The 88238-nt window shown below is 69.4% G+C and carries 71 protein-coding genes and 2 tRNA genes; 34 read left to right on the top strand and 39 right to left on the bottom strand.

Annotated elements, in window-relative coordinates; genetic code table 11:
- Positions 1-522 precede the first annotated feature (522 nt).
- On the bottom strand, positions 523-3156 hold the full coding sequence (locus ACFY0T_RS45500) for an amino acid permease (RefSeq protein ID WP_388884434.1): 2634 nt from the start codon (positions 3154-3156) through the stop codon (positions 523-525).
- A 303-nt stretch (positions 3157-3459) separates the two neighbouring features.
- On the bottom strand, positions 3460-3603 hold the full coding sequence (locus tag ACFY0T_RS45495) for a hypothetical protein (RefSeq protein ID WP_388884436.1): 144 nt from the start codon (positions 3601-3603) through the stop codon (positions 3460-3462).
- Between the two features lie 373 nt (positions 3604-3976).
- On the opposite strand from ACFY0T_RS45495, the gene ACFY0T_RS45490 reads away from it, so the two are divergent.
- The gene (locus ACFY0T_RS45490; protein WP_388884433.1) at positions 3977-4672 is read left to right on the top strand and encodes a DUF899 domain-containing protein; all 696 of its coding nucleotides are present in this window, start codon (positions 3977-3979) and stop codon (positions 4670-4672) included.
- Between the two features lie 507 nt (positions 4673-5179).
- Here the strand turns inward: ACFY0T_RS45490 and ACFY0T_RS45485 are convergent.
- The 12 genes from ACFY0T_RS45485 to ACFY0T_RS45430 form a co-directional block, all read right to left on the bottom strand.
- Positions 5180-7138 carry a TIGR03960 family B12-binding radical SAM protein gene (locus tag ACFY0T_RS45485; protein ID WP_388884432.1) on the bottom strand — a complete coding sequence of 653 codons (1959 nt, stop codon included), beginning with the start codon at positions 7136-7138 and terminating at the stop codon, positions 5180-5182.
- Between the two features lie 70 nt (positions 7139-7208).
- On the bottom strand, positions 7209-8729 hold the full coding sequence (locus ACFY0T_RS45480) for a CHAD domain-containing protein (RefSeq protein WP_388884431.1): 1521 nt from the start codon (positions 8727-8729) through the stop codon (positions 7209-7211).
- 234 nt (positions 8730-8963) lie between these two features.
- On the bottom strand, positions 8964-10163 hold the full coding sequence (gene rodA, locus ACFY0T_RS45475) for a rod shape-determining protein RodA (RefSeq protein WP_388884430.1): 1200 nt from the start codon (positions 10161-10163) through the stop codon (positions 8964-8966).
- On the bottom strand, positions 10160-12418 hold the full coding sequence (mrdA, locus tag ACFY0T_RS45470; RefSeq protein WP_388884429.1) for a penicillin-binding protein 2: 2259 nt from the start codon (positions 12416-12418) through the stop codon (positions 10160-10162). The genes rodA and mrdA overlap by 4 nt, the downstream gene beginning before the upstream one ends.
- A gap of 164 nt (positions 12419-12582) precedes the next feature.
- Positions 12583-13254, bottom strand: a complete 672-nt coding sequence (gene mreD, locus ACFY0T_RS45465; protein ID WP_388884428.1) for a rod shape-determining protein MreD — start codon at positions 13252-13254, stop codon at positions 12583-12585.
- A 15-nt stretch (positions 13255-13269) separates the two neighbouring features.
- Positions 13270-14208, bottom strand: a complete 939-nt coding sequence (mreC, locus tag ACFY0T_RS45460) for a rod shape-determining protein MreC (RefSeq protein WP_388884427.1) — start codon at positions 14206-14208, stop codon at positions 13270-13272.
- 229 nt (positions 14209-14437) lie between these two features.
- On the bottom strand, positions 14438-15457 hold the full coding sequence (locus tag ACFY0T_RS45455; protein WP_081217257.1) for a rod shape-determining protein: 1020 nt from the start codon (positions 15455-15457) through the stop codon (positions 14438-14440).
- Between the two features lie 380 nt (positions 15458-15837).
- Entirely contained in the window at positions 15838-16251 is a 414-nt protein-coding gene (ndk, locus tag ACFY0T_RS45450) for a nucleoside-diphosphate kinase (protein WP_369246568.1), read from the bottom strand.
- A gap of 209 nt (positions 16252-16460) precedes the next feature.
- Positions 16461-16838, bottom strand: coding sequence for a DUF4233 domain-containing protein (locus ACFY0T_RS45445; RefSeq protein ID WP_388884426.1), 378 nt, complete (start codon positions 16836-16838; stop codon positions 16461-16463).
- Positions 16839-16843: 5 nt separating this feature from the next.
- The gene (locus ACFY0T_RS45440; RefSeq protein ID WP_388884425.1) at positions 16844-18382 is read right to left on the bottom strand and encodes a bifunctional folylpolyglutamate synthase/dihydrofolate synthase; all 1539 of its coding nucleotides are present in this window, start codon (positions 18380-18382) and stop codon (positions 16844-16846) included.
- 342 nt (positions 18383-18724) lie between these two features.
- Positions 18725-21349 carry a valine--tRNA ligase gene (locus ACFY0T_RS45435; RefSeq protein ID WP_388884424.1) on the bottom strand — a complete coding sequence of 875 codons (2625 nt, stop codon included), beginning with the start codon at positions 21347-21349 and terminating at the stop codon, positions 18725-18727.
- On the bottom strand, positions 21346-22812 hold the full coding sequence (locus ACFY0T_RS45430; protein WP_388884423.1) for an RNA-guided endonuclease InsQ/TnpB family protein: 1467 nt from the start codon (positions 22810-22812) through the stop codon (positions 21346-21348). The genes ACFY0T_RS45435 and ACFY0T_RS45430 overlap by 4 nt, the downstream gene beginning before the upstream one ends.
- 104 nt (positions 22813-22916) lie before the next feature.
- Between ACFY0T_RS45430 and ACFY0T_RS45425 the strand changes: the two genes are divergently transcribed.
- Both ACFY0T_RS45425 and ACFY0T_RS45420 read left to right on the top strand, forming a co-directional pair.
- Positions 22917-23519: a transposase gene (locus tag ACFY0T_RS45425; RefSeq protein WP_388884422.1), complete on the top strand. Its 603-nt coding sequence runs from the start codon at positions 22917-22919 to the stop codon at positions 23517-23519.
- Positions 23520-23605: 86 nt separating this feature from the next.
- Entirely contained in the window at positions 23606-24535 is a 930-nt protein-coding gene (locus tag ACFY0T_RS45420) for a hypothetical protein (protein ID WP_388884421.1), read from the top strand.
- A gap of 534 nt (positions 24536-25069) precedes the next feature.
- Here the strand turns inward: ACFY0T_RS45420 and clpX are convergent.
- From clpX to ACFY0T_RS45395, 5 genes are all read right to left on the bottom strand, one after another.
- On the bottom strand, positions 25070-26356 hold the full coding sequence (gene clpX, locus ACFY0T_RS45415; RefSeq protein WP_362018180.1) for an ATP-dependent Clp protease ATP-binding subunit ClpX: 1287 nt from the start codon (positions 26354-26356) through the stop codon (positions 25070-25072).
- A 160-nt stretch (positions 26357-26516) separates the two neighbouring features.
- A complete protein-coding gene (locus ACFY0T_RS45410; RefSeq protein ID WP_266624702.1) occupies positions 26517-27197 on the bottom strand; it encodes an ATP-dependent Clp protease proteolytic subunit in 681 nt (226 codons plus the stop codon).
- Between the two features lie 99 nt (positions 27198-27296).
- Positions 27297-27905, bottom strand: a complete 609-nt coding sequence (locus ACFY0T_RS45405) for an ATP-dependent Clp protease proteolytic subunit (protein ID WP_388884435.1) — start codon at positions 27903-27905, stop codon at positions 27297-27299.
- 405 nt (positions 27906-28310) lie between these two features.
- Positions 28311-29696 carry a trigger factor gene (gene tig, locus ACFY0T_RS45400; protein WP_388884420.1) on the bottom strand — a complete coding sequence of 462 codons (1386 nt, stop codon included), beginning with the start codon at positions 29694-29696 and terminating at the stop codon, positions 28311-28313.
- Positions 29697-29898: 202 nt separating this feature from the next.
- Positions 29899-29975: transfer RNA gene (locus tag ACFY0T_RS45395), tRNA-Pro, on the bottom strand.
- A 152-nt stretch (positions 29976-30127) separates the two neighbouring features.
- On the opposite strand from ACFY0T_RS45395, the gene ACFY0T_RS45390 reads away from it, so the two are divergent.
- Positions 30128-30198, top strand: a tRNA-Gly gene (locus ACFY0T_RS45390).
- A gap of 94 nt (positions 30199-30292) precedes the next feature.
- Here ACFY0T_RS45390 and ACFY0T_RS45385 read toward each other — a convergent pair.
- The gene (locus ACFY0T_RS45385) at positions 30293-32419 is read right to left on the bottom strand and encodes a PQQ-binding-like beta-propeller repeat protein (RefSeq protein ID WP_388884419.1); all 2127 of its coding nucleotides are present in this window, start codon (positions 32417-32419) and stop codon (positions 30293-30295) included.
- Positions 32420-32500: 81 nt separating this feature from the next.
- Positions 32501-32695 (bottom strand): hypothetical protein, encoded by a 195-nt coding sequence (locus ACFY0T_RS45380; RefSeq protein WP_327428706.1) that lies wholly within the window; start codon positions 32693-32695, stop codon positions 32501-32503.
- 623 nt (positions 32696-33318) lie between these two features.
- Between ACFY0T_RS45380 and ACFY0T_RS45375 the strand changes: the two genes are divergently transcribed.
- A complete protein-coding gene (locus ACFY0T_RS45375; protein WP_388884418.1) occupies positions 33319-34497 on the top strand; it encodes an acyltransferase family protein in 1179 nt (392 codons plus the stop codon).
- A 65-nt stretch (positions 34498-34562) separates the two neighbouring features.
- Here ACFY0T_RS45375 and ACFY0T_RS45370 read toward each other — a convergent pair whose 3' ends face one another.
- From ACFY0T_RS45370 to ACFY0T_RS45360, 3 genes are all read right to left on the bottom strand, one after another.
- On the bottom strand, positions 34563-35015 hold the full coding sequence (locus ACFY0T_RS45370; protein ID WP_388884417.1) for an HD domain-containing protein: 453 nt from the start codon (positions 35013-35015) through the stop codon (positions 34563-34565).
- Positions 35012-35140, bottom strand: coding sequence for a hypothetical protein (locus ACFY0T_RS45365; protein WP_388884416.1), 129 nt, complete (start codon positions 35138-35140; stop codon positions 35012-35014). The genes ACFY0T_RS45370 and ACFY0T_RS45365 overlap by 4 nt, the downstream gene beginning before the upstream one ends.
- Positions 35141-35299: 159 nt before the next feature.
- A complete protein-coding gene (locus ACFY0T_RS45360; protein WP_388884415.1) occupies positions 35300-36472 on the bottom strand; it encodes a PP2C family protein-serine/threonine phosphatase in 1173 nt (390 codons plus the stop codon).
- A 160-nt stretch (positions 36473-36632) separates the two neighbouring features.
- On the opposite strand from ACFY0T_RS45360, the gene ACFY0T_RS45355 reads away from it, so the two are divergent.
- Positions 36633-37862, top strand: a complete 1230-nt coding sequence (locus ACFY0T_RS45355) for a GNAT family N-acetyltransferase (protein WP_388884414.1) — start codon at positions 36633-36635, stop codon at positions 37860-37862.
- A gap of 3 nt (positions 37863-37865) precedes the next feature.
- Here the strand turns inward: ACFY0T_RS45355 and ACFY0T_RS45350 are convergent, their stop codons facing one another.
- Together ACFY0T_RS45350 and ACFY0T_RS45345 are read right to left on the bottom strand one after the other, a co-directional pair.
- Complete coding sequence (locus ACFY0T_RS45350; RefSeq protein ID WP_388884413.1) at positions 37866-38675, bottom strand: Fpg/Nei family DNA glycosylase; 810 nt, start codon at positions 38673-38675, stop codon at positions 37866-37868.
- A gap of 221 nt (positions 38676-38896) precedes the next feature.
- Positions 38897-39385: a ribose-5-phosphate isomerase gene (locus ACFY0T_RS45345; RefSeq protein WP_388884412.1), complete on the bottom strand. Its 489-nt coding sequence runs from the start codon at positions 39383-39385 to the stop codon at positions 38897-38899.
- A 228-nt stretch (positions 39386-39613) separates the two neighbouring features.
- Between ACFY0T_RS45345 and ACFY0T_RS45340 the strand changes: the two genes are divergently transcribed.
- The gene (locus ACFY0T_RS45340) at positions 39614-41089 is read left to right on the top strand and encodes an amino acid permease (RefSeq protein ID WP_388884411.1); all 1476 of its coding nucleotides are present in this window, start codon (positions 39614-39616) and stop codon (positions 41087-41089) included.
- A 165-nt stretch (positions 41090-41254) separates the two neighbouring features.
- On the opposite strand, the gene ACFY0T_RS45335 is transcribed toward ACFY0T_RS45340, so the two are convergent.
- A complete protein-coding gene (locus ACFY0T_RS45335) occupies positions 41255-43393 on the bottom strand; it encodes a protein kinase (protein WP_388884410.1) in 2139 nt (712 codons plus the stop codon).
- A 231-nt stretch (positions 43394-43624) separates the two neighbouring features.
- Here ACFY0T_RS45335 and ACFY0T_RS45330 point away from each other — a divergent pair, with 231 nt between their 5' ends.
- Positions 43625-44347: an LPXTG cell wall anchor domain-containing protein gene (locus tag ACFY0T_RS45330; protein WP_388884409.1), complete on the top strand. Its 723-nt coding sequence runs from the start codon at positions 43625-43627 to the stop codon at positions 44345-44347.
- Positions 44348-44462: 115 nt separating this feature from the next.
- Positions 44463-45815 carry an FAD-binding oxidoreductase gene (locus tag ACFY0T_RS45325; RefSeq protein ID WP_388884408.1) on the top strand — a complete coding sequence of 451 codons (1353 nt, stop codon included), beginning with the start codon at positions 44463-44465 and terminating at the stop codon, positions 45813-45815.
- A gap of 3 nt (positions 45816-45818) precedes the next feature.
- Here the strand turns inward: ACFY0T_RS45325 and ACFY0T_RS45320 are convergent, their stop codons facing one another.
- On the bottom strand, positions 45819-46394 hold the full coding sequence (locus ACFY0T_RS45320) for a biotin transporter BioY (RefSeq protein ID WP_388884407.1): 576 nt from the start codon (positions 46392-46394) through the stop codon (positions 45819-45821).
- Positions 46395-46858: 464 nt separating this feature from the next.
- On the opposite strand from ACFY0T_RS45320, the gene ACFY0T_RS45315 reads away from it, so the two are divergent.
- The 8 genes from ACFY0T_RS45315 (at position 46859) to ACFY0T_RS45280 (ending at position 55500) form a co-directional block, all read left to right on the top strand.
- Positions 46859-48082: an ROK family protein gene (locus tag ACFY0T_RS45315; protein ID WP_388884406.1), complete on the top strand. Its 1224-nt coding sequence runs from the start codon at positions 46859-46861 to the stop codon at positions 48080-48082.
- A gap of 207 nt (positions 48083-48289) precedes the next feature.
- Entirely contained in the window at positions 48290-49357 is a 1068-nt protein-coding gene (locus tag ACFY0T_RS45310) for an ABC transporter substrate-binding protein (protein ID WP_388884405.1), read from the top strand.
- A 5-nt stretch (positions 49358-49362) separates the two neighbouring features.
- Complete coding sequence (locus ACFY0T_RS45305; RefSeq protein ID WP_388884404.1) at positions 49363-50205, top strand: ABC transporter permease; 843 nt, start codon at positions 49363-49365, stop codon at positions 50203-50205.
- A complete protein-coding gene (locus tag ACFY0T_RS45300; RefSeq protein ID WP_388884403.1) occupies positions 50181-50954 on the top strand; it encodes an ABC transporter ATP-binding protein in 774 nt (257 codons plus the stop codon). The genes ACFY0T_RS45305 and ACFY0T_RS45300 overlap by 25 nt, the downstream gene beginning before the upstream one ends.
- Positions 50951-52294, top strand: coding sequence for an LLM class flavin-dependent oxidoreductase (locus tag ACFY0T_RS45295; RefSeq protein WP_388884402.1), 1344 nt, complete (start codon positions 50951-50953; stop codon positions 52292-52294). Before ACFY0T_RS45300 ends, ACFY0T_RS45295 begins: the two co-directional genes overlap by 4 nt.
- 11 nt (positions 52295-52305) lie before the next feature.
- Positions 52306-53199 carry a TauD/TfdA dioxygenase family protein gene (locus tag ACFY0T_RS45290; RefSeq protein WP_388884401.1) on the top strand — a complete coding sequence of 298 codons (894 nt, stop codon included), beginning with the start codon at positions 52306-52308 and terminating at the stop codon, positions 53197-53199.
- Positions 53200-53320: 121 nt separating this feature from the next.
- Complete coding sequence (locus ACFY0T_RS45285; RefSeq protein WP_388884400.1) at positions 53321-54706, top strand: amino acid permease; 1386 nt, start codon at positions 53321-53323, stop codon at positions 54704-54706.
- Positions 54707-54858: 152 nt separating this feature from the next.
- Entirely contained in the window at positions 54859-55500 is a 642-nt protein-coding gene (locus tag ACFY0T_RS45280) for a superoxide dismutase (RefSeq protein WP_388884399.1), read from the top strand.
- Positions 55501-55601: 101 nt separating this feature from the next.
- Here ACFY0T_RS45280 and ACFY0T_RS45275 read toward each other — a convergent pair whose 3' ends face one another.
- The gene (locus ACFY0T_RS45275; protein ID WP_388884398.1) at positions 55602-56219 is read right to left on the bottom strand and encodes a histidine phosphatase family protein; all 618 of its coding nucleotides are present in this window, start codon (positions 56217-56219) and stop codon (positions 55602-55604) included.
- Positions 56216-57862, bottom strand: a complete 1647-nt coding sequence (locus ACFY0T_RS45270; protein ID WP_388884397.1) for an FGGY family carbohydrate kinase — start codon at positions 57860-57862, stop codon at positions 56216-56218. Before ACFY0T_RS45270 ends, ACFY0T_RS45275 begins: the two co-directional genes overlap by 4 nt.
- A 163-nt stretch (positions 57863-58025) precedes the next feature.
- Here ACFY0T_RS45270 and ACFY0T_RS45265 point away from each other — a divergent pair, with 163 nt between their 5' ends.
- From ACFY0T_RS45265 to ACFY0T_RS45215, 11 genes are all read left to right on the top strand, one after another.
- Positions 58026-59447: an ABC transporter substrate-binding protein gene (locus ACFY0T_RS45265; RefSeq protein WP_388884396.1), complete on the top strand. Its 1422-nt coding sequence runs from the start codon at positions 58026-58028 to the stop codon at positions 59445-59447.
- A 5-nt stretch (positions 59448-59452) separates the two neighbouring features.
- Entirely contained in the window at positions 59453-60409 is a 957-nt protein-coding gene (locus ACFY0T_RS45260; RefSeq protein WP_388884395.1) for a carbohydrate ABC transporter permease, read from the top strand.
- Complete coding sequence (locus ACFY0T_RS45255; protein WP_388884394.1) at positions 60406-61236, top strand: carbohydrate ABC transporter permease; 831 nt, start codon at positions 60406-60408, stop codon at positions 61234-61236. Before ACFY0T_RS45260 ends, ACFY0T_RS45255 begins: the two co-directional genes overlap by 4 nt.
- The gene (locus ACFY0T_RS45250; RefSeq protein ID WP_388884393.1) at positions 61233-62324 is read left to right on the top strand and encodes an ABC transporter ATP-binding protein; all 1092 of its coding nucleotides are present in this window, start codon (positions 61233-61235) and stop codon (positions 62322-62324) included. Before ACFY0T_RS45255 ends, ACFY0T_RS45250 begins: the two co-directional genes overlap by 4 nt.
- Positions 62321-63121, top strand: coding sequence for a DeoR/GlpR family DNA-binding transcription regulator (locus ACFY0T_RS45245; RefSeq protein ID WP_388884392.1), 801 nt, complete (start codon positions 62321-62323; stop codon positions 63119-63121). Before ACFY0T_RS45250 ends, ACFY0T_RS45245 begins: the two co-directional genes overlap by 4 nt.
- A gap of 18 nt (positions 63122-63139) precedes the next feature.
- A complete protein-coding gene (locus ACFY0T_RS45240; protein WP_388884391.1) occupies positions 63140-64228 on the top strand; it encodes an ABC transporter ATP-binding protein in 1089 nt (362 codons plus the stop codon).
- On the top strand, positions 64225-65262 hold the full coding sequence (locus tag ACFY0T_RS45235; RefSeq protein ID WP_388884390.1) for a 2-hydroxyacid dehydrogenase: 1038 nt from the start codon (positions 64225-64227) through the stop codon (positions 65260-65262). The genes ACFY0T_RS45240 and ACFY0T_RS45235 overlap by 4 nt, the downstream gene beginning before the upstream one ends.
- A 45-nt stretch (positions 65263-65307) precedes the next feature.
- Positions 65308-66735, top strand: a complete 1428-nt coding sequence (locus ACFY0T_RS45230; protein WP_388884389.1) for an FGGY family carbohydrate kinase — start codon at positions 65308-65310, stop codon at positions 66733-66735.
- A 177-nt stretch (positions 66736-66912) separates the two neighbouring features.
- The gene (locus ACFY0T_RS45225) at positions 66913-68010 is read left to right on the top strand and encodes a glycerophosphodiester phosphodiesterase (protein ID WP_388884388.1); all 1098 of its coding nucleotides are present in this window, start codon (positions 66913-66915) and stop codon (positions 68008-68010) included.
- Positions 68007-68231: a hypothetical protein gene (locus ACFY0T_RS45220; RefSeq protein WP_388884387.1), complete on the top strand. Its 225-nt coding sequence runs from the start codon at positions 68007-68009 to the stop codon at positions 68229-68231. The genes ACFY0T_RS45225 and ACFY0T_RS45220 overlap by 4 nt, the downstream gene beginning before the upstream one ends.
- Before the next feature lie 36 nt (positions 68232-68267).
- Positions 68268-68804, top strand: a complete 537-nt coding sequence (locus ACFY0T_RS45215) for a DUF4240 domain-containing protein (RefSeq protein WP_388884386.1) — start codon at positions 68268-68270, stop codon at positions 68802-68804.
- Between the two features lie 31 nt (positions 68805-68835).
- Here ACFY0T_RS45215 and ACFY0T_RS45210 read toward each other — a convergent pair whose 3' ends face one another.
- Positions 68836-69513 (bottom strand): DsbA family protein, encoded by a 678-nt coding sequence (locus tag ACFY0T_RS45210; protein ID WP_388884385.1) that lies wholly within the window; start codon positions 69511-69513, stop codon positions 68836-68838.
- A gap of 162 nt (positions 69514-69675) precedes the next feature.
- Between ACFY0T_RS45210 and pepN the strand changes: the two genes are divergently transcribed.
- Together pepN and ACFY0T_RS45200 are read left to right on the top strand one after the other, a co-directional pair.
- Positions 69676-72285 carry an aminopeptidase N gene (pepN, locus tag ACFY0T_RS45205; protein ID WP_388884384.1) on the top strand — a complete coding sequence of 870 codons (2610 nt, stop codon included), beginning with the start codon at positions 69676-69678 and terminating at the stop codon, positions 72283-72285.
- A gap of 270 nt (positions 72286-72555) precedes the next feature.
- A complete protein-coding gene (locus ACFY0T_RS45200) occupies positions 72556-73608 on the top strand; it encodes a hypothetical protein (protein WP_388884383.1) in 1053 nt (350 codons plus the stop codon).
- Positions 73609-73698: 90 nt separating this feature from the next.
- Here the strand turns inward: ACFY0T_RS45200 and ACFY0T_RS45195 are convergent, their stop codons facing one another.
- A complete protein-coding gene (locus tag ACFY0T_RS45195) occupies positions 73699-74652 on the bottom strand; it encodes a hypothetical protein (RefSeq protein WP_388884382.1) in 954 nt (317 codons plus the stop codon).
- A gap of 49 nt (positions 74653-74701) precedes the next feature.
- Complete coding sequence (locus ACFY0T_RS45190; protein ID WP_388884381.1) at positions 74702-75139, bottom strand: hypothetical protein; 438 nt, start codon at positions 75137-75139, stop codon at positions 74702-74704.
- Positions 75140-75556: 417 nt separating this feature from the next.
- Between ACFY0T_RS45190 and ACFY0T_RS45185 the strand changes: the two genes are divergently transcribed.
- Complete coding sequence (locus ACFY0T_RS45185; RefSeq protein ID WP_388884380.1) at positions 75557-76123, top strand: cysteine hydrolase family protein; 567 nt, start codon at positions 75557-75559, stop codon at positions 76121-76123.
- A 2-nt stretch (positions 76124-76125) separates the two neighbouring features.
- Here ACFY0T_RS45185 and ACFY0T_RS45180 read toward each other — a convergent pair whose 3' ends face one another.
- The 4 genes from ACFY0T_RS45180 to ACFY0T_RS45165 form a co-directional block, all read right to left on the bottom strand.
- Complete coding sequence (locus ACFY0T_RS45180; RefSeq protein WP_388884379.1) at positions 76126-77274, bottom strand: serine hydrolase domain-containing protein; 1149 nt, start codon at positions 77272-77274, stop codon at positions 76126-76128.
- 92 nt (positions 77275-77366) lie between these two features.
- Entirely contained in the window at positions 77367-79154 is a 1788-nt protein-coding gene (locus ACFY0T_RS45175; RefSeq protein WP_388884378.1) for a TIGR03767 family metallophosphoesterase, read from the bottom strand.
- 249 nt (positions 79155-79403) lie between these two features.
- On the bottom strand, positions 79404-80273 hold the full coding sequence (locus tag ACFY0T_RS45170; RefSeq protein WP_388884377.1) for a pyridoxamine 5'-phosphate oxidase family protein: 870 nt from the start codon (positions 80271-80273) through the stop codon (positions 79404-79406).
- A gap of 55 nt (positions 80274-80328) precedes the next feature.
- The gene (locus ACFY0T_RS45165; RefSeq protein ID WP_388884376.1) at positions 80329-80772 is read right to left on the bottom strand and encodes a VOC family protein; all 444 of its coding nucleotides are present in this window, start codon (positions 80770-80772) and stop codon (positions 80329-80331) included.
- 129 nt (positions 80773-80901) lie between these two features.
- Here ACFY0T_RS45165 and ACFY0T_RS45160 point away from each other — a divergent pair, with 129 nt between their 5' ends.
- Positions 80902-81438: a CGNR zinc finger domain-containing protein gene (locus tag ACFY0T_RS45160; RefSeq protein WP_388884375.1), complete on the top strand. Its 537-nt coding sequence runs from the start codon at positions 80902-80904 to the stop codon at positions 81436-81438.
- A gap of 244 nt (positions 81439-81682) precedes the next feature.
- A complete protein-coding gene (locus ACFY0T_RS45155; RefSeq protein WP_388884374.1) occupies positions 81683-85012 on the top strand; it encodes a S8 family serine peptidase in 3330 nt (1109 codons plus the stop codon).
- Between the two features lie 61 nt (positions 85013-85073).
- Here the strand turns inward: ACFY0T_RS45155 and ACFY0T_RS45150 are convergent, their stop codons facing one another.
- Positions 85074-85826 carry a hypothetical protein gene (locus ACFY0T_RS45150; RefSeq protein ID WP_388884373.1) on the bottom strand — a complete coding sequence of 251 codons (753 nt, stop codon included), beginning with the start codon at positions 85824-85826 and terminating at the stop codon, positions 85074-85076.
- A 1-nt stretch (position 85827) separates the two neighbouring features.
- Positions 85828-86367: an RNA polymerase sigma factor gene (locus ACFY0T_RS45145; RefSeq protein WP_388884372.1), complete on the bottom strand. Its 540-nt coding sequence runs from the start codon at positions 86365-86367 to the stop codon at positions 85828-85830.
- Positions 86368-86991: 624 nt separating this feature from the next.
- Between ACFY0T_RS45145 and ACFY0T_RS45140 the strand changes: the two genes are divergently transcribed.
- Positions 86992-88020 carry an aspartate-semialdehyde dehydrogenase gene (locus ACFY0T_RS45140; protein ID WP_388884371.1) on the top strand — a complete coding sequence of 343 codons (1029 nt, stop codon included), beginning with the start codon at positions 86992-86994 and terminating at the stop codon, positions 88018-88020.
- The last annotated feature ends 218 nt before the right edge of the window (positions 88021-88238 follow it).

Raw genomic sequence — 88238 nt, 5'->3', positions numbered from 1 at the left:
CAGAACACCGGCACGGAGGCCCTCATCAAGCCCGGCACCGTGAAGTTCACCAGCGCCATCATGAACCGCGCCGTCGTCGACGGCATCAAGCAGACCCCGTCACAGGCCGACTGACGCGTCCGCACACCCTCCGCCGTACAGGCCCTGCTCCGCGCCCGGGCGGGGCGGGGCCCCTTTCTCCAAGGCCGAATGCACTGCTGACCTGCGGTGGAGCAGAGTCCGCGGCTGGTCGTCCGCCGACTGAGTGCCCGGTGATCCCCGTAGTTCCCCGCAGTGCCATGACCACTTGGTGTCGAAGCAACCTCGCCGGGAGCTCTGTATCTCTGCCTCAGCGATCGGCCTGGCAGCGTCTGTGACCGACCGGCGCCGGCGCAGCCACCCCAGGAAGGCTCGGGAGGCTCGGGACCGGTGCGGGGCTGATCCGCCTGACAAACCGATCTGCAGCAGACCGAGGAGCCAGCCGCCCTGCCTCGCTCCTCACGGGAGCACCAGGGCCGCAGCCTGTTCGGACCTCGGGAGGTGCTACTGGCCGTCCGCCGGCGGCATGTCCTGCTCGGTCCAGATCGTCTTGCCGGTGGGGGTGTAGCGCGTGCCCCAGTGGTGGGTCATCTGGGCGATGATGAACAGGCCCCGGCCTCCCTCGTCGTCACTCGCGGCGTGCCGCAGATTGGGCGTGGTGTGGCCGGTGTCGGAGACTTCGCAGATCAGGGTCCGGTCGCGGATCAGGCGTACCTGGATCGGGCCGCCGACGTAGCGGATGGCGTTGGTGACCAGTTCGCTGACGATGAGCTCGCTGGCGAACGCCAGGTCGTCCAGCCCCCAGTCGCCGAGCTGCTTGCTGACGGCGGCGCGGATGGTGGCCACCGCCGCCGGGTCAGGGGGCAGCTCCCACTGGGTGAACTGCTTCCGGTCGAGCAGGCGGGTGCGGACCATGAGCAGCGTCGCGTCCTCGTCCACCGGCCCGGGCAGCAGGGTGGTCACCGCCCGGTCGCACAGCTCTTCCAGGGGCCTTCGGCCGTCGGCGAGGGCCTGGGACAGCTGCGCGAGCCCGGCGTCACGACCGTCGGTCGCCTGGAGGAGGCCGCCCGTGAAGAGGGCGACGAGACTGCCCGGCGGGAGTTCCAGTTCCGTGCTCTGGTAGGGCGGGCCGGCGATTCCCAGCGGCGGTCCGGGGGGCAGCTCCGGATAGTCGACGACGCCCGTGTGCGGTTCGACGACCGCCAGCACCGACTCCCCGGCCCGCGCCAGGCTGCACTTCCCCGAGCCGGGGTCGTACACCGCGTACAGGCACGTCACGCCCAGGGCCTCGTCGGCCTGCGGCCTCAGGTGGCCCGGGCCGTGGCCGACCCCGCCCTCGTGCGCGGTCTGCTCGACCAGGTCGCCCAGGCGGGACAGGAGCTCGTCCGGGCTCAGGTCCAGCCGGGCCAGGACGCGCACACCCGTACGCATGCGTCCCATGGTGGCCGCGGCGCGCAGGCCGTGACCGAGCACGTCCCCGACGACCAGGCCGACCCGGGTGCCCGACAGGGGGATGACGTCGTACCAGTCGCCGCCCACCCCGGACCCGCTGTCGGCGGGGAGGTATCGGCTCGCCGAGTCAAGGGCGGTGTGCGACGGCAGGTGGCGCGGAAGCAGGCTCCGCTGGAGCTTGAGGGCCACCGCGTGGCCACGGGTGACTACCGGCATCAGCAGGAGACCGAGCAGCAGGGCGCCCAGGCCCAGGACGGTGACCCCGCCGGTCGGTCCGATCAGCGGCAGGTCGACGCTGGTCGCCCCGTACCCGGGGTCCGCGTAGACCAAGGTCGCGTAGAGGAACAGGCAGAGCATGATCAGCCCGCCCAGCCCTGGCAGCACGCCCTTGAAGACAAGGTCCCTGGTGCTGCGGGTGAGGATCTTGCGGTGATACCACAGGCAGGCGAACCCGGTCAGCCCGTAGTGGAACGCGATCGCGAGGCCCACCGAATCGATCGAGTCGGCCAGCACGTTCCCGCTGAAGGAGGTCAGCAGGATGAGCAAGGCGATCGAGACCGCTCCCATGCCGACGGTCGACCAGGTCGGGGTGAGGAACTTGCGGTGGACCCGGGCGAACCGGGCGGGGAGAGCCTTGTGGACCGCCATGGAGAAGACGGTCCGGGCCAGGGGCAGGATGGTGGTCTGGGTGGAGGCCAGCGCCGAGGTCAGCACCATCAGGATCAGCAGTCTCGACAGGAGAAGCCCTGTGCCGTCGCTTCCGAAGACGGCCTCGCCCAGTCCGGAGAACACATCGTCCGAGTTGTCGGTGTTGCCCAGCCCGACACCCGAGGAGCCGACTCCGGCGAAGGCCTGCGCCGAGGTGGTCACCAGCGCGTACATGATCAGGAGCAGCACGGTCGACATGACTGCGGCGCGCCCGGGGATGCGTGTGCTGTCGACGGTTTCCTCGTTGATCGAGACGGCGGTGTCCCAGCCCCAGTAAATGAAGACTCCCGCCAGGAGGCCCGAAGTGAGGCCCTTCACCGAGGACACCTCGAAGGGGTTGAACCAGGAGGCGGAGACATGGATCGCTGTCGAAGGAGCGTCGGTGTAGACCCTGACCAGTGCGGCGACGGCGAGAAGGACCAGCATCCCCACTTCCAGGCACAGCAGCCAGCGCTGGACGGCGGCCGAGAACTGGATGCCGACGTAGCAGACCGTGGTCATCACGGCGATCCAGACGATGCCCGCCACGGTGGTCCACAGCCGGTCCTCCGCCAGTCCGTTCAGGCCCACCAACCGAAAGCTGTAGATACCGGCGATCTCGGCGAGGCTCGCCATGACGATGACGTTGGCGACGATGATGCCCCAGCCGCCCATCCAGCCGGTGCGTGGGCCGAAGGCGCGGGTCGCCCAGGTGAAGGTGGTTCCGCAGTCGGCGTTGCTCGCGTTGAGCTCCCGGTAGGCGTACGCGATCAGCAGCATCGGGACGAACGCCACCATGGTGACGATCGGGGCCTGCAGGCCGACCGCCGCCACGATGAGGCCAAGCGTTGCGGCGAGGCTGTAGGCCGGGGCGGTGGAGGCCAGCCCGATGACCACCGAGGAGAACATGCCCAGGGCGTCGTTCTTGAGCCCTTTCCGGCCGGCCCCCGTCCCGGGAGCGGGGCGGTCGGCGGACTCGGCGTCGCCAAAGTGCCTCACACTTGATTCCAACGCCGGGCCGCTCCTCTCCGCAACAGCGCAGGGGCAGCAGGAAAGCCGCCGGTGGGTGACGCCCGCGCGCCGGCCGCCCCCTGTGGCTGCCACGGTGCACGAGGGCGGTCCGGCCGTTCCCTGCCGCTCGCGGAGCGAGCCGCTTCGAAGAGCGGGTGCTCAGTCCTCTCCGAATGCGCCCAACCCACACCGACTCACCTTGAAGTCGCCGCACACCACTGAGCCAAGGCGGCAGCCACCTCGTCTTCACTCGCCGGAGCATCACTCACCCGAACGAATGCCTCGCTCACCTCAGTGCGCGTGACCGCTCGGCACCGGCGCGGCGTTCTTGACCGTCAGAGGCAGCAGCTTCTTGCCCGTCGGGCCGATTTGGATATGCGTGTCCATCTGCGGGCCGACCGCACCAAGGAAATCGCCGACTGCCCAGATCCGCAATCGGGCAACTTACCCAAGGAGCCTTCACAGTCCGGCAGAGGCGTTCGAGGCATACCCCGTCGCGCAAGAGACTGCCTCCCACCCTGGGCTCCAACAGCAGCCAACGCAGCGGCCACCTCATCCTCGCCAGGGCATCGGCGATGCGTGCCAGCGCCTCCCGCCCGGGCGCTGTTGGAGGAGTTGAAGAGGGCGGAGGCCCTCTGTCGCCTTCCTAAGCCTCCTGAGCAGTGGTGATGCCTAGTTTTGGGCATCGTGCTGCCTCGTCGTTTTGGGCATCGTGCTGCCTCGTCGGCCGGCGACCGATGAGTTCCGGAGCCCGCTGGGGTCTACCTCTGCACAAGCGAAAGCTGCGCACGAGCTCTGTGAGGGGACCATGACCACCCACGCACTACCACCCGTCGTCGACGCCGCAACTTGGGAGCGCCAGCTCGAGGCACTGCGTGCCCGGGAGAAGGCCGCAACGCGGGAGCTTGACGCCATCGCCGCCGAGCGTCGTCGCCTGCCGATGGTCGAGATGCCCGACTACACCCTCGAGGGCGAGGACGGCCTCGTTCGGCTGGCGGACGTCTTCGAAGGCAAGAGGCAACTGATCGTCTACAACCACATGTGGTCCGCCGGCCAGGAATGGCAGTGCCCGGGCTGCACGGGGTTCACCTCGCAGTACACCCGCCTGGAGTTCCTGGACAACTACGATGCGCGATTCGTCATCGTCACCCAGGGCGCGATCAAAGAAGCACTCGCCTACAAGCAGCGGGTCGGCAACCAGATGCCGTGGTACTCGACTGCCAACAGCTCATTCGGGGCCGACGTCGGCGCACCGCCCGACGGAGGATTCGCGGTCAACGTGTTCCTGCGCGACGGCGACACCGTCTATCGCACCTGGCACACCAACGGCCGGGGTACCGAGCAGCTCAGTCACACCTTCGCGCTGATCGATGTCCTACCGTACGGACGGCAGGAGGAATGGCAGGACTCGCCCGAGGGCTGGCCTCAGTCGCCCACCTACAGCCGGTGGGCGACGTCCAAGGACATCGCTGCGCTCTATGGCTCGGGCTCCGGCGGCGGCTGAACTGATCACGGACGACTAGCGGGTGGACTCGCTGATTCTGCCGGTACGCGACGGGATGAACATCGCCCGGCGTCGCTGCCGCCCACCAAGTGGGCGCCGCGCCAGTGCGGGTCTGGCACAGCCTCTTCGTCCCGAACTGTCGGCTGGGCGTTCACCGAAGTCTGATGGGCTGGTCAATCGGCCATGGATGGCTGCTGAAGGTCCGTTGCGGTTGTTGATAACTCAGCCGCGGTTAGGGGACCCACAGCGCCAGACTCACGGACTCGATGCCGGCGAGCCCCCTCCCGATCCGGAAGGGGGCTCTCACGAGGAGCCGTGCGCTAGACCCACTCCACCTCGGACTGGACGCCCGAAGAGATCCCAGGCGGCGGCAGTGGCGTTCTCGGGGTATCCCGAACGCACTGCTGTCCCCTGCCCTGGACGCCGAGCACACTCAGCACCACGGCCGTCTCCTCCTCGCTGATGCCAGCCAAGGCATCGGCGACGCGCCGCAACGCCTCACTCACGTCAGTGAGAGTGTCCGCTGGTCGCAGGCTTCTTGACGGTCAACGGCAGCAGCTTCTTGCCCGTCGGGCCGATTTGGATATGCGTATCCATCTGCGGACAGACGCCGCAGTCGAAGCACGGAGTCCAGCGGCAGTCCTCGACCTCGGTCTCGTCGAGGGCGTCCTGCCAGTCCTCCCAGAGCCAGTCCTTGTCGAGGCCGGAGTCGAGGTGGTCCCAGGGGAGGACCTCCTCGTAGGTGCGCTCGCGGGTCGTGTACCAGTCGACGTCCACGCCGTAGGCGGGGAGCGTCTTCTCGGCGCAGGCCATCCAGCGGTCGTACGAGAAGTGCTCGCGCCAGCCGTCGAAGCGGCCGCCGTCCTCGTAGACCGCGCGGATGACCGCGCCGATACGGCGGTCGCCGCGTGAGAGAAGGCCCTCGACGATGCCGGGCTTGCCGTCGTGGTAGCGGAAGCCGATGGAGCGGCCGTACTTCTTGTCGCCGCGGATCTTGTCGCGGAGCTTCTCCAGGCGGGCGTCCGTCTCCTCGGCGGAGAGCTGCGGGGCCCACTGGAAGGGGGTGTGCGGCTTGGGGACGAAGCCGCCGATCGACACCGTGCAGCGGATGTCGTTCTGGCCGGAGACCTCGCGGCCCTTCTGGATCACCTTCGTCGCCATGTCGGCGATCTGCAGGACGTCGTCGTCCGTCTCCGTCGGCAGGCCGCACATGAAGTACAGCTTCACCTGGCGCCAGCCGTTGCCGTAGGCGGTGGCGACCGTCCGGATGAGGTCCTCCTCGGACACCATCTTGTTGATGACCTTGCGCATGCGCTCGGAGCCGCCCTCGGGGGCGAAGGTCAGGCCGGAGCGGCGGCCGTTGCGCGTCAGCTCGTTGGCCAGGTCGACGTTGAAGGCGTCCACGCGGGTGGAGGGGAGGGAGAGGCCGATCTTGTCGTCCTCGTAACGGTCCGCCAGGCCCTTGGCGATGTCACCGATCTCCGAGTGGTCCGCGGACGAGAGGGAGAGGAGGCCGACCTCCTCGAAGCCCGTCGCCTTCAGGCCCTTCTCCACCATGTCGCCGATGCCCGTGATGGAGCGCTCGCGCACCGGGCGGGTGATCATGCCCGCCTGGCAGAAGCGGCAGCCTCGCGTACAGCCACGGAAGATTTCGACGGACATGCGCTCGTGGACCGTCTCCGCCAGCGGGACCAGCGGCTGCTTCGGGTAAGGCCACTCGTCCAGGTCCATGACCGTGTGCTTGGACACGCGCCACGGGACGCCCGACTTGTTCGGGACGACTCGGGCGATACGGCCGTCGGGGAGGTACTCGACGTCGTAGAACGCCGGGATGTAGACCGAACCGGTCTTCGCCAGACGGAAGAGGACCTCTTCGCGGCCTCCCGGGCGGCCCTCGGCCTTCCAGGCGCGGATGATCTCGGTCATGTCGAGCACGGCCTGCTCACCGTCGCCGATGATCGCCGCGTCGATGAAGTCGGCGATCGGCTCGGGGTTGAAGGCCGCGTGGCCGCCGGCCAGGACGATCGGGTCGTCCAAGCCACGGTTCTTCGATTCCAGCGGAATCCCCGCCAGGTCCAGCGCCGTCAGCATGTTCGTGTAGCCCAGCTCCGTGGAGAAGGAGAGGCCGAAGACGTCGAAGGCCTTCACGGGGCGGTGGCTGTCCACCGTGAACTGGGGGACCTGGTGCTTGCGCATCAGCTCCTCAAGGTCCGGCCACACGCTGTACGTGCGCTCGGCGAGGACGCCCTCGCGCTCGTTCAGGACCTCGTAGAGGATCATGACGCCCTGGTTGGGCAGCCCGACCTCGTACGCGTCGGGGTACATCAGCGCCCAGCGGACGTCACAGGCGTCCCAGGGTTTGACCGTGGAGTTGAGCTCTCCGCCGACGTACTGGATCGGCTTCTGCACATGCGGGAGCAGAGCTTCGAGCTGCGGGAACACCGATACAGCGGATTCGGCAGGCATCTCGCGAACTTTCGTGAGCTGACGGGGGTGACCATCTAGCCTAACGCGGGCGGAGAGGCCCGCCGCGCCGTCAGACCGCCGCCTGCCCCGCGATCGTCTCCCAGGCCCCCGGCAGCTCGGCCTCGTCCGCCGCCGCACGCTGCTCCTCGCGCCCGTACAGCACCCCGTACGTGAACGAGCTCTCCCCCGCCGCATAGGCCTGACCTGCGAGTTCAAGCAGGGCCTCGCGGGTCATCACGCTGTCCTGGTGATCGCCGAGCAGGTTTTGCAGGGATTTCATCGACTTGACCAGGTCGGCGGCGGGCTTGCCCAGGGCCGGGGCGGCGGCCTCGGCCGCGTACCGGGTGCGCTTGGCCTTCTTGCGGGCCTCGTGCATCGCGAGGTCGCGGTCGGCGCCGGGCGGTCGGTCGAGGGCCTCCGCGACCAGGTCGGAGACCTTCTTGAAGTCCTTGCGGACAGCTTTCGCGATCACCTTTTCCGGCTTCCCCTGCGCCGCCTTGCGCAGCGGCGGGTCGGAGACGATCACGTCGACCGCGATGAGGAGATCCAGGTACCGCTTTCCGTCCAGTACGTCGATCAGGCGGTTCCGGGAGCCTCCGTGGCGGGCGTGCGCCCAGGTGTGCAGGCGGGTGCGGACGGGGCCGGAGATCAAGGTGCGCGGCAGGTTGTCGAGCGCTTCCGTGAGCCGCTCGGTGAGGACTTCCTGGTCGCGGTCGACGCCCAACTCACCCGCCAGCCATTTCAGTTCGTCGCCGATCGGGTCGGTGACGGAGCGGTCGAGGACCTTGGAGTACGAGCGGAACGCGCTGCGCATACGGCGGGTGGCGACGCGCATGCTGTGCACGGAGTCGTAGACGTCGCGGCGGACGGCCGGGTCCAGTTCGACGATCGCGTCGCGCTGGGCGCGGAGGTAGGCGAGGACGTGGTCGCCCGCGGTGACCAGATCCTTGTCGGCGGGGGCCGCCTCGGCGGGCTTCTCGCGCGTGCCGGTCTCGCCCAGCGCCTTCGCCAGCTTGGAGGGCGAGGAGGAGCGGCTCAGGCCTGCCTTGCGGAGCTTCTTCTCGACCTTGTCGAGGAAGGCGGGGTCGCCGTCGTCGGCCAGCTCCACCTCGATCTCGGTCCACTCGGCGGTGCCCTCGCCGCCGCTGAGCCGCTCCGCGCGGACGCGGTCGAGGCTGACCTCGGCGAGGAGGGCGCCGGAGGCGTCGACGAGGTGGCGGATGTCCCTGGCCGACCGCAGGCGGACGAGGGGGACGAGGTCGGCGTCGCGCACCCGGGAACGGACGAGGCCCGTCAGGGAGTGGGGCACGGTGTCGGAGAGCGGGGCGCGGACCTCGTCGCGTACGCCTTCGGAGACGGGGAGTTTGAGGTGCCAGCCCGCGTCGTCGCCGCCGGTGCGGCGGCGGAGGGTGAGGGAGGCGGCGGCGAGCCGCTGGTCGGGGGTGTCGTAGTAGGTCGCGTCGAGTTCGGCGACGCCCTTGTCGATGACGCCCGAGACTCCGGAGACGCCGGTCAAGTCCGGCAGCCCCGCGTCGGCGTCGGCCGGGGGACCCTCGTACTTTCGCTCGATCTCGCGCTTGGTGTCCGCCATGAACCGAATCTAGTGGCAGAGGGGCCGGGATGGCAGTGCCGGAGCCCGCTGGGCAGGAACGGTTTTTCGCCCCCTCCGCCCCTGCCCTTCCCGTGCCTGGGGGCTGCCGCCCCCAGACCCCCGCTATCGCGCTGACGCGCTCGTCCTCAAACGCCGGACGGGCTGAAAGATTCAGCCCCTCCGGCGGGACGGGCAGGGGCGGCGGGGGCGAAAAACCCACCCGCCGACCACCCCCTACGCCGACATGGGCCGCTGCACCCTGATCGACTGCAGCAACCCCACCGCCACCCACACCGCGAACATCGACGAGCCGCCGTAGGACACGAAGGGCAGTGGAAGACCGGCGACCGGCATGATGCCGAGGGTCATGCCGATGTTCTCGAAGGACTGGAAGGCGAACCAGGCGATGATGCCGGCGGCGACGATCGTGCCGTAGAGCTCTGTGGTCTCGCGGGCGATGCGGCAGGCTCGCCACAGGACCACGCCCAGCAGGACCAGGATCAGTCCGGCGCCCACGAAGCCCAGTTCCTCGCCCGCGACCGTGAAGACGAAGTCGGTCTGCTGCTCGGGGACGAACTGGCCGGTGGTCTGCGAGCCGTGGCCGAGGCCCGTGCCGAAGAGGCCGCCGGAGCCGATCGCGATACGGGCCTGGTTGGTGTTGTAGCCGACGCCGGCCGGGTCGAGGTCGGGGTTGGCGAAGGCCGCGAAGCGGTTGATCTGGTACTCGTCGAGAATGTGCAGCTGCCAGACGGCGATCGCGCCCAACGCGCCCGTGCCGAGGAGGCCGAACACCCAGCGGTTGGAGGCCCCCGACGCCAGCAGCACGCCCAGGATGATGATCACCATGACCATGACCGAGCCCAGGTCGGGCATGAGCAGCACGATCATGATCGGGACGGCGGCGAGGCCCAGCGACTGCAGCACTGTGCGGTGATCCGGATACTGCTTGTCGCCCGCGTCCACCCGCGCCGCCAGCAGCATCGCCATGCCCAGGATGATCGTGATCTTCACGAACTCGGAGGGCTGCAGCGAGAAGCCGCCGCCCAGCACGATCCAGGCGTGCGCGCCGTTGACCGTCGCGCCCAGCGGGGTCAGCACCATCAGGATCAGGAAGACCGAGATGCCGTACAGGATCGGCACGGCCGTGCGCAGGGTGCGGTGGCCGAGCCAGATCGTGCCGATCATCAGGCCGAAGCCGATGCCGGTGTTCATCAGGTGCCGGATCAGGAAGTAGTACGGGTCGCCCTGGTTGATCTCGGTGCGGTTGCGGGTCGCCGAGTAGACGAGGGCCGTGCCGATCATGGAGAGCGCGATGGCCGAGAGCAGTATCGGCCAGTCGAGCCGGCGGGCCAGCGAGTCGCGGGCGAACAGGCGTGTCCAGCCCGCGCGCTCGGGTCCGTACCCGGAGACGGAGAAGTTGTTCGCTCCGGTCATGTCAGGATCCTCGTCCCCCGCCTCTTCTTCTGGCGGGTCGTGCGCCTTCGTGTGTTGCGGTTGCTCTCAGTGGGTGAGGGCGTGGTGCCCGCGGGCAGGTCCTGGTCGGTGGCGCCGGACTTGTCCTCCTCGCCGGCCTGCTGGTCCTTGGCCGGGTCCTTGGAGATCGCCGGGGCGTCGATCGAGCCGTCGCTCTGGATCTTCGGCAGGCTCTTCTCCGGAGTGGGCAGCAGGGCCTTGCTCTTGTCGATGGTGCCGTCCTCGGAGACGCCGTACAGCGCGTTGTAGATCTTGCGCACAGCGGGGCCGGAGGCGCCGGAGCCCGTACCACCCTGGGAGATCGTCATGACGACCGTGTAGTCCTTGGTGTACGTGGCGAACCACGAGGTCGTCTGCTTGCCGTAGACCTCGGCCGTACCCGTCTTGGCGTGCATCGGGATCTCGTCCTGCGGCCAGCCGCCGAACCGCCAGGCGGCCGTACCACGGGTGGCGACGCCCGCGAGGGCCGCGTCCATCATGTCCCGCGTGCCCTTGCTTATCGGCAGCTTGCCGTGCGACTTGGGCTTGATCTCCTGGACGGTCTTGCCGTCGGCGCTGACGATCGCCTTGCCGATGGTCGGGTCGTGCAGGGTGCCGCCGTTGGCGATCGCCGCGTAGATCGTGGCCATCTGGATCGGGGTGACGAGGGTGTCGCCCTGGCCGATGGAGTAGTTGACGGAGTCACCGGCGCGCATCTTGTTGCCTTCGAGGCAGTTCTCGTACGCGATCTTCTCGACGTAGGTGCCGTCCTTCTTGCCCGTCTTGCACCACGCGTCCTTGTTGGCCTCCCAGTAGCTCTCCTTCCACTGGCGGTCGGGGACGCGCCCGCTGACCTCGTTGGGGAGGTCGATGCCGGTCTCCTTGCCGAGGCCGAACTGATGGGCCGCCTTGTAGAACCAGTCCTTGGGCTTCTTCTTGGGGTTGATGCCCCCGTCCTTCTTCCACTGGTCGTGGGCGAGGCCGTAGAAGACGGTGTCGCAGGAGACCTCGAGAGCGCGGCCGAGGCTGATCGGGCCGAAGTTCTCCGACTCGAAGTTCTTGAAGACCTGGTTGCCGATGGAGTACGAGCTGGTGCAGGGGTAGCGGCCGTTGAAGTCGTACCCGGCCTCGACGGCGGCGGCCGTGGAGACGACCTTGAAGGTGGAGCCGGGTGCCGACTGACCCTGTATGGCGCGGTTCAGCAGCGGGTAGTTGGACTTCTTGCCGGTGAGCTTGGCGTAGTCCTTGCCGGAGATGCCGCCGACCCAGGCGTTCGGGTCGTACGACGGGTTGGACGCCATGGCGACGACACGGCCGGTCTTGGCCTCCATGACGACGACGGCGCCCGAGTCGGCCTTGTAGTTCTCGTGGGTGTTGTCGTCGAACTGCGTACGGGCGACCTTCATCGCGTCGTTCAGCTCGTACTCGGCGACGCGCTGGACGCGGGCGTCGATGCTGGTGACGAGGTTGGAGCCGGGCTCGGCGGCGTCGCTCTCGGCCTTGCCGATGACGCGGCCGAGGTTGTCGACCTCATAGCGGGTGACGCCGGCCTTGCCGCGCAACTCCTTGTCGTACTCGCGCTCCAGGCCCGACCTGCCGACCTGGTCGGAGCGCAGATACGGGGAGTTGGTGTCCTTGGCCTTGGTGATCTCGTCGTCGGTGACGGGCGAGAGGTAGCCGAGCACCTGCGCGGTGTTGGCCTTGCCGGGGCTGGCGTAGCGGCGCACGGCCTCGGGCTCGGCGGTGATGCCGGGGAAGTCCTCGGAGCGCTCGCGGATCTGCAGGGCCTGCTTGGGGGTGGCCTCGTCGGTGATCGGGATGGGCTGGTACGGCGAGCCGTTCCAGCACGGCTGCGGCGTCTTGGCGTCGCACAGCCGGACCTTCTCCATGACGTCCTTGGGCTTCAAGCCCAGGACCCCGGCGAGCTTGGTGAGGACGGCCTTGCCGTCGTCCTTCATCTTCAGCAGGTCGGTGCGGGAGGCGGAGACGACGAGCCGCGTCTCGTTGTCGGCGATCGGCACACCGCGCGCGTCCAGGATCGAGCCGCGCACGGCGGGCTGCACGACCTGCTGGACGTGGTTGCCGGAGGCTTCCTTGGCGTACTCGTCGCCGTTGCGGATCTGGAGATACCAGAGGCGTCCGCCGAGGGTGCCGAGGAGGGAGAGGACGAGGATCTGGATGACGACGAGTCGGATCTGGACCCGTGGGGTCCGACCGGTCTCGGGGATGTTGGTCACTGCTGCTGCCTCCCCCTCTCAGTGTGTGTACGAGACATACGAGTACCCGGCGAACCTGTGCGCGGCGACACCGGTGTCGGTCAACTTCCGTGACACGAGCAGCGCTTGAGGCACCCTCACGGCTTTCCCCACGCCTGCTCTCGCAGCCGCCTTCACCACTGCCCTCACAGCCGCTTGACCCCCTTGATGCGTCCCGCGCGGGCGACGCGCGCCTTGGCCGCCTTCACCCGCAGCCCGCCGCGCTGTCTGCCGATGCGCAGCCCGGTGCCGGACGCCAGCCAGCCCGCGGAGACGTCGGCCGCCTTGACGGGCGTGCTGGTCTCGGCGAGCGGATTGTTCTCGGCGCGCCGGGCCAGGGCCATCAGCGCCGGGACGACGAACGGCGCGAGCAGCAGGTCGTACAGGGCGGCCGTGAACAGCAGGCTGCCGAGGCCCACATGGCGGGCGGCGGTGTCGCCGACGAGGGCGCCGACACCGGCGTACAGCAGGGTGGAGCCGACCGCGGCGGCGACGACCACGGCCATCGGGCCGGTCGCCGACTTGAGCTGGCCGTTCTCCGGCTTCACCAGACCGGCGAGGTAGCCGATGACGCACAGCACGAGGGCATAGCGCCCGGCGGCGTGGTCGGCGGGTGGGGCGAGGTCGGCGAGCAGGCCCGCGCCGAAGCCGATGAGGGCGCCGCCGACATGGCCGTAGACCATGGCGAGGGCCAGCACGGTGAGCAGCATCAGGTCCGGGACGGCGCCCGGGAGATGGAGCCGGGCAAGGACGCTCACCTGGATCACCAGGGCGACGACCACCAGGGTGACGGAGAGCAGCATCCGGTTGAAACGCATGGGATTTTGCTCCTCCTACTGCTGCTCGTCGTCGACAGGCACGGACTCCGAAGGGGTAACCGTCACGGTCACCGTCGGTGTGGGCGTCGGCTTGGGTTTCGGCGGCAGCACCGCGTCACGGGGGTCCTCTTTGGGCGACTCGACGACAACGCCGACGATGTCGAGCTTCGTGAACGAGACATACGGCTTGACGTAGATCGTGCGGGTCAGGTCGCCGCCGGACGGGTCCACTCGGGAGACGACACCGACCGGGACGCCGGGCACGAACGGCTTGTCGGCCTGCGAACCGAAGGTGACCAGACGGTCACCCTTGTTGATCTTCGCCTTGCCGTTGAGCAGTTCGACGCGCAGCGGGCGGTCGCCCTGCCCGGAGGCGAAGCCGAGCTCGTCGGTCGACTCCATCCGCGTACCGACCGTGAAATCGGGGTCGTTGGCGAGCAGCACGGTGGCGGTGTCCGGGCCGACGGTGGTGACCCGGCCGACCAGCCCGTCCCCGTTCAGCACGGTCATGTCGCGCTTGACGCCGTCGTTGGCGCCGACGTCGATCGTGACGGTCCAGGAGAAGCCCTGGGCCGATCCTATGGCGATGACCTCGGCACCCTTGATGCCGTACTGACCCTCGCCCGCCACCTTGATCATCTTGTCCAGCTGCTTGAGGCGGCTGCGGTTACGGTCGTCGCTGCCGAGCTTCGCCTTCAACGCGGCGTTGTCGTGCTCGAGTTGGGCGATGCGATCGTGCCGGCCGCCCGAGTCGCGGACCGCCGCGATCGCGTTGCCGACGGGGTCGACCGCGGACGACACCCCGTTCTCGATCGGGCCGAAGACCGTCGCGGCGGCCTGGCGGGCACCGTCGACCGGTGAGTCCTGCCCGCCGCGGATGTCCACCGTGATCAGTGCGAACGCGATGGCGATCAGCAGCACCAGGAGCAGCCGGCTCTCTCGTGTGTCCCTCACGTGCGGCGGCCGTGCCTTCCTCGTTGGTATGGGTCAACAGGGGCACACCCTGAGCAGAAGAATGCCCACGGTGTGATGAGGCTGTTATGGGGGGCAGTTGCTGTGGGGGGTGATGGGGTGGCTGTTATGGGAGAGGTTATGACTCTATGTCGGAGGAGTTTATGCCTCCATACCAACGATCCGCCGTACGAGAGGGGATCATCTCGTACGGCGGAATCGAAGTGTTACTTCATCTGCGGGGCTGGGCGTCCAGGACCTGCTGGAGCGCCTCGAACTCCTCGACGCACTTGCCGGAGCCGAGCGCCACGCTGTCCAGCGGGTCCTCGGCGATGTGGATCGGCATACCGGTCTCGCGGCGCAGCCGCTCGTCGAGGCCGCGCAGCAGGGCGCCGCCGCCGGTCAGAACGATTCCGCGGTCCATCACATCGCCGGACAGCTCCGGCGGGCACTTGTCGAGGGTCGTCTTCACGGCATCGACAATCGCGTTGACCGGCTCCTCGATCGCCTTGCGGACTTCGGCGGCCGAGATGACGACGGTCTTCGGCAGCCCGGAGACGAGGTCCCGGCCGCGGATTTCGGTGTGCTCGTCAGTATCGAGGTCGTATGCCGAACCGATCGTGATCTTGATCTGTTCGGCAGTCCGCTCACCGAGAAGAAGGCTGTACTCCTTCTTGATGTGCTGGATGATCGCGTTGTCCAGTTCGTCGCCCGCGACGCGGATGGACTGGGCGGTGACGATGCCGCCGAGCGAGATGACCGCGACCTCCGTGGTGCCGCCGCCGATGTCCACCACCATGTTGCCCGTGGCCTCGTGGACCGGCAGGCCGGAGCCGATGGCCGCGGCCATGGGCTCCTCGATGATGTGCACCTGGCGGGCGCCGGCCTGGGACGACGCCTCGATGACGGCACGGCGCTCGACGCCGGTGATGCCGGAGGGCACACAGACGACGACGCGGGGGCGGGCGAGATAGCGCCGCTTGTGGATCTTCAGAATGAAGTAGCGGAGCATGCGCTCGGTGATCTCGAAGTCGGCGATGACACCGTCCTTCAGCGGGCGCACGGCAACGATGTTGCCCGGCGTCCGCCCGATCATCTTCTTCGCCTCCGCGCCGACCGCGAGGATGCCACCGGTGTTGGTGTTGATCGCGACGACGGACGGCTCGTTGAGTACGATCCCGCGACCCCTGACGTACACCAGCGTGTTGGCGGTCCCGAGGTCGACAGCCATGTCACGGCCGATGAACGACATTGAGTTCCCCATCAGGATTCGTCTGGCCTTCCCAAGTGGAGCTTTGACGGCTTTTTAGGACGGCGAGGTGGGTGCAGTGACGTGAAGGCTTCCATCGTAGACGCGCCTGCACGAACACCGCGCGAGGGTCTTCGCCATTGTCAGCAGATGATGAGCCGCCCCGCTTGTGGAGACGGGCCATCGGGGGCACGCGTTCCCCCAATCGCCACGCATATGCCACGGGACGGCCGAAAACTTACGGCCGTCCCAGGTCAGGCATCCGAGTGACATGACGATCCCTCAGAAAATTCTTCAAAAATTGATGTACGAGCGGCCCTTGGACGATGCCCGCGCGTCCTCGGACGACGCCGACGCAGCACTCGGACGATGTCCGCCGGGCCTCAGACGCGGCCGGGGAAGAAGATCTTCAGCTCGCGCTCGGCGGACTCCTCGGAGTCGGAGGCATGGATCAGGTTCTCGCGGACGATCACGCCGTAGTCACCGCGAATGGAGCCGGGGGCGGCGGCGATCGGGTCGGTCGGACCCGCCAGCGCCCTCAGGCCCTCGATGACGCGCTCGCCCTCGACGACCAGCGCCACGACGGGCCCGGACGCCATGAACTCCACGAGCGGCTCGTAGAACGGCTTGCCCTTGTGCTCGCCGTAGTGCTGCTCCAGCGTGTCCTGGTCCAGCGTCCGCAGCTCCAGCGCGGTGATCTGCCAGCCGGCCTTGCGCTCGATACGGCTGATGATCTCGCCGGTCAGGCCGCGACGAACGGCGTCGGGCTTGAGAAGGACGAGGGTGCGCTGGCTCACGGGGTGGCTCCTTCAGGTCACAAGTGTGCGGGTCATCGAGGCTACAGGGCGTAGCTGGGTGCCCTTTCAGCCCGTCCGAGGTTTGGCTTTCAGCCCGTCCGGCGTTTGAGGACGAGGCCGTCAAGGCCGAAGCGGGAGTTTGGGGGCGGCAGGCCCCAAATACGGGACGCGAAGGGGCGGAGGGGGCGAAGAAACGCGACGGCCACCCCCTACGCCGGGTTCCCCCCGGCCTCGGCCGGCGCGGACGCCTGCGCCTCCGCCTGCGCGGCGAACCGGGCCTTCGCCTCGTCGATCTTCCGCCCGTAGTGGACCGACGCCCACCACAGGGCGGCGAAGATCGCACCCAGGAAGAACATGGACGGAACGACGAAGCCGCTGGCGATCAGCGCGACCTGCAGCACCCAGCCGAGCTGGACGCCCCCGGGCCGGGTGATCACGCCGCAGAGCAGCACGCTCAGCGCCATGACGATTCCGCAGACGGTCCACACCGTGGACGTCGACAGGTCGGGATCCTTCATGGCGACGAGCCCGGCGAACCCGATGACGAAGAACTCGCCGATCAGCGTCGAAGCACAGAGCGTACGCACAGCGGTCAGCCCTTCCCCAGAAGCAGTCGGGCCTCGCCGACGGTGATGACGGAACCGGTGACCAGCACGCCGCCGCCCGCGTACTCGCCCTCCTCCTCGGCGAGCGTGATCGCCGCCTCCAGGGCGTCGTCGAGGCGCGGCTCGACCTGCACCCGGTCCTCGCCGAAGACCTCCACGGCGATCCCGGCCAGCTCGTCCGCGTCCATCGCGCGATGGCTGGAGTTCTGCGTGACGACGATCTCGGCGAAGATCGGCTCGAAGGCTTCGAGCAGCCCGCGTACGTTCTTGTCGCCACTCGCGCCGACGACCCCGATCAGCCGGCTGAAGTCGAAGACCTCGCTGATGGCCTCGGCGGTGGCGCGGGCGCCCGCCGGGTTGTGCGCGGCGTCCACGACGACGGTCGGCGAGCGGCGTACGACCTCCAGGCGGCCCGGCGAGGTCACCGCGGCGAAGGCCTTGCGGACGGTGTCGATGTCGAGCCGCTCGGGGCGGGCGGCACCGACGCCGAAGAACGCCTCCACCGCGGCGAGCGCCACGGCGGCGTTGTGCGCCTGGTAGGCGCCGTGCAGCGGCAGGAAGACCTCCTCGTACTCCCCGCCGAGCCCGCGCAGCGTCAGCAACTGCCCGCCGACGGCGACCTGCCGCGCGACGACGCCGAATTCGAGCCCTTCCCGGGCCACGGTCGCATCGACCTCGACGGCCTTCTTCAGCAGCACCTGGGCCGCGTCCACCGGCTGCTGCGCCAGGATGACGGTGGCGTCCTGCTTGACGATGCCGGCCTTCTCCGCGGCGATCTCGCCGTGCGACTCGCCGAGCCGGTCGGTGTGGTCGAGATCGATGGGCGTGACGACGGCGACGTCCGCGTCGATGACGTTGGTGGCGTCCCAGCTGCCGCCCATGCCGACCTCGACGACGGCGACGTCGACGGGCGCGTCCGCGAAGGCCGCGTACGCCATGCCGGTCAGCACCTCGAAGAACGACAGCCGGTACTCCTGCTGGGCGTCGATCATCTCCACGTACGGCTTGATGTCGTGGTACGTCTCGATGAACCGCTCGGCGGAGATCGGTGCGCCGTCGAGGCTGATGCGCTCGGTGATCGACTGCACGTGGGGGCTGGTGTAGCGCCCCGTGCGCAGGTCGAAGGCGCCGAGGAGGGCCTCGATCATGCGGGCGGTGGAGGTCTTGCCGTTCGTGCCCGTGATGTGGATGGAGGGGTACGCGCGCTGCGGCTCCCCGAGGACGTCCACCAGCGCGGCGATGCGGCTGACCGACGGCTCCAGCTTGGTCTCGCCCCAGCGGGTCGCGAGCTCCGCCTCGACCTCGCGCAGCGCCTTGTCGACCTCGGGGTCGGCCGGGCGGGCGGGGGTGTCGGCCTGCTGGCCGCCGCCGCCCTGGGTGCGCAGGGTGCGGCTGCCGGCCTCGATCACCGCGAGGTCGGGGTCGCGATCGGTTTCGGCCGCGACGATCTCGTCGAAGAGGCCGAGCGGATCGCGGGGCGCCGGCTCGTCCGGCTCGCTGCTGTCGTGCGGGGGGAGGTCACTCACGGGGCCAGTCTACGGAGCCACCGCTGTGTCTGGGCGTGTGGGGTTTTCGCCCCCTCCGCCCCTGCCCGTCCCGTACCTGGGGCTCCGCCCCAGACCCCGCTCCTCAAACGCCGGAGGGGCTGATTTTCAGCCCCTCCGGCGTTTGAGGACGAGGCCGTCAAGGCCGATGCGGGGGTCTGGGGGCGGCAGCCCCCAGGTACGGGACGGGCAGGGGCGGAGGGGGCGAGGAAACTCACCCCGCGCGCAGCTCCGACGATCACGGCCGGTGTACGCAGACGAAGGCCCCCGGGACCTCGACGGTCCCGGGGGCCTTCACTCACGTACCACCGCGGTTGCCGTCGGCTACGCCTCCGGCAGGCGGTCCAGCTGCGCCTTGATGCGGGCGATGTCCTCGTCCGCCTTGGCGAGCCGCGTGCGGATCTTCTCCACGACGTGGTCCGGGGCCTTGGCCAGGAACGCTTCGTTGCCGAGCTTGGCGTTCGCCTGCGCCTTCTCCTTCTCGGCGGCGGCGAGGTCCTTGGCGAGGCGCTTGCGCTCCGCGGCGATGTCGATCGTGCCGGAGAGGTCGAGCGCGACCGTGGCGCCCGCGACCGGCAGCGTCGCCGTGGCCGAGAAGCTGTCGCCCTCCGGCTGGAGGCGCAGCAGCTGGCGGATGGCCGCCTCGTGCGGGGCCAGCGCGGTCCCGTCGAGGGTCAGCCGGGCCGGGACGCGCTGGCCGGGCTGGAGGCCCTGGTCGGCACGGAAGCGGCGAACCTCCGTGATGACCTGCTGGAGCGTCTCGATCTCACGCTCGGCGGCGTCGTCGCGGAAGCCGCTGTCCTTCGGCCAGTCGGCGATGACGACCGACTCGCCGCCGGTGAGCGTGGTCCAGAGGGTCTCCGTGACGAACGGGACGATCGGGTGGAGCAGACGAAGCGTCACGTCCAGGACCTCGCCGAGGACCCGGCCGGAGACCTTCGCGGCCTCGCCGCCGCCCATGAACGTCGTCTTGGACAGCTCGACGTACCAGTCGAAGACCTCGTCCCAGGCGAAGTGGAAGAGAGCGTCCGACAGCTTGGCGAACTGGTAGTCGTCGTAGAGGGCGTCGACTTCGGCGACCGTGGCGTTCAGCCGGGACAGGATCCAGCGGTCGGTGGCCGACAGCTTCTCGGCGGGCGGCAGTTCACCCTCGACCGTCGCGCCGTTCATCAGCGCGAAACGGGTGGCGTTCCAGATCTTGTTGGCGAAGTTGCGGGATCCCTGGACCCAGTCCTCGCCGATCGGGACGTCGACACCCGGGTTCGCGCCACGGGCCAACGTGAACCTGAGCGCATCGGACCCGTACTTGTCCATCCAGTCCAGCGGGTTGACCGCGTTGCCGAAGGACTTCGACATCTTCTTGCCGAACTGGTCGCGGACCATGCCGTGCAGGGCGATGGTGTGGAACGGCGGGGTGCCGTCCATCGCGTACAGGCCGAACATCATCATCCGGGCGACCCAGAAGAAGAGGATGTCGTAGCCCGTGACCAGGACGGAGTTCGGGTAGAACTTCGCGAGCGACTCGGTCTGCTCGGGCCAGCCGAGCGTGGAGAACGGCCACAGCCCGGAGGAGAACCAGGTGTCGAGGACGTCGGTGTCCTGACGCCAGCCTTCGCCGGTCGGAGCCTCGTCGTCCGGACCGACGCACACGACTTCACCGTTCGGCCCGTACCAGACGGGAATCCGGTGTCCCCACCACAACTGCCGCGAGATGCACCAGTCGTGGAGGTTGTCGACCCAGTCGAAGTACCGCTTCTCCATCTCCTGCGGGTGGATCTTGACGCGTCCGTCACGGACGGCGTCTCCCGCCGCCTTCGCCAGCGGGCCGACCTTGACCCACCACTGCATGGACAGGCGCGGCTCGATCGTGGTCTTGCAGCGCGAGCAGTGGCCCACGGAGTGGACGTACGGGCGCTTCTCGGCGACGATCCGGCCCTCGGCGCGCAGCGCGGCGACGATGGCGGAGCGGGCCTCAAGGCGGTCCAGGCCCTGGAAGGGGCCGTGGGCGGTGATGACGGCGTGCTCGTCCATGACAGTGAGGGACGGCAGGTTGTGACGCTGGCCGATCTCGAAGTCGTTCGGGTCGTGGGCCGGGGTGACCTTGACGGCCCCCGTGCCGAACTCGGGGTCGACGTGCTCGTCGGCGACGACCGGGATGGAGCGGTTGGTCAGCGGCAGCCTGATGAGCTTGCCGACCAGGTGCTTGTACCGCTCGTCCTCGGGGTGAACGGCGACGGCGGTGTCACCGAGCATGGTCTCGGCACGGGTGGTGGCGACGACGATCGTCTCGTCGCCCTCCCCGTACTTCATCGAGACGAGCTCGCCGTCGTCGTCCTGGTACTCCACCTCGATGTCCGAGATGGCGGTCAGGCAGCGCGGACACCAGTTGATGATGCGCTCGGCGCGGTAGATCAGCTCGTCGTCGTACAGCCGCTTGAAGATGGTCTGAACAGCCTGCGAGAGCCCCTCGTCCATGGTGAAGCGCTCACGGGACCAGGCGACGCCGTCGCCGAGGCGCCGCATCTGGCCGGAGATCTGCCCTCCGGACTCGGCCTTCCACTGCCAGACGCGCTCGACGAACGCCTCACGGCCGAGGTCGTGCCGGGACTTGCCCTCCTTGCCCAGCTCGCGCTCGACGACGTTCTGCGTGGCGATGCCGGCGTGGTCCATGCCGGGCTGCCACAGCGTCTCGTAACCCTGCATGCGCTTGCGGCGCGTGAGGGCGTCGATGAGGGTGTGCTCGAAGGCGTGCCCGAGGTGCAGGCTGCCGGTGACGTTCGGCGGCGGGATGACGACGGTGTACGGAGGCTTGTCGCTCTTCGCGTCCGCCTCGAAGTAACCGCGCTCTACCCAGCGCTCGTACAGCGCCCCCTCTACGTCGGCCGGCGCGTACTGGGTCGGCAGTTCGGGAGTGGATGCTGGCGGCTGCTGCTGAGCGTTGTCGGTCACGGGGTCAGTTTAGAGGTGTCGGGACCTCGCTCCGAAACGCGATTCTTTCTTGACATCCTCCCGGCAGCGACCTGCTGGGATTCCTTGCAGCCCTCGATGTCCGCTAAAGGCGGGGCCGTCACGGATGAGGGATTCAGGGGTTCACGCGTGCGCCCTGCACGGGTGCGGGGCATGACCGACCGGTCACGGTCCGTCGGTGCGTGCTGTTCACCGCAATGTCCTGCGGCAAAGGAGCTGCCCGCTTCGGTCTGGAGACCACGGGCAAGGATGACAACGGAGGCATTGTGATCTGCGTCGTCAATATGTCCACACTTCGTGCAGTCGAATGAGTCCCGGCTGACACGAGATGCCGGATCTCGGTGATGGCAGACGGCGCACGTCTGCGATGTGCCTGCGGGCGCCACCTCGACAAGCATCGATCCGTACATCGGGCACTTGTACGTGAGCTGTCGACGGCGTTCCCCCGGCATGTTGTCAAGGATGGCTCGGTTCAGAGCGGCCTTGCGCCCGACGTTCACTCCGGGCCGTGACCGCGTCCCCTTGGCCGTTCCCGTCATCTGCTTCACGCGCAGGTCTTCCACAGCGACCAGGCCGTGGTTCTTAGCCAGGTCCGTCGTCAACTTGTGCGTGAAGTCCATGCGGCGACGGGCTTGCCGGGCCTTCAGCTCCGCGATGGCACTCAACGTCCGACGCAGTCGGTTGCTGTACTTCCCTCCTCGGTGTTTCTTGCACTGTGCGATCTGTCGCTCCTTGCGGCGCTCCAGCCCGGCCAGCCTCCGCTTCTCACCTTCGGTCAGCGTCTGAGGCATGAGCCGTGGAGTCGTCTCGTCCGACAGGTACGCAGCCTGCTTGACTCCGAAGTCCACGCCCGCTGAAGGGTTCCCGTTGGGCCGGACGGCTGCTCGCCCCGTATGGACGCCAAAGCTGACGTACCAGCGCCCGGATCCGTCCGTTCGGATCGTCGCAGCCTTGATCCGGCCACCGAGGGACCGCGTCAGTCTGAACTTGACCTCGCCCAGCTTGGGAATGCGCACGCTGGCCCACTTCCGATTGAGCTTGGTCACGCGCACGGCCTGCCCAGGCAGGGGGATCGCCAGCCGAGCGGTGCGCTTCTTGAAGCGCGGGAAGCCTGCCGGATGCTCCGCATTCCAGAAGTTGTCGTAGGCGCGGTCCAGATGCTTGAGGATCTGCTGCGGAGCCTGAGAGGGGAGGTTCCCGATCCACTCCAGGTCATGGCGCGCTGTGGTGAGGTAACGACATTGCTCGTCGGCTCGGAGGTATGCACGCCGCTGCTGGTAGACGTAGATCCGCTGCTCGAGGGCAATGTTCCAGACCGCACGGCATGTGTGACCCCACTCACGGAGCCGCTCAGCCTGCTCGTCCGTAGGAAAGAGACGGTACTTGCGCCCGGCGTCGGCGGGCTCCTTGACCGCCTTTCCTGCCCTGCCGCGATGCTTGGCCACCGCTTCCCCCCTCCACCACGCCTCAACTGGCCTTCCCGGGAAGGCGATCCATGCATTCACCGTACGACAGATAAGTTGAACTTGTCTGTCGTATCGTGAGACTCATGGCGGACCAGCAACTCACACCAGTTCAGGCGGCCGAACATCTCGGGGTGTCGGTCGAGGCGATCTACGTCCTCAACTCCCGTAAGTACAATGGCTTTCCACGTCCCACCTACACCGGCCGTACGCCGACTTGGACGCCGACGGAACTCGACGACTGGCGAGCCGCGCACCCTCCGAAACAACGCAGCAGGCATCGCGAGACGACGAGGCCAGCGCGCCGCGAACCCTCCAACGTCGACTTCCACGACCTTCGAGCGCACCTCGCGTTCATGACGGAGCGAAGTGGCCCGGCACTCACGGGCGACCTGTTGTTGCTTGCAGAGCAGACGATGCGTGCAGAGGCAACGAAGCTGGGGGCAGAGATCGAGGAGTTCCACAGCACTGCGGCATACCTCCACCTGCTCGCGCGCTACCCGATTCACATTTCCGTCGCGAACCTAGCCAGCCGCCTCAGAGGAGCTACAGTCCGCACTTGTCGGCAATCACACATGATCAACGGACATCTGTGGATGAGGTCGTACTACGCCGCATCCGCGGCCGCTCACTCGACTGCCAAGCTAAGTCAGTACGTCGAGCGTCTGGAACAGACCGTCAACAACTAGGCATCAATACCCCCCAGTGGCGCCGCCCTCCATCGCGTTCCGTCAAGATGTTCGGAACACATAAGCGTCTGGAGGGGAACCCAGAAATGAGCTACAACCAGCCGGGCCCGTACGGCGGGCAGCCCCAGCAGCCCGGACCGTATGGTCAGCCGGGCCCCTACGGCCAGCAGCCGCAGGCCCCCCAGCCCGGCTACGGCTACCCGCAGCAGGCTCCCCCCGCGCAGCCCGGCTACGGCTACCCGCAGCAGGCTCCCCAGGGCGTCCCTCCGCAGACTCCCCCCTACGGCCAGCAGCCCTACGGCGCCGTACCGCAGCCGCCCGCCCCGAGCGGCGGCAAGAAGAAGACGGGGCTGATCATCGGTGCCGTCGCTGTCGTGGCGGCGATCGCAGTTGGGGCGTACTTCGTCATCGGCGGTGGCGGCGGCGGTTCGGACATCGCGGACGACGGCCCGCACAAGCTGACGACGCCGGCGACGGTGCTCACCGACTACAAGAAGGGCGACAGCACCGACGACAGCTTCAGCGACGACGACCTCAAGGACGCCGAGAAGCACGGCGTGAAGAACGCCAAGGACGTCGAGGCCGAGTACCAGGTGGTGGATGAGAGCAACCCGCTGGCTGGCAAGTTCCTGAAGTTCATGGGTGTCTACGGCGACATCGATGACCCGGAGAAGGTCGTCGACGCCATGTTCGCCGACATGAAGAAGGAGTCCTCCAAGGACAACGACGACACGGGCGAACTGGTCGGCAGCCCGAAGGCTTTCACGCCCGACGGACTCGAGAACGCGGTCCTCAAGTGCCAGGAGACCAAGTTCAAGAACGACGATGCGTCGTCCGGTGCGGCCTCCGGGCCCAAGGAGATCAGCATGCCGGTCTGCATCTGGGGTGACCACAGCACCATCGGCGTCACCATCAACGTCGACATGGCGGACGCCATGTCGGGGAAGAGCGCCGACATGAGTGCCGCCGCCGACCAGACGACCAAGTTCCGCAAGGAAGTCCGCGTCAAGATCTGACCGCTGCTCGGCACTTCATGCCAAGGGCGCCCGACGAGTCCCGTCGGGCGCCCTTGGCCATGGTCGGCCGGACGTCAGGCGCGGACGCAGGCCCTGTAGGCGTGTATCGAGCGCACATCTATGTCCACGAGGCCGTTGTAGCAGGCAGCGTCGGGCACCTTGCCATTGCCGAGGGGTCCGTTGTGCGCCGGGTGGCTACAGGCCTCCTTCACCTTGGGCCCGATCTAGAGCCCCAGGTTTCCGAGGTAGTTCACGCATGTGCTCCGTGCCGCGTGTGCTGCCGTGGCCGTAACCACCGGCATCACAGCTGCCGCGGTAACGACGGACATGGCCGCCAGCGCGCGCCTCATCTTCATGTCTGTCCCTCCCGTTTCGCTTGCCGCGAGGTGGTCCGCCTCGCGGTGATCGAGAAGATCACGCGAAGCAGGTGTCGTACAAGTGAGCGACCTCAACGTGGCTTGATCCGGGCGTGGGTCGACGAAGGGGGCGCCCAGCGAAATCCGCTGGGCGCCCCCTTCGTCGTACGAGAACCGGCTACGCCGTCTTCTGCTCGCCCGGCCCCCCACGGCGGGCGTCCCGCGGGATCAGGGTCGGGTTCACGTTCGAGTGGACGACGTCCGCTGTGATGACGACACGGGCCACGTCCTTGCGGGACGGGACCTCGTACATCACCGACATCAGGACCTCTTCCATGATGGCCCTGAGACCGCGCGCGCCGGTCTGGCGGAGGATGGCCTGGTCGGCGATGGCTTCGAGGGCCTCGCGCTCGAAGTCCAGTTCCACGCCGTCGAGTTCGAAGAGGCGCTGGTACTGCTTCACCAGGGCGTTGCGGGGTTCCACCAGGATCTGGAGCAGGGCCTCGCGGTCCAGGTTGTGGACCGAGGTAATGACCGGGAGGCGGCCGATGAACTCGGGGATCATGCCGAACTTGACCAGGTCCTCCGGCATGACGTCCTCGAACTGGTCCTTGGACTCCAGCTCGCGCTTCGAGCGGATCGTCGCTCCGAAGCCGATTCCCTTCGCGCCCGCCCTCGACTCGATGAGCTTCTCCAGGCCCGCGAACGCGCCGCCCACGATGAACAGGACGTTCGTCGTGTCGATCTGGATGAACTCCTGGTGCGGGTGCTTGCGACCGCCCTGGGGCGGGACCGAGGCCGTCGTGCCCTCGAGGATCTTCAACAGGGCCTGCTGGACGCCCTCGCCGGACACATCACGCGTGATCGACGGGTTCTCGCTCTTACGCGCCACCTTGTCGATCTCGTCGATGTAGATGATGCCCGTCTCGGCCTTCTTGACGTCGTAGTCGGCCGCCTGGATGAGCTTCAGGAGGATGTTCTCGACGTCCTCGCCGACATATCCGGCCTCCGTCAGCGCCGTCGCGTCGGCGATGGCGAACGGCACGTTCAGCATGCGGGCGAGCGTCTGGGCCAGGAGCGTCTTGCCCGAGCCCGTGGGGCCGAGCAGCAGGATGTTGGACTTCGCCAACTCGATGGCGTCGTCACGGTTTTGGCCTGTGCTGTTCTCGCCGGCCTGGACCCGCTTGTAGTGGTTGTACACCGCGACCGAGAGCGCCTTCTTGGCCGACTCCTGGCCGACCACGTAGCCCTCGAGGAACTCGTAGATCTCGCGGGGCTTGGGGAGTTCCTCCCAGCGCACCTCGCTCGTCTCCGCGAGTTCTTCCTCGATGATCTCGTTGCAGAGATCGATGCACTCGTCGCAGATGTACACACCGGGGCCTGCGATGAGCTTCTTGACCTGCTTCTGGCTCTTGCCACAGAACGAGCACTTGAGCAGATCGCCGCCGTCACCGATGCGTGCCACGGTGTGCTTCCCCTTCGCCTGGGAGACGCCTAGGTCCAGCGGCTCCTGGTGCTGCCTTATGTCCGACGGTACCTTGCCGAGCCCCCCGTTCGGGCCCCCCTTGGCATGGTTCACTTTGTCGTGAACCACGCCAAGGAGCGGCAGACGATACAGCGATACGTCAGACGATCGCGGAACTGTTCATCTTGCGGGTGGAGATGATCTGGTCGATCAGGCCGTACGCCAGCGCGTCCTCAGCGGTGAGGATCTTGTCGCGCTCGATGTCCTCGCGGATCTTCTCGATCGGCGTGGTCGAGTGCTTGGCCAGCATCTCTTCCAGCTGCGCACGCATCCGGAGGATTTCGTTCGCCGCGATTTCGAGGTCCGAGACCTGGCCGCGGCCGGTCTCGCTGTAGGGCTGGTGGATCAGCACGCGGGCGTTCGGAAGCGCCATGCGCTTGCCCGGCGTACCGGCAGCCAGCAGGATCGCGGCGGCCGAGGCGGCCTGACCCATGCAGACCGTCTGGATGTCCGGCTTCACGAACTGCATCGTGTCGTAAATCGCAGTAAGTGCCGTGAAGGAGCCGCCGGGGCTGTTGATGTAGACCGAGATGTCACGGTCGGGGTCCATCGACTCCAGGCACAGCAGCTGCGCCATGACGTCGTTGGCGGAGGCGTCGTCGATCTGCACGCCGAGGAAGATCACGCGCTCCTCGAAGAGCTTCGCGTACGGGTCGTACTCACGCACGCCCTGCGAGGTGCGCTCGACGAAGCGCGGGATGACGTAGCGGGACTCCGCACGAGGACCGGTGTACTCGGCCTGCGTGCGGGCGTAGAGGCCGCTGCCGGGGAAGTCGTTCACTGTGTCTCCTGAGAAGCCTGAAAAGGGCTGAGGCGGTCCGCTGGGGGCGTTGGAGGGGCTGCAGGCCGGCTGGCACCCGCCTGCACCGGCGTACGCCGGTTACGCCGCCCCGGTGCCGCCGCCGCCCGGCATACCGGCAGCGGTGGGCATGATGTCGTCGATGAGGCCGTACTCCTTGGCCTCGATCGGGTCGAACCAGCGGTCACGGTCCGAGTCCCGGGTGATCTGCTCCACGGTCTGGCCGGTGTGGAAGGCGGTCAGCTCCGCCATCCGCTTCTTGGTGTGCAGCAGCCGCTCGGCGTGGATCTTGATGTCCGACGCGGAGCCGGCGAGGCCCGCCGAGGGCTGGTGGATCAGGATCTCGGCGTTCGGCAGGGCGAAGCGCTTGCCGGGGGTACCGGCGCTGAGCAGGAACTGGCCCATCGAGGCCGCCATGCCCATGGCGATCGTCACCACGTCGTTCTTGATGTACTGCATGGTGTCGTAGATCGCCATGCCGGCCGTGATCGATCCGCCGGGGCTGTTGATGTAGAGGTAGATGTCCTTGTCCGGATCGGAGGCAAGGAGCAGCAGCTGCGCGGTGATCTTGTTGGCGATGTCGTCGTCCACCGGCTGGCCGAGGAAGATGATCCGCTCGTTGAGCAGCCGGTTGTAGACCTGGTCGCCGAGGCCACCACCGAAGTTGGGCTCACCGGCGGCGGAGGGCATCAGATTCGTCACGTATCCACCTGCTCGTCTTACGACGGCGCCGGGCCGTCTCACGTCTTCTGCAGGGGCCTGGGGCCCCGGTGCACACCGCCACGGGGCGGCTTCGGGGACTCCCCTGCCCTCGTACTCATGGACCCTAACGCGCCGGTCCCTTCGGGGAATCCCGGAGAGGGAACTGTTCGCTGTGAGCGCAGGTCGCGCGCCCCGCCAGGGGCGCCCGTAAGGGGCGCCCGTAAGGGCGCGGGAATTGCGCGATCAGCCCGCTACAAGCCGCACTCGCCGATGAACCGCCGGGTTGCTCGCGCCCACACGGCGGAGCCGCGCATGTCACAGCCCCGCGCCCCTGAAAGCCAACGGGGCCCCCGGGTGTCCCCGGGAGCCCCGTCCAGCCGTACAGCGAGGTGATCAGGCCTCGGTGGTCTCCTCGGAGGCCTCAGCGGCCTCACCCTCGGTGACCTCGGTGGCCGTCTCCGTCTCGTCCTCGTCCTCCAGGTCGACGATCTCGCCGTTGGTGTCCTTGACCGTGGCGGCCTCGACGACGACCGCGAGGGCCTTGCCGCGGGCGACCTCGCCGACGAGCATCGGGACCTGGCCGCCCTCGACGACGGCCTGGGCGAACTGGTCGGGGGACATGCCGGAGGAGGCCGCGCGCCGCATGAGGTGCTCGGTGAGCTCCTCCTGGTTGACGTTCAGCTTCTCCTTGTTGACGAGCTCGTCAAGGACGAACTGGGTCTTGATGCCCTTGATCGCCGCTTCCTTGGTCTCGGCGTCGAACTCCTCCTCGGTCTTGCCCTGGATCTCCAGGTACTTCGCGAGGTCGAGGCCCATCTGGCCGAGCTGGTGGTGCTCGAGGTTGTGCTTACGGGTGTTGATCTCGTCCTCGAGCAGCTTCTCGGGGACGGGCACCTCGACCAGCTCGAGCAGCTTCTCCAGGACACGCTCCTGGGCCTGCGTGGCCTGGTCGTACTGCTTCATGTTCTCGAGGCGCTTGCGGCTGTCCGCCTTCAGCTCCTCCAGGGTGTCGAACTCGGAGGCGAGCTGCGCGAAGTCGTCGTCCAGCTCCGGGAGTTCGCGCGCGGCGACCTGGGTGACCTTGACGGTGACCTCGGCCTCCTTGCCGGCCGCGGAGCCGCCCTTGAGCTCGGAGGCGAAGGTGGCCTCGCCACCGGCCTCCAGGCCCGTCACGGCGTCGTCGATGCCGTCCAGCAGCTCGCCGGAGCCGATGGTGTAGGAGACGTCGGAGGCGACGCCGTCCTCGAGGACCTCGCCGTCGACCTTGGCCTCCAGGTCGATGGTGACGACGTCGCCGTCCTGGGCGGCGCGCTCGACCGGGGAGGTCGACGCGAAGCGCTCGCGCAGGTCGGAGACGGCCTTCTCGACGTCCTCTTCGCTGACCTCGACGGCGTCGACCTCGACCTCGATGCCGGAGTAGTCCGGGATCTCGATGGTCGGGCGGACGTCGACCTCGGCGGTGAAGTTCAGCGTCTCGCCGTCCTTCAGCTCGGTGATGTCGACCTCGGGCTGGCCGAGGACATTCAGCTCAGCCTCGTTGACCGCTTCGGTGTAGAACTTCGGGAGCGCGTCGTTGACGGCCTCTTCGAGCACGGCGCCCCGACCGAACCGCTGGTCGATGACGCGCGCCGGGATCTTGCCCTTCCGGAAGCCCTTCACCGTGACCTGCTGGTTGATCTTCTTGTACGCCGCGTCGAGGCTGTCCTTGAGCTCCTCGAAGGGCACCTCGACAGTGAGCCGAACCCGGGTCGGGTTCAGGGTCTCCACGGCGCTCTTCACGGTTCGGTCTCCTTGTGGCTGACTTCTTGGGGGTTCTGCTGCGTGCTTCTGCCGAGTCGGGCAGAGCCTGAAGCGGATTCGCGGCCCTTGAGAGACGTAACAGTGCAGACACACGGGCGCGCAGCTTGCATAGTAACCGCAGGCGGTACACGCCCCAAAAGGTGATCTTGCGACGCGCGGAGCCCTGGCGGGTTCCGGCTGGTGGTCGGGGTGGCGGGATTTGAACCCACGGCCTTCCGCTCCCAAAGCGGACGCGCTACCAAGCTGCGCCACACCCCGTCGGTGCGACACGTAGGGTACATGCCCGCAGGCAGCGCGGCTGCCGCATTTCCCGAGCGCCCCCGCTGCGCGGAAACGGGGTGTGCATCCAGGGGGTGCGACCCGCTAGGATGCCTTGCGTGCCGCAGTCACTGACCTGCGGCGCAAGCTTTGCGGGCGTAGCTCAATGGTAGAGCCCTAGTCTTCCAAACTAGCTACGCGGGTTCGATTCCCGTCGCCCGCTCTGTGGCCTCCGGCCCGGTTCTTCGGAACCGGGCCGGAGGCTTTTTCGCGTGCTGAGGGACCCGTTACGGACCCTGCGGGGCCCTGTAGGGCGCTTACAGGTGGCGTACGTCCACGGAGTAGACGGACTGGATTCCGTACGGGACGTACAGGGCGTCGCCGACCAGGAGCGGGCGGGCGCCGGAGTCGGCCACGCTGGTGGGGCCGGCGTCGTTGCGGCCGGGGCGGGTGGCGGCGAGTCTGCCGGTGCGGATGTCCAGGGCGGCGAGGCGGCCGCTGGGGGACGCGACGTAGACGTGGGTGGCGGAGGCGAGGGGCGGGCCCGGGAACTCCACCGTCGAGTTGCTCTCCCAGGACTGGTGGCCGGTGCGGGCCGAGACGGCGCGGATGCTGCCGTTGCCGAGTGTGAAGTAGAGGGTGCCGCGTGCGAGGTCGATGGACGCGGCGGAGGGCTGAGAGCGCGCGAGCGGCACGCGCAGCAGCCGGTGCGTGCGGGTGTCCACGGTCGTGAACGCCTCGTGGGCCGTCTCCGGAGATGTCTCGGCGAGGATCAGGCGGCCATGGTCCTGGCCGAGGAGGTCGAGCGCCCCCTGGGCGGTGACGGTCCAGGCCGGCTTTCCGGTGGCCGGGTCGAGGGCGGACACGCTGGTCGTGTCCATGGCGTCGGGCTGGCAGAGGAGGTAGAGGCGGTGCGCGGCGGCTCCGAGGACGCAGCTCCGGCCCTTGGGCATCGGGCGCTTCCAGCGGACCTTGCCGTCGTCCGCGCCCAGCAGGGCGTACGAGCGCGCGTTGTCGCCGAGGAGGGTGACGACGCCCTCGGGGATCATCGTGGCGCCGCCGTCCTCGAGGTCGGGGGCGAGGGTGTCCTCGCCGTCGCCGGTGCGCGTCTTCCAGATCACCCGCCCGGTGGCGGCGTCCAGCGACTGCACCGAGTAGTGGGCCACGGTCATGCCGTCGTCCTTGGCCGCCTCCGTCTCGTCGTTGCCGTAGACGAACACGCGGCCGGCTCGGGTGCCGAGGACGGAGCCCTCGTCGCTGCCGGTGTCGTCGGGCGTGGAGTCGACGGGCTGGAGCCAGGCGTGCTTGCCGTCGGCGAGGGAGAAGCGGGCCGCCTTGACGTCGTCCCCGGCGCACACCAGTGACGTACCGGCCGCGCCACAGCTGCTGAACCCGCCGCTCGCGAGGTCCGAGCCCTTCGCCGTCGCGTGCCACGCGTGCCAGCCGGGCGGCAGGTCGCTGCGGGCGGAGTCGCCGCCGGTGAGCCGGACGACCGCGGCCGAGGCCGTGACGGCGAGCAGCAGGGCGCCCGCCAAGGAGGCGATCAGGAGCCGGCGGCGGCGCTTGGGGCGGGGGCGGTCGGGCTCGGTCGGCGGGCCCGGGTCCTCGTCCAGGAAGGGGCGCGGGCCGGGGCGGGTGCCGTCGCGCAGGAGGGTGAGGAGTTCGTCCGGGGTTGGGCGGGACTTGGGGTGCTTCTCCAGGCAGAGTTCGACGAAGGGGCGCAACTCGCCGGGCAGGCCGTCGAGTTCGGGGGTCCCCTCGACGACTCGGGTGGCCGTCTCGTAGGGGCTGGGGCTGTCGAAGGGGCCGTGTCCGGTGGCGGCGTACGCGACGACGGCGCCGAGGGAGAAGACGTCGGCGGCCGGACCCACCTCGTGCGGGGACGAGAACTGCTCGGGGGACATGAAGGGCGGGGTGCCCATCACCCGGCCGGTCTGGGTGAGCGCGTCGGCGACGGCGAACTCGGCGGCGCGCGAGATGCCGAAGTCGATGACGCGGGGGCCGTCGTCGGCGAGCATGACGTTGGCCGGTTTCAGATCCCGGTGGACCACTCCGGCGCGGTGGATGTCGCGCAGCGCCTCGGCGAGGCCGGCGGCCAGCTCGCGCAGCCGGTCCGGCGGCAGCGGGCCGTGGTTCTTCACATGGGTGCCGAGGTTGTCGCCCGCTATGTAGAGCGTGGCCATCCAGGGGCGCGGCGCGTCGGCGTCCGCGTCCACGACGGGGGCGGTGAAGGCACCGCTCACCTGTCGGGCGGCGGCCACCTCACGGCTGAAGCGGATACGGAACTCGTCGTCGTCGGCGTACTGCCCGTGCACGACCTTGATCGCGAGGCGGCGGCCGGAGGCGGAGCGGGCGAGATAGACGACGCCCATGCCGCCGGAGCCGAGGCGGTCCTCGATGCGGTAACCGCCCACCTCCGATGGGTCCGATGCACGCAGCGCCATCCCCGTACGCTCCCCGTTCCGAATCCCCCGACGTACGTCGACATGTGTCGATGTACGTATCCGTCCCGTCCAGAAGCTCTCTCAGAAGCTGATCGAGTTGATGGTCTCCGCTATCGAATCGAGGAACCGTTGGATGGACGGAGCCATGCCGGTCGATGCGAGGAAGAAGCCGAAGAGCACCGCGACAACGGCGGGCCCCGCCTTGATCGATCCTCCCCGTATCAACACCACCAGGATGATCGCCAACAGCAGCACCACTGACAGCGAAATGGCCACAACTGATCACACCCTACGGTCGGTCCGCTCTCCCGGCCCGGAGGTGCAACCCCACACACCCCCGCCAGAACCATCGTGCCACCAACCAGGCTTTCGTATGCGGCGGGTGACGCAACGTCGGCCACGGACCCGCCCGCCGCGCACCTCCGCAACGCCTCGGCGCGACGAACGGCGGGGCTCCGCACGGCAATTCGAGAGGGCGCCCGCACAGGCCGCGCAGTGGAAATCCAGAGGGACCGTTGCCATGTCCACACATCCTGTTCGCAGGTAATTCGAATTGTTGGCACAGGCACATCGCAGACTCTGTAGACGGGTAACTAAAGCCCAATGAACCGGACATATCACCAGAGTCGCCCGCGAGCCTTATGCACCATTTAGTCAGGATGAAGGGGGACAGAAGGGTCCCATACGGTAAGCAAATCGGTATGCGGAACCACTTGCGGACCGACAGGCAGACATCTTCAAATCCCGGGTACTCGCAGGCGATAAGCAGAAATGACGTCGAGAGTTTTACGAAGACGCATAGACAACGCTAGGGTGCCTCAGATGTTCCACGCCGCCACGTCCCCCGTATGCGCAGCGAGGTCCAGGATCGTCTCCCCGAGTTCTTGGTGGGAGGGCCTGTGACGAACTCGCTCCGCCCGCACGGCCAGTACAGAACGCCGCTCCCCCCGGCACAGCAGCCGGCGGAGGGAGTGCCGAGTCCGCGCTCGCCGCAATCCCCCAGAGCGGCCTCCGGGGCCGCCGCACCGGGCGCCAAGCCCGCCAAGCAACGCGACGCCTTCTTCGACAACGCCAAGTACCTGGCGATCGTGCTCGTGGCCATGGGTCACGCCTGGGAGCCGCTGAAGGACCAAAGTCGCATCCTCGAAGCGGCGTACACGGTCGTGTACACCTTCCACATGCCGGCCTTCATCATCATCTCCGGCTATTTCTCCCGCAGTTTCGACATGCGCCCCGACCGGCTGAAGCGGCTGGTGACGGGTGTGCTCGTGCCGTACGTCCTCTTCGAGACGGCGTACTCCCTCTTCAAGCGGTGGGCCGCCCCCGACCCCACCCATCCGATCAGCCTGCTCGACCCCTGGTACCTCACCTGGTTCCTGGTCGCGCTCTTCATCTGGCGGCTGACCACCCCGCTGTGGAAGCTGGTCCGCTGGCCGCTGCCGCTCGCGCTCGCCATCGCCGTGCTCGCCTCCGTCTCGCCCGACATCGGCGCCGAACTGGACCTGCAGCGCGTCCTGCAGTTCCTGCCGTTCTTCGTGCTGGGCCTGGTCATGAAGCCCGAGCACTTCCAGCTGGTGCGCCGCCGTGAGGTGCGGATCCTGTCGGTGCCGGTCTTCGCCGCCGCGGTGGTCGTGGGCTGGTGGGCGGTGCCCCGGATGAACACGGCGTGGTTCTACCACCGCGACGCCGCGCAGGACATGGGCGCCCCGTGGTGGGCCGGTGCCGTGATGACGCTCGCGCTGTTCGGCTGCTCGCTGCTGCTCACCGCGTGCTTCTTCGCCTGGGTGCCGCGGCGCACGTTCTGGTTCACGGCGCTCGGCGCGGGCACGCTGTACGGCTATCTGCTGCACGGATTCGTGGTCAAGGCCTCCGAGTTCGGGGGCTGGTTCGACCCCGCGTGGACGCACAAGCCGCTCGGCGAGATCTTCGTGACGCTCGCCGCGGCCGCCATAGTGACCGTGCTGTGCACCCGGCCCGTCCAGCGGATCTTCCACTTCGCGATGGAGCCCAAGATGGAGTGGGCCTTCAAGCGGGACGCGACGGAACTGGCCCGGGAGCGGGAGCGAGCCAGGGCGTAACCACCTCTGAAACATGTGCGTGAGTGCGGGCCCGGGATCTCCTGGGCCCGCACTCACGCACATGTTCAGGGAGCGAGGCCGAGCAGTGTGCGCATCGTCGCGTACTTCTTGGTGAGCCGGGCCCGGGTGTGCTCGTCGAGGACCGCGAGCCGGCCCGGATCGGCGTTGTGCGCGAGGTCGGACACCTTCACCAGGAGGGCGCCCGGGGTCGTACGGATGCGTCGCGCGTACGCCTCCGGGGGCTCGCCCTCCTGCTTGGTGAGCGCCAGCACGATGTCCTTGGTGCGCCGGGTCAGCGCGGCCTCGCGCAGCCAGTCCTCGGAGAGCGCGTCGTCCTCGACCGCGTCGTGCAGCCAGGCCGCCGCTATCTGTTCGTCGTCACCGCCGCGTTCGCGGACGCCCTCCGCGACCGCCTGGAGGTGTTCGGCGTACGGCCGCCCCGCCTTGTCGGTCTGGGCGGCGTGCGCCTCGCGGGCGAGGGCCTCGACTTCGGCCAGGGTCAGAAGAGTCTGCGTCACTCCCCCAGTGTCTCCCCGCGCAGGGCTGCGCGGGCCGGGACGGTCGCCGCCGTCTCGCCGAGCACGACGTTCGCCGCGGCGAACGAGCACTTGGCGGCCGCCGGCGCGGCGGACGCGCCGGTCATCGGGGTGTCCCCCTGCTCGGGCGAAGCCGTGAGCTCAGGGGAGCAACGGCAGCCCGAACAGGGCGGCGCAGCCCCCGCTGGGGTCTAAGGGCAGCGCCCCTGGCGGGGTTTGGGGCGGAGCCCCCAAAACGGGACGGGGGGCGAGGAACATCCCTCGGGTCACCGGACGGGTGTCGCGCCCTCTCGGCAGATCAGGAGGAGGGCCCGGTCGTCGTTGACGTCCTTGGCGACGGCTTCGATGAGGTGCCAGGCGGCTCCGTGGAAGCCGCCGGCGACATAGCGGTCGGCTTCGCCGGTGAGACGGTCGATGCCCTCGACGATGTCCCGGTCGGAGGTTTCCACCAGGCCGTCTGTGAACAGCATCAACACGTCTCCGGGACGCAGGGAGCCCTTCACAGGGTCGAACTGGGCGCCGTCGTACACACCGAGCAGGGGGCCTTCCGCGACCTTCTCCTCCCAGCGGCCGCTGCCCGCGCTGAGTTGCAGGCCCGGAGGGTGTCCGGCGGAGAAGAGTTCGTAGTCCCCGGAGTCCAGGTCCAGGACCAGGTGGATCGAGGTCGCGAAGCCCTCGTCCCAGTCCTGGCGGAGGAGGTAGCCGTTCGCGGCGGGCAGGAACGCGTGGGGAGGCAGGGAGCCCAGGAGGCCCCCGAAGGCTCCGGACAGCAGCAGCGCACGCGAACCCGCGTCCATGCCCTTGCCCGAGACGTCCGTGAGGACGACCTCCAGGGTGCGGCCGCCGTTCGTACGGGCCGCCACCACGAAGTCCCCGGAGAAGGACTGCCCGCCCGCCGGACGCAGCGCCATCTCCCGGTGCCAGCCCAGCGGCAGCTTCGGCAACTTGCTCTGCACCCGGATGCGTTCGCGCAGGTCGAAGAGCATGGTGCCGCCCCGTCGCCAGGGCACCCCCACCCGGCTGCGGAACTGCGCGATCAGCAGCCCGAAGAAGCCGCAGGCGGCGACCACAAGGACCACGCCCGGCGTCACCCGGGACGGGCCCTCCGTGTACGGGCCCAGCTTCACGGACTCCACTATCAGCGCGGTGGCGGCGGCCGCGTACAGACCGAGCAGGCTGGCGGGGCGCAGGAGGAGACCTCCGGCCACGATCGGGAGGACCAGCGCCGCCGGTGAGCACCACACCGAGTTCACCAGCGTCGTGGAGGCGATGATCGGGATCGTCAGCAGCAGACCGGCCAGCGCGATCCAGTCCGAACCGTCCCCACGGAAGTAGTCGACGGCGGATCTGCGCAGCCCTGTGCGGGCCCGGTGCCACTGCTTCTTCAACCGGGCCGTGAACGTCTCGGCTTCCGCGCGCCGCTCTCGTCCTGCTGCCATTAGTTCGGGACCCTATCCATCGGACCAGGTGCTTGGCACGGGAGGTCCCACTTGTCCCCCGTCCGAGCGCTCAACTTCACAGAGAACTTCACAGAAGGCACCGCGACGGCGGGGGTGAAATTCCCTCGCTCGTACCGCATTGCCCTGGTAGGCATGGGCTATGACGACTGACGTGCGGGTGCTGCAGCAGGCCGATTGGAACACGTGGTACGACAACCTGGTCCGCGCGTTCGGAGGCGTACCGGAGTCGTCCGAGGAGCGCGAACTGATGAACGCGCTCACAGAGTACGACCGTTCCCTGGGCGTGTGGGACACAGAGCAGTGCGTGGGTACGGCGGGCGCCTTCTCCTTCCGCGTCACCGTCCCCGGCGGCGCCTCCGTCCCGGCCGCGGGCATCACCATGGTGAGCGTCGCGGCCACGCACCGCCGGCGCGGAGTGCTGACCGCGATGATGCGACGCCAACTGGACGACATCCGCGCCGGGGGCGAGCCGCTCGCCGTCCTCACCGCGTCGGAGCCGGCGATCTACGGCCGGTTCGGCTACGGCATCGCGACGCTCCAGCTCAACGCCGAGATCGACACCAGTCGCGTACGACTGTCCGTGCCGCCCGGCACCGACGACGTACATCTGCGGTACGCCGCGCCCGCCGAGGTACTCGACGCGTGCGAGGCGGTGTACGCGCGGCTCGTGCCGGGCCGTCCGGGCATGCTGGCGCGGCAGCCCGGCTGGGAGCGGGTGTCGCTGCTCGACCCGGAGGGCGACCGGGACGGGGCGTCGCCGCTGCAGTGCGTGGTCGCCGAGCGGGACGGCGAGGTCGTGGGCTACGCGCGCTTCCGGGTCAAGCCGGAATGGGGCCCGGCCGGGCCCAACGGCGCGGTGCTGCTGCGCGACCTGGAGGGGCTCGACCCCGCGGTGCGGGCCGCGCTGTGGCGTCTGCTCTTCGACATCGACCTGACGTCCACGCTCCGTACCTGGGCCCGGCCCGTCGACGAGGACGTGCAGCATCTGGTGTCCGACATCCGGCGCTGCAAACTGCGGATGAAGGACTCGCTGCACGTGCGGCTCATCGACGTGGGCGCGGCCCTGGAGGCACGGACGTATCAGGCGCCGGTGGACGTGGTGTTCGAGGTCGAGGACGCGTTCTGCCCCTGGAACGAGGGGCGTTGGCGGCTCACGGGTGACGCGAAGGGCGCGAGCTGCGCACGCAGCGAGGACTCCGCCGATCTCGCCCTGTCCGTACGGGAGTTGGGGGCTGCGTATCTCGGCGGGGTGTCGCTGGCCTCGCTCGCGGCGGCCGGGCGGGTGCGGGAGCTGCGCCAGGGCGCGCTGACGGAGGCGTCCGTGGCCTTCTCGTCAGTGGTCGCGCCCTGGCTGCCGCACGGCTTCTGACGGCTACCGCTGCTGGCAGGCGGGACACCAGAAGAGGTTGCGGGCGGCGAGATCGGCGGTGCGGATCTCGCCGCCACAGATGTGGCAGGGCAGGTTGGCCCTGCGGTACACGTAGACCTCGCCGCCGTGGTCGTCCACGCGCGGCGGGCGGCCCATCGCCTCGGGGGTGTGTTCCGGGCGGACCGTGTCGATGCGGTTGTTGCGGACGCCCTCGCGCATCAGCTCCACGAGATCCGTCCAGATCGCGTCCCACTCGGTGGGAGTGAGGTCCTTGCCCGCGCGGTACGGGTCGATGCCGTGCCGGAAGAGGACCTCCGCGCGGTAGACGTTGCCCACGCCCGCGATGATCTTCTGGTCCATGAGGAGGGCGGCGATCGTCGTACGGCTGCGGGAGATCCGGCGGTACGCGGCGGACGGGTCCGCGCCCGGGCGGAGGGGGTCCGGGCCGAGCCGGTCGTGTATCGCCTGCTTCTCGGTGTCCGTGATCAGGGCGCAGGTGGTGGGGCCGCGGAGGTCGACGTACGCGGTGGGGTTCGCGAGGCGGAGGCGGACGGTGTCCGTGGGCGGTGGGGCGGGGGCGTCGCCGAAATTGACCTTGCCGAAGAGGCCCAGGTGGATGTGGATCCAGTCCGCTGCGTGGAAGCCGAGGAAGAGGTGTTTGCCGTGGGCTTCCGCCTCGGCCAGCTCCGCGCCGTCCAGGAGGGCGGCGGCGTCGGTGAACTTGCCCTGGGGGCTGGTGACGCGTGCCGGGCGGCCACCGAAGGCGGCCCGGTAGTCCTCGGCCAGCCGGTGAATCGTGTGCCCTTCGGGCACGGGGTCCTCCTGCTGTTGTCTTTCGTCCGACGGCCAGGCATTTTTTCGCCCCCTCCGCCCCTACCCTCCCCCAAGCTCTCGGCTTCGCTCGAGCAGGGGGGACCCCCATCGCCCCTGGGGGCTCCGCCCCCCGACCCCCCCCGTATCGCGCTTCGCGCTCGTCCTCAAACGCCGGAAGGGCTGAAAGATTCAGCCCGTCCGGACGGAGCGCCCCCAGGGGGCTACGGCTGCTGCGGGTGGTGTGCCGGGATCGGGGGCAGTTCCCGCGTCGTCTCGTACGTCGCGAGCATGTCGATGCGGCGGATGTGGCGCTCGTCACCCGAGAAAGGGGTGTTGAGGAAGGTCTCGACGAACTTCGTCGCCTCCTCCTGCGTGTGCATGCGGGCACCCACGGCGACGACGTTCGCGTTGTTGTGCTGGCGCCCCAGAGAGGCCGTCTCCTCGCTCCAGGCGAGAGCGGCCCGGACACCGGCCACCTTGTTCGCGGCGATCTGCTCACCGTTGCCCGAGCCGCCGATCACGATGCCGAGGGACTCGGGGTCGGCCGCCGTACGCTCCGCGGCGCGGAGGCAGAACGGCGGGTAGTCGTCCTGGGCGTCGTAGATGAGGGGCCCGCAGTCGACGGGCTCGTGGCCGGCGGCCTTGAGCCACTCGACGAGATGGTTCTTGAGTTCGAAACCGGCATGATCGGAGCCGAGATACACGCGCATGGTCCGAGTGTGACACGGCTGTTTCGGATCGGCCGCGCCGGGTGTCGCCTGCGAAAAGTGTGAGCCACACTACAAAACCTCAAGGAAACCTCAAGTAACGATCCGGATTCAAAGGTTCACGAATCCATTTGCCTCCGATTCACTGGACGCGCTCGTACACCGCTCGTACGGGAGCCGTACACACCCCGTACGGGAATCTGCTCACCCGGCGCAAAGGAACTCCCCTCCATGACCTCGCAGCCGACCCCCACAAAGGCCGCAAGCGGCCCCGGAGAACCCGGTGGCGGCCTCCAGGCCGGACTCAAGAACCGTCATCTGTCCATGATCGCCATCGGTGGTGTCATCGGCGCCGGGCTCTTCGTGGGCTCCAGCTCCGGTATCGCCACCGCCGGACCCGGCATCCTTCTCTCGTACGCGCTCGTCGGCACGCTCGTGGTGCTGGTGATGCGGATGCTCGGTGAGATGTCCGCCGCGAATCCGACGTCGGGTTCGTTCTCCGCGCACGCCGACCGCGCGCTCGGCCGCTGGGCCGGCTTCTCCATCGGCTGGCTCTACTGGTTCTTCTGGGTCGTCGTGCTGGCCGTGGAGGCCACCGCCGGCGCCAAGATCCTCGAAGGCTGGATCCCGGCCGTGCCCCAGTGGGGCTGGGCGCTCATCGTGATGGTCGTCCTCACCGCCACCAACCTGGTGTCCGTGGGGTCGTACGGCGAATTCGAGTTCTGGTTCGCCGGGATCAAGGTCGTGGCGATCGGCGCGTTCATCGTCGTCGGCGGACTGGCCGTCTTCGGTGTGCTGCCGGGTGTCGACGCCGACAAGGCCGGGCTCGGGAACCTGACCGACCACGGCGGCTTCCTGCCGCACGGACCCGGCGCGATCCTCACCGGCGTCCTGCTGGTCGTCTTCTCCTTCATGGGCAGCGAGATCGCGACTCTCGCGGCCGGCGAGTCCGAGGACCCGCAGCGGGCCGTGACCAAGTCCACCAACAGCATCATCTGGCGGATCGCGGTCTTCTACCTCGGCTCGATCTTCGTCGTCGTCTCCCTGCTGCCGTGGAACGACCCGTCGATCAAGGACAAGGGCTCGTACGTCGCGGCCCTCGACTCCCTCGGCATCGCGCACGCCGGTCAGATCATGAACTTCATCGTGCTGACCTCGGTGCTGTCCTGCCTCAACTCCGGGCTCTACACGGCCTCCCGCATGGCCTTCTCGCTCGGCCAGCGCGGGGACGCGCCGAAGGCGTTCGCGAAGACCACCTCGCGCGGTGTTCCGTTGGCCGCGATCATCGTCTCGGTCGTCTTCGGCTTCGTCGCCGTCTTCTTCAACTACAAGTTCCCGGACTCGGTCTTCCTCTTCCTGGTCAACTCCTCCGGTGCGGTCGCCCTGTTCGTCTGGCTCGTCATCTGCTTCTCGCAGCTGCGGATGCGGAAGATCATCCAGCGCGAGGCGCCCGAGAAGCTCGTCGTGAAGATGTGGCTGTACCCGTACCTGACCTGGGCGACGGCCGCGCTGATCGTCTTCGTGCTCGGCTACATGCTGACCGACACCGAGCACGACGGCCGGGAGACCGTGCTGCTGTCGCTGCTCGTCGCGGCGGTCGTCCTCGTCATCGCCGTCATTCGGCAGAAGGTCGGGGCCGGTGCGCCCTCCGCGCGGTACGTCGCGGCTGCCGAGCCTCGGGACGAGGATCCGGTGAAGGTCGGCTGAGCCGACTCCGACGGCGAGTCCGCCGTCGTGATGTGACGTGAGGGAGGGGCTCCGCGGCGATGGTCTTCGCCGCGGAGCCCCTCCCTCCTTCCGTTCGCCCTGTGCGGTCCTGGGTTCAGTGCTGGATTCAGTTCTGGGTTCACAGTTCTGGGTTCAGTCCTGGGTTCAGAGCACGGTGAAGCTGTTCTTCACCCCTTGGTAGACCTGGAGCGCCTCGTCCTCGATGTCCGGCTGGTACCAGGTGTTGATCTGGTACGACTTGCCGTCCTCGTCGAAGCCGAGCAGCTGGGCGTGCCAGTGCACGCCCTTGAGCGTGAAGGTGTACTCCCAGACCACCGCGGGCCGGCCCTGGAACGTCGTTTCGTCCAGGCGGATCTTCTGGTAGTCCTGCCCCTTGCGGGCGTTCTGTTCCGAGGTCTGCCATGTGTCCATCAGGTTCCCCTTGGCGAGGGAGGCTTTGGCGGCGAGTTCCTGCTTGCCGTCGGGCGAGGTGTAGTGCACCTCTGAACCCGTCTTCAGATCGCGGCGCCAGCCCTTGGGCGTCACCCACGCGTACCCGCCGGCCTCCCGGTGGGCTCCCGGAGGCAGGCTGGGCGGCCGCGAGGTGCCCTCGACGGTGGACGAGGGGGACGACGGGGACGAGGGGCCTCCGGTGGTCCCTGTCGTGCCGGACGATGCGGCCGGCACGGATGATCCGGACGAAGCCCCGGTCTTGTCGTCGGGCGATCCGCCCGTCGCCGCGACGACGATCCAGACGACGACTCCCGCGGCGACCACACCGCTGGCGGCGGCCAGGCCCATACGACGCCTGCCGCGTCGCGGGCCGGGGCCGGGGCCGGAAGGCACGGCGGGGCCGGGGAGTTCGCCGGGCGGCATCACGACGGGGCCGGGCGCCGTCGGCATCCGCGCCTCGGTCTCTGCCTCTGCCGACGCTTCTGGGGTGGCGACTCGGCCGAATCCGGGGCCTGTTGGGCGCGGGGCACCGACGGAGGGGATCTCCGAGCCGACCTCCGCGCGCAGTTCGGAGGGGACTTCGGTGGAGGCGTTGTGAGCGGGGGCGGGTGGCTGCTCCGGATGATGTTGCTTCGGGTGCTTCTCGACGTCGGGTGGGCTCTTTCGTGTCGGGGTGCGGTGCGGCGGTATCGCGTCATGTACGGGCTCGGGTTCGGGGGCGGACTCGGGCTCGGGTTCGGGGGCGCGATCGGGGGCGCGCTCGGGCGCGCGCTCTTCTTCCGGAGGCGGGGTGGCCTCGGGGAGGTCCGATGGGGGCTGCCGTGCGGCACGGAGCAGCTGGGCGTCGAGGAGCGCGGGCGTGCGCGACTCCTCGTGAGCCGGCTGAAGGGGCTGTGGGGTGGCTTCCGGCACGTCCGTCCCCGGCCCGGGCCCCGGCTCGGCCTCGGGCTCGGCCCCGGGCGCAGTCCCGGTCCCGGTCCCGCTCTCGGTCGCGTACTCGAATGCGTACGCGGAGTCGAAGTCGTACTCAGGCCCCGTCTCCGGCAGTTCGGCGGAACCCGCGCCCACCTCCCCCCCCGCCCCCGACCCTGTCCCCGTCCCCCGGTAGACGATCGCCCCAAGTTCCGCCTCGAGTTCCTCCAGGCCGGGCCGCGTCGACGGCTCCTTCTCCAGGATGGCGGCCAGGACGTCACGCAAGTCGTCTGCGGAGGCGGGGAGTTCGGGCTCCTCGTAGAGGACGGCGTGCAGGGTCGCCAGGGTGGTGGAGCGGGAGAACGGGGAGCGGCCGCCGAGGGCCGCGCAGAGGGTCGCGCCCAGCGACCACACGTCGGAGGGCGGGCCCTGCGGGCGGCCGGAGATGCGTTCGGGCGCCATGTAGTCGGGGGAGCCGACCAGCATCCCGACCATGGTGAGCGCCTCGGCGTCCTGCAGCGCGGCGATGCCGAAGTCGGTGAGGACGACTCGGTGGCCGCGCCCCTCGACCAGGACGTTGCCCGGCTTGATGTCGCGGTGCAGCACTCCCCCGGCGTGCACCTGGCGCAGCGCCGACACCAGTTCGAGCCCGATCCGGGCCGCCTCGCGCGGGCCGAGCGGTCCGTCCTCCGCCACGATCCGTTCGAGGGAGCGCCCGGCGACGAGTTCCATGACGATCCACAGCCGCTCGCCCTCGTCCACGACGTCGTAGATGCGGACGACGTTGGGGTGGTCGATCCGGGCCGTGGCCCTGGCTTCGCGCAGGGTGCGTTCGCGGCGCGTGCGCGTGTCTTCGGGGTCGAGTCCGTCGATGCGCATTTCCTTGACGGCGACCTGCCGGTCGAGCATTTCGTCGGCGGCTCGCCACACCCGCCCCATTCCCCCCTGCCCAATACTCTCGACCAGCCGATAACGCCCCGTCACCAATAGTCCCGGAACACCGCCCTGTACATTCCCCGACAATCCCTGCACCCCCTCAACACCCGCCACAATCGCCCGTCACAACAGAAACACAATGGTCACACTTCATGCCGTACCAGCATAGTGCGGAGAAATCTTGTGGTACCTCTTCAAGTACTGCGAATTCAGGCGCAGCCAAGGGGGACGAACATGAGTTCTCGTCACACGACGACCATCGCTGGATCGCTGCTCACGGCATCTTTCTCGGCCGTGATGATCCTTTCTTTCACCGCCGTCGCGGACGACCAGGGACCGGGGAACAGCAAGGGGGGAAAGGTAATTGACGAGGCACCGGCGGGTGTAAAGCTGACCACGCTACTGCCCGAGAAGATCTCGGTCGACAACAGTTCACAGAAGACGGCGATTACCGCCACGGTAAAGAACGAAGGGACCAAGGACAGCGGCGACATCAGGCTTTTGGTGGTCGGTTTCGACGGCCTTCAGGTCAAGGACGTCAAGGGCTGCACCGCCATGGCCGACAAAGATCTGCCCAAGGGTTCGAACAGTGGTTTCGTTTGCGCCGTCGGCAATCTCGCGGCCGGCAAGTCGAAGTCGTACGACGTCGACGCGACGTTCGATCTGAGCAAGACCGGGAAGATCTGTCTGCCGGTGCAGACGAGCGACGGGAAGAAGACGTACTGGCAGCAGGGCCCGGTGCCGTTCGGTACGACGAACCCGTCGCCGAACGCCCCGGCCACCCCGCTGCTGCTCGGCACCGACAACAAGCCGGTGGCACCCGGCGGCGACCAGCTGCCGAAGACCGGCGCGGGGAGCGACATGCTGCCGCTCGGCGCGGCGGGCGCGGCGCTGATCTCGGCGGGAGCGGCGGGCCTGTGGTGGGCCAGGCGGCGCCCGGGGCAGCAGCAGTCCTGAAAAGCGACCGTCAAGGGTGGGCCGGGATGCCGAGCGTGGCATCCCGGCCCACCCTTTTTCATGACTCCGGAAAACCTGACGGCACTTGTCAAGTAATGCCGCCACGATGAGCCGTATGGACACCGTCGACAACACCGCGTACCAGGACCGGAACTCCGCAGACCGTGACCGGCTCGTCCTCCGCCCCGGTGAGCCCGGGTACGACGAGGAACTCGCCGGTTTCCAGACCGGCTTCGCGCAGCGGCCCGCCGTGATCTTCGCCGCGTCCTCGGCCGACGACGTGGCCGCCGCGGTGCGGTACGCCGCCTCCGCGGGCCTGCCGGTCGGTGTGCAGGCCACCGGGCACGGGCTGCCGGGTGCGGCGGAGGGCGGCGTCCTGATCACGACGAAACGCATGGACGAGGTGAGCGTCGATCCTCAGGCGCGCACCGTCCGGGTCCACGCGGGCGTCCGCTGGGGCCAGGTCGTCGCGGCGGCCGAGCCGTACGGGCTCGCCCCGCTGAACGGATCGGCGCCGGGCGTGGGCGCCGTCTCGTACACGCTCAGCGGCGGACTCGGCATCCTGGCACGGGAGTTCGGGTACGCCGCCGATCATGTGCGCTCGCTCGACGTGGTCACCGCCGACGGCCGGCTCCGCCATGTGACGCCTGCCTCGGACGGCAACTTGTACTGGGCGCTCCTCGGCGGCGGCCACAACTTCGGCGTCGTCACCGAGTTGGAGATCGGCCTCGTACCGGTCGCGCGGCTGTACGGCGGCTCGCTCGCCTTCGACGGGCGCGCGGTCGATCCGGTGGCCGTACTGCGGGCGTACGAGCGCTGGACGCGGACCGTGCCGGACGGGCTGACCTCGTCGTTCGCGGCCGTTCCGTACCCGGACGTGCCGGGGATGCCGCCTCAACTGCGCGGGCGGTACGTGATCTCCGTACGCGTGGCGTACACGGGCGCGGACGGTGAGCGGGTCGTCGCCCCACTGCGGGAGATCGGGCCTGTCCTCGCGGACTCGCTGCGCGAGATGCCGTACGCCGAGAGCCACACCATCCACAGGGACCCGGACTTCCCGCACACGTACTACGGCGACAGCGCGGTGCTGAGTGAACTGGATGCGGCCGCGGCGGGCGAACTCCTCGCCCGCACCGGTCCGGACGCGCCCGCGATGTGCGTCGTGCAGATCAACCATCTGGGCGGGGCACTGGCGCAGGACGCGCCGAACTCCGTACCCCATCGCGAAGGGCGTTTCCTCGTAAGGCTGTTGGCGATGACGGACCGGGAGCAGGCTCGCGAGGTGCTGGACCCGGCATTCGAGGGGATCGCATCGTGGACGATCGGGCGTGCGCTCAACTTCGCGTTCGGGGCGGGCGATCGGACCGAGGGGCTGTACGACGCCGGAACGCGGAAGAGGCTCGCCGGATTGAAGTCGGAGTACGACCCGGCGAACCTCTTCCGCAGGAACTACAACATCAGCGACTGAGCGTCACTTGTTGATCAGCTTCCAGGCGGTGGGCAGTGCGCCCATCGCCAGGGCGGCCTTGAGGGCGTCGCCGATCAGGAACGGGGTGAGGCCGGCCGCGATGGCCGCGCTCGCCGACATGCCGGTGGCCAGGGCCAGGTACGGGACGCCGATCGCGTAGATGATCGCCTCGCCGAGCAGCATCGCCCCGGCCATGCGCAGGACCGAGCGGTCCGCGCCGCGGCGGGCGAGGGCGCCCACGACGGTGGAGGCGAGGAGCATGCCGAGGATGTAACCGAAGGACACGGTGGCGCCGGAGGCGCCGCCGGCGAACCACGGGACACCGGCCAGGCCGAGCAGCGCGTACAGGGCGAGGGAGAAGAGGCCCCGGCCGGCGCCGAGCGCCGTGCCGACGAGGAGCGCCGCGAAGGTCTGGCCGGTCACCGGCACCGGGGAGCCCGGTACCGGGAGGGAGATCTGGGCGGCCAGGCCGGTGAGGGCGGCGCCGCCGAGCACAAGGGCGACGTCACGGACGCGAGACGCGGGCAGGAGATCAGCGAGGACCTCTCCGGGGCGGGCGGTGGCGGCAGCGGTGCTCATGGGGACTCCGGCGGGTGCAGGCAGGTTGGGACACGGTGACGCTATCCCAGGGGTGCGTGGGCGATCACCGTCAGTGGTCGACAAAGGACGGAACGGGGGCTTGGTGGACTCCCGACAAGAGTGTGCGTTACACCGGGTACGGCGTGATGCCGGTCACTGAGGTGGAGTGCCTTGCCCTACGTGGCTGCGACGCAGGCTGTCTGTAGAGATTCACCAAATGTGTCAGCCGTCTGTACGGATGCCGTCTCGCCCGTCGGTCGCCGTCTGGGCAGCGGTGGCCCGTTTTGCTAGCTTCGAGCGCATGGTTGCCCAGGCCCGGAACTTCTCGTCGCGTCGCCATGTCGACCTGCGACGTGTGAGCGCGGCCGCCTGTCGCCGTCCCTAGCGAGGCGGGCGGAGCGGATCCCGTGCGCCTCACTTCACGAGACGGCGCAGTGTCGGACCCGTTCCCGAGGATGATCGCCATGCCCCATACCGCGGCACCCACTCTCACCTCCCCCACCCCCACTTCTCCCCCCTCCCGCATACCGCGCGCCGCCGATCCCGACCGGCGCAGGACGAGCGCGAGCGTCGTGCTGCGGTCCGTGCTGGAGCACGGTCCGGTGGCGCGCAGCACCATCGCCCGGCTGACCGGGCTGTCGCCGGCGTCGGTGACGGACTACTGCTCCCGGTTCGCCGAACTCGGACTGATCCGCGAGGCGGCGGCGCCCCGGCGGTCGAACGGTGTGGGGCGTCCGCACGTCCCCGTCGACCTGGACGACTCGCGGTTCGTGGTCGGCGGGGTGCATGTGGCGGTGCCGTACACCACGGTCGCGCTGCTCGATCTGCGCGGACAGGTGGTGGCCCGGCGCGAGCTGAAGCACGAGCACATCGATCCCGGGTGGGTGCTGGCGCGGGCCGCCGACGGGCTGACGGCGCTGCTGGCCGACGCTCCCGGCTGCAGACCCCTCGGCGTCGGCGTGGCCGTCGGCGGCTGGGTGGACCGCGAGTCCGGCACCGTCGTCGAGCACCCGCTGCTGGGCTGGCGGGACGTGGCGGTGCGGGAGGTGCTCGGCGAGCGCACGGGGCTGCCGGTCCATGTGGACGGGCACGCACGGGCGTTGGTCAACGCGGAGCGGCTGTTCGGGCAGGCGCGGGGCAGCCGGAGCGTGCTGCACCTGTTCGTCGGCAACGTGGTCGACGCGGCGTTCGCCACCAACGACGAGGTGCACCACGGGCCCCGTTCCCAAGCGGGCGCCATCGCCCACCTGCCGGTGCCGGGCGGCACGGAGCTGTGCGACTGCGGGCGCATCGGCTGCCTCCAGGCCGAGTTGAGCGAGCGAACGCTGTGCCGGCGGGCGCGGGAGGCGCGCGTCATCGACGGCGTGAACCCCATGCACGTGGTCGCGGCGGCGGCCGACGGTGACCCGGAGGCCGTACGGCTGCTGCTGGAGCGGGCACGCGCCATCGGACGGGTGGCGCGGCTGCTCCTTGACGTGCTCAATCCGGAGACGGTGGTCGTGACCGAGGTCGGTGTCCTTCACCGGGAGGACTGCCTCACCGCACTGCGCGAGGAGGTCGGCGACGAACGCGCGGCGGCCGTCGCGCCGACGAGTTTCCCGGATTCCGTACTCGCCGTGGCCGGGGGTTCGGTGGCGCTCGACGTGCTGTACCGGGATCCGTTGGCCGCTTCACCTGAGGCTATTTAATTCAGAAACTCGGAATGTTGACAGGAGTGGCCGATGGCCAGGAACATCCTGCTCATGAGCCCGTTCGTGAGCTGTCGCACCCTTTGTTGCTGACACGTTGCCGCGTGTGAAGCGCTCATTTCTTCCTGCGTGAATTCCCTTTCCCCGGCTTCTTCGTGCCCGGAATTCCGCATGCGTTCCTGCCTTCTGAACTCACGGAGTCCTCCCATGCCTTCTTCTCCTGTGTCGGGTGTCGACCGACGGCTCTTCCTCACCTCCCTGCTCGGCGCCGCAGCCGGCGTCGCCGGTCTGAGCGGCTGCGCGCAAAGCAGCGCCGCCACCGAGAGCAAGGGCGCCTCGTCCGCCCCGCTGGCCGACAAGGTCCCGTCCGGTACGAGCCTGAAGATCGCCTCGTTCCAGAACACCCAGCAACTCCAGTTCGAACTCGCCAAGTTGGACGATCTTCCCTTCAAGGTGTCGAGCTGGGTGAACATCGGCGCCGGCCCGGACGTCATCAACGCGTTCCGCGCCAAGTCCCTGGATCTCGCCAACAACGCGGGAATTCCGCCGATCCAGGCGCACTACCAGGGTTTCGACGCGAAGATCGTCGCGATCAACATCACCCGCAAGCCCAACTACCTCTTCGCCACCAAGCCCGGCAGCGACATCCAGTCGGTCGAGGACTTCAAGGGCAAGAAGCTCGCCTTCTCGCAGGGCCAGGCCCAAGGCGTCGTACTCCTGCGGGCGCTCAAGAAGGCCGGGATCACGTACGACGACGTCGAGCTCGTCCCGCTGACCAGCAACCAGTTCCTGACGGCCCTGCAGTCGGGCCAGGTGGACATCGCGCCGCTGGCCAACAGCCAGGCCCCCGCCTATCTGCAGCAGTACAAGTCCAAGGGCGCTCACACGATCGCCACGGACGTCGTCGACCTGCTCAACCTGCTGTGGGCCCCGACCTCGGTGCTGGGCGACTCCGCGAAGGCCGCCGCGGTCGCCGCGTACATCCCGTACTGGGCCAAGGGCCAGGTCTGGACGTACGAGCACCCCGACACCTGGAACGAGGAGTTCTACGTCAAGACGCAGAATCTGACGCTCGCGCAGGCCCAGTCGATCAGCGAACTCGCCAACAAGCCCTTGTTCCCGCCGAGTTGGGACGAAGCAATCAAGTGGGAGCAGGAGACCGCCGATCTGCTGGCGGAGGGCGGCTTCGTGAAGAAGTTCGACGTCTCCTCGCTCTTCGACCACCGCTTCGAGGACATCGCGGCCAAGGCCGTACCGGCGGAGTACCGGAGGTGACCGCCATGACCACCACGACCACCGCGGCTCCGGTGACGGCGCAGGAAGAGAGCCATCAGGTACGACGGCGGCGCCGCGGCCTCTCCCCCGGCAAACGCCTGCCCGCCTCCCGGCTCATCGGCCCCGCACTCCTCCTCGCCCTGTGGGCCGTCGCCTCCGCCGCCGGACAGCTCGACCCCGGCGCGATCCCGGCCCCCTGGACGGTCCTGAAGTCGGCCGGTCATCTGTGGACGGACGGGACCCTGCCCACCGACGTCCTGACCTCGCTCCAGCGCGCCGCGTACGGCTTCGCGATCGGCCTCGTCGCCGGGGTCGCCCTCGCGCTGGCGTCGGGGCTGAGCCGGGTCGGCGAGGCGCTGATCGACGGGACGGTGAACCTCAACCGGGCGATCCCGACGCTGGGTCTGATCCCGCTGTTCATCCTGTGGCTGGGCATCGGCGAGACCTTCAAGATCGCGATCATCGCCATCGTCGTCTACATCCCGATCTACCTCAACACGCACGCAGCGCTGTCCGGCATCGACAGCCGTTTCGTCGAACTCGCCGAGGTCCAGGGCCTGTCGAGGTGGGCCTTCATCCGCCAGATCGTCATCCCCGGCGCACTGCCCGGCTTCTTCGTCGGGCTGCGGCTCGGGGTGACCGGCTCCTGGCTGGGCCTGGTGGTGCTGGAGCAGATCAACGCGACCAGCGGACTCGGCTACATGATGTTCCAGGCCCAGAACTACGGCCAGTCCGACGTCATCCTCGTCGGCCTGCTCGTCTACGGCGTCTTCGGCCTGGTCTCCGACAGCACGGTCCGTCTCATCGAACGGAGGGTGCTGTCATGGCGCCGCACACTGAGCAGCTGACCCGGCCCGCGGTCCAACTCCGCGGACTGACGAGGTCGTTCGACGGCCGTACGGTCCTCGACGGCATCGACCTCGACCTCCCGGCCGGGCAGTTCACGGCCCTGCTCGGGCACAGCGGCTCCGGCAAGAGCACGCTGCTGCGCGCCGTCGCGGGCCTCGACCACGAGGTCGCCGGATGGGGGTCCCCCCTGCTCGAGCGAAGCCGAGAGCTTGGGGGAGGTCAGCTCACCGCCCCGGAGCGGGTGTCCGTGGTCTTCCAGGACTCCCGGCTGCTGCCCTGGCGCCGGGTCCTGGACAACGTACTCCTCGGCCTCGACGGCAAGGAGGCGGCCCAGAGGGGTCGCGACGCCCTCGCCGAGGTGGGGCTGAAAGGCCGCGAGCGCGCCTGGCCCAACGAGCTGTCCGGCGGCGAGGCCCAGCGGGCCGCACTCGCCCGCTCCTTGGTCCGCGAGCCCGAACTCCTGCTGGCCGACGAGCCGTTCGGCGCCCTCGACGCCCTCACCCGGATCAAGATGCACGCCCTGCTCAGGGAGCTGTGGGAGCGCCACCGCCCCTCCGTGCTTCTCGTCACGCACGACGTGGACGAGGCGATCGTGCTCGCCGACCGGGTGCTCGTCCTCGACCAGGGCCGTATCGGCCTCGACCTGACCATCGACCGCCCGCACCCGCGCTCGTACCGGGACCCGCTGCTCGGCGAGTACCGGGAGCGGCTGCTGACCGCCCTCGGCGTCACGGAGGACCACAAGTGACCCGTCAGCTCCACCTGAACGCGTTCCTGATGAACACCGGCCACCACGAGGCGTCGTGGCGGCTGCCGGAGAGCGACCCGTACGCCCACGTCGAGCTCGCCCACTACGTCGAGCTGGCCCGCATCGCCGAGCGGGGGACCTTCGACTCCCTCTTCCTCGCCGACGGCCCGCAGCTGTGGGGCAACCTCGCCCAGCGGCCGGCCGGCGCCCTGGAACCGCTCACCCTGCTCACCGCTCTGGCGACGGCCACCGAGCACATCGGTCTGATCGCCACGGCCTCCACCTCCTACAACTCCCCCTACAACCTGGCCCGCAAGTTCGCCTCCCTGGACATCATCAGCGGCGGCCGGGCGGGCTGGAACATCGTCACCACGGCGGGTGCCGAGGCCGCCCGCAACTTCGGCCTCGAGCACGAACCCGCGCACGCCGACCGGTACGCCCGCGCCGCCGAGTTCCTGGACGTGGCCCTGAAGCTCTGGGACAGCTGGGAGGACGACGCGATCGTCGCCGACAAGGCGGCCGGTGTCTGGGGCGACGACGCCAAGATCCACCCGCCCCGGCACAAGGGGAGGTACTTCAGCGTCGAGGGCGCTCTCAACGTCCCCCGTACGCCCCAGGGCTATCCGCTCCTCGTGCAGGCGGGCTCCTCCGACGACGGCAAGGCGTTCGCGGCCCGGTACGCGGAGGCGGTGTTCACCGCCCAGCAGACCCTCGCCGACGCGCAGGCCTTCTACGCCGACCTCAAGTCCCGTACACAACAGGCCGGCCGGGACCCCGACCACATCAAGGTGCTGCCCGGCATCGTCCCGGTCATCGGGTCCACGGAGGCCGAGGCGCGGACCCACGAGCAGGTCCTCGAGGACCACATCGTGTACGCGCACGGCGTGGGCCGCCTGGAGAACCTGCTGCAACTGGAGCCCGGAACACTGGAGTTGGATGCCCAACTCCCCGACGGCCTTCCGCCCGAGGACGCCATCGAGGGCGCCAAGAGCCGCTACACGCTCATCGTCGAACTCGCCCGGCGCGAACGGCTCACCGTACGGCAGCTGATCGGCCGGCTCGGCGGCGGACGCGGACACCTCACCTTCGCCGGAACCCCCGAACAGGTCGCCGACGCGATCGAGGAGTGGTTCACGCACGGCGCCGCCGACGGCTTCAACATCATGCCCGCCGTCCTGCCGTCCGGCCTCGAGCTCTTCGTCGACCACGTCGTCCCGATCCTCCGCGCCCGCGGCCTGCTCCGCGCAGAGTACGACGGCCCCCGTCAGACCCTGCGGGAGCACTACGGCCTCCCCCGCCCCGCCAACCAGTACGTCACCCCCGCACTCGCCACCGTCTGAAAGGACCACGCATGTCCATCGAGATCCGCAAGGTCACCGCACACATAGGCGCCCAGATCTCCGGCGTCGACATCTCCAAGCCCCTCGACGAGGAGACCGTCGCCGCGCTCCGGGAGGCCCTGAACATCCACAAGGCCCTGGTCTTCGACGACGTGACCCTCGACGACGAGGGCCAGCAGGCCTTCGCCCGCCACTTCGGCGACGTCACCACCGCCCACCCGACGGTGTCCTCCATCGACGGCGTCCCGAACGTGCTGCCCGTCGACAGCGAGCGTGGCCGCGCCGCCAACCACTGGCACACCGACGTCACCTTCGTCCTCAACCCGCCGCAGGCCAGCACCCTGCGCAGCATCACGATCCCGCCGTACGGCGGCGAGACCCTGATCGCCAGTTCGGCGGCCGCCTACCGCAACCTGCCCGAGCCGCTGCGGCAGCTGGCCGACACGCTGTGGGCGGAGCACACCAACGACTACGACTACGCCGTACCGGAGGAGGAGATCGACGAGGAACAGGCCGCCCAGCGCGCCCAGTTCACGTCGATCAAGTACCGCACGATCCACCCTGTGGTCCGCGTCCACCCGCTGACCGGTGAGCGCGGACTGTTCATCGGCGGGTTCGCGCAGCGGATCGTGGGCCTGTCGCCGGCCGAGTCCCGCAAGGTCCTCGACCTGCTCCAGGCGTACGTGACCCGGCCGGAGAACATCCTGCGCCACCGCTGGTCGGAGAACCAGCTCGTCCTCTTCGACAACCGGATCACCCAGCACTACGCCATCGACAACTACGACGGCCGGCCCCGCCGACTGCACCGGGTGACCGTCGCCGGTGACGTACCGGTCGGCATCGAGGGCAAGGAGAGCTACTCGCTCGCGGGCGACGCCTCGCACTACACGACGGTCGCCGCGTAACGCGGCGGTCACTCACCGTACCGCGCGCGTCCGGATACTGGGCAGCCTCTCCCTCTGACCGGAGAGGCTGCCCAGACTGTGGGCGTTTTTGCCCATCTCACGCATTGGACGAGCCGCGCCCATGCCCAGCACCACAGTCGAGACGCCGCCGCAGACCGCGGACGACGACGTCTCCCTCCCCCACGGCCTCAAGCAGCGCCACCTCTCGATGATCGCCCTCGGCGGTGTGATCGGCGCGGGCCTGTTCGTCGGGTCCGGCGCGGGGATCGCCGCCGCCGGTCCGTCGATCGTCGTCGCGTACGCCATCTCCGGTCTGCTCGTCATGCTGGTGATGCGGATGCTCGGCGAGATGTCGGCCGCGTATCCGTCGTCCGGTTCCTTCTCCGCGCACGCCGAGCGGGCGATCGGACCGTGGGCGGGCTTCACCGCGGGCTGGTCGTTCTGGGTGCTGCTGTGCACGGCGGTGGGCCTGGAGGGCATCGGCGCCGCGAAGATCGTCACCGGCTGGCTGCCGGGCACGCCCGACTGGGCGTGGGTGGCGCTGTTCATGGTCGTCTTCTGCGTGGCCAATCTCGCCGCCGTGAAGAACTTCGGCGAGTTCGAATTCTGGTTCGCCGCGCTGAAGGTGGGCGCGATCAGCCTGTTCCTGATGCTGGGCGTGCTGGCCATCGCCGGCGTACTGCCGGGCACGGACTCCCCCGGCACCTCCCACCTCACCGACTTCCTGCCGAACGGCAGCGAGGGGCTCGTCATCGGGCTGCTCGCGTCCGTCTTCGCGTACGGCGGCCTGGAGACGGTCACCATCGCGGCGGCCGAGTCGGAGAACCCGGTCCAGGGCGTGGCCCGTGCGGTCCGTACGGCCATGTGGCGCATCGCGCTCTTCTACATCGGCTCCATGGCGGTCGTCGTCACCCTCGTCCCGTGGGACTCCAAGGAGGTCGTCGAGAAGGGCCCGTACGTCGCCGCCCTCGACCAGCTGGGCATCCCCGGCGCCGCGCAGCTGATGGACGTGGTCATCCTCGTCGCGCTGCTCTCGGCGATGAACGCCAACATCTACGGGGCCTCGCGCATCGCGTACTCGCTGGTGGAGCGCGGCCAGGGCCCGAAGACCCTGGGCAAGGTCTCGTCCGGCGTACCGCGCGTCGCCGTCCTCGCGTCGTCGGTCTTCGGCTTCGTGTGCGTCGTGCTCAGCTACTGGCGTCCGAACGACGTCTTCCCCTGGCTGCTGAACATGATCGGCGCGGTGATCCTGGTCGTCTGGATCTTCATCGCGGTCTCCCAGCTGCGCCTGCGCCGCAAGGTGGAGCGCGAGGCGCCGGAGAAGCTGGTCGTACGGATGTGGGCGTTCCCGGTGCTGACCTGGGTCGCCCTGGCGGGCATGGTGGCGATCTTCGTCCTGATGGCCCGGGAGCCGGACACCCGGGTGCAGCTGTACTCGACGGGCGGGATGACGCTGTTCCTCGCGGTCGTCGGCTACGCCTGGCAGAAGGCGCGCGCTCGCCACTGATGTCCGTCGGCTCCTGCCACTGACGTCCCTCAGCTCCCGCCACTGACCTCCCTCACTCACCCAAAGGCCCTCGCGTTGCACACGCGGGGGCCTTTTTGTTGCTAGCGTGCAGTTGCAAGTAAGTTGCAATAAGAGGTCGGAGGGGACCCCGCATGCCCGTCTACACGCTCCCTGAGCTGCCGTACGACTACTCCGCGCTCGCGCCGGTGATCAGCCCCGAGATCATCGAGCTGCACCACGACAAGCACCACGCGGCCTATGTGAAGGGCGCCAACGACACGCTGGAGCAGCTCGCGGAGGCGCGGGACAAGGAGTCGTGGGGGTCGGTCAACGGCCTGGAGAAGAACCTGGCCTTCCACCTCTCCGGCCACATCCTGCACAGCATCTACTGGACGAACATGACCGGCGACGGTGGCGGCGAGCCCCTCGCCGCGGACGGAGTCGGCGACCTCGCGGACGCGATCACGGAGTCCTTCGGCTCGTTCGGCGCCTTCAAGGCCCAGCTGACCAAGGCCTCCGCGACCACGCAGGGCTCCGGCTGGGGCGTCCTCGCGTACGAGCCGCTGAGCGGCCGACTGATCGTCGAGCAGATCTACGACCACCAGGGCAACGTCGGGCAGGGCTCGGTACCGATCCTGGTCTTCGACGCCTGGGAGCACGCGTTCTACCTGCAGTACAGGAACCAGAAGGTCGACTTCATCGACGCGATGTGGCAGGTCGTCGACTGGCAAGATGTGGCGCGACGTTACGAAGCGGCCAAGTCCCGCGCCGACGTGTTGCTGCTCGCCCTCTGAGGCATGTATGAAGCGTCCTGCTCGTGATCGTCTTCTCACCCTTCACGTGGCAGGCGGAAAAGGAAAGCCCCCGCGAGAACCTGACTCGCGGGGGCTTTCCCTCACGCACACGGCACGTTGAGCGACAGCAAGGCGACCGACCCGTCCGTCACCCGGAGTTCGGTGATCGCCGCGTTGCGCAGGTGCGGGAAGACGCGGCGGTATTCGCTCAAGGGGATGGACAGGACGGAGCAGAGGACCAGGCGGAGGAGGGTGTTGTGGGCGACGACCAGGACGCGCTCGCCAGGATGCGCGGCGGCGATGCGGCGCAGGGCGTGCGCACCGCGGGCCGCGGCGGTGCGGGGGTCCTCCGCCTCCGGGAAGGGATACGACACCGGGTCGGCCCGGAAGGCCTTCGCGCGCGCCGGGTTCTCCGCCTCGAACTCGGCGAGGGTACGGCCCTCCACGACGCCGAAGTCGCATTCGCGCAGGGCGGGTTCGCGGTGCGGGGTGAGGCCCAGGGCGCGGCAGGCGGGCTCGGCGGTGGCGATGGCGCGGGAGACGGTCGACGTCCAGATCGCGTCGACCGGGTGGGCGGCGGCCCAGCGGCCGAGGGCCTCCGCCTGGGCGCGGCCCTCGTCGGTGAGGGGCACGTCGCTCACGCCGGCGTAGCGGTTCTCGGCGTGCCAGACGGTCTGCCCGTGCCGGGCCAGCAGCAGGGTCGTGTTCGTCGTACTCATGACCCCGCAGTATCCAGGTCCAGCCGCGCTCGCGCGTGCGCCGCGACGGGAGCGGGGAGCCAGCCGCGGTACTCCAGTTCGTCGACGAGGCGCGCGTACGGGTCGGCGAAGAGTGCCGTGCGGACGGGGCGGGGCGCGAGGACCGTACGGACGCGGACCATGCGTTCGGCGGCGTCCGCGAGGGTGGGGGCGGCGCCCGTGCCGTAGGCCGCCAACGCGGCCATGCCCAGGGCGGGTTCGGTCTGTTCGGGCACGCGGGCGGGGCGGCCGAGGATGTCGGCGCGCAGCTGGTTCCAGTACGGGCTGCGGGCGGCGCCGCCCGTGAAGGTGAGCGGGCCGTCCAGCGGAGCGCCGAGGTGGTGCAGATAGTCGAGGCAGAGCCGCTCGGCGAGGCCGACGCCCTGGAGGAGCGCGGCCCACAGGTCGGCGTCGGAGGCGGGTGCGCCGAGGACGAATGGGGTGGCGTCCGGCGCGAGGAAGGGAAAGCGTTCGCCGGGTGAGGTGAGGGGGTACGCGAGGACGGAGGCGGGCTCGTGGGCAGCGGCCTCCTGGTCCATGGCGGCGAGGTGCTGGGCCGCCTTGTCCATCGCGGGGAGGGGCCGGGCGGCCTTGTCCAGGGCGGCGGGGGGCCGGGCGGCCTTGTCCATCGCGGGGAGGGGCCGGGCGGCCTTGTCCAGGGCGGCGAAGGGCCGGGCGGCCTTGTCCAGGGGGCCGGGCGAGGCATCCGGGAAGTACGTCGTGAGCGCGCCCGCGCCGACGCTCGACGCGCCTCCCGGCCACCAACTCCCGTCCGGCGCACGGTGGTTGTAGACCACCCCGGTGCCATCCCGCACCGGTGCCGACGACACCCCCTTGAGCACGAGTGTCGTCCCGAGCACCGAGTTCCAGGAGCCCTCGCGCAGGGCGCCCGAGGCGATCTGGGCCGCGCAGCCGTCGGTCATCCCGGCGATCACGGGGGTGCCGACAGGGATGCCGGTGCGTTCGGCGGCGGCCGCGCAGACCTCGCCGAGGCGGGTTCCGGGGCGTACGACGTCGGGCAACAGGCGGGCGGGGAGCCCGAGTTCGGCGAAGGCGGCGTACGGCCAGGTGGCCCGCTCCAGGTCGTAGGCGGTCTTGAGGGCGTGGCTGGAGTCGGTGGGGGCCGGGTGGCCGGTGAGCCGGGTGACGATCACGTCGGGCTGGTGGGCCAGCCGGGCGCCGGTGTACTCCCGCACCAGCCACAGCGCCTTCGGCAGCGCCCAGCCGTTCTGCACGGAGAGCCCCGCCGCCCGGGCCCGCTCCCCCTCCGCCGCGGCGCGCCCGTCGTCGTACATCAGGCCGGGTGTCAGCGGGTGACCCGAGCTGTCCGTGAGCAGCACCGTCCCGGAGGTGGCGCACACCGCGAGCCCCCCGATCCGGACGCGCGGACGGCCGCCGAGCGCGGCGCGGGACGCGGTGCACACGGCGTCCCACCAGTGCTCCGGGTCCTGCTCGTGCCGGGGTCCCGCGCGCCGGCCGGTCAGCGGAGCCGTGCCGCTGCCGAGGACCTTCCCCTCCCCCGTGGCGAGCAGGACGCGGACGCTCTGCGTGCCCAGGTCGATCCCCAGCCACGCGCCACCCTCGTCCGCGATCCGGCTCAGGGCCGCGTCACCCTCGTACGCCATCCCGGACCTCCCACATCGCGACTCAGACTGTGAACTTCTCACTGTGCCCTGAGATTTTCACTTGCGCGAGGGATTGACGGTCAACCCCCGCCGTTACACCCTCTGTTAACGAGTCGACTCAACGTGTTAACCGGACCGGGCCCTATCGATGTGGAGGTCACGGATGGACATGCACGTGCACGACCGCCGGCGCTTCCTCGCGCTGGCCGCCGCGGCCGCCTCGGCCCCGCTGCTGACCGCCTGCGGCGCCGGGTTCGGCGGGGACGACAAGAAGAACGACGGGTCGGCCGCCGCCGACGTCACCGGAGCCTTCGACTGGAAGCGGGAGAAGGGCAAGACGGTCAAGGCGCTGCTGAACAAGCATCCGTACACGGACGCGCTGATCGCCGACCTGAAGTCGTTCACCGAGAAGACCGGTATCAAGGTCGAGTACGACGTCTTCCCCGAGGACAACTACTTCGACAAGCTCACCGTGGATCTGTCCAGCGGGCGCGCCTCGTACGACGTCTTCATGCTCGGCGCCTACATGGTGTGGCAGTACGGGCCGCCGGGGTGGCTGGAGGACCTCGGGCCGTGGATGCGCAACTCCTCGGCCACCGGCGACGAATGGGACCAGGCCGACTTCTTCCCGAACCTCCTCCAGGCCGACCAGTGGTCCCTGAAGGCGGGCGCGCCGCTCGGACAGGGCGGGCAGTACGCGCTGCCGTGGGGCTGGGAGACGAACGTCGTCGCGTACAACACGGACGTCTTCAAGAAGCTCGGCCTCAAGCCGGCGGAGAGCTTCGACGAGTTACGGGAACTGGCGTCCGTCATCAAGCGCAAGGCACCGGGCGCCGGATTCGACGGCATGTACGGGATCGCCGTGCGCGGCTCGCGCAGCTGGGCGACCATCCACCCCGGCTTCATGACGATGTACGCCCGCAACGGACTGAAGGACTTCACCGTCACCGACGGCAAGCTCAAGCCCGCCATGAACACCCCGGAGGCCATCGCCTTCACCCAGGACTGGGCGGGCATGGTCAAGCAGGGCGGCCCGCCCTCGTGGACGTCGTACACCTGGTACCAGTGCTCCAGCGACCTCGGCGCGAAGAAGGCCGGGATGCTCTTCGACGCGGACACGGCCGCGTACTTCCAGGCAGTGAAGGGGGCGAGCCCCGCCTCCGGGAAGATCGCCTTCCATCCCGGGCCGAAGGGGCCCGACGGGTCCCTCGCGACGAACATGTGGATCTGGTCGCTCGGCATGAACGCCAAGAGCAAGAAGAAGTCCGCCGCCTGGCTGTTCCTGCAGTGGGCCACCGGCAAGGAGCATCTGCGCAAGGGCGCGATCACGTACAACCACATCGACCCGGTCCGGAAGTCGATCAGCCAGGACGGCGCGTACAAGGACAAGATGAAGCACCTCGAAGGGTTCATCGACACCTTCGAGACGGTCGTCGACCAGACGAAGATCCAGTTCACCCCGCAGGAGCAGTTCTTCGACGCGACGACGAGCTGGGCGGCCTCGCTCCAGGAGATCTACGGCGGCAAGAACGCCAAGTCCGTGCTCAACGGCCTCGCAAGCGACCTCGCGTCCAAGGTGAGTTGAGCCCGATGACCTCGTTGACGGAGACCGACCACGGGGCGGCCTCACGCGAGGAGGGCGCGCGGCGGGTACGGGCCGTCCCGCGCTGGCGGCGCGGGCTGCGCCCGTACCTGCTGATCGTGCCCGCGCTGCTGCTGACCTGCGGGATCCTGTACCCCTTCGGACTCGGGCTGTACTACACGGTGTTCGACTTCGCGGCGAGCAAGCCGCAGCCGGACGTGGTGGGCCTCGACAACTACCGGACGGTCTTCACCCAGGAGTCCTTCTGGAACTCGGCATGGGTGACCGTGCTGTACGCGGTCGGGGCCGCCGGCGTCGAGACCGTGCTCGGGGTCGCCGTGGCCCTGCTGCTGCACCGGTCGTCGATCGTCGGCCGGGTGCTGGAGAAGATCCTGATCCTGCCGCTGATGATCGCGCCGGTGATCGCCGCGATCATCTGGAAGCTGATGCTCCAGCCGTCGGTGGGGGTCGTCAACCATCTGCTGAAACCCTTCGGGCTGGGGGGAGTTCAGTGGACGGACACCCCGATGGGTGCGTTGCTCTCGTCGATCGCCGTCGACGTGTGGGTGTACACGCCGTTCGTGGCGATCCTGGCCCTGGCCGGGCTGCGATCGCTGCCGACCTCCCCCTTCGAGGCCGCGGCGGTCGACGGCGCCGGCTGGTGGTACACCTTCCGGCGGCTCACGCTGCCGATGCTGTGGCCGTATGTGCTGGTCGCGGTGATCTTCCGGTTCATGGACTCGCTGAAGGTGTTCGACATCATCTACGCCCTCACCGAGGGCGGGCCCGGCGACTCCACGGTGGTACTGCAGATCCGCGCCTATCTGGAGGCGATCCGCTTCCAGCGCTACTCGTTCGGGATCAGCTACACGATCGTGCTGTGGGCCGTGGTCTATCTGGCGGCGATGGTGCTGGTCCGCCATCTGGGCAGGATCCAGCGCCGGGCGGCGGAGGTGACCAAGTGACCTTGAAGGCACGCCTGCTGGGCCGGCTGGCCGACGCCGCGCTCATCCTCTACTTCGTCTTCGCGCTCTTCCCGATCGCCTGGATGGTGATCCTTTCGCTGAAGCCCGCCGACCAGCTCTTCAGCACGTATTTCTCCTTCACCCCGACCCTCGACTCCTACCGGACCGTGCTCGGCGACAGCGAGGGCATCCCGTTCGTCCGCTTCTTCGTCAACAGCCTGGTGGTGTCGCTGGGCGCGGTCGCGCTCTCGCTCGTGGTCGGTCTCCCGGCGGCGTACGCGTCGGCGCGCTGGCGGTTCAAGGGCTCCGAGAACCTGATGTTCACGCTGCTGTCGTTCCGCTTCGCCCCCGAACTCACCGTGATCATCCCGCTGTTCGTGCTCTACCAGAAGCTCGGCCTCTTCGACACGTACGTCGGCATGGTGTGGGTGCTGCAACTCGTCACGCTGCCGCTGATCGTGTGGATCATGCGGTCGTACTTCGCCGATCTGACACCGGAGCTGGAGCAGGCGGCACTTCTGGACGGCTACACGCGCAAGCAGGCGTTCTTCAAGGTCGCGCTGCCGCTGGTCAAGCCGGGCATCGCGGCCGTGTCGCTGCTGGCGTTCATCTTCGCCTGGAACAACTTCGTCTTCCCGCTGATCCTCACCTCCAACGAGGCCCAGACGGTGACCGTGGGCGCGCTGTCCTTCCTCGGCGGCGACCGGCCCAAGTACAACCTCACGGCCGCCGCCGCGCTGGTCTCCGTCGTACCGCCGCTGCTGCTCGCGCTGACGATCCAGCGGTATCTGGTGCGGGGGCTGTCGTTCGGGGCGGTGAAGTCGTGATCCTGCTACGGGGAATCAAGAAGACGTACGGGAAGACGAAGGCCCTCGACGGTCTCGAACTCGAGGTCCGCGAGGGCGAGTTCTTCTGCCTGCTCGGCCCGTCGGGGGCCGGCAAGACGACCACCCTCAAGACCATCGCCGGACTCGAACAGCCCGACTCCGGCACGGTCGAACTCGACGGCACCGACATGACCGGCGTCGAGCCCTACGACCGGGGCGTCGCCATGTGCTTCGAGAGCTACGCCCTCTACCCGCATCGCTCGGCGTACGACAACCTCGCTTCCCCGCTGCGCTCGCCCCGGTACAAGCTGCCCGCGTCCGAGGCCCGCGACCGTATCGGAGCGATCGCCGAACTCCTGGGCATCGGCGGCCTGTTGGACCGTCCGGTGGGTCAGTTGTCGAACGGGCAGCGGCAGCGGATCGCGCTCGGCCGGGTGCTGGTACGGCCCGCCCGCGCCTTCCTCCTCGACGAACCGCTCTCCCACCTGGACGCCAAACTGCGCCAGTCGATGCGCGCCGAACTCAAGGCGATCGGCGCCGTTCAGCACACCACCACGCTGTACGTCACCCACGACTCCGTCGAGGCGCTCGCCCTCGGTGACCGGATCGGCGTCATCCGGGACGGCCGGATCGTGCAGACGGGAACACGGGAGGAGATCTGGTACCGGCCCTGCGACACGGAGGTGGCACGGGCGTTCGGGCGGCCGCGGATCAATCTGCTGCCGGGGACGATCACCTCCGGGGGGAGTTTCCGGTCGGCGGACGGGGCGGTCGAGCTGCCGGTCGGGGCGGGAGCCTCCCCGGGTACGGACGTGCTGGTCGGCGTACGGCCGCGTGATCTCGTGCTCAAGGGCGACGGTCACGAGCTGACCGGCAGCGTGTATGTCACCGAGGTGCTCGGACGGGCCGTCGAGGTCACCGTCCGGCTCGGCGCGCAGCACGTCTCGCTCGTCGCGCCGCGCACCGACGCGACGCATCTGCGTCCGGACGATCCGGTACGGCTGACCGTACGGCCTGAGAACCTGCTGCTGTTCGAGGCCGACCGGCCGGAGTGTCCAGGACGAAGGATCGAGACGAGCACGCGATGAGCAGCAGCGGTGGCACCAGTGGTGCACAGCAGGGGCCGGCGGGCCGGCAGGCGGCCATGGCCGAGCAGGTGCTGGCCGACGGATCGGCGACGGCGGCCGAGCTGGCCGAGCGCTTCGGGGTGAGCCTCATGACCATCCACAGGGACCTCGACGAGCTCGAACGACAGGGAATCGTCAGGAAGTTCAGGGGTGGGGTGACCGCGCAGCCGTCCGGGGTCTTCGAGTCGAACGTCCAGTACCGGCTGAAGACGATGCGCCCGCAGAAGGCGGCCGTCGCCGAGCGCGCGCTCAAGCTCATCGAGCCCGGCATGGCGATACTGCTCGACGACTCGACGTCCGCGCTGGAGATAGCCCGCAGGCTGGGCGAGATCACCCCGCTCACGGTCGTCACCAACTTCCTGGAGGCGATCAACCTCCTCTCCGACCGGCGCGGCATCCACCTGATGGCCCTGGGCGGCGACTACGACCCGCTGCACTCCTCGTTCCTCGGGGTGTCCTGCGTGGAGGCGGTGCAGTCGCTGCGCGTCGACGTCTGTTTCGCCTCGACGTCGGCGGTCTTCGGCGGGTACGCGTACCACCAGGAGCAGCACATCGTCTCCGTGAAGCGCGCCATGCTCGACTCGGCCGCCCGCAACATCCTGCTGCTGGACCACACCAAGCTCGGCCGCGTCGCGCTGCACCGGGTCGGCCCGCTGTCCCGCTTCGACCTGGTCCTGGTGGACGACGGGGCGTCGGCGGAGGCGCTGCGCGATCTCGACGAGCACAAGGTCCCCTACGAAGTGTGCGCCGCCGGCTGATCTTCAGAGAGGGTGTCCATGGCCGAGTTGGTACTGCGTGAGCTACGGAAGACGTACCGGTCCCGGGGCCGTCCGGCGGTGGACGCGGTGCGCGGGATCGACCTGGAGCTGCGCTCCGGCGAACTCCTCGGACTGCTCGGGCCGTCCGGGTGCGGCAAGTCCACCACCCTGCGGATGATCGCGGGCCTGGAGACGGTGACCGGCGGGGACATCCTGGTGAGCGGCGCCTCGGTCGTGGGGCGGCCCGCTCAGGCCCGCAACATCGGGGTCGCCTTCGAGAACTACGCCCTGTATCCGCCGCTGAGCGTCGCCGAGAACCTGGCGTTCGGGCTGAAGGCGCGCAGGCGGGTAGCGAGGGGATCACGGGGGGATGTCGCCCGCAAGGTCGCCGAGATCGCCGAGCGCGTCGACCTCACCGACATCCTCCAGGCCCGGCCCGCCGGTCTGTCCAGCGGCCAGAAGCAGCGGGTGGCCCTCGCCCGCGCGCTGATCCGCGAGCCCGACGTCCTCCTCCTCGACGAACCGCTCTCCCACCTCGACGCGGCCCAGCGCGACACGACCCGTCGTGAACTCAAGCGTATCCAGCGGGACTTGGGGCACACCACGATCCTGGTCACGCACGACCAGGAGGAGGCCCTCTCCCTCGCCGACCGGATCGCCGTGATGAAGGACGGCGTCATCCAGCAGCTGGGCACGCCGTACGAGATCTACGACAGCCCGGCCAACGTCTTCGTCGCCGACTTCGTCGGGGAGCCCGCGATCAATCTGCTGCCCGGGATCTCCACGGGGGACGGACGCGCACGGCTCTCGGAGACGGTGAGCTTCGCGCTGCCGGTGAAGGTGGCGGAGGGGCGGGAGGTGGTGGTCGGCATCCGGCCGGAGGATCTGGAACTGTGCGACGGGGGTGGGATTCCGGCCCGGGTGAGCGCCCACGAGCCCCTCCTGGAGGCGGGCATCGCCACCCTCGCCCTCGAAGGAGTCGTACGGCCGCTCGTCGTCCTCACCGGCCCCGAGGTGCGGCTCGCGCACGACGAGCGGGTCCGGGTGACCGCCGATCCCGGCCTCACCCATGTCTTCGACGCCGAGACGGGAGACTCCCTGCGATGACAGCGCCCGTGCACGTGGTGGCCGCCGGCGACCACTTCGTCCTCCCCTCACTGATCACCACCGCCGTCTGCGAAGAACTCCGCGAACAACCCCTCTCCATACGGGAGTTGACGCTCGGCTGGCCACTGGAACCCTTCGGCCGGGTCGCCGAGGTCGAGGAGGCGAGCGACGCCGAGGACGAGCTGATCGAGGCACTCGCCGACGCGGACGTCCTGGTCACCCAGATGGGACCGGTGACCGAACGGGTGCTGGCCACCTCGCCCCGGCTGCGCCTGGTGGTCGTCTGCCGGGGCGGCCCGGTCAACGTGAACCGGGACGCGGCCCGCGCCCACGGCGTACGGGTGTGCTTCGCGCCGGGCCGCAACGCCGCGGCCACCGCCGAATTCACCGTCGGACTGCTCCTCGCGGCGCTGCGTCGCATCCCACAGGCCCACGATCTCCTCGCCCGGCAAGGGAGTTGGGGCGGGGCGACCTACTACACCTACGAGCAGAGCGGCCTGGAGCTGGAGGACCTTCCCGTCGGACTCGTCGGCTACGGGGCCGTCGGCAGCCGGGTCGCGCGGGTGCTCGGCGCGTTCGGGGCACGGGTGCTGGTGTACGACCCGTATGTGCGCGGTGAGGTGCACGGGCTGCGGGTCGGTTCCCTGGACGAACTCCTCGGCCGGTCCCGGGTGATCAGCCTGCACGCCCGGCTCACCCCCGAGACCCGTGGCCTGATCGGCGCCCGAGAGCTGGAGCTGCTGCCGCCCGGTGCCGTCCTGGTGAACGTGGCGCGCGGTCCGCTCGTCGACGAGGACGCGCTGTGCGAGGCGCTCAAGAGCGGGCAGCTGTCGGCGGCGGCCCTCGACACCTACGCACGGGAACCGGTACCGCCCGGCTCCCCCCTCTTCGACCTCACCGGCACCGAACGGCTGGTGATGACACCCCACTTGGGCGGGGCCAGCCGCGCGGTGGCCGAAAAGGCGGCGCGGATCGCGGCGGCGGAGGTGGGCCGCTGGACACGGGGGGAGCCGCTGGCACACTGCCTCGACTGAGGCCCGACCGAATGAGACGAGTCGATCTGAGGGAGGCCGAGGGGCATGTACGTCGGTATCGATGTGGGCACGTCCATGGTGAAGGCCGCCGCCTTCGACGACACGGGCCGCGAACTGGCCGTGCGGGCACGGCCGGTGGACCTCACCATCCGCGGCGGCTTCGTCGAGCAGGACATGGAGGAGGTGTACGCGGCGGTGGTCGCCGTGCTCTCCGCGCTGACCGCCGCCGTGCCGGGCCCTGTAGAACTGGCCGGGCTCACCGGGCAGGGTGACGGGGTGTGGCTCGTCGACGGTGCGGGCCGGCCGGTGCGGGCCGCCGCGTCCTGGATGGACGGCCGGGCGCACGAGCTGGTCGACCAGTGGCTGGCCGACGGCACGTTCGAGACGGTCTTCCGGCGCACCGGCAGCGCCATGTTTCCCGGCTGCCCCGGCCCCCTGCTGGCCTGGCTGGACCGCTACGAGCCGGCGTCGCTCGACGCCGCGACGACGGCCCTGTACTGCAAGGACATGGTCTTCCAGCGCCTGACCGGGACCAGAGTCCGGGCGACGGACGTCTCCGACGCGTCGATGCCGTTTCTCGACCCGCGCACCCGTACGTACGACAACCGGGTCGTCGAGCTCCTCGGGCTGACCCACCGGCGCGGACTCCTGGCGCCGGTGAGCGACCCGGTGGCGACCGGGCGGACACGCGGCGAGGGTCTGCCGCCCGGAACACCGATCGCGGACGGCCCCTACGATCTGCCCGCCTGCGCACTCGGTGCGGGCGTCACGGCCCCAGGCGACGGGCTGCTGATCGTCGGCACGTGCCTCGCCGGCCTCGTCGGGACGACGGACCTCGATCTGACCGGCGAACCGGCCGGCCTGTACATCTCCACCGACCGGGCCGGGTACTGGCTGCGTGCCATGCCCGCGATGGTCGGCACGGCGGCACTGGACTGGGTCCTGTCCACGACGGGCGTCCGCCACGACGAAGTGGACGCGCTGTTGGCCGCGACGCCGCCGGGTGCTCACGGCGTCCGCGTGCTGCCGTACTTCGCTCCCTCGGGCGAGCGCGCTCCCTTCGTCGAGCCCCGCCTGCGCGCCGAACTCACCGGCGTCTCCCTGGAGTCGACACGCGGCGACCTGATCCGCGCCACCTGCGAGGGCATCGGCTACGCGGCCCGTCACTGCCTGGAGGCCGCGGGTCTGACGGGGTCGCTGGCGGTCTGCGGTGGGGGCACGCGCAGTCCCGCCTGGATGCGGTTGCTGGCGGATGTGCTCGGGCGGCCGCTACGGGTTGTGGAGGGCGAGGTGGGGGCGCGGGGGGCGGTTCTCGCGGCGGCGGAGCGGTACGGGGTCGTCCTCGACGCGGCCGCGTGGACCGAGCCGACCGCGGTCGTCGAACCCGACGCGGCCCGGGCGGCCTACTACGCCAAGGCGTACGAGGACCACTTGGCCCGCCTGACGGAGGCACGCGAGCGAGCGCGCCACTGATTTTCCTCGCCCCTCCGCCCCCTAAAAGACTGCGCAGTTCCCCGCGCCCCTTTTAGGGGCGCGGGGAACTGCGCGACAAGCCCCCACCCACCCGCAGCCGAAAGGCTGATACGGGACGGGTGGGGGCGGAGGGGGCGAAGAAAGCACATCAACCACCTAACCCGGAAAGGGAGTTGCATGACCCCGTACCCGAGACGTCGCTCCGTGCTGCTCGCGGCCGCCGCCGGCACAGCGGCGGCCGCAAGCACCCCCGCCACCGCGGCAACCGAACCCACCCGCCCCCGCACCCCGCTCGTGGTCGGCCACCGCGGCGCCGCCGGCTGGCGCCCCGAACACACGGCGGCGGCCTACACATACGGCGTCCAGACAGGCGCCGACTGGATCGAACCGGACCTGGTCCCGACCAAGGACCACGTCCTGGTCGTCCGGCACGAGAACGAGATCTCGCAGACGACAGACGTGGCGTCACACCCGGAGTTCACCGGCCGTCGCACGACGAAGACGGTCGACGGCCGCAGCGTGACGGGCTGGTTCACGGAGGACTTCACCCTGGCCGAGTTGAAGACGTTACGGGCCGTGGAGCGCCTCCCCCTGGTCCGCAACCGCAACACCGTCTTCGACGGCCGCTACGACGTGCTCACCTTCCAGGAGGTGGTGGACCTGGCCCGCCGCCTGTCCCGCACCCACGGCCGTACGATCGCGGTCTTCCCGGAGACCAAGCACCCCACCTACTTCCGCTCGATCGGCCTGGAACTGGAACCGAAGCTGGCGGACCTCATCCGCCGCAACCGGCTCGGCCCGCGCGAGTGCGTCGTCCAGTCCTTCGAGCCGACGAGCCTGAAGCGGATCGCCGCCGCGAAACCCGGCGTACCGCTGTGGCAGGCTCTCGGCACCACGGGCGGCCCCTTCGACCTGGTCTCCTCCGGCGACCCGACGACGTACAAGGACATGATGACGCCGACGGGCCTCGCGCAGATCGCCGCGTACGCGGACTGGATCGGCCCCGACAAGACGTCGATCGTCCCGGTGGGCACGGACGGCGCCCTGGGCACCCCGACGTCCCTCCTCGCCGACGCCCACGCGGCGGGCCTGAAGGTCGGCCCGTACACCTTCCGCAGCGAGAACCAGTTCCTGCCGACGGACTTCCGCCGGGGCACCGGAGTCAACGATTTCGGGAACGCGTTCGCGGAATACGCGCTGTACTACGGGCTGGGAGTCGACGCGGTGGTGACCGACTTCCCGGACCTGGCGGCGATCGCGAGGAGGGGTTCATGATCGAAAGGGAGTGCCCGACCTGCCGTAGCAGGCAGAACTTCCGCAAGCTCAACGCCCAAGAGAAGGTGGCGGTCCGCGCGGAGAAGGGAGACCGCCACTTCGTGGACAACCTCTGGCGATGCACCGCCAAGGGGTGCCTGTGGTATCAGCCGTACCTGCACACGCGAGGCGGCGACTGCCTCCCCGAGAAGTTCCGGGAGCCCGAGCCGGACTCGGGCTGACGCCCCGTTGTCAGACCCTCCTGGCACGCTTCAGGCATGGACACCGGAGAGTTCTGGCGCCTCGTCGAGGACGCACGCAAGCAGGCAGCCGACCCGACGGACGGCGAAGCGGTCGCCGCGCGGGCGACCGAGGTGCTGGCCGCGCGGCCGGTCGAGGAGATACTCGCCGCCCAGCAGGTCTTCTGGGACCTGATGGCGCAGTCGTACCGCGCTCCGCTGTGGGCCGCCGCCTACCTGATCAACGGCGGCTGCTCCGACGACGGCTTCGACTACTTCCGCGGCTGGCTGATCCTGCAGGGGCGCGAGGTGTTCGAGCAGGCCGTGGCCGATCCGGACGCGCTCGCGGAGCTGCCGGTCGTGCGGGAGGCCGCGGAGGACTGGATGGAGATGGAGTGCGAGGACGCGCTGGGCATCGCCTGGGACGCGTATCGGACGGCGACGGGCGAGGAGCCGCCCCAGGACAGCTTCACGATCCGGTATCCGGATCTCGATCCGTCCTGGGGCTTCGACTTCGACGACGAGGAGGAGCGGTCACGCCGGCTCCCCCGACTGTCCGCGCTGTACGCCGACTGAGAGCTGTACGCCGTGAGATACGCCGTGAGACCTACAGGTTGCTGAAGTCCGGGCCCGCCGTCCGCGACCGCTTGATCTCGTAGAAGCCCGGCACCGAGGCGACGAGGAGCGTGCCGTCCCAGAGCTTGGCGGCATCCTCGCCCTTGGGGGCCGGGGTGACGACCGGGCCGAAGAAGGCGAGCTGCTCGCCGTCGGCGCCGGGGACGGCGATGACCGGGGTGCCGACGTCCTGGCCGACCTTGTCTATGCCCTCCTTGTGGGAGGCGCGCAGCTCGGCGTCGAACTCGAAGTCCTCCTGGTCGGCGTAGTCGATCAGGTCCGCCGGGAGGCCGACCTCGTCGAGCGCGGCGACGATCGCCTCGCGGGTCGGACCCTCGCCCTGGTTGTGGAAGCGGGTGCCGAGCGCGGTGTAGAGCGGGCCGAGGACGTCGTCTCCGTGCTTCTGCCAGGCGGCGGTGACCACGCGGACCGGGGCCCAGGCCTTGGTGGACAGCAGCTCCCGGTACTCCTCGGGAAGCTCGTCCAGCTTGGGCTCGTTCAGTACGGCGAGGCTCATGATGTGCCAGCGGACCTCGATGTCCCGGACCTTCTCCACTTCCAGGACCCAGCGCGAGGTCATCCAGGCCCAGGGGCACAGCGGGTCGAACCAGAAGTCGACGGGGGTCTTGCCGGAGCTGGTCTGAACGGTCTGAGCGGTCTGCTCGGGCATGGCTCTCCTCGGAAGGTGGTCTTTCCCCAGCCAACACCGACGGTCGCCCGCCCCATTCCCGGTGTCCGGCGTCAGGGGCACATGGCAGGATCGGCCCTGTACCGACCTGCCTGACCTGCCCCACCTGCCGACCTGCCCGACCTGCCACGAAGGAGTGCGCCCGTGCCCGGTGAGAATCTGTCCCGCGACGAGGCCCAGGAGCGGGCGGCGCTCCTGTCCGTCGACAGCTACGAGGTCTCCCTCGACCTGCGCTCAGCCGTCGGTGAGACGGAGCCCGATGGGGCTGCCGCCGCGCCGCGCACGTTCCGCTCGGTCACGACCCTCCGCTTCCGCTGCGCCGAGCCGGGCGCCGCCGGCTTCGCCGATCTGATCGCGCCGAGTGTGACCGCCGTCTCACTCAACGGGAAGGACCTGGACCCGAGCGAGGTCTTCGACGGATCGAGGATCGCGCTGGAGGACCTCGCCACCGACAACGAACTCGTGGTCGACGCCCAGTGCGCCTACTCCCGCACCGGCGAGGGCATGCACCGCTTCGTCGACCCCGAGGACGGCGAGGTGTACCTGTACACGCAGTACGAGCCCGCCGACGCCCGGCGCGTCTTCGCGAACTTCGAGCAGCCGGACCTCAAGGCGCCCTTCCGCTTCGAGGTGCAGGCCCCGGAGGGGTGGACGGTCTGGAGCAACGGCGTCGGTGAACTCACTGACGGCGTCTGGCGGTTCGCCGAGACGAAGCCGATCTCGACGTACATCACGGCGGTCGTGGCGGGCCCGTACCACTATGTGACCGACTCCTACTCCCGCACGTTCGACGACGGAACGACGCTGGAGATCCCGCTCGGCGCGATGTGCCGCAAGGGCCTGGCACCCCACTTCGACTCCGACGACGTGTTCCTGGTGACCAAGCAGGGGCTGGACTTCTTCCACGACCACTTCGACTACCCGTACCCGTTCGGGAAGTACGACCAGGCGTTCGTGCCCGAGTACAACCTCGGCGCGATGGAGAACCCCGGACTCGTCACCTTCCGCGAGGAGTTCATCTTCCGCGGCAAGGTGACGCAGGCGTCGTACGAGGGCCGGGCGAACGTCATCCTGCACGAGATGGCGCACATGTGGTTCGGCGACCTCGTCACCATGGAGTGGTGGGACGACCTGTGGCTCAAGGAGTCCTTCGCGGACTTCATGGGCGCGTTCTCGCTGGTCGGCGCGACCCGCTTCAAGGACGGCTGGATCACCTTCGCCAACCGCCGCAAGGCGTGGGCGTACCGCGCGGACCAGCTGCCCTCCACCCACCCGATCACGGCCGACATCCACGACCTCCAGGACGCCAAGCTCAACTTCGACGGCATCACGTACGCCAAGGGCGCGAGCGTGCTCAAGCAGCTCGTCGCGTACGTCGGGCAGGACGCCTTCCTGGAGGGCGCACGCCGCTACTTCAAGCGGCACGCCTACGGCAACACGCGCCTGGACGACCTGCTGGCGGTCCTGGAGGAGACGAGCGGGCGGGACATGGCCGCGTGGGCGCGGTCCTGGCTGCAGACCGCCGGCGTCAACTCCCTCACGCCGCAGGTGATCCTGAGCTCCGAGGGGCGCGTCACCGAGCTGGCGATCCTCCAGGAGGCCGCCGAGTCGCACCCCGAACTGCGCCCGCACCGCGTGGCGGTGGGCCTGTACCGGCGCACGCCCGAGGGCACGCTGGAGCGGTACGCGCGCGCCGAGATCGACGTCGACGGCCCGCGTACGGTCGTCGGCGAGCTGGTCGGCGCCGACGCCCCCGAACTCGTCCTGGTCAACGACGACGATCTGACGTACTGCAAGATCCGCTTCGACGAGGGCTCGTTGGCCACGCTGCGGGAGCGACTCGGTGAGATCACCGACCCGTTGGCGCGCGCCCTGTGCTGGTCGGCGCTGTGGAACCTCACACGCGACGCGCTCATGCCCGCCCGTGACTTCATCGGCCTGGTGCTGCGTTTCGCGGGGCGCGAGTCCGACATCGGTGTGCTCCAGATGCTGCACGCCTGGGCCAACTCGGCGCTCACGTACTACGCGGCGCCGGACTGGCGCGAGGAGGGCGGGCGCCTGCTCGCCGAGGGCGCGCTGCGGGAGCTGCGGCTCGCCGGGCCGGGCAGCCAGCACCAGCTGACGTGGGCGCGTTTCTTCGCGACGGTGGCGTCTGCCGATGCCGATCTCCAGCTGCTGCAGGGCCTGTTGGAGGGCACCGCGAAGATCGACGGGCTCGATGTCGACCAGGAGCTGCGCTGGGCCTTCCTGGAGCCCCTCGCCGCGCACGGAGTCGCCGACGAGGCCGCGCTCGCGGCCGAACTCGCCCGCGACGACACGGCGTCCGGCAAGCGCCACCAGGTCCGCTGCCTCGCCGCCCGCCCCTCGGCGGCGGTCAAGGCGCAGTCCTGGGCGGCCGTGGTCGAGTCCGACGCGCTGTCGAACGCGCTCGTCGAGGCGACCATCGCCGGGTTCACGCAGCCGTCCCAGCGGGAGCTGCTCGCGCCGTACGCCGCGAAGTACTTCGCCGCGATCGAGCGGGTCTGGGCGGAGCGGTCCATCCAGATCGGCATGGACGTGGTGAAGGGGCTGTTCCCCGCCCTCAAGGACTCTCAGGAGACGCTGGACGCGACGTCCGCGTGGCTGACGGCGCACGAGGGGGCGGCCCCCGCGCTGCGACGGCTGGTTCTGGAGGCGCGCGACGATCTGGCGCGGGCGCTGCGCGGGCAGGCATGCGATGTGGCGGGGGGCGGGCTGACGCTGCTCGCCGAATGACAACAGCGCGCCGGCGCTGCTCGCCGGGTGGCGACGGCGCGCCGGCACTGCCTGCCGCGTGGGGGCACCGGGCTGCCGGTGCCCCCATCCGTCCGGTCGCCCAGTGGTTACGAAATACAGGTATTCAGAGCCGTAACCCCTATTACTCCCCATCCGGACCAGCGCCTTTCGGCAATCGAACGCCCGTACTTTAGGACGGTCTTGTCCAGATTTGTCGACGGGCGTGTAACAGCGGTTAGAGAGCGGATCCGGTGCGGGAAACCCCGGGTCATGAACCACAACACCCCGCTCTCCCCCCGCCCCCTCCGCCACCTGTCCGACGTACGGCACCGGGTGCTGACCACCGCCCAGCTGCGCGCCCACGGCGTGACCACCGCCGAGACGAACGAGCAGTGCCGGCCCGGCGGCCCCTGGCAGCAGATCCTCCCGGGCGTCTACCTCCTCCACCCGGGCCCGCCCACCTCCGAGGAGCGCCTGCACGCGGTCCTGCTGTACGCCGCCCGCTCCCCCGTGCCCGGCCCGGCCACCGCCATCCCCGCCCAGCCCGGCGCCGAGGAACCGCACGCCCCCCAGCCCTACACGGACGCGCTGATCACGGGCCTGGCGGCGCTGACCCTGCACGGCTTCTCGGCGGCCCCGCCGCTGCTCTCCCTCAACAGGATCGATGTCCTGGTCCCCCGTATGCGCCGGCTCCGCTCGAACGGCTTCGCCCGCATCGTCCGTACGCCGTCCCTGCCGGCCCCCGCCCACGTCACCGGCGTCCCGGTCGCCCCCGTCCCGCGCGCCCTCGCCGACGCGGTCGCGGAACTGGCCGACGCGGGCGCCGTACGCAGGCTGCTGACGGAGGCGGTACGCGGCGGCCACTGCGAACCGGCCGCCGTAGTACGGGAGTTGACGCAGGCCCGGCTGCTCAACCGCCCGCACGTGGTGGACGCGGTCGACTCCCTCCTGGCCGAGGGCCGCGCCCTCGCCGAGGACCGCCTCTACCGCATGGTCCGCGAGTACGGCCTGCCCGACCCCGTGTGGAACGTGGACCTGCGGCTGCCCGGCGGCCCCCACCTGGGCGGCCTGGACGCGTACTGGCCGGAGCAGGCGGTGGCGGTGGAGCTGGACACCCGCGCCCCCCGCCAGGACGAGGACGCCCTCTGGTCGGAGTACGCCCGCAAGCGCGAACACCTGGAGCGGCTGGGCATCACCGTCGTCTACATCACTCCGAAGAAGCTCCGCGAGGCGATGGCGCAGCAGGCCACGGTCGTCCGCACCGCGCTGATGGCCGCGAACGACCGCGATCCCGCGGCGTATGTCGTGGTGCTGCCCCGGTAGTGACGGACCAGGTCGGTATGGGGAAGGGAGAGGAGGGGCCCGCGAGATCGTCGCGCGGGCCCCTCCTCACATACGGGCGGGCTACAGGGGCTACAGCGCCTTGTCGCTGTTGGCGACGGTGGCGACCTTCACCGCGCGCACGGACGCCAGCTCGTCGGAGTGCGCGGCGATCAGGTTCTTCTGGATGCCGGCCTCCGCACTGTGCCAGACGGTGAGCAGGCTGGTCTTCTCCTTGCACTGGGCATCGGCCGTGGCCGTCGCGATCTCATCCTTCGACGGTGTGTCACCCGTCCACCGGGGGTCGTTGTTCGCGTCGATCGGCGACTTGTACGAGAACCCCTTCTGCTTCATGCACGCCGACCACGAGGCGAAGGCGGCCTGCGTCTTCGGTTCGGTGAGGGACTTCTCGTACGACTGGCCGTCCAGCTCCTCCACGAGGGTGTCGTTGAGGTAGGTGTCGGCCTTGCCGTCGGTGACCTTGCCGAGGGCCTGGCCGTAGCAGCCGTCCTTCGGGATCGTCTCCCCCGCCGCGGTCTTCGTCACCCGCTTCAGGGCACCGCCGGTGCGCTCGGCGGAGACGCCGTCGAGCGCGGCCTCCTCCTCGGCGGTGAACTTCGGTTCCTTGCCGCCCACTTCGCCACTGCGGGCGGCGAGGGAGGAGGACTGCGTGAAGGCCGGCCGGTAGCCGTACTTGCCGGCCTCGGTGATGTTGTAGGTGCCGTAGCGGAGGTCCTCGTGGTCTTCGAGGCCGTCGGCGACGGGCGCGGGCTTGAAGGTGAAGTCCTTGAAGCCGAGGTCGTTCATGCACGGATTCACCAGCGCCCAGGTGGCCTGCTGGCTCTTCTCGTACTCCTCGGGCGAGAGCTGGTAGGCGTCCAGGGGGAGGCTCATGTCGGCGACGGCGCGGACGGGTGCGCCCTGCACCTTCGTGCCGGCCTGCGTACCGCTGTTGCTCTTGGACTCGGTGTTCTGTCCCGCGCAGGCGGAGAGGGCGAGCGCGGCGACGGCGGCCGCGGCGGCTATGGATGCGGTTCTTGTACGCATGGGTGGGGGGCTTCCTTTCCCGCTCAGTGGCTCGGTTGGCCGGCTGAACTCAGTGGCTGGTGCCGTCCTCGTGGCGGGGGTACCAGTTCGTCGACGAGTTCTTGTTCTTCAGCGCCGAGCTGAGGTTCTTGCGGCTCTGCGGCTTGAGCGAGTTGTAGGGGCCCTTCCACCAGCGGTCGCGGTGCACGCAGAACGCGAGGTTGCGGGTCCGGCTGTCCCACGAGGCGGCGTGGTCCTCAAGGAGCGTGCCCGCGCCCGGCCCGGAGCCGGGCTTGAAGACCTGGGCGTCCAGGTTGTAGCCGCCGTTCCCGATGGTGGCCAGGGCGCCCTGCTGGTTGCTGTTGTAGTAGAAGCAGGCCATGCCGTCGTAGCAGCGATGCGTCGGGGCGACCGGCGAGACGGCGGCCGAGGCCGGGGAGGCCGCGGCCGCCGGGATGGCGAGCAGCGCGGCGGCGAGAGACGGAATAAGCAGGCGTGTTTTTCTCACGACTTCCTCTCAGCGGATTTCGGGCATGCGGGAGAGGCGCGAGAACGCCCCCGTTTAAGCGCTCACTCGGATACGGCTTGGTCAGGGCCGTCGAGCGCCCGGTCACTGTAGCCACAGCAGGAACAGGAGAAACAAGGAAAATTGGGGACGCGCATAGCCCATGGCGGGAAAGCGCCCCCGGAAGTGGAATTGGCCCACACGCGAACTCCGGGCATGGCCATCAGAAGCCAATCTGTGTGAAACCTGTGAAGCGGAAGTGGAATTGACTCATCCCCCGCCCCCAAGATGGCCGATTTCCCCCTGGTCCCGGGGAGCGGGTCGAGGCAACGCCCGGGGGCGTTGTCAGTGGCCGGATCTACCGTGGAGCGCACAGGATCGACGCACGACGAGAGCCAGACCAGAGACAGGAGATTCCCCATGACAACCCTGCCCGACCGGCCGAACACCGCGCTGCTCGTCATCGACGTCCAGAACGGGGTGGTGGAAGGCGCCCACAACCGCGACGGCGTGATCGCGAACATCAACACCCTGGTCGACAAGGCCCGCACGGAGGACGTGCCTGTGGTCTGGGTGCAGCACTCCGACGACGAGCTGAAGCGGGACAGCGAGAGCTGGCAGTACGTGCCGGAGCTGGTCCGCTCCGACACCGAGCCGCTCGTCCACAAGCTCTACGCCGACTCGTTCGAGGCCACCGAGCTGGAGAAGCTGCTCGCCGAGCGCGAGGTGGGCCGCCTCGTCGTCACGGGCGCCCAGACCGACGTATGCATCCGCTCGACCCTCCACGGCGCCTTCGTCCGCGGGTACGACGTCACGCTGGTCGGCGACGCCCACACCACGGAGGACCTCACCCAGTACGGCGCCCCGTCGCCGGACCAGGTGATCGCCCACACCAACCTCTACTGGCAGTGGCAGAGCGCCCCCGGGCGCAACGGGGGGACCGTCGCCACGGCGGATGTCACCTTCGGGGCGGGCGCCGGGGCCTGAGGCTACTTACCGCAGAACTCCGCCTCGATCACCGCACCGCTGTCCCCCGACCAGTCCCCGTTGAAGTTGAAGGAGAGGGCGTGGCGGCCGTCCGCGGTCGTCACCGCCGCCGACGAGGAGCCGTGGATGCCGCCGTCGTGGCCCCAGACGTGGACGCCGCAGGAGAGCTTGCGGTCGATGAGGCCGAGGCCGTAGCCGGCGTCGGGGTGCTCGTCGGACGTGACCGTGGTCTTCATCTCCGAGAGCTGTTGCTGCGGGAGGAGCTTGCCTCGGAGGAGGGCGGTGTAGAAGCGGTTCAGGTCCCGGGAGCTGGAGATCATCTCGCCTGCCGAGGAAGCCAGCGAGGGGTTCAGCTCCGTGACGTCGTACGTCGGGCCCGTCGTCGTCTCGGCCAGCTTGGAGTACGCGCGGCTGCTGGGGTGCGGGACCGTGACCCTGGTGCCGGGCACGGACGTCGCGTGCAGGCCGAGGGGTTTGATGATGCGGCGGTCGATCTCGTCCGCGTACGCATGGCCGGTGACCTTCTGGATCACCATGCCGGCCACTACGTAGTTCGTGTTCGAGTAGTTCCAGGACGTGCCCGGGGCGAAGTCCGGCTTGTGGGACAGGGCGATCGCGACCAGCTGCTCCGGGGTCGTCGTGTCGTAGCGGTGCTTGAAGAAGCCGTCCTTCAGGAAGTACGTGCGGCCGAAGGTCTCGTCCGCCGTGTAGTTGTAGATACCGCTGGTGTGGTTGAGGAGTTGGCGGAGGGTGATCCGGCGGCCGTCGTGGCCGTTGCCCCGCACCACGCCCGGCAGCCACTTGCCCACCGTGTCGTCCAGCGACAGGCGTCCCTCCGCCTCCAGTTGGAGCAGCACCGTCGAGACGAAGGTCTTGGTGATGCTGCCGACGCGGTAGTGGTCCGCCGTCGAGCGCGGCCCACCGGTCCGGAGGTTGCCCACGCCCGACGTGGCGGACCAGGTGCCGTGCGCGTCCTTCGCCGTGGCCGTCACCCCCGGCACGCCGTCCCGCACAGCGGCGTCCATGGCCTGCCGGGTCGCACCATGACCATGGTCGTGGTCCCCTCTGGCGGGCGCCGCCACCGCGGGTCCCGCCAGCGCCACGGCCACCACCACCGCGGTCGCCGCCACCAGTCCCGTACGTACGGACACGTCGTTCCCCCTTCACCTGTGAACTCGGTCAGGGGGAGGGACCTGGCGGGCCCGCGCGAAGGTTGCCTGCGCTTGTGCCAGTTGAGCGCGTTTCAGCCCTTCTTCAGGACCAGCTCCGTGTTGCGGTCCCGCGACGCTCCCGACAGGTCCGTGCGGGCCCCCGGCGCGTTGAACGACAGCTCGCGGTAGAGGGCCGCCAGGCCCGTCTGGCTGAGGTCCGAGAAGTCGGTGGCGTGCGGGGCCGCGGACTCGATGAGGGTCGTGAACAGGGACAGCGTGCCGTCCTTGTTGTCCACCAGCTCGATGACGCGGGCGAGTTGGGGGAAGTCGACGTGAGAGGCGGTGCAGATCTCCCAGAAGGAGCGGTTGTCGGGGGCGGCGTGCGGGATGATCTCGTTCTTGTGGGTGTGGCCGTTCACCCAGGCCAGGACGTTGCTGAAGCTGGCGAGCAGGGCGATGACCTCGTCGCCGCCGTGGCGCTTCTCGTTCGGGTGGGCCGGGTCGGCGTGGCGGTTGCGCATTGTCTTGCTGGTGTGGTGGCTGAAGACGATGACGTACGAGTCCTTGTTCTCGCGCAGCGTCTTCTCCAGCCAGCGCAGCTGGGCCGTACCGATGGAGCCCTCGTAGTGGCCACCGGGGTCGGTGCTGTCGAGGCTGACGCCGATGACGTCCTCGGCGATACGGAAGGTGTAGTACTGGGTGCCCGCGGCGAGGTTCGCGGAGGAGTATCCGTGGCCGATCGGGCCGGGGCCCGTGTACGCGGGGTCGAGGTGCGCGCGGATGTACTCGGCGGGCGTGAAGGGGGCGCGGTTCTCGTCGGGCGTGACCGAGCGCATCTGCCGGGCATGCGCCTTGAGCAGGTCCCGGAACTCCGTGCCCTTGGGGCTGCTGCCGTCCTTGATGCTCTGCGCCAGGGCGGTGCACTCCGCCGAGGGCAGCGACATCAGCTTCTTGCCGCCGACGGCGAAGTCGGTGAGGTAGGAGTCGCCGCGCGAGTTGTAGCAGCCGAGCGGCAGCGCGTCGTGGTTGCCGACCGTGGAGTACCAGGGCAGCTTCAGACCGGGGCTGCGCAGCTCGCGGATCGCGGCCTCCAGGAAGCCTTCGATGCGCGGGAAGCCGAGCTGCTTGTCGGCGTCGCGCAGGGCCGCGTCGGGCTGCCAGTACGTCTTGAGGCCGCTGGCCTGGACGCCCTCGTAGTGGCGCGGGTCGCCGCTGTTGGGGCTGATGCGGCCGCCGCTCATGACCTTCAGGAACCACTCCAGCTCGGTCTTGGAGTTGTTGTCCGTGTTGTCCCCGGTGGTCATGACGAAGTGCAGCGGTGAGCCGGTGACGGGCGCTCCCCGCAGCGAGTTGACCCGCTCGACGAGCGAGACGGCGCCCGCGACGGTCAGGGTCTCCTGCGGGCGCCAGGCGCTCTTGTTCTGGGCGCGCAGGTACTCCAGGCGCAGCGGGTGCTGGGCGTCGATCAGGTGCAGGTCGGTGAGCTGCACGAACGCGGCGAGCGCGGTGCGCCGCTCGGCCCGGCCCGACTTGGCCGCGGCCAGCTCGTCGCGTACGACCCGCTGCCAGCCGGGGCCGTTGCCGAGCCGCCGGTACCCGGAGCCGGAGCGCGGGGTGGCGACGCTGGTCAGCGTGGTGCCACGGCCGTACGGAACGAGCTTGGCGGGGGCCAGCGGGGTCACCCCGCCGGCCTGGGCACCGGAGTGCGCAAGGGAGTCGGCGACGGGTGCCTGGCCGGCGTGGCCGGTCGCGGCGTGCGCGTCCGAGCCGGGCCGCAGGGCCAGACCGATTCCCGCGGAGAGGGACACCGCCCCGGTGGCGGCGAGAAGCGTACGGCGGTTCATGGCAGCGGCAGTGGCGACAGAGCGTATGCGCGACATGGCGCGGTCTCCCCGAGTGCGAACGCGTCGGCAGTGGTCGCGGGGGGCCCGACGTGCGAACTCCCCGCTCACACTGGATCGTTGGCACCGGGGATGACCTGCACGTTAACTGAGCAGCAACGGGCAGCGCCGATCACCGTACGTGGATCTTGGAACACCCTGCGCGTCCACGACCCCTCCCCGAACGGCCGGGAGGCGGTCACTCCGTGTTCATTTTCCGGGGTAGTGAACCTACTTCCCGGCGAGCGGCTACGGATTGGCCGGTGAGTACTCGGGGGCCGACCAGCGCAGCGGGCTGGCCGCGGATGTCGCGATGACCTCCTTGAGGGTGAAGCGGACGGTTCGCTCCCCGTCCGCGGTGAACTCCGTGCGGGCCGTACCCGTGAGCTGGAGCACCGCACCGGAGTCCCAGTCCAGGAAGAGCAGCCCGGCGCGCGGGTCGACCTGCAGGTTGCCGAGGGTCAGGAACATGGAGTTCCCGGGGTAGTCGCGCCACCGAAGCTCGCAGGGCGAGTCGACTCGTACGAATCCGGGGTTGCCGCCCCGGTGGCTCGCGTCGGCCCCGTGGGCGTGGACGGTGGCGAGGAAGAAGGTGTCGGCCGCCTCGATGAACTCCCGTTCGGAGGGGGAGAGTTCGACGCCGCGCCGCGGGATGCCCGGCGCGCGCTCGACCGTCTCGTACGCCTCCCTCTTCTGCAGGTACTTCGGGCAGTTGGCGAAGACCTGGTCGGCCTCGACGGCGAGGCCGCGGGGTGTCGGGCGGGCCCGTCCGTTGAGGCGCATACGGCGGCGGGTGCGCGGGTCGAGCGCGAGGGTGCCGACGGGGGTGCCCGCCGTGGAGAGCGCGGTCGCGAGGGGGTCGCCGGGTCCGGCCCCGCCCGTGACCGAGATCTGGCGGGGCCCTGTGGCCCGGACGAAACCGGGCGCCCCGGTGAGCAGCGAGGCCCACACCGCCCCGCTCTCCGGGTCCGCGGCGCCGAGGACGAGCATGGGTTGCAGTTCGAGGAAGGCGGCGGCCACCGGGCGGATGCCCGCTCCGATGGCCTGCCCCACGTGATCGGCGAGGTCGCGCACGCCGACCCGGTCCTGCACGGCGCGCGAGCCGGAGTGGTACGTCATCACCCCTCCTTGGAGGACGGGACGGGTTTCCCAGAAGAAGCCGCAGGTCGGTTTCCTAGAAGAAGCCGCAGGTCGGCGCCGACGCGGACGGTACCGGCGCGTCCTCGGCGCCGCTCGGCGCATAGATCTCCAGACGCGTGCCGTCGGGGTCGTGGAAGAAGATGCCGCCCGAGGCGGAGCCCTCACGGTGGGCGACGACACCCTCGTACGCGAAGTCGACGCCGTAGCTGCGCAGGGCCGTCTCGTACTCCCTGACCTGGTCGACCGAGTCGACTTCGAGCGCGAGGTGGTGCAGGCCGGCGCGATCCGTGTCGTACGACTGCTGCGCCTGCTGCCAGAGCGTGAGGACCGGACTGCCGCCCTCCCCCAGGAACGCGTACCGCCGCTCCTCCTCCTTGCCCTCGCCGATCACGCCGAAGCCGAGGACGTCCCGGTAGAAGGCGAGTGAGCGGTCGAGGTCGGTGACGTTCACGCCGATGTGGCCGGTGCGCGGTGTCATGACGGTCCCCTCTGCCAGTGGTGCCCCCCTTACCGAGGGCTAACCTCTGTAATGGAGGTTAGAGGTTAGAATCGAGAAGTGCAACCGGTCACGTAACCTTGACTGGTTAGCCATGAAGGGAGCCCCGCCGTGCCCACCACACCCGACCCGCGTCCGCTCACCGGGGAGCCGGTCTCGCTCGACCTGCTCAATACGCGCTGGATGCACGAGGGGGCCGTGCAGGATCTGCTGACGGACACCGAGGGGCTGGCGGTATGGCTGTTCGCGAACGGGCTCGACTTCCCGGCCGACGACGCCACCCTGCGACATGTGCTCCAGGCCCGTGACGCCCTGCGCGCCGTCGTCGACGGCTCCCTGGACGAGGCGGCCGACCGCGTCGACGCCGTCCTCGCGCACGGCCGGGTCCGCATGACGCTGACCACCCAAGGGCCGGGCGAGAGCGCCGAGTTCAGCGACCCGTCCTGGGGGCCGGCCTGGCTCGCCGCGCGTAACTACCTGGAGCTGCTGGGCGCCGCCCCCGACCGCATCCGCCACTGCGCCCACGGCTCGTGCATCCTGCACTTCTTCGACACCTCACGGAACGGCACTCGCCGCTGGTGCTCGATGGCGGCGTGCGGTAACCGGGCGAAGGCGTCCCGCCACTACGCGCGCACGAAAGAGAGTTAAGTCGACAAAGAGGGATATCCCTACCGACCGACATGTCCTCCCATAGCGCGCTATCACTGGCGTGACGCATGGCGGAATTACGCCATGACTCCATCCCGCCTCGGTCAACTCTCCCCAAACAACTGCCCCTTAGGTAAAGCTGAGCGGTCATCCGGGTCCACATACCGGACTGACGCGATCGGCCCCCGTAGGAACGTCGGGACCGGTCGCTCCGCGCTCGTTCCTTTACCTACAAGGGATGCAGATGACCTCCGACCCTCAGCGCGCCCCGATATCGGGCGCGAGACGCGTGGCCCGCATAGCCGTGGCCGCGGGCCTGGTGGCCGCGCTCTCCGCGGCCGGGCCGATACCCATGGCCTTCTCCGCGAACGCGCACGCGAACGCCGGTACGGACGCCCCAGCGGCCGACCCGGGCACCAAGTCCGCCGCCGCCAAGCTCGGTTCGTCCGACGCCGACCTCCTCGCCGAGGCCAAGGCCAACGGCGCCAAGAACGTCACGATGATGATCGCCACCGCTCCTGGCCAGACCGAGCAGGTCGCCAAGGAGCTGGACGCGGTCAAGGGCGGCTCCGTGGGCCGTACCTACGACAAGCTCGGTTACGTCCGGGCCACCGTCCCCACCGGCAAGGCCGACTCGGCCATCGCCGCCGCCGCGAAGCTGTCCTCGGTGCACGGGATCGACCTGCGCCAGGAGATCGCGCTGGACGACCCGGCGCCGAGCGCCGACACGGCCAAGGGCGCCAAGGAGCAGGCCACTTCGACGGCCACGTACTCCGGCCCGAGCAAGAGCACCCCCGCCGAGAACCCCTACAACCCGTCCTTCGAGACGGGCGCCGTCGACTTCGTGCAGGACCACCCGAAGGCGGACGGCCGGGGCATCACCATCGGCATCCTCGACTCCGGTGTCGACCTGGGCCACCCCGCGCTGCAGAAGACGACCACCGGTGAGCGCAAGATCGTCGACTGGGTCACCTCCACCGACCCGATCGTGGACGGCGACGCGACCTGGCGCGCGATGGTCACCGCGGTGTCCGGGCCCACCTTCACCTACAGCGGCAAGACCTGGACGGCGCCGGCGGGCTCGTACCAGATCAGCACGTTCAGGGAGTCCGCGACCACGGGCGGCGACGCCAAGGGTGACGCGAACCGCGACGGCGACACCACCGACGTGTGGGGCGTGCTCTACGACGCGGCGGCCGGCACGGTCACGGTCGACCTGAACAACAACAACGACTTCACCGACGACAAGCCGATGAAGCCGTACAAGGACGGCTACCAGATCGGCTACTTCGGCACCGACAACCCGTCGACCGACGTCGTCGAGCGCCAGCCGTTCGTCGTGGAGATCCGCAAGGATGTCCCGATGGACCCGTTCGGCGGCGACTGGGTCGGCAAGAAGGCCGACTTCGTCAACATCGGTGTCATCGAGTCCGAGCACGGCACGCACGTCGCGGGCATCACCTCCGCGAACGGCCTGTTCGGCGGCAAGATGAACGGCGCGGCCCCGGGCGCGAAGATCGTCTCCTCGCGTGCCTGCACCTGGACCGGCGGCTGCACCAACGTCGCGCTCACCGAGGGCATGATCGACCTCGTGACGAAGCGCGGCGTGGACATCGTCAACATGTCCATCGGCGGTCTGCCCGCGCTCAACGACGGCAACAACGCGCGCGCCGAGCTCTACACGCGTCTCATCGACACCTACGGCGTGCAGCTGGTGATCTCCGCGGGCAACTCCGGCCCCGGCGCCAACACCATCGGTGACCCGGGTCTCGCCGACAAGGTCATCTCGGTCGGCGCGAGCATCTCCAAGGAGACCTGGGCCGCCAACTACGGCTCGCAGGTGGAGAAGGAGTACGCGATGCTGCCCTTCTCCTCGCGCGGCCCGCGTGAGGACGGCGGCTTCACGCCGACGCTGAGCGCCCCCGGTGCCTCCATCAACTCCACGCAGACCTGGCTGCCGGGCTCCCCGGTCGCCGAGGCGGGCTACTCGCTGCCGGCCGGTTACTCGATGCTGCAGGGTACGTCGATGGCGTCCCCGCAGGCCGCGGGCGCCTCGGCGCTGCTGCTGTCCGCCGCCAAGCAGAAGGGCATCGCCCTCATCCCGGCGACCCTGCGCACGGCGCTGACCTCGACCGCCGACCACATCAAGGGTGTTCAGGCATACGAGGAGGGCGCGGGCCTCATCAACATCGAGGACGCGTGGGACTCCATCAAGGACGACGCCACCGCCCACGACTACACCGTGAAGGCGCCGGTCGACACCGCGATCGACTTCGCGCTGAAGACGCCGGGCTTCGGCACCGGCATCTACGACCGTGAGGGCGGCCTCAAGGCCGGTCAGTCGAAGACGTACGAGGTGACCATCACCCGCACGTCCGGCCCGGACCGCGCGCTGCGCCACGAGCTGAACCTGGAGAACAACGCGGCCGGCACGTTCCGCATCGTCGGCTCCGACGAGGTCTCCCTGCCGCTGAACAAGCCGGTCACCGTGAAGATCGCCGCCAAGCCGTCCTCGGCCGGCATCAAGAGCGCGATCCTCGAGGTCGACGACCCGAGGACCGAGGGCATCGACAAGCAGATCCTGTCGACCGTCGTCGTCTCGACCCCGGTCAAGTACACCTACTCCGCGTCGAGTTCGGTGCAGCGCAACAGCACGCGGTCGTACTTCGTGACCGTCCCCGAGGGCGCCAAGTCCCTCGAGGTCGCGATGAGCGGGCTGAAGGACAAGAGCCAGACCCGGTTCATCTCGATCCACCCGTACGGCACTCCGGTCGACACCACCGGCACCCCGTACTGCTACAACAACTACCTCGACGGCAACGGCTGCAAGCCCGACGTGCGTTCGTACGCGGACCCGCAGGCCGGCGTCTGGGAGATCGAGGTCGAGTCCCGCCGTACGTCGCCGCTCCTCGACAACCCGTACAAGCTGGACGTCGCCGTGCTCGGCGCGGCCTTCGACCCGGCGGTCGTGACCGTCCCCGAGGCCAAGGTCGGCACCCCGGCCGCCGCCTCCTGGAAGGTGACGAACAACTACGCCGCGCTCGACGGCACCCTGAAGGGCGGCCCGCTCGGTTCCTCGAAGAACGCGCGGCCGACCATCGCCGAGGGCGCGACGCAGACCACCACGGTCGAGGTGCCCGCGGGCGCCAAGTCCCTCGACGTCGTCATCGGCAACGTCTCCGACACGGCCGCCGACCTCGACCTGACGGTGAAGAACGCCGCCGGGACCGTCGTCGGACAGTCCGCGGACGGCGACTCGGAGGAGGCCGTCTCGGTCGCCTCGCCCGCCGCCGGGACGTACACCATCGAGGTCGTGGGCTACTCGGTCCCGTCGGGCTCGACCGCGTACGACTACCAGGACGTGTTCTTCTCGTCCTCGCTCGGCACGGTCACGGTCGACGAGTCCGCGCAGGTGAAGCTCGGCACGGGCGACTCGGCGACGGTGTCCGGCTCGGTCACCGCCGCGGCCGCGGCGCCCGCCGGACGCGAGTTCTTCGGCCAGGTCCAGCTGGTGAACGCGCACGGCACGGTCGCGGGCATCGGCAGCGTGAAGATCGAGAAGGTCACGCCGTAGCTTCATAGCTTCTACGGCAGTGGGGCGGGCGTCCGGAAACGGGCGCCCGCCCTTTCGCGCGTCACTCGCACCGCACGCCTTGGGCCCGGGGCAGCGCCTTGAGGATCCAGGCTCGCTCGCGGGCGATGTCCTTCTCCCCCGTGGTCCAGATGTCGGGCGACGCCGAGTTGCGCGGGATGCCGACCAGGACGTGATCGTCCTTGCGCAGCCGCGGGTCGACGTCCCGGTCCATCACGAAGGTGACCTGGTCCTTCCCCTTGGCCGGCTTGTAGTAGCGGTCCACGTCGAGGGTGATCCGGTCCTGGGCCGTGCCGGGGACCGGCTCGACCTCGGTGACCGTGCCCTCGGCGATGAGCCGGGAACAGGCGATGTAGCCGGGAGCGCTGAGCGAGGAGTCCGCGTTCTTGTTGTCTCCGCTGTCCGCCTTGGCCGACGATGCGGTGTCGTCCCCCCCACCCATCCCGCCCTGCGCGATGAGCCAGCCCATGCCGACGACCATCGCGGCCACGGCGGCCGCGGCGAGGGTTCCCACCGCGAGGGCTAGGGGACGGCGGCCACGGTTCCTGGGGGCCCGTTCCGGACGGCGGGTGCGCTTCCTGGAGGTCCGTCGCGGGACCGGTTTCGTCTCTTCCCTGCGGTCCGCCAACGCGTCCCCGATGACCGCGAGCTGCTCCCGCAGCAGCGCCACGTCCGCCAGCGCCGAGCGGTGCTCGGCCATGAACTCGGCGTCGTCGTGGGCGCCTTCGGGAAGTGGCTCTTCCGTGATCGCGGCCAGGAGCGCGTCCATGGCTGCACTGCCTTCGTATTCGGCCACGTCACACCACCTCGTCCTCGTGCAGGCGGGCGCGCAGCGCGCGGACCGCCGTGTGCAGCCTGCTCTTGACCGTGCCCTCCGGGATGCCGAGCTCCTCGGCTATCCCGCGCACGGAGAGATCGGCGTAGAAACGCAGGACGAGAACCTGGCGCTGGGCGTCGGGCAGTTCGTCCAGGCCCTGCGCGACGGCGAGCGAGAGCACGCTGGACTCCTCGCCGGAGGGGTGCTCCAGCTGCCGCAGCGAGGCCAGGCGTTCGCCCAGCCGCTCCTGGCGGCGCTTGGCCCGGTGCCAGTCCATCGCCAGGTTCGACGCGACGACCGCCGCCCACGCGGACACGTCGCGCGGCGCCTCGTCCCCCTTCGCCGCGCGCTCCAGCAACCGCAGACGGACCTGCTGCACCCCGTCCGGCAGGTCCGCCTGCGGTACACCGCCGAGCGCGAGTATCGCCCGCACCCGGCGTTCCTGAGCCGCGTCCAGGGGGTCGTCCACCCCCTGGACGACCCCCTGGACGCGGCGGGCCTTTCTGCGCAGCACAGCCACCCCTCCCCTCCCGCGTTTCCTCTACGACGCCGGTGCGGGCCAAAACGTTCGGCCCGGTTCGGCGGACTTTCGCGGACCTGCGGCCTCCACTTTTCCTCTCGCCCCCGCCGTGGCCGCCTGCCCTGGAGCGAGGCGTCGCCCCGGACGACGTGCAGACCGACCACGAAGGGACGGTGTCCGTCCAGCCGCTCTCGGTGATCCGCCGGCTCGGCACCGAGCTCCGGGGCTTCGGCCCCGGGACCTCCTGATCAACAAGATCGGCAGGCTCCAGGAGACCTGCCCCCTTCCCGAGGGCCCCCTGCTGCTCCTCCTCCACGCCTGCGGCCCCTGGCAGCTCAGCACCCGCCCGCTCCCCGTGTTCGACTGGACCGGGCACGGAGTCGTACGTCACACCGGTGCGGACCCAGGGACGACGTGCCCGCAGTACGGCTTGCGGTCCCCGGCCGCTGCCAGGCGGTTTTCTTCGGATCGGGGCGATCGGTCGCCGAACGATCGCGCCTCCGGGCGGACCGGCCCGGCGTCCCACTCCTCGGTCCGCGAGGCGAAAGGATTGGACACGCGGGCACCGGACAGACGCATCATGGAAACGCTGGACCACGTAAAACGCACGCAAAGGGAGTCGCCGTGAAGGTCGGAATCGTCGGAGCCACCGGTCAGGTCGGCACGGTCTTGCGCAGGATCCTGGTCGAGCGGGACTTCCCGGTCGACGAGCTGCGCCTGTTCGCCTCGGCCCGCTCAGCCGGGACGGTGCTCGACGGCGTGACCGTGGAGGACGCGGCGACGGCCGACTACTCCGGCCTGGACATCGTCATCTTCTCCGCGGGCGGCGCGACCTCCAAGGCGCTGGCCGAGAAGGTCGCCTCGCAGGGCGCGGTCGTGATCGACAACTCCTCCGCGTGGCGCAAGGACCCGGACGTACCCCTGGTGGTCTCCGAGGTGAACCCGCACGCCATCGCGGACCGCCCCAAGGGCATCATCGCCAACCCGAACTGCACGACGATGGCCGCCATGCCGGTCCTGAAGCCGCTGCACGAGGAGGCGGGCCTGGAGGCGCTGGTCGTCGCCACCTACCAGGCGGTCTCCGGCTCGGGCCTCGCGGGCGTGGCCGAGCTGCACGGCCAGGCGCTGAAGGTCGTCGCCGACGCCGACAAGCTCACCCACGACGGCGAGGCGGTCGACTTCCCCGAGCCGCAGGTCTACAAGCGCCCCATCGCCTTCAACGTCCTCCCCCTCGCCGGCTCCATCGTCGACGACGGCCTGAACGAGACCGACGAGGAGCAGAAGCTCCGCAACGAGTCCCGCAAGATCCTGGAGATCCCGGCCCTGAAGGTCTCCGGCACCTGCGTGCGCGTCCCGGTCTTCTCGGGCCACTCCCTCCAGGTGAACGCCCGCTTCGCGCGTCCGCTGAGCGTGGAGCGCGCCACGGAGCTGCTGGCCGGGGCCCCGGGCGTCGTCCTCTCCGACATCCCGACCCCCCTGCAGGCCGCCGGCAAGGACGCCTCGTACGTCGGCCGCATCCGCGCCGACGAGACCGCCGACCACGGCCTCGCCCTCTTCGTCTCCAACGACAACCTCCGCAAGGGCGCCGCGCTGAACGCGGTCCAGATCGCGGAGCTGGTGGCGGCGGAGCTCAAGGCCGGGTCCGAGGGCTGAGACGGGCGCGTACGCCGCATGCGCGGCAGGCGGGGCGGGGACACCGAGGCGGTGCCCCGCCCCGCTCGTCGTTGACCGTCGCAGTCGCTGGGAGGCGGGTTTTTTTCGCCCCCTCCGCCCCTACCCTCCCCCAAGCTCTCGGCTTCGCTCGAGCAGGGGGGACCCCCATCGTCCCTGGGGCTCCGCCCCAGACCCCGCTCCTCAAACGCCGGAGGGGC

The sequence above is a fragment of the Streptomyces sp. NPDC001530 genome, assembly GCF_042894545.1.
GTDB lineage: Bacteria > Actinomycetota > Actinomycetes > Streptomycetales > Streptomycetaceae > Streptomyces.
The sequence above is the reverse complement of the archived record's forward strand: the minus strand, read 5'-3'. Positions and strand labels throughout refer to the sequence as shown.

Excerpts from the sequence above, each read along its gene's own strand:
- ACFY0T_RS45215 (WP_388884386.1), top strand. The coding sequence starts at position 68,268 with ATGGACACCGGAGAGTTCTGGCGCCTCGTCGAGGACGCACGCAAGCAG.
- ACFY0T_RS45230 (WP_388884389.1), top strand. The coding sequence starts at position 65,308 with ATGTACGTCGGTATCGATGTGGGCACGTCCATGGTGAAGGCCGCCGCC.
- ACFY0T_RS45235 (WP_388884390.1), top strand. The coding sequence starts at position 64,225 with ATGACAGCGCCCGTGCACGTGGTGGCCGCCGGCGACCACTTCGTCCTC.
- ACFY0T_RS45260 (WP_388884395.1), top strand. The coding sequence starts at position 59,453 with ATGACCTCGTTGACGGAGACCGACCACGGGGCGGCCTCACGCGAGGAG.
- ACFY0T_RS45420 (WP_388884421.1), top strand. The coding sequence starts at position 23,606 with ATGAGCTACAACCAGCCGGGCCCGTACGGCGGGCAGCCCCAGCAGCCC.
- ACFY0T_RS45155 (WP_388884374.1), top strand. The coding sequence starts at position 81,683 with ATGACCTCCGACCCTCAGCGCGCCCCGATATCGGGCGCGAGACGCGTG.
- ACFY0T_RS45200 (WP_388884383.1), top strand. The coding sequence starts at position 72,556 with ATGAACCACAACACCCCGCTCTCCCCCCGCCCCCTCCGCCACCTGTCC.
- rodA (WP_388884430.1), bottom strand. The coding sequence starts at position 10,163 with ATGACCGGAGCGAACAACTTCTCCGTCTCCGGGTACGGACCCGAGCGC.
- ACFY0T_RS45265 (WP_388884396.1), top strand. The coding sequence starts at position 58,026 with ATGGACATGCACGTGCACGACCGCCGGCGCTTCCTCGCGCTGGCCGCC.
- ACFY0T_RS45240 (WP_388884391.1), top strand. The coding sequence starts at position 63,140 with ATGGCCGAGTTGGTACTGCGTGAGCTACGGAAGACGTACCGGTCCCGG.
- ACFY0T_RS45480 (WP_388884431.1), bottom strand. The coding sequence starts at position 8,729 with ATGGCGGACACCAAGCGCGAGATCGAGCGAAAGTACGAGGGTCCCCCG.
- ACFY0T_RS45310 (WP_388884405.1), top strand. The coding sequence starts at position 48,290 with ATGCCTTCTTCTCCTGTGTCGGGTGTCGACCGACGGCTCTTCCTCACC.
- ACFY0T_RS45195 (WP_388884382.1), bottom strand. The coding sequence starts at position 74,652 with ATGCGTACAAGAACCGCATCCATAGCCGCCGCGGCCGCCGTCGCCGCG.
- ACFY0T_RS45335 (WP_388884410.1), bottom strand. The coding sequence starts at position 43,393 with ATGGGGCGGGTGTGGCGAGCCGCCGACGAAATGCTCGACCGGCAGGTC.
- ACFY0T_RS45165 (WP_388884376.1), bottom strand. The coding sequence starts at position 80,772 with ATGACACCGCGCACCGGCCACATCGGCGTGAACGTCACCGACCTCGAC.
- ACFY0T_RS45425 (WP_388884422.1), top strand. The coding sequence starts at position 22,917 with ATGGCGGACCAGCAACTCACACCAGTTCAGGCGGCCGAACATCTCGGG.
- mreD (WP_388884428.1), bottom strand. The coding sequence starts at position 13,254 with ATGCGTTTCAACCGGATGCTGCTCTCCGTCACCCTGGTGGTCGTCGCC.
- ACFY0T_RS45220 (WP_388884387.1), top strand. The coding sequence starts at position 68,007 with ATGATCGAAAGGGAGTGCCCGACCTGCCGTAGCAGGCAGAACTTCCGC.
- ACFY0T_RS45270 (WP_388884397.1), bottom strand. The coding sequence starts at position 57,862 with ATGGCGTACGAGGGTGACGCGGCCCTGAGCCGGATCGCGGACGAGGGT.
- ACFY0T_RS45330 (WP_388884409.1), top strand. The coding sequence starts at position 43,625 with ATGAGTTCTCGTCACACGACGACCATCGCTGGATCGCTGCTCACGGCA.
- ACFY0T_RS45325 (WP_388884408.1), top strand. The coding sequence starts at position 44,463 with ATGGACACCGTCGACAACACCGCGTACCAGGACCGGAACTCCGCAGAC.
- ACFY0T_RS45280 (WP_388884399.1), top strand. The coding sequence starts at position 54,859 with ATGCCCGTCTACACGCTCCCTGAGCTGCCGTACGACTACTCCGCGCTC.
- ACFY0T_RS45355 (WP_388884414.1), top strand. The coding sequence starts at position 36,633 with ATGACGACTGACGTGCGGGTGCTGCAGCAGGCCGATTGGAACACGTGG.
- ACFY0T_RS45385 (WP_388884419.1), bottom strand. The coding sequence starts at position 32,419 with ATGGCGCTGCGTGCATCGGACCCATCGGAGGTGGGCGGTTACCGCATC.
- ACFY0T_RS45340 (WP_388884411.1), top strand. The coding sequence starts at position 39,614 with ATGACCTCGCAGCCGACCCCCACAAAGGCCGCAAGCGGCCCCGGAGAA.
- ACFY0T_RS45365 (WP_388884416.1), bottom strand. The coding sequence starts at position 35,140 with ATGACCGGCGCGTCCGCCGCGCCGGCGGCCGCCAAGTGCTCGTTCGCC.
- ACFY0T_RS45455 (WP_081217257.1), bottom strand. The coding sequence starts at position 15,457 with ATGTCGTTCATCGGCCGTGACATGGCTGTCGACCTCGGGACCGCCAAC.
- ACFY0T_RS45405 (WP_388884435.1), bottom strand. The coding sequence starts at position 27,905 with ATGCCCTCCGCCGCCGGTGAGCCCAACTTCGGTGGTGGCCTCGGCGAC.
- ACFY0T_RS45285 (WP_388884400.1), top strand. The coding sequence starts at position 53,321 with ATGCCCAGCACCACAGTCGAGACGCCGCCGCAGACCGCGGACGACGAC.
- ACFY0T_RS45300 (WP_388884403.1), top strand. The coding sequence starts at position 50,181 with ATGGCGCCGCACACTGAGCAGCTGACCCGGCCCGCGGTCCAACTCCGC.
- ACFY0T_RS45320 (WP_388884407.1), bottom strand. The coding sequence starts at position 46,394 with ATGAGCACCGCTGCCGCCACCGCCCGCCCCGGAGAGGTCCTCGCTGAT.
- ACFY0T_RS45345 (WP_388884412.1), bottom strand. The coding sequence starts at position 39,385 with ATGCGCGTGTATCTCGGCTCCGATCATGCCGGTTTCGAACTCAAGAAC.
- ACFY0T_RS45170 (WP_388884377.1), bottom strand. The coding sequence starts at position 80,273 with ATGACGTACCACTCCGGCTCGCGCGCCGTGCAGGACCGGGTCGGCGTG.
- ACFY0T_RS45225 (WP_388884388.1), top strand. The coding sequence starts at position 66,913 with ATGACCCCGTACCCGAGACGTCGCTCCGTGCTGCTCGCGGCCGCCGCC.
- ACFY0T_RS45305 (WP_388884404.1), top strand. The coding sequence starts at position 49,363 with ATGACCACCACGACCACCGCGGCTCCGGTGACGGCGCAGGAAGAGAGC.
- ACFY0T_RS45210 (WP_388884385.1), bottom strand. The coding sequence starts at position 69,513 with ATGCCCGAGCAGACCGCTCAGACCGTTCAGACCAGCTCCGGCAAGACC.
- ACFY0T_RS45490 (WP_388884433.1), top strand. The coding sequence starts at position 3,977 with ATGACCACCCACGCACTACCACCCGTCGTCGACGCCGCAACTTGGGAG.
- ACFY0T_RS45275 (WP_388884398.1), bottom strand. The coding sequence starts at position 56,219 with ATGAGTACGACGAACACGACCCTGCTGCTGGCCCGGCACGGGCAGACC.
- ACFY0T_RS45315 (WP_388884406.1), top strand. The coding sequence starts at position 46,859 with ATGCCCCATACCGCGGCACCCACTCTCACCTCCCCCACCCCCACTTCT.
- ACFY0T_RS45485 (WP_388884432.1), bottom strand. The coding sequence starts at position 7,138 with ATGCCTGCCGAATCCGCTGTATCGGTGTTCCCGCAGCTCGAAGCTCTG.
- ACFY0T_RS45245 (WP_388884392.1), top strand. The coding sequence starts at position 62,321 with ATGAGCAGCAGCGGTGGCACCAGTGGTGCACAGCAGGGGCCGGCGGGC.
- ACFY0T_RS45290 (WP_388884401.1), top strand. The coding sequence starts at position 52,306 with ATGTCCATCGAGATCCGCAAGGTCACCGCACACATAGGCGCCCAGATC.
- ACFY0T_RS45175 (WP_388884378.1), bottom strand. The coding sequence starts at position 79,154 with ATGTCGCGCATACGCTCTGTCGCCACTGCCGCTGCCATGAACCGCCGT.
- ACFY0T_RS45360 (WP_388884415.1), bottom strand. The coding sequence starts at position 36,472 with ATGGCAGCAGGACGAGAGCGGCGCGCGGAAGCCGAGACGTTCACGGCC.
- ACFY0T_RS45185 (WP_388884380.1), top strand. The coding sequence starts at position 75,557 with ATGACAACCCTGCCCGACCGGCCGAACACCGCGCTGCTCGTCATCGAC.